An 81,638-nucleotide genomic window follows, 5' to 3' on the forward strand; every position below is an offset into this window, starting at 1 on the left:
CCATAAAGGCAGGATGTTTGCCTTCGCGAAAGCGAGCACTGTCGGTGACCACCAGCGGCGCATTCAATAGCGGTTCATACTCGGTCCGGGAAATCAGATTGTTATCGAACATCAGCTTAAGCACCAGATTACGACGCTCAGTGACCCGCTCAGGATAACGTTTCGGATTGTAGTAAGAAGGCCCTTTGATCATGCCCACCAAGGTGGCTATTTCGGGCAAATTGAGTTCGTTAAGTGGCCGATCGAAGTAATAGTAACTGGCCAGCCCAAAGCCGTGTACCGCCATGGCACCGTTCTGACCGAGAAACACTTCGTTGAGGTAAGCTTCGAGGATTTCATCTTTGCTGTAACGGGCATCGATCAGCACAGACATCAGGGCCTCTTTGACTTTGCGAACGATGGACTTCTCGTTGCTCAGGTACATGTTCTTGACCAACTGCTGGGTCAACGTACTACCGCCCTGAACCGCCCTACCCGCCGCGATATTGGCAAACAAGGCGCGCAAAATCGCCAGCGGTGCAACCCCGTGATGCTGGTAGAAGTTCTGATCCTCCACCACCAGCAACGCATTGATGAGTGCCTTGGGGACGTCATCAAAGGATACCAACATGCGGTCTTCCCGTTCGGTAGTCACCAAACGCGTTACCAGCCAGGGTTCAAGTCGGAACGTTTCTCGTGTCTGGTTGCCGTCCAGGTCGCGGATCTCCACCAGCTTACCGTCCTGCAAAGTCAGCAAAACGCCACTGGCACTCTGATAGCCGTCGGGAAAGGTAAACGGTCGCACCCTCACTGCAATGCGCTGGGTGGCGACTTCGTATTCTCCGGTATTCTTGGCGTGACTGACACGACGATACCCGAGCAATTCGAGCTCATCGACGATTTCCCCGCGAGTAACATCCTGGCCTAACGCTAATGTCATCGGGCGAGCAAATATTTGTGCCGGCACTTGCCATTTGGTGCCATTAAAACGGTGTTGGATCTGACTATCGAGGTATACCAGATACGCTGCAACAATGGCCATCAGGACCAACAACAACTTCCAGCCATACCGACCAAACCAGCGCCAGGGTTTGAACATGTCTGCTACCGCCATGCTTACCAATTTCTTCCTGCATAAGTGCGCTGCAGTGTATCAAGTCAGCCCATCGGAGGTCGAGGTTTTATCCTGTCATCATTCGCAGACAGCCCGCCAGCAAGGGCCAAGGTTATCCCATCGAACGATCATTAATGGTTTGGCTCACCACCCATAAAACCAATACACCTACACAGAAGCCCAGACACTGGATACGCTGCCAAACACGCTGTTGTATTGAACCCACGTTCATACGCCTTCTCCCTTCAGTCACAAACGGTGCATAGACGACAATCAATTTCCATGCCGTCATTCAATGCTAATCACCGGTGATGACCGCTTGGCGACACAATCGCGACAATTTGGTGACAAATCAATCGGCTACATCGCGCGTTTAGTGCGGGTTGTTGCGGTTGCTGACGCGGGGTCGTCAGGCCAAAAATGCTTGGGATAACGACCTTTCATTTCTTTCTGCACCGCCTTGTAGCTGCCCTGCCAAAAACCGGCTAAATCCTGTGTGGTCTGTAAAGGGCGCCGGGCGGGAGATAACAACACCAGGCTTACCGGTACACGACCGTTGGCCACCCGGGGCGTTTCACCGGTGCCATACATTTCCTGAATTCGCACGGCCAGATGCACACTACCGTCATCACGGTATTCCAGGGCATGTTGATGACCGCTGGCTACCGCCAGGCGCTCAGGCAGCCAAGCGTCCATTTGTTGCAACTGGGCATACGCCAAACGAGCCTTTAACAACCCAAGCCAGTCCAACTGCTGCAATTGTTTGCGTGACCTGACATTGTCTACATAGGGCAACAACCACTGTTCGAGATTGTCGAGTAAATCGGCTTCAGCAAACGATGGCCAATCATCCGCCAGTGTTGACATGAACCGGGCTCGCTTCCACCAGGCCTCGACGTTGGCAGGCCACTGACACCAAGCCAGTCCATGTTGACGGATCTGCTCACCCAGCAACCGCCGCGCAGTGCCATCGGCGATCTCCTGTGCGGGTTTTCGGTTCAGAACAATACTTCCCAACGACTGTCGCTGTTCAGCGACAATACGCTCCCGCTGTGGATCCCAATAGCCGCTGTTGTGCCATTGCAACTGGGTGGCAAACAGGGTTTTCAATCGCTGTTCGGTCAACGGCTCGGCAAGATAAATCTGTGCATCGGCGCCCTTGCCCAATTGCAATTCTGCGACCAGCAAAAAATCATGCCGCGGCCATTGATCGGCGTTGCGTAACTGCGCTCCGGTGCCATTGGCCAAACGATATAGCCCCTGGCTGCGGGGTTGAGCCAGCCAGTCGTCGAAAGCGATAGCCAACAAACGGTCCACCTCTTCCAGACAGTCCCGCGCGGCGAGCAACGACACCCCCAGTCGCTTTGCCCAACGCTTGGCCTGCTGATGAAGTGGGTGACGAGATTGGTCAAGCAACCTTTTCAGGCGCACGGAAAGAACCCCCGTATCGCCTGCCAGTCCACGACTGTCGCCTTCCAGCAACGCACACACACAACACGCCAATGCCGCCAGACTGTCACCGTGTTGCCGGGCTTCAAGCAACAATTTCGCCAGACGGGGCTCACATCCCAGCGTGACCATCTGGCGCCCCAGCGGCGTCAGCTTGTGTCGCTCATCCATTGCACCAATGTGCTGCAAGTAGTCGTAAGCCTGACGCAACTGCGCTGGGCGAGGAGGGTCCAATAGGGCCAATGAAGACAGGTCGCTTCCCCACGACGCGATATCCAGCAACACACCACTGACATCAACACGGAGCATATCCGGCGTATCTTGTTGCGCCATTCTCGATTGCTGCTCCTGCGGCCACAGACGGTAGCAATGTCCGGGTTGCACCCGCCCTGCTCGCCCTGCGCGCTGCACACTGGCGGCCTGAGATATACGCTGGGTTTCCAATATCGGTAACCCCCGACGCAGGTCAAAACGCAGTTGCTTTTCCAACCCAACGTCAATCACCACCACGATACCTTCGAGGGTCAGACTGGTCTGGGCAATGTTGGTCGACAACACCACTTTACGCCGTCCGGGAGGTGACGGGGCAATCGCGCGGGACTGTTCTAAGACCGACAGAGCGCCGTACAGCGGCACCACGTCGACGTGCTGGGGGCATGACTTCAGAGCTTCCCTGAGATTATCTATCTCGCGACGGCCCGGCAGAAACACCAACACATCTCCCGGGTGTTGGTTGAGCACATCCCCCACTAACGTCGCCACGAAGGGCGCCAGCGGTGTTCGGCTGTCCCAGGGGCGATAATGCTCGCATACCGGGAAACTGCGCCCCTCACTGACCAATTCAGTGGCATCAGGCATCCAGCGTTTTAACCCCTGACTGTCGAGGGTCGCTGACATGACCAGCAAGCGCAGATCCTCCCGTAGCCCCTGTTGGGCTTCCAGTGCAAAGGCAAACGACAGATCAGAATGTATATTGCGTTCGTGAAACTCATCAAAAATGACCAGTCCCACCCCGTCCAGCGTGGGATCTGCCTGCAAACGTCGGGTCAACAACCCTTCAGTAACAATCAGCAAACGGGTTTTGTCGCTGCGGCAAGACTCACCGCGCACCTGGTAACCGATGGTTTCACCCACCGAATCACCCCATTGTTGGGCCAGATAGTGGGCAATGGCGCGCACCGCAACCCGTCGCGGCTGTAACATGATGATCTGCTGATGCTGAAATCGAGGATGACGCAGCAGATGCAGTGGCAACACTGTGGATTTGCCCGCACCGGTCGGCGCTTCAAGGATGACATTGCCGGCAATCAGCGCGGCATCCAGATCATCAAACAGGTTTTCTACAGGATGTTGCATGGACTTTACGACAAACAAGGGGATAATGAATTCACGGAGCTAAGTGTAACGATTGAGGCGAACAAATGCGCTGTTTTTTGGGATTTGATCTAACCGCAGCAGAAAAGCTACAACTGCAATCCTGGTGTGACAAGGCCCTTCCTCCGCTACACAAAGCTGTTCCTCCGGCCAATTATCACATAACCAGCGTATTCCTCGGCCAGCTTGAAGACGACCAGCTTGATCACCTCACCCAGGCTCTCGACACGCTCAACTGGGATGCCTTTGAACTGCACATTGATGAACTGGGCTACTGGAAAAAACCACGTATTTTATATGCCGGTTGCCAGCACATTCCCGACGGCGCCAACGCCGTGCACCGGCAACTGGCGGCTATCGCCCATCAGGCCGGTATCAATGTCCAGCACGGGCACTATGTTCCGCACATCACCGTGGCGCGCAAAGTGGTTGAACCGGTCCCTTCCCCGCTTTTTCAGCCCGCCATGACGATACGTCTTAGCCAGCTGCACTTGTTCGAGTCGGTGTCCGGGAAACAGGGGGTACACTACCCCATTCGACGCTCCTGGCCTTGTCGGTTACGTTCGCCGGGACATCGGCTGTGAGGCAATTCTATCCCGCCACACAAACCACTGGTCACATTCCGCTTGCCTCTGTCAACGCCCCGTATACATGATGACCCATCAGCCTACAGGAGACTGCCATGTTTCGTTCCGCCCCCTCAATTATCGCGTTAGCAGCATTGATGACATTCAGCTCCCCTGAAGTCATTGCTGACCCTTTGACAAAATTGCTGGACAGCCCCGAGCGCAGTGAAGCTGATCGCACTGCTGATGCCCGGCGCAAGCCGGCCTCGTTCATGGCGTTCCTGGACGTTCAAAAAGACATGCAGGTGCTCGATGTGTTCTCCGGCGGTGGCTACTACAGCGAAATCGCCGCTGCAGTTGTGGGCCCCGGCGGCCAGGTGATTGCGCACAATAACCAGGCTTATGTGGATTATATTGGGCAGGACAAGCTTTCTGCACGCTACGCCGATGGTCGCCTCCCCAACGTCAAACAGTTGATCCAGGAGGCAAACGAACTGTCGCTGCCACAACAACAGTACGACCGGATCCTGTTGGTACTCAGTTTCCACGACTTGTTTTATGCGGATCCTGACAATGGCTGGCCAGCCATCGATGCCCCGGCGTTTATGAAAACCCTGCGTAGCAGCCTTAAACCCGGCGGCTTGATCGGCATCATTGACCATGTGGCGGCGCCGGGAACAAACACCTCGGTGGCACAAACCTTTCATCGCATTTCGCCGGACATTATCATTGAAAAGATGCAACAGTGGGGTTTTGGTTTGCACAAACAGGCGGACTATCTCAGAAACCCCGACGATCCATTAACTGTCCCGATGTGGGATGAAAGTATCCGCGGCAAGACGGACCGGGTCGTCATGGCGTTTACTGCCCTGTAGGGCATATCCTATGCCGATGCGGTGCTTTACCTGATCGACAGAATGTCGCACACTCCGCTGATAACGCATGGATCAGGAAGCACAATGCAACAAACCTTTCGACTGATCATTGATTGCCCCGACCAGATTGGCCTGGTCGCGGCGGTCAGTGAATTTCTCGCGCAACAGCAAGCCACTATTTTAGAAGCCAACCATCACAGTGATCGTCAACTGGGCCGGTTTTTCATGCGCCATGAAATCATGGCTGATACAGTCAACCTGGACAAACAAGCGCTAGAGCAAGCCTTTGCGCCGATTGCCGAACGGTTCAATATGCGCTGGCGTATCACCGACTCCCTGCAAAAGCAGCGGGTGGCGCTGCTCGCCAGTCATGAGTCTCACTGCCTGAACGATTTACTGCACCGCTGGCACAGCGGCGAATTGGCCTGTGATATCCCGTGTATCATTGCCAACCACCCGCAAATGAAACAGTTTGCAGACTGGTACAAAGTGCCTTTTCACTGGGTTGACTTCAAAAATCAGGACAAGACTGCAGCATTCAAGGAAATTGCCACGTTACTGGAAGCCTACAACATCGATTTGACCGTGCTTGCGCGTTTCATGCAGATTTTACCGGACACCCTGTGCGAACAGCTGGCCGGACGGGCAATCAATATTCACCACAGTTTCCTGCCCTCCTTTGCCGGCGCGAAACCTTACCAGCAGGCGTACGAGCGTGGGGTAAAGCTGATTGGTGCAACCTGCCACTACGTCACTCAGGATTTAGACGAAGGCCCGATCATCGAACAGGAAGTGATCCGTATCAGTCACTCAGACACAGCCGCGGACATGGTGCGCAAAGGTAAGAATTGTGAGACTACCGCATTGGCAGCCGGGGTACGTTACCACCTGGAAGACAGGGTCATCATTCACCAGAATAAAACCGTGGTGTTTGCCTGATCTGACGCCCCTAAAACAGCCGTTGATAGCTTAACGTAACCCGGGTGTCGACATCGCCACGCTCAAACCAGGAGCCGGTCGCTGCCGAAGCCTGCCAACGCTGACGGCTGATTTCCACATCAACCTGATGGGCCTGATTGTCCAGCAACCAGCGACTGGTGACGCTGACTCGCTCGCTGGAAGGCAAGCGCACATCGGTGGAAACGCCGGCCTGAAAACGGGGCGCTTGTTGCTTTTCCCAACCCACGCCGACACTGAGGTTTTCATTAACCCGAAACCTTGGCGTGATTTGCAGTGTGGTGGCGGACAATCGCTGGCTGTACACCCCCCAATTGAGCACACCCTTGGCATAGGTAACGCCAGCTTCCAAATCCACGCGATCACTTAATGGCTGGATAAACATCAATGAGTAATCCCGGTGGCGACAACCGGCGAAGGCAATTTTGGTCTTTTCAAAACGATACTCGGTAGAATCCGGTAGCTGGGATGCCAACCATTCAAGGGATGCCTTGAGGGGAGAATCATTCTGAGCATGGACACCACTACTCAACAACAGACATAGAAACACCATTGAACGTTTCATACGACACCTCTGTGGTTGGTTACTTGTTAATCAGTGTACATCGGTTGTGTCAACAGTAGGGTAGTTGCACAGAACATCAGGTATGGATCCGGACACTTATTCATGTACGCCTGCAATTTTCAGGTCCACTGTAGCAGGCAACCCCGTTGCCGCCATTGGCAATAAGTCGCAAATGACAAGCAGGAAAATCATGTCATCCTGTGCTACACCTGAAAGAAAAAAGGACTGCTGTTATGAAAATCACCATCGCCGGACACGTTTTTTCTGCCCGTTTCGAAGAGGCGTTGTCACCCAAAACCTGTGCGTCGTTCCGACGTCACATGCCATTTGACAGCCAGGTTGTCCACGTTCGCTGGAGTGGTGAAGCGATGTGGATCCCACTGGGCAAAAAGGACTTCGAAGTGGCCTATGAAGAGGCCACTACTTACCCGACACCCGGGCAAATCCTGCTCTTCCCGCAAGGTAAAAGCGAGACGGAAATTCTCATCGCTTATGGCTCGACACGTTTTGCATCCAAGGCAGGCACACTGGCCGGCAATCACTTTGCCACCATTACGTCTGACCTGGACAAACTGTGTGAGATTGGTATGTCGACGATGTGGGAAGGTGCCAAGCCGATTCTCTTCGAGGACGACTAAGGCTCACGATACACACCTTGTAACCCTCTTTGTCACGACACGTTAGCGGGTTGTGGCATTCTAGCGTCATTTCGAGCGGTGGAGACGATTGTGCGTAAACACGTGGGTGGGTTGCTAAACCTGTTGGCGCTGGGGTTGTTCATACCGGGCATTTTACTGCCAATGTTCACCCTCAGCATGACGCTGCAAGGGCAGATTGCCGGTCAACAGCTAACGACGCCGTTAATTGACAAAACCCTGTCAATCATTACCACGATTTCAGAGTTGTGGCACGACGACCGACGCTTGGTGGCGAGCCTGATATTGGCCTTTTCGGTATTGTTGCCGGTGTTTAAAACAACCTTGTTGGTGCTGGCCTATGTACTGCATCATCGGCCCGTTTCGCGCTCCCTCATCAATACCATTGATGCCATAGGCAAGTGGGCGATGGCGGATGTTTTTGTGGTGGCAGTGTTCCTTGCAGTGCTGTCTACCGATCATTCCGGCACACGCAACGATTACACCTTTTCCGTGTTCGGGTTTTCACTGGATATGCAAATCAGCACGGCAACCGTCTCGCAGGTGGGGAATGGGTTTTACTTTTTCTGCGCTTACTGCCTGGTAGCCATGCTCGCAACCGCGCTCCTACGTAGCTCGCACAATGCCGTCTCAGTACTGCAACCGGTCGGCCGGCCAGACGCGCTTCAGCGCCTCGATTAAGCGCGGATCGGTTCCCTGGCTTGCGGCCAGATAAAACGTCACATCCAGGTCCGGCAGCAACAGTTTGGGTTCATACAGGCCAGGGGTGACATTATGAACCTTGGCTTCCTGTTCAATCAGCCAGGCAGAACTGACAATGACCTCAAGACGACCGGCGAAAAACAGTGCCGAAGCAACATCACGGTCTGTCACCGCCATCAGATTTTCTCCTTCGACAAACCCATGATCACGAAAGTAAAGGTACGCCGCGTCGTTTTTCATCAGACTGATGGTCAGTTGTTTGGCATCTTCGAGGGAATCGATTTGCAAAGATGGATTGTCTTTGCGGCCATACAAGGCAAAGTGAGAGGTTGCCATCGGCCCCACCCACTCAAACAGCGGTTCGCGAGATTGATTGCGCACCATGGCAAAGATGAACACATTGGGTGTTTTGAGCGCAATGTCATAAGCCCTGACCCAGGGATAGACTTCGATTTGCGGTAGTGTAAGCCCGGCATCAGCAAACACCTCGCGTATGAATTCGACGTTGGTGCCGGTCAGCGTTTCTCCGTCGAACTGTTGCATCGGTTCAAGAATCTCGGTGACCACGCGAAACGTGGGAAAAGGTTCACCACGCGCTGTCAGCCCAACCACCAAAAGCACAACAAACAACCACAATCTTGCCAATGCTGTCATTTCCACAAGCCACCCGTTGTGTCTCAGCTTAGCAAATCCTGTCAGACAATGGCGCCCTTTTTGCGCCAATGTACACGCTTTCATAGCCCACTGACCGCCATTGACGGCGCAGCCGACTGCGCTTCATCGCAAAAAAAGTTTAACAAAACGTAACAAGCGGGGGTGCAAGGTTGAACTTTGCCCTTTGCTCGTTAGTATGAACAACGACAGAATCCGTGGCCAAGCGGTATGAAACCGTTGCCCTAATCACTTGGAATAATTATGAATAAACCTTTACGTTCCCTCATTAGCTTGTCGGTTGTACTGGCCCTTGGCGCCTGTAGTGCAACGACCCCGGAAACACAGACATCAGCAACTGCTGACAACCAGGCCGTTCAAGCCGCCAGTGAGCAAAATGTATTGATGGCCCCATACAGCGGCCCTTATGGCGGTGTTCCCGCGTTTGACAAAATGGACCTCGCGTTGCTGAAACCCGCCATGCAGGCCAGCATGGCAAAGAACCTTGCCGAGATTGAGGCAATCGCCAACAATCCTGAGCCACCGACGTTTGCCAATACCATTGTGGAAATGGAAAAAGCCGGTGATGAACTGGGTCGTGTGTTCACCTATTGGGGGATCTGGAGTTCAAACAAAAACAGTCCAGAATTCCGCGCTATCCAGGGTGAAATGGCACCGAAGATTTCTGCCTTTTTCTCCAAAATCACCCAAAACGAAAAACTCTTCGCCCGCGTCAAAGCCGTGTATGAAAGCGATGAAATGGCAACACTGAGCCCGGAAGAGCAACGCATCACCTGGTTGACCTACAATGGCTTCGCCAAAAATGGCGCGACCCTGGAGGGAGACGCTAAAAAGCGTTATGCCGAGATTAACCAGCAACTGGCAACATTACATACCCAATTTGCCAACAACGTATTGGCTGACGAAGAAGGCTATGTGTTGTACCTGAAAGAAGACCAGTTGTCCGGACTGCCCGACTCGTTTGTAAAAGCCGCTGCCGCTGCTGCCAAGCAACGTGGGCGGGAAGGTGAGTATGCCATCACCAATACCCGTTCCTCGATGGACCCTTTCCTGACCTACTCCGATCAACGTGACTTGCGCGAGAAGGTATGGCGTACCTACTACAATCGCGGCAACAACGGCGACGAGCACGACAACAACGCGCTGATCAAGCAAATCCTGACCTTACGTGATGAACGGGTCGGCCTGCTTGGCTACGATACTTATTCCGAATGGATGTTGCAGGATCGCATGGCCAAGAACCCGGAAAATGCCATGGGCCTGATGAAAAAAGTCTGGCCTGCGGCCATTGCCCGCGTGAAAGAAGAAGTCGCGGACATGCAAGCCATTGCCGACCAGCGTGGCGACAACCTCACCATCAAGCCGTGGGACTACCGCTACTATGCGGAAAAAGTCCGTAAAGCCAAATACGACCTGGACTCCGATGAAGTAAAACAATACCTGCAACTGGACAAACTGCGTGAAGCCATGTTCTACGTTGCCGGACGTCTGTTCAACTTCGATTTCACCCCTGTACCGGATGGCAAGGTGCCGGTGTTCCATGAAGACGTGAAAGTTTGGGAAGTCACCGACAAAACTTCTGGTGAGCACATTGGCCTGTGGTACCTGGATCCATTCGCCCGCACCGGTAAACGCTCTGGCGCGTGGGCAACCACTTACCGTAGCCATACCACGTTTGACGGCAAAGACACCGTATTGTCGTCCAACAACTCCAACTTCGTCAAAGGTGCCGATGGTGAGCCTACGCTGATTTCCTGGGACGATGCCGAAACCTATTTCCACGAGTTTGGTCACGCCCTGCACTTCCTGTCTGCCACTGTCGCTTATCCCACCTCACATTCCGGTGTGCGCGACTACACTGAGTTCCAGTCCCAGTTACTGGAGCGCTGGCTGACCACCGATGAAGTGATCAACAACTACCTTGTGCATTACAAAACCGGTGAGCCTATTCCGGCAGAGCTGGTCGCTAAGATCAAAAAAGCCGCCACCTTCAATGAAGGGTTCAAGACTACCGAGTACATGGCGTCTGCAATCATGGATCTGCTGTATCACACCACCGATCCTGCCACCATCGAACCCCAGGCGTTTGAAAAAGAGCAACTGGCGGCCCTGGGCATGCCGGCAGAGATACCCATGCGTCACCGCAGCACGCACTTCGGTCACATCTTCTCCGGTGAAGGCTACGCGTCCAGTTACTACGGCTACATGTGGGCTGAGGTGCTGACGTCCGATGCCGCTGAAGCATTTGCCGAAGCGCCAGGCGGTTTCTATGACGAGGAAGTGGCCGAGAAGCTGGTCAAATACCTGTTCTCCATCCGCAACGCCATGCCCCCGGAAGAGGCCTATCGCAAATTCCGAGGCCGTGACGCCAAGGTTGAAGCGCTGATGCGTGACCGCGGATTCCCGGTCTCCATGTAATCAGCAACAAGGCGCCGCTCTGCGGCGCTTTTTTTTGCTTCATCGAGCAGAGCGATGAGACTAATCGCTTGAATTCACGTGATTTAATCCCCAACTCATTCCATACTGTGTACGTATTTTTTAGACCGAGGAGGTTATCCGATGGATCGTATTGATATTGGTATTTCTGAAGCTGATCGCAACGCAATTGCCGATGGCATCAAACGTTTACTGGCTGACAGCTACACCCTGTACCTACAAACACACAACTTCCACTGGAATGTCACCGGTCCCCAGTTCCGTGAACTGCACCTGATGTTTGAGGAGCATTACACCGAATTGGCAACTGCGGTGGATGAAATCGCTGAACGTATCCGTACCCTTGGCGTATTCGCACCTGGCACCTACAAGGCCTTTGCCGAACTGAGCAGCATCAAAGAAGTGGATGGCGTTCCTGAGGCAATGGAGATGGTTAAGATCCTGACTCACGGCCATGAACAAGTGGTTAAAACCTGTCGGGAAGTGCTGAAACTGGCTCAACAAGCCGACGACGAATCAACTGCGGCGCTGGTATCAGACCGCATGCGCGTGCACGAGAAAACTGCCTGGATGCTGCGCGCCATGGTGCGCTGATAGCCATCAAACGTCAGTAGACCAAACACCAAAAAGCGAAACCCGGGTTTCGCTTTTTTTATCCATGCCATTAAAGCACTATTTAGTTGCTGACCTGCACCTGATGTTACTCTAAAATAATCAATAAGTTGCATCTCTCTTAAGGCGCTTTCATGGGCGAAGCCCTCGAATCCAAACACGCACAGACTCAGCTACAGGCCATCAATAAAGCGCTGGCCAGTGGTATGTTTGTGCATGTGCGCAAGATGCTCAACAGTCTGCCCCCCGGTGATATTGCACTGTTACTTGAGTCCAGTCCCGCCAGGACCCGGAGTGAGTTGTGGCAACTCCTTGATGCCGATTTCTATGGCGATGTCATTGAAGAACTTTCCGAAGATGTGCGTAACGGCATCATTCGTCAGATGGTGCCTGAGAAAGTGGTCGACGCGCTGGAGGACATGGATACCGATGACCTGGCAGAAACCCTCAGTAGCTTGCCTGAGTCGGTATCCCAGGACGTGTTGATGTCGATGGATGAGCAGGATCGGCAACGTGCGGAACAGGCCCTGAGTTACGGAGAGGACACCGCCGGTTTCATCATGAACACCGACACCATAACATTGCGCCCGGACGTGTCGGTGGACGTTATTCTGCGGTATTTGCGCCTTAAAGGCGAACTGCCTGAAGATACCGACACCTTCTATGTGGTCAGCCGCACCGACCGCCTGATCGGAAAAGTCCCTGTCACCCGCCTGTTAACCGCGGTACCCGACATTACGGTAGATGAGCTAATGGACGAGGAACCCGAAGCGATCCCGGTCCATATGCCAGAAACAGACGTGGCCAAACTGTTTGAGCGCTACGACTGGATTTCGGCTCCGGTGGTGGATGAGCATCACCATCTGGTCGGCCGTATCACCATCGATGACGTGGTCGATATTATTCGTGAAGATGCCGAACACTCGATGATGAGTATGGCCGGTCTGGATGATGAAGAAGATACCTTTGCACCGGTCATGCAAAGTACCCAGCGCCGTTCTGTGTGGCTGGCGGTTAACCTGGTCACTGCCCTGATGGCGGCGGCAGTGAGTGATTTGTTCGAAGCCACCCTGAGCCAGATGGCCGTGCTGGCGATCCTTAACACCATAGTGCCCAGCATGGGCGGTGTGGCGGGTAACCAGACATTGACGCTGGTGATCCGTGGTATGGCACTGGGTCACGTCAGTCCCAGCAACTCCCGCTGGTTGGTCAGTAAAGAGCTCGCTATCGGTGCCTTAAACGGGATTATCTGGGCGTTATTGATTGCGTCGGTCATTGCGCTGTGGAAGCAAGACTTCGCCCTGGGCGGGGTGATTGCCTTTGCAATGATGGTCAACATGGTCGCTGCCGGATTGGCCGGGGCCACGCTACCCATCATCATGAAGAAAATGAAAATCGACCCAGCCCTGGCGGGTAGCGTTATCCTGACCACCATCACCGACGTCGTGGGTATTTTCGCCTTTCTCGGCACCGCAACCCTGTTGCTGCTATAACCTAGCCAGCTCAGTCATCAATGTGCTGGGCATCAATCCATTGATCCAGTTTCTGCATGTCCTGTTGTACTGCCATCTGTAGCTCTTCAACCCAGTCGTGCACGTTCTCCCACCAGGTTGGATGGTCCCCTTGCTGGATCTGATTAGCAATCTTCTGCACCCGGGCCAGACCGACCGAGCCGGCAGCCCCCTTAATTTTATGCGCATGGGCACAGACATCTTCTTTCTCATTGGCACTGAGTGACAGTTGCAGGATTTCCATGTATTCGGGCATGTTTTCCTGGAACACCTTAACGCTGGTACGCACCATTTCATGGCCGATGGTGTCCACCAGCATCTGCAATAGTTCCAGATCCAGAATCGATTCAAGCTCGGCGTTTACCGCCTCAGGCACCGAACATTGCACCGCAACCGGTTCATCGACAAACAGTTGATTGAACACGTCAATCACGCGGCTCTTTTTGATCGGTTTGGCAATAACATCATCCATGCCATTGTTGAGGTATTCTTCGCGGGTTTTAATCACATTGGCGGTCAGCGCCACGATCGGGGTCTGCTCAACCAGGCCCTCTTCGTGCAGCACCGAGGCCACATCAAAACCGGTCATGTCCGGCAACTGAATGTCCAGCAGGATCAGATCATATTGGGTGGCGCGGGCCATCGAAATGGCGTCTTTGCCGTTCATCGCCACATCCACTTTCTGGCCCAGTTTTTCCAGCAATGCGCGGGCGACCATCACATTGAGCTCGATATCTTCGACCAGCAAAATGTTCAGTCCCGTGACCTGCAGCTCGGCCAGCTGCATCGGCTTATTGCTGATTTGCACAGGGATCTCCACGGTAAAGCACGTGCCTTCACCCACCACGCTATTCACCTTGATTTCACCGCCCATCAGGGTGACCATTTCCTTGCAGATTGCCAACCCAATACCGGTGCCTGTAGCCATCTGATGATCAGGGTGTTTGACCTGATAGTACATGGCAAAAATGTTGTCGATTTCCTGTTTAGGGATCCCCACGCCAGTATCACGCACAATGAACTTTACATTGCTCATGCCCTTGCCCATATCCTGTGCTTCGATGGTTAAACTGACTTTGCCTTTCTGGGTAAATTTGACCGCATTGAACAGCAGGTTCCACAACACCTGACGCACGCGAGTACCATCCGCTTCAACCGTGTTGGGCACCGGATCAATGATTTGGGATTCAAATTTGAGGCCTTTGTCAGCCGCTAACAATTCAATGATGCTGCTGATTTCCTGGGTAAACTCTTTCAGGTTGACCGTTTTAAGTTGCAGCTCCAGACGATCACGATCAAGCTTGTCGAGATCGATGATGTCATTAAAAATATTCCCCAAAGTGATCGCACTGGCATAAATGGTACTGACCCAACTGAACTGCTCTTCAGACAAATGGGTATCCCGCAACATCCGGCTCAACCCCACAATACCGTTCAGCGGTGTACGCAATTCGTGGCTGATGGTGGCGATGAAGGCCGTCTTGTCCTTGCTGGCTTTGTTAACGGCATCTTCAGCCCGCTTACGGGCAGTAATATCACGGCCAAACGCCAACAACCCGAGGCGGGTACCGTCGTTGTCAAAAAACGGCACTTTACGCATCTCAAAATAGCGTAACCTGCCGTCGGCAAAACGCAGCCACAGTTCTTCGGTGATACTGGCATTTGATTCCAGCACTTCCTGATCACTGGCCACTACCTGCAACGCCAGCTCTTCGTCATACACTTCATGAGGTGTCAGCCCAATCAGTTGCTTTTCGGTTTTGCCGGTCATCTGTTCGGCGACACGGTTACAACCGGCAAACTTACCTTCTTCATTGCGGTAGTAGATCAAATCGGGCGAGGCATCGATGATTGAACGCAGCAACGTGGACAGACGCTTGGCCTGCTGTTCTTTTTCAGATTTGTCGCGAATTTCATTTTCCAGGTCCCGCAACACCGCTTCACGTTCTTCCTGTGCCTGTTTGCGCTGCTCAATTTCATGGTTGAGCTGGGAAATATTGTTGTGCAGTTCCCGGTTCAGCAGCACATCTTCTTCCCTCAGGCGCTCCAATTGGCAAACCACTTCTTTGAGGCTATGACGGGACTGCTCCAACTGCTTAACCAGTTCACTGAAGAAAAACAGCACCCAGGGAGCGCTGAGCATGGTCAGGATAATGGCACTGACAAAATCCTCCAGCTCGACTTCTCCGCTGATACTCATGCGCAGCGCGTAGGAACCGCCCAATGTAAACAGCAAGGTCAAAATGACAAACACAATACTGATACGTAGCGTGCCACAGCGGCTTACCAACTGGGCAATACGGATTGCCCACGACTCGATTGGAGGTTTTTCTTGCATAAAAAGTACACAGGGAACGAATTGAATGGAGGCCCATGCTACCAAGAAACAGGCCGCGACGTGAAAAAAAACGTACCGACACAGTACCATTACCTTTACGTTAACGTAATATGCACAACACTTGCATACTTATGCCACTCAGCACCGTCATTCCTGACCATTCATTCTGCTTTTAAACCCTTTGTTAGCCCTTTGTTAACATTCTGTTTTCATTAGGATGTTTGGCTATTAATTATAGCCAAATTGACAATTAAATAACCTAAAGCATTGTTTTAATTGTGTTTCTATAGATTCCGAAAGGGCCGTCGGTGGGACGAAAGTAAAAACCGTTCAGTCAGTGGATTGATTTCTTTTGGCAATCTGGTTATGTTGGCTGACCGCTCGCCAATCAGCATAAAAATTCTAAAAAAAGCGAGTGTCCACAACGCACCGACGACGACTAAAATAATACAAAGACGTCAGGCAAGCAGCATAACAATAATAACCGGCTGCACAGCAGTTCAACGCTTGCCCGACATCGCCCTCAGATGGGCTTTTTTGCATACCCTGCCCGGTCGAAGGTTGAAGGAGTTTACATTAATGAGTTTATATCATCCCCATGATTCACGGGACAATTGTGGCTTCGGCCTGATCGCCCATATACACGGTGATCCCAGCCATTCGCTGGTTCAGACCGCGATCGAGGGTCTCGATCGCATGCAACACCGTGGGGGTATTGCGGCAGACGGTAAAACCGGTGACGGCTGTGGACTGTTGCTGCAAAAGCCCGATGCGTTTTTCCAGCATGTTGCTGCGCAAAATGGCTGGAAGCTGGGCAAAAAGTACGGCGTGGGCATGATCTTCCTGAATCAGGACGACGCGCTGGCTGAGGCTGCGCGAACCGTTATCAATGAAGAATTGCAAAAAGAAACCCTCAGCGTAGTGGGCTGGCGCAAGGTGCCCGTCGATCACAGCGTTCTGGGCGATCTGGCGGCCAGCGGCGTACCGCAAATTGAGCAGGTGTTTGTTAACGCGCCACCGGGATGGCGTAAACGGGATCTGGAACGTCGCCTGTTTATGGCCCGTCGCCGGGCTGAAAAGCGTCTGGCCAGTGACAGCGAGTTTTACGTTGCCTGTTTATCAGCGCTGGTGACCATCTACAAAGGGCTGGTGATGCCCAAGGATCTGCCACGCTTTTATCTGGATCTGGCCGATGAGAATATGCAATCAGCGATTTGCGTGTTTCATCAGCGCTTTTCAACCAATACGCTACCGCGCTGGCCGCTGGCGCAACCGTTCCGCTTTCTTGCCCACAACGGCGAGATAAATACCATCCGTGGCAACCGTGACTGGGCCATGGCGAGAACGCACAAATTCTCAACCCCATTGCTACCGGATCTGCAGGATGCAGCCCCCTTCGTCAACCTCGAAGGCTCAGACAGCTCGTCACTGGACAACATGCTGGAGCTGTTTCTGGCCGGAGGCATGGATCTGTTCCGTGCCATGCGCCTGCTCGTTCCACCGGCATACCAGAACAACAACACCATGGACCCTGAATTACGGGCTTTTTACGAGTTCAACTCTATGCACATGGAACCCTGGGATGGTCCTGCCGGCATCGTGCTGACCAATGGCCGCCATGTGGCCTGTAACCTGGACCGCAATGGCTTACGTCCGGCCCGTTATGTGCTGACCAAAAACGGGATCATTACCCTGGCATCGGAAATCGGCATCTGGGACTACGAGCCCCAGGATGTGCTGGAAAAAGGCCGGGTAGGTCCGGGGGAAATGCTCGCCGTTGACACCTATACCGGCAAAATCTGGCGTTCCAACGAAATTGACGAAGATCTCAAAGCCCGTCACCCCTACCGGGAATGGCTGGACAAGCACATTAAACGCCTGCTGCCGATTGAAAAATGCGACGCCAGTCTGATCGGTAAGCGGGTCTTCAGCGACGACATGATGGCGACCTTCCATAAATTGTACAACTACAGTTATGAGGAGTTGCAACAGGTCATCAAGGTGCTGGCCAAAGACGGTCAGGAAGCTGTCGGCTCAATGGGCGACGATACACCGATGGCGGTGTTGTCGACCAAGTCCCGTACCCTGTATGACTATTTCCGTCAGCAGTTTGCCCAGGTGACCAACCCGCCCATTGATTCATTGCGAGAGAACCATGTGATGTCACTGGCCACCTGTATTGGCCGCGAACAAAACGTGTTCAGCGAAACGTCCGGCTACGCCAATCGGGTGTTGTTTGATTCACCCATTCTGATGTACACCGATTTAAAACAGTTGCGTGACTATGATCCGGAGCATTACTACTCGGAAATCGTGGACCTCAATTATGCTCCCGAAGAAGGTCTGAAAAAGGCCATTGAGCGGGTATGTAATGAAGTCGAGTATCTGGTCAAACAGAAGCATGCCGCGTTTGTGATCCTGTCAGACCGACAGATCAAAGCCAACCGTATCCCGATCCCAGCGGCCATGGCGGTAGGCGCCGTGCAACGCCGCTTAATCGACAAGGCCCTGCGCTGCGATGCCAACATTGTGGTGGAAACCGCCAGTGCGCGGGATCCTCACCACTTTGCGGTATTGATTGGCTTAGGCGCGACGGCGATTTACCCTTTCCTGGCCTATGAAACCATCGAACAGATGGTGGAACAGGGCGAGCTGGACATTACCCCGATGCAGGCGGTGCTCAATTACCGCAAAGGGATCAACAAAGGCTTGTACAAAATCATGTCCAAGATGGGGATCAGCACGGTCGCCAGTTACCGCAGCTCAAAGTTATTTGAAGCGATTGGTATCAATAAAGAAGTGTCCGAACTGTGCTTTAAAGGTATGCCGAGTCGAATCGAGGGTGCCGGTTTCCAGGATTTCGAACAGGATCAGATAAACCTCGCCAAAGTGGCTTGGCTGAAACGCAAGCCCCTGCCCCACGGTGGCCTGCTCAAATACGTTCACGACGGTGAATACCACGCCTACAATCCGGACGTGGTAACCACCTTGCAGGTGGCGGTAAAATCCGGTCGTTATGAAGATTACCAGCGCTATGCGGCACTGGTGAACGAACGCAAACCGAGCCATTTCCGGGATCTTCTGGCCATTTCGCCGGACCGGGAATCTATCGACATTGACAAGGTAGAACCTGCCGAAGCCCTGTTTCCACGCTTTGATACTGCAGCCATGTCTATCGGCGCCCTGAGTCCGGAAGCCCATGAGGCGCTGGCGATTGCGATGAATCGCTTGGGTGGACAATCCAACTCCGGCGAAGGTGGCGAAGATCCGGCCCGTTTCAATACCGAGAAAAACTCCAAAATCAAACAGGTGGCGTCAGGCCGTTTTGGTGTCACACCCCATTACCTGGTTAACGCCGACGTTATCCAGATTAAGGTTGCTCAAGGCGCCAAGCCCGGCGAAGGTGGCCAGCTACCAGGCGACAAGGTGAACAACTACATTGCGGAGCTACGCTATTCGGTACCCGGCGTGACGTTGATTTCACCACCACCCCATCATGATATTTATTCTATCGAGGATTTGGCGCAACTTATCTTTGACCTGAAGCAGGTCAACCCCAAGGCGCTGATCTCGGTCAAGCTGGTATCAGAGCCTGGTGTAGGTACCATCGCCACCGGTGTCGCTAAAGCCTATGCGGATCTTATCACCATTTCCGGCTACGACGGTGGCACCGGAGCAAGTCCGTTAACCTCGGTCAAATACGCGGGTAGCCCGTTTGAGCTTGGCCTGGCTGAAACTCAACAGGCACTGGTTGAAAACGGCTTGCGCCACAAAGTGCGGGTACAAACGGACGGGGGTCTGAAAACCGGTCTGGATGTGGTCAAGGCCGCCATTCTGGGCGCTGAGAGCTTCGGCTTTGGTACAGGCCCGATGGTTGCCTTAGGTTGTAAGTACTTACGTATCTGTCACCTCAACAATTGTGCGACTGGCGTGGCCACTCAGGACGAAAAACTACGGGATAACTATTTCATTGGTTTGCCCGAAATGGTGATGAACTATTTCCGCTTTGTCGCTCAGGAAGTCAGAGAAATTCTGGCCTGGATGGGCGTCGAGCGACTGGAAGATATCATCGGCCGCACGGAATTGCTCAACGTGGTTGACGGCATAACCGCCCGTCAGAACAAATTGGATCTGAGCCCGATTCTGGCCAAACCCCAAGCCGGCGAACATACCCGACTGTTCTGTTCACAAACCACCAATGCACCGTTGGATAAAGGCGATCTGAACCGTCAAATCCTGGCGGATGCCCAGCACGCGGTTGACAGCCTGTCGGGCGCGCAGCTGCGCTACTCAATTCGCAATACCGATCGCTCTGTGGGTGCACTGTTGTCAGGCTATATTGCCCAACAACACGGCAATCAGGGGATGGCCGACCAACCGGTTCGCATCGAGTTGACCGGTACCGCCGGACAAAGCTTCGGGGTATGGAATGCCGGCGGACTGGAAATGGTGCTCGAAGGTGACGCCAATGACTATGTCGGCAAAGGCATGACCGGTGGCAAGCTGGTGATACACCCGTCCGGCAACATCAGTTTTGATCCTCACAGCAGCGCCATCATGGGCAATACCTGCCTGTACGGTGCAACCGGGGGCAAACTGTTTGCCGCCGGACGCGCCGGGGAACGTTTTGCGGTGCGTAATTCCGGCGCCATTGCTGTGGTCGAAGGTACCGGCGACAACTGCTGCGAATACATGACCGGTGGTATCGTTGCTGTGCTCGGTAGTGTCGGTGTCAATTTCGGTGCAGGGATGACCGGGGGCTTCGCCTACCTGTATGACGCCCATGATGATCTGACTCAGCGCGTCAACGGCGAACTGGTCGATGTCATGCCAATCGAAGACAAGGGCATTCTGTCTGAGCATTTGCGCGGCCTTATCAACCAACATTACGAGGAAACCGGCAGTGAATGGGCACTGTCTCTGTTGACCGATTTTGCGCAACAATTGCAGCGCTTCCGGTTGGTCAAACCCAAAACCAGCGATGTCAAAAACCTGCTGGGCCACATCAGTCGTTCAACCGCAGAATTGCGCGTGCAGGCTCAGTAAGGGAGAGAGTGTTATGGCAAAAAATGTGTATCAATTTGTCGATGTCGAGCGCATAGATCCGCCCAAGAAACCCATCAAGGTGCGGCGCAGTGAGTTCGGAGAAATCTACCAGCCCTTGAGTCAGGCACAAACCGAAGGGCAGGCTGACCGTTGCCTGGATTGCGGGAATCCGTATTGTGAATGGAAATGTCCGGTTCACAATTACATTCCACAATGGCTCAAGTTGGCCAACGAAGGCAAAATTCTCGAAGCGGCTGAGCTGTCTCACAAAACCAATAGCCTACCGGAAGTTTGTGGCCGGGTTTGTCCGCAGGATCGCCTGTGTGAGGGAGCCTGTACCCTGAACGACGATTTTGGCGCGGTGACCATCGGCAGTATCGAAAAGTACATCACCGATACCGCATTCAAAATGGGCTGGCGTCCGGACATGAGCGGTGTAGTGGATACCGGCAAGCGGGTTGCCGTTGTCGGCGCGGGTCCTGCTGGCCTTGCCTGCGCGGATATTCTGGTGCGCAACGGTGTCAAACCGGTGGTGTTCGATCGCTACGAAGAAATCGGCGGACTGCTGACCTTCGGCATCCCATCATTCAAGCTGGAAAAGGACGTGATCAAATTACGCCGTGAAATCTTTACCGAGATGGGTGTCGAGTTTCAGCTCAACACCGAGATAGGCAAAGATATTCCGTTCCAACAATTGCTGGACGAATACGACGCAGTATTTCTCGGCATGGGCACCTACAAGTCGATGCAGGGTGGCTTCGACAACGAATCCGTGCCGGGTGTTTACGATGCCTTGCCGTTTCTGATTGCCAACACCAACCGGGTGATGGGACTGGAAAAGTCGGCTGACGATTTTATTGATATGAAAGACAAGCGGGTGGTGGTTCTGGGTGGTGGCGATACCACCATGGATTGCGTACGCACCTCTATTCGCCAGGGGGCCAAACAGGTCACCTGTGCTTACCGTCGGGATGAGGCGAGCATGCCCGGCTCCCGTCGGGAAGTGGTCAATGCCCGAGAGGAGGGGGTTGAGTTTCAGTTTAACCTGCAACCGCTGGACATCGCCGTCGACGCCAATGGCCGTGCCTGTGGGGTCAAACTGGTACGCACCGAGATGGGTGAACCGGACGCTGAGGGTCGTCGTCGCCCGGTCGAAGTCGAAGGTTCGGAGCATATACTGGAAGCTGATGCGGTGATCATTGCCTTCGGCTTTCAGCCCAGTCCTGCATCCTGGTTTGGTGATTTTGGCATCATTCTGGACGAGAAAGGTCGGGTACGTGCCCCTGCCAACGGCAAATTTGCCTTCCAGACATCCAATCCCAAGATTTTCTCCGGTGGCGACATGGTGAGAGGATCTGACCTGGTGGTGACTGCCATCGATGAGGGCCGCAAAGCCGCATCAGGGATCATGGATTATTTAGGCGTGTAATGATGCCGTCGTTGCTGTAAAAAAGCCGCCTGTCAGGCGGCTTTTTTTATGGCGATTGCTGTGCTTCAGCATTGTCCGTCAACAACGGGGGCTCGGCTTGTTTCAACAGTGCCAGCACCCCCTGTCGAAAACCCTCTGGATTGGCAGACAGATGTGTGTGGCCCTGTAAGCGAGTCACATGCAAAGGCAAGGCAGGATCGCGACGCCATCGCTCAATCCATTGGCGCAGTGGCGCCTGAAAACGCTCTGCATCCTGATCGGCGCTGAACAACGCGATGGCAGGAACATTGCTGCTTCGGGTGCTGGGTTGCAAAAAGAACGACAGGTTACGGTGCAGTGCCGGATTGATGGCGATGACACCTGACCAGGGCGATGTGCCATGCATGGCCGTGTACAACGCAAACTGCCCGCCCAGCGATTGACCCAGCAGGATCTGACGTTGAGGATCTACCGGATAATGGGCTGACAGCACCGGCAACACTTGCTCGGTGATGAAGGCATCAAAACCCGCAGCACCGCCCCAAAAGTCTCTCTCCACGGCGGGTGCCGTGTAGTCATGTGAACGACCATTGCCTTTCTCGAAGCTATCAGCGCCGTAACTCAGTGCCGCGACAATCACCGGCGGCATGCTGTCTTCAAGTTGTAAAAAACTCGCATAGCTGGCCAGCAACGGGAAATTACGTCCACCGTCGAGCAGCAGCACCAGTGGTAACGGGGCCTCTGTGGTTTGTGCAGGTACTGACACCAATAGCTGGTAGCGTTGCGTTTTTCCCTGTGCCTGTCGTTGCAAGGCATGTTGACCGGTCACCGTCAGCCCCTGCATTACGCTGAGAGGCTGTTGAACCGCGCAACCCACAGCGCAAAAAACCAATAGTAAGACAAAGACTGAACGCACGATGGGTCTCCTGTGACTGACCGGGCAATGTCAGTGTAGATGGTTACGACAGCGGCAAAACCCGATGACGATGAGAGGGCTAATTTATGCGTTCAGTCACGAATGGCTGTGTCTGGCCCAACGAACACAACGGACGCACCCGCTACACACCGTGTCACCTATCAGACTGATCAGCACCGCCAGGGCAATCCCCCACAAGATGGCCTCCGGTGCCAGGATCACAACGTAAGTGTATTGACGCAGGGTTTGCTCAAAGATCGGTCTTATGTGATCGGTTGCCACATGCCACACCCGCTGAATCGGCCCAGCCTGTAAATGCTGACGTTCAGCGGCAAGACGCTCAACCCGCAGGATAAGTCCGGCAATGGTATCTGCATCACGTACAAACACCGGGTCGTTGCTGCTGCGGTAATGGGCGACAAGACGGGACAAATCGCCGTTAAAAAACTGTTCCGCCGTGGCGCGAAACCCTGACAGGTTATGATTCGCCTCCTGCCAGTGAGCATCCACCCGTTTGGCATATTGATCGACAAAACCCGGCACCTGAATGCCCAGCAATGTGGCTATCATGAACAGGATTAAACGCAAATAATGGCGGATCACGCTGACCTCACATAACGACAACGCCAATACCTTGGCGTTCGAATACATACCTTTAGCCTAGCAAATTGAGTTGCTGTGACTAGCACAACCTTCTATATTCACAGCAACAGTTAACAAACGGGAACATCATGTTACTGCAACGTACAGCCCGACTTGCCTTGCCCCTGATGGGTATTCTGTGGGTAAGCGGCGCACTTGCCGAACCGGCTTCAACCACCGACATGCAAACGTCGGCGTGTCCAACGGCGTTTCACGACGTCCCCTTGCACCCGGATGCCCGATGGTGCCAGTCTTTTGATGACAGCCTGCCGGCCAGCCTTTCTCATTTCGTGCCTCAACAGCAACAGCAGGTGATCGCGTTTTACCAGCAGTCGCTGGGAGATGCCGAACGCCAGCAAACTGTGCATGGGCGCACGCTGCTGCAATACAGTGGTGGTCAGTTCACCATTGTTGTGTCCGATGACGGACAAGGCGCTCAGGTCGATATCCTGGTCCGGGAACAAGTCATCACACCGGATATTTCCTGACACAGATCATTCTGGCACTTCCTTTGCAGTCCTCCTTACACAGGTGAAAACGTCAAACTATCGACTGTTGTAAGGAGCTACTTATGGAATGGGCCATCATTTTGATGATGTTACTGATCGTCGTCGCTATCGGTGCCATCAAGTTGAATGACCAAGGGTTAAACTTCCCGTTCAAACGCAAAGAAAACCTGTTCAGTCCGGCCGAGCGTCGTTTTCTCGAACTAATTGAACAGGCTGTCGGTCATCAATTTCGCATCATCTGTCGGGTAAAACTCAGCGACATCGTGTCGTTGCGTCAAAACACTGACAAGAAGACCGCCCATGCAGCGCTGTCCCGCGCCAGTACCAAGCAACTTGACTTTGTGCTGTGCAGCAAAGACGACATGAATCCGATTGTTGCGATTGATCTGGTGCACGGACAGGGAAAAGAGGGTCACAAGGCCCAACGGGATTGGTATGTCAGCAGCGCGCTGGATGCAGCCCGCATTCCACACCTGCGAATTAAGGTCAAACCCGGCTACAGCGTCCAGGAAATCAGAGACTGTATCGAGGCTAAACTGGCACCGCTGAAGCGCAAAGAACCCAAGCCATTGATCCCGGGCAGCAACAACCCTGACAACCCCAACGCCCATAAACCGACCCGTCCCCTGCGCTCGAGTCGTCCCGCAGCGGCATAACGCTCGCAAAAACCGCACGCCCGGGCCTTTTCCGTGGCGTGCGCGCCTGAATGTGCTTTAATTGAACAGTGATTTTCTTTACACTGCGCGCACTTTTGAGCAAGCAGTACAAAAACCCATGAAAATAGCCATTCTCGGGGCAATGGATCAGGAAGTTGCCCTGTTAAAAACCAGCCTGAATGATGTACAGGTGTCTGAGTATGCACACCTGACTTTCTATGCCGGCACCTTACACGGCGTCGACGTGGTCGTGGTCAAATGCGGTATCGGCAAAGTGGCCGCCTCTGTGGCGACCACTGTGATGATCGACCGCTTCGCCCCTGACTTTGTGGTCAACACCGGCTCGGCCGGCGGCTTTGATGCCGATTTGTCGATCGGCGATCTGGTGATCGGCACTCACGTACAACACCATGATGTTGACGTCACTCACTTTGGCTATGAACGCGGACAAGTGTACGGAATGCCTGCCATTTTCCCATGTGACGAGCGCCTGATTGTTGCCGCAGAACATGCCGCCAAGGACGTTGTACACGTTAAAAGTAAACGGGGTCTGATCTGTACAGGTGACTCTTTCATTGGCTGTGATGAGGCAGCCGGAAGACTGCGTGGTCTGTTCCCTGATATGCGCGCGGTGGAAATGGAAGGTGCCGCCATCGGTCAGACCTGCTACATGCTGGACACCCCCTTTGTGGTGATCCGTTCGCTGTCAGACATTGCCGGTCAAAGCAGTTCGGTTTCATTTACCTCTTACATCGACCAGGCCGCCAAACACTCGGCTGAACTGGTGATGGGTATGATCGCCGAGTTAGCAGAAACGGCGCAGTGATCCGACCCTGATGGCGCAGGAAGCGAGCAGTTTACTCCATCCTTTATTGCTCCCGGTTTGGATCATCGGGGCAATCCTGTTACTGGAACGTTTCCTGCCATGGCCTGAAAAGGCGCACCCGTTAACGCTGATACGCTTGATGGCGCTGCGCCTCAGTGACCGGGTGAATCCGGACCCTAAACGCCCTGCAGGGCAACAACATATCTCCGGCGCTTTGGCCATCCTGGTCATCCTGTTGCCGCTGTTGATTGTTCCGTTACCGCTGCTATGGCTGGCCGAATACCCCTGGTTTTTCGATGCCCTGTTGCTACTCGTTGCAGTGCAGTTTTCCCCGGTACAGCATGGCGTAAAGCGCGTCGAACAAGCCCTCAAAAACGATAAGAAGAACCTTGCCCGCCAGTGGCTTAATACACTGGTTTTGCGGGAAACCACCCGCCTGTCTCCTTTGGGGATCGGTAAAGCCGCCGTTGAAGCATTGATATTACGGTTTGCCTACCAGATCGTTGGTGTGCTGTTCTGGTATGCTCTACTGGGAGGGCTGGGTGCATTAGCCGTGCGCATCATCATGGAATTACACCACTGCTGGAACCCCAGAAAACCGCACTTTGGACACTTCGGACAACCCGTTGCACATTTGCATCAATGGCTTATGTGGTTGCCAACCCGTCTGGCCGCCCTGCTACTGGCACTGGCTAACCGCCCGCTACAAGGCATCCGGGCTTGGTTTGGCGTAAAAGGCCGGGGGCACAATGCCAGTGTTATTCTTGCCAGTGCAGGCGGTTCACTCGGGGTAGAACTGAGCGGACCGGCCTACTACAACGGCATAAAAGTACGCTTCCCCAGAGTCGGCGGCCAGCGAGAAGCCAGGTTTGGTGACATTCAACGGGCAAGAACCCTGGTCAATACAGCTCAACTGATGCTGTGGATGTTACTGTTTGTGTGTCATCTGTTGCTTGTTGGTTGGGCACTCAAAAACGGAGTCTGATGGTGCGACATGTTTTATTCCTTGTAGGGCTGCTGGCCTCCCAGGTGGTGCTTGGCGCGCCGCTTCGCATCGCCACCCTCGCTCCCCATGCCACCGAGTGGGTGTACGCATTGGGCGCAGAAAAGCACCTCGTGGCCGTCAGCGCACACAGCGACTATCCGCCAGAGGCAGCTGCCCTGCCGATTGTTGCCGACTACCAAGGTGTCAATTTTGAGCACCTCCTGCGCCTGCAACCCACCTTAGTGATCGTATGGCAAGGGGGCAACAAACCTCAGGATATCGCGCGCCTACAAACACTGAACATCGACGTGTTCATCTCGTCACCGAAAACCCCTTATGACATTGCCGACGAAATGGTTGCACTGGGGCAATCGCTGGGCGTGCCCGAGCGCGCCAATGACATCGCCGCGTCACTGCGTGCATCATTGGATGCTTTGAAAGCCAGATATCGACCACTACCGAGATTACGGGTTTTTTACTATATGTGGCCTAAGCCGCTAATGACCATCGGTGACGGGGCCTGGGCATCTGGCTTATTGTCACTGTGTGGGGCAAATAATGTGTTCAGTGACAGCCTGGTCGATTACCCGGAAGTGACCCTGGAACAGGTTTTGGCCAAGCAGCCACAACGTATCGTCGCAGCCCAACATGGTGATGCTAATCAATTGGCCGTTCAGTGGCAGCCCTGGCAGTCGACTCTACAAGCCCCGTTCATTCAGGTCGACCCCGACCGGTTGCATCGATTCACCCCACGTTTGATCAGCGGTCTGCATGATCTTTGTGAGCGTCTGCGCGTACCTTAAAACAGTGTGCCATGCGCCATTGCGTGAATGCTGTTAACGAATCTCCCGGCAACTGCCATTGCAATCTGTTGAGGGTATTGTATTCATGCCGTCTTCTGGCAGTATGGTGAAAAATACCGCAACACGAATGCAAAGGATATTTGATGATGCAGCAAGACAATCACGTTATGGCAACCGGTGACTACAAGGTCGCTGATATCGGGCTGGCTGACTGGGGGCGACGGGAACTGACCATCGCCGAAAGTGAAATGCCGGCACTGATGGCGATCAGGGAAAAATACCGTCAGCAGCAACCGCTCAAAGGGGCTCGGATCCTTGGCTGTATTCATATGACCATTCAGACCGGCGTGCTGATTGAAACCCTGGTGGCGCTGGGCGCCGAAGTGCGCTGGTCATCGTGTAACATCTTCTCGACCCAGGACCATGCCGCAGCAGCAATGGCCGCGGCAGGCGTGCCAGTTTATGCCTGGAAAGGTGAAACCGAAGCTGAGTATGACTGGTGTCTGGAGCAAACCATTATCAAGGACGGCAAGCCCTGGGACGCCAACATGGTATTGGATGACGGGGGTGACCTGACGGCCATGCTGCATGACAAGTATCCTGAAGTATTGGACAAGGTGCATGGCATTACCGAAGAAACCACCACCGGGGTACACCGTCTGCTGGAAATGCTCAAGGCTGGCACCCTAAAAGTGCCCGCCATCAACGTCAACGACGCGGTAACCAAATCCAAGAACGATAACAAATACGGTTGTCGGCACAGCCTCAACGACGCCATCAAACGGGCGACCGATCACCTGATGGCGGGTAAAAAAGCGCTGGTCATTGGTTACGGCGATGTTGGCAAGGGATCGAGTCAGTCCTTACGCCAGGAAGGCATGATCGTGAAAGTGGCTGAAATTGATCCGATCTGCGCCATGCAAGCCTGCATGGATGGCTTTGAGATTGTCTCCCCCTACCGTGGTGGCAATAACACCGGGCAGTCTCAGGACATTGATACTGCGCTGCTTAGCAACACCGACCTGGTCGTAACAACCACCGGCAACGTCAATGTGTGTGACGCCGCCATGCTGGCAGCACTGAAACCCGGCGCCGTGGTGTGCAACATCGGCCACTTCGACAACGAAATTGACACCGCCTACATGCGTAAACACTGGCGCTGGGAAGAAATCAAGCCGCAAGTGCACAAGGTCTATCGCTCGGAGCAGCCCGCCGATCACCTGCTTTTGCTGTCGGAAGGTCGCCTGGTCAATCTGGGCAACGCCACCGGTCACCCTTCACGTATCATGGATGGCTCTTTCGCCAACCAGGTGCTGGCGCAGATCCATCTGTTCCAGCAAGCCTATGCCGACCTGCCGGCTGATCAGAAACAACAAAAGCTACGTGTCGAGGTGCTACCCAAGCAACTGGACGAAGAAGTGGCCCGTTATATGGTGCAGGGATTTGGCGGTGTCATCACTCGCCTCACCCCGCAACAGGCGGATTACATCAATGTCGAGATTGACGGGCCATTCAAGCCCGACGACTACCGCTACTGATATGACCTCGGGTCAGCTTCGCTGGCCCGAAAATGTCTTTACACCGGCCAAACTGCTGATTAGGATCCGTTCATACACAGCAGAGCAGGTTTAAACCGATGAAAACTGTCTTCTTGTTGCTTTTTCTGTCCCTGGCGGGCCTCGCACATGGACAAACAGAGCACGAAATTTCCGCCCAGACGTTGTTGCAAGCACCTGCTGACTACCAGATTGTTGATGTTCGCAGCGCCGAAGAATACGCTCAGGGACACGTCCCCGGCGCGATTAATCTACCCCACGATCAGATTGCCGAACTGGCACAAGCACAGCTCGTTGCGTCCGGTAAACCCGTAGTATTGTACTGCCGTTCCGGCCGTCGCGCCCAACTGGCAGCCGAAGCCCTTCAGGCATTGGGCTATGACAACCTGCTGCATCTGAGCGGTGACATGCAGGGTTGGCAGGACGCTGGTCATCCCACACAGCCATGATTTTTAGCGTCGAAAAGCGCGACAAGCACGGTTACTACACCCTGCAGTTCGACGATCAGGTATTGCGACTGCGGGTCGGTGGTTCAATTGGCACTGGACTGGCGGCTAAATTTGATATTGATGTCGCCACAGCACTCAAATCAATCCCTCCGGGTCCTTGGATTTATTTTGGTGACATGCGTGGCTGTGATGGCTACACCCGGGATGCCGAATCACAAATTATCGAGACCCAGAAAATGGCGCTAGCGTCAGGCTGTGTCGCCGACGCCTATTGTATTGATAGTCCGGTCGCTCGCTCTCAGGTCGACAACATCCGCCGCAGCGCTGGCATTCCCGGTGATATTCTGTCCTGTTGTTTTGACACACCCGGCGCCGCCATGGACTATTTACAACAAGCCCTTGATGCAGCACTCAGCAAAACCTCATGAACATTACACTGACCACCCCTGCGGTGCTATTCCCCGCCATCTCATTATTGCTGCTCGCCTACACCAATCGCTTTGTCGCACTGGCACAAATCATCCGCAACTTTGACGAGCAACAAGACACGGAAAATACACATCAGCAAATCAATAACCTGCGCACCCGCATCCAACTGATCAAACGAATGCAGGAAGTCGGTGTGATCAGCTTTTTCCTGTGCGTGTTGTCGATGCTGGCGATCTACGCCCGCTACCAGGTTGCAGGCAACTGGATATTCGCCCTGTCACTGGTCTTTTTGCTTTACTCCCTGTGGCTGTCGGTGCGGGAAATCCGTATTTCCGTGCAAGCCCTGGACGTGCACCTGAGCCGCTTCAACGTAACGTTTAAGAAACGCAAATGAACACCATTCAGTACACCCAACTGGCCCCACACCACTTTGACCGGGTCATCGAACTTGGCAACGCCGTTCACGGTGATAATTATCTCGATCATCAACAGCTCGATGCCTACTATCAGCAGAGTTTTGCCAATGGCATCAATGCCAGCTGGGTCGCGCTGGACGGCGAACGATTGGTCGGTTTCCGGCTGACCTGGGCGGCCGGCAATTGGACGCCGGATCAATGGTGCACAACCGACGGATGGGGCCTTGACCCGACCCGAGTTTGCTATTTCAAATGCAATACCGTGGACAGTGACTATCGCGGCCATGGTATCGGCTCAACACTGCTGAAGTCCTCGATTGATTGCGCCCGTGACCAGGGCGCTCAAGGCGGTCTGGCACATATCTGGCTGGCCAGTCCTGGCAACAGCGCCTACCGCTACTTCAGCCGCTGTGGCGGTGAAGAGATCAAACGCCACCCCAACAAATGGCGGGAACTGGCTATCAATGATGGCTACGATTGTCCGGTCTGTGACGAACTGTGTTCGTGCACCGCCGCTGAAATGCTGATCCGGTTTTAACATGTACGATCCAATGGAAATGGCCTACCCGGCCGCGCAACAACCATACCCTGACTCATTCTGGGCCAGCACCCTGAAAACACCGCACATTGCTGAAACATTGAACCAGGATGTTGAGTCAGATGTGGCAATCATCGGCGCAGGGTATACCGGCCTGTCGACCGCCTTGCATCTGGTGCGGGATTACGGTGTTTCTGTGACCGTTCTGGAAGCTAATCAGGTCGGTTGGGGATGCAGCGGCCGTAACGCCGGCTTCGTACTGCCGGGCACTGGAAGGTTGAGTTTCCAGGATCTGCAACGCCGCTTTGGCGACGACACAGCGAAAGCAACCTATCAGGAATATCAGGACGCCATCAACACCGTCAGTGAGTTGATCTCACACTACAACATTGACTGTGAGCGTATCGACGGTGGCTATCTTAAACTGGCCCATACCCCGGCCAAAACAACCGCTCTGTTTGAGCACGCCCGACACCTTCAGGACACCTGTCAGGAAAACGTACAATGCCTGACTCAGGAGGAGGTTGAGGACCGACTGCTGCGCAATGTCAGCCAGTATGGGGGGATCTACTTCCCTGATGTATACGCCCTCAATCCGCTCAAATTGATCCATGGCTATGCCTCATCAGCAGCCGAAGTCGGCGCACGTATTTACACCAATACACCGGTAACGGCATCTCGCTTTGAAGCCGGACATCACCACCTGCACACAGCAACCGGACATAAGGTACGCGCCAGACAGCTGATCATTGCCAGCAATGGTTACTCCGGCCTTGCCAGCCACCCTCAGGTACAGCAACGCTATTTCCCGGTGATGTCGAGCGTGTTGGTCACGCCTCCCTTGTCCACCGAACAGCTTGCTGCGCTGGGAATGCACCCGGGACTGATGGCGATGGACACCCGGGATCTGAAGTACTACTACCGACTACTGCCGGACAATCGCCTGTTGTTTGGTGGTCGGGGCGCCATTCGCGGCAAAGACGCCGACACGCCAAGTGCCCGCCATCATTTACTCAAAGGGCTGCATCAGACCTTCCCAGCGCTAAAAGGCATGGATTGTGCGTATTTCTGGAGTGGCTGGGTGAGCGTATCACTGGATAACTACCCGCGTATATGGCGGGATGAGCAACGCAATCTGGCCTATGCCATGGGTTACTGTGGTGCCGGTGTATCCTTTGCCTCACAAGCTGGCAAGCGACTGGCACAGCGGGTTATGGGAGCGCACGATTTACCATCCCTGCCCTTTTTTGATTCACCACTGAAGCGCTTTCCGTTACCCGGATTACGCCGACTGGCACTACGTGCGTTCTATCAGTTTGCCCAGTGGCGAGACCGCTAGGAAAGGGTTAGTCGAGTCCCCAGCGTTTCAGGATGTGGGCCAATGTCCCGTCCCGCTCAATGTCAGCCATGGCATTGCGTAGTGTCTCCACCAGCGCCGGCGAGGTTAGATGCCCGGTTGCCATCTGCAACGACAAATGCAAGGCTTCAACTTCCAGCTTACCTTCCACCAGCATGGGATCGTGGCCGTATTGGACCAGCTCATAATGACGGGACGAGTAGTTGGTGAGGATCAAATCGAGCCGTTTGAGAAACAGCATTGACCACAACTGCTCAGAATTGGCCACCAGGGTCAGGTTCTCCCCTTCGACAAAGCCATGATTCAACAGATAGTCCGCAGAGCCATAACCCCGCACGGTGCCGACCTGAAACTGCTGTGTATCAATGAAGTCAGACAAGGCAATATCGTCCCGTTTACGCAGTCCGATAAAAAAAGCCCGCGCCAGGTGCACCTGCCCGAGCCATTGCCAGTCCCTTTCCCTTGATGGGGTGCGCAATGCCGTCAACAGCACCATGTTGGGCGTGCTAGCCGCTTCTTTGTAGGCTCGCGCCCATGGCATATGCTCATAGGTGGCGGAAATGCCGGTACGTTCGGTGATGGCTTCAGCCAGTTCAACGGCAGCCCCGAAAGGCTGCTGCTCTGCACTGAGCATGAAATAAGGTGCAGTCACCTCACCGACAAAGGTGAGGTTCAACTCATCATCCATTGATGGCATGTCGTCCTGTGCAGCACTTTGGCCCGCGCCCAGCAACATCAACACTACGCTGACGACGGCGCACGCCTTACCATCAAACATGTTACTACCTCAGTCGGAGCGAACCCCAATTTCTCACGTTAGGGAAACCCGTGCAAATTTACGTTTCCCTACCTGAAATACTGCTTCCGACGCTGTATCCAGCGTCAGCTTGCTGTCCTGAACTTTTTCACCGTCAATTTTCACCGCACCCTGCTTAATCATACGCATGGCTTCTGACGTTGACGCCACTAACCCGGCATCTTTGAGCAGATTAGCAATCGGCAACCCCTCCGCCGGTAACGGTAAGCTCACTTCCGGCATGTCATCCGGGATGGCATTTTTCTGGAAGCGCTGGATAAAGTCCTGAAGCGCACCGTCAGCAGCCTCATCGCTGTGGAAACGGGCAATGATTTCTTTGGCAAGGTCAATCTTAACATCCCGCGGATTTGCGCCCTCGGCAACCTGTTGCTTGAGTGCGGCAATCTCTTCTACCGGTCGGAAACTGAGCAAATCGTAGTAACGCCACATGAGCTCGTCGGAAATGGACATGATCTTGCCAAACATGTCATTGGGCGTATCGGTAATGCCGATGTAATTACCCAAGGACTTGGACATTTTCTGCACACCATCAAGGCCTTCCAGCAACGGCATCATCAGGACCGTTTGCTGGCGTTGACCTTCATCTTTTTGCAGTTCACGGCCCATCAGCAGATTGAAGCGCTGATCGGTTCCGCCCAATTCAACGTCGGCCTGCAGCGCGACCGAATCCCACCCTTGCACCAAAGGGTAGAGGAACTCGTGAATGGCGATAGCCTGGCCACCCTGATAGCGCTTTTTAAAATCATCCCGTTCCAGCATACGCGCAACGGTCTGACGTGCCGCCAACTTGATCATGCCATCGGCACCCAGTTCGTTCATCCATTCTGAGTTAAAACGAATCGTGGTCTTTTCCGGATCGAGGATCTTGAATACCTGTTGTTTGTAGGTTTCGGCGTTGGCTAACACTTGCTCTCTGGTCAACGGTTTGCGCGTGACATTCTTGCCTGTGGGATCGCCAATCAGTCCGGTAAAGTCACCAATCAGGAAGATCACCTCATGACCCAGTTGCTGGAAAGCGCGCATCTTGTTCAGCAAAACAGTGTGGCCCAAATGCAGGTCTGGTGCGGTTGGATCGAAGCCAGCTTTAATTTTTAAGGGTTTTCCCTCTTTGAGCTTTTCAACCAACTCTTCTTCAATCAATATCTCATCTGCACCGCGCTTGATTTCATCAAGGGCTTGTTGCCAATCTGTCATGAGGCTGTTTCTCCCGCCACGAATTCTATAAATCACCAATGGCGTTAGTTTACTCTGCAGACGCTGTGTTTAAAAGGCAAAAGCCGCGATGAACAGGTGCACTTCTACGACTTTTGGCTAATTATCCCGGCAAAAACTGCTGATTTATTCGCCTTTGACTGGAATATCGCGAATAATCCAGATATTCTGCAATTTAAGTAGTTGAAGGAAGTTACCGTCTACGTGGTTCATAAGACGCTTAAACAATTGCCGAAAACGCATAAAACTTTATTGGCCGTCGCCCTGCTCTGTGTGGTGACCCTGATGCTTTTACCTTCAGAGCCTGCCAGTGCTTCCCGTCAGTTGCCCGTCACCGAGCTTGAACTGGGCAAACGTTACCCACTGGACCTGAACGTTTCCCCACAAAACGACATCATCGTCGGTGAGGAAGACGGCGACGCCTGGCAAACCCATACCATTCGTAAAGGCGACAATCTGGCCAAGATTTTCCAGCGCGCAGGTTTTACTCCCCAGGACACGTATCGCGTCAGCCGCGCCGGTGATGACGCCAAAGCGCTGCTTAAAATGCGCCCCGGGCAAGAGTTGATGCTGGCCTCGTCACCTGATGGACAGTTCAAAGGTTTGCGTTACCGCATGGATGCCGTCACCTCATTAAAGGTGAGCGTGGATGAAGACGGTAGTCTGCAAAGCAACATTGAGAAAAAAACCATTGAAACGCGACTCAATTATGCCCAAGGGCAAATTGACAGCAGCTTCTGGAATGCCGGTGTTCAAGCTAACCTGAGCGACAACCAAATCATGAGTCTGGCCAACATTTTCGGTTGGGACATCGACTTTGCGTTGGAAATCCGCCAGGGGGACACCTTCAACGTGATTTTTGAAGAACAGTACATCGAGGGTGACTTCGTTGGTTACGGCAATATCGTTGCCGCCGAATTTGTCAATCAGGGCGAGATCTTCACCGCCGTGCGTTATGACGATGGCAACTACTACACGCCGGAAGGCCGCAGCATGCGCAAGAGTTTCTTGCGTGCACCGGTCAACTTCAAATACATCAGTTCGAGCTTCAAGAAGCGCCGTTTTCACCCCGTGCAGAAGCGCTGGAAGGCACACCGGGGCGTAGATTATGCGGCTGATCGCGGTACGCCGGTTATGGCTGCAGGTGACGGAAAGGTTATCCGCGCGACCTACGACAAATACAATGGTCACCATGTTTTCATTCAACACGGTGAGAAATACACCACCAAATACCTGCACTTTACCAAGCGCGCGGTGAAACGCGGTGATGTGGTAAAGCAAGGCCAGGTGATCGGCTATGTCGGCTCAACAGGTCTGGCATCCGGCCCCCATTTACACTACGAATTCCTGGTTGATGGTGTACACCGTAATCCTCGCACTGTCAGCCTGCCTAAGGCGCAGCCCATTGACCAATCACAGTTGTCCCAATTCAAACAGTTGGCGGCGTTACGACTGGAGCAATTGAGCAACAATAAGCGTATCATGTTGGCCATGAACTGATCGGGAGGCCGACATGGAACGGTATCTGGGTGTGATGTCTGGCACCAGCATGGATGGAATTGATGTCGCGCTGGTGTGCATTGAAGAAGGCCTCACACAACTTGAAGGTTACGCAACCTTTCCCTTACCTGACTCCCTCGTTCCTCTTCTGCACCAACTGTGCACGCCCGGCGATAATGAAATCAACCTCATGGGGAACGCATCGCGCCAACTGGCCTATGTTTACGCCGATGCTTGCCAGCAACTACTCGACCAGCACGGATTAACTGCGGATGATATCCGTGCCATTGGCTGCCATGGGCAAACCGTAAGGCATCATCCGGAAGGTGCAGCGCCGTTTACCCTGCAACTGGGGGATCCGAATACCCTTGCCGTACTGAGCGGCATTGATGTTATCGCCGACTTCCGGCGTAAAGACATGGCACTGGGTGGTCAGGGAGCCCCTCTCGTACCGGCCCTTCATCAGGCATTGTTCGCCCGTCAGGGGGAGCAAAGAGTGGTGGTTAACCTTGGCGGCATTGCAAACCTGACCTGGTTGCCTGGTGACGAAACCCTGCCGGTTATTGGGTTTGACTCTGGTCCAGCCAACACCTTGCTGGATGCCTGGTGTCGTCGTTGCCTCGGACAGCCGATGGATCGTGATGGACAGTGGGCCGCTACCGGGGTTGTCGAAGAGCATCTGCTCGGACAAATGCTGACAGAGCCCTATTTGACAGCGCCTTACCCGAAAAGCACCGGCCGGGAATTGTTTAATCCGTCGTGGCTCGATGCGCACTTACACCGATACAAACGCGCCGTCAGTGACGTCAACGTTCAGGCTACACTGGCTCAGTTTACTGTGGAAACCCTGTGCCGCGCCGTCGAAGCTGTGGGAACACCTCGACACATGATCCTGTGTGGAGGCGGAGTACACAATAAGGACCTGCTGCGCAGATTTGCCTTGCGGATCGCCCCCTGCAAGGTCTCAACCAGCGCACAATGGGGCATCGAGCCTGATGCCATTGAAGCCATCGCATTTGCCTGGTTAGCCTGGGCATTTGTGCACCGCAAATCCGGCAACATTCCCAGCGTCACCGGCGCGAAACGGCCAGCCGTGCTTGGCGGCTACTATCCAGCGGAGTAAAACTGTGAAACCGACCAGCCGTCCCTTGGACACCATCGATATTGAAATCCTGGCTTTGCTGTATCAGGACGGAAGAGCGACCAATAAGGACATTGCCGCCAAGGTCAACCTGGCGCCGTCCTCATGCCTTGAACGCATTCGTCGTCTGCAGACCGATGGTATTTTGCAGGAGCATCGCATTGAAGTCGATTTGAACGCGCTGGGAGGCCACATTCAGGCAATGATCTCGGTCCGCTTGTCCGATCATAACCGCGAAACGGTCGATCAGTTTGCCGCCGACTTGCTGCCCCTGCCTGAAGTTATTAGCCTTTACCACATGGGCGGTGAGAATGATTTTTTAATCCATGTCACCGTCGCTGACAGCGGCCATTTGCGGGATTTTGTGTTCAATGCTGTTACCGCACGCAAAGCAGTTAATCACGTAGAAACGGCACTGGTTTACGACTGCAAGGTCAGCAATACCTTGCCGTGCTTTTTATAAGCGGAAAAGTCGTCAGCCCGACATGACCGTCGTCTTGCCGGGCTGACTGAGGGCACACCGGTTCACCCGGTGATGAGGTTCGCGGATCGCTCAGGTCTTATCTGTCCAACAGATCAGCGACCGAGCCACTGGCATGGGCGTGTTGTTCGTACACCTGTGCCATGGTGCGCAAATACAGTGCATCAATGTCTTCTGCGGACATGAATTTGTCACTGAACCCAGGCACGACAGGATCAATGTGCAAACGGGCACTGTTGATCAGGTGTGCAATTAACCCTTTAACGTTGTCAGTTCCCATCGCAATACGCATGGTGGTCAGGAAAATTTGCGCTTTATGTTGTTCTTCTTCACTCAGTTCAGAGTGAGAAGTCAATGCAGGACACAAGATGATGGTGTTGTTCTGACCAATACTGACCTGATGGCTGAACGCCGGCTCCAGAGCATCGAAGAAACGCACAAACGTATCCCGTGACAGGTTAGCGCCCTGCATATCAACGGTAAACAACGCACAAGGCCAACCATGGCGCATCTGACTCTCACGCAGTCCGGCATTCGGGTGCTGAGGCAATGCATGACAGTTAACGTTAAAATCGGGATGGGCGGCAAGGAACTGGCTGAACACGGTGGTATTGATCACCTTGTTGAGCATTCGCATCTCCAGGGTTTTCATCCCGTTAAGCACATCAAAGGCTTTTTCCGAGTCCAGGAACGCGCCCTTAATGTAGTAAACGTCCCAGAACATGGTTTTTGACCAGTCGTAGCCGTTTACACAATCACCTTTGGCCTGGAACATACGGTAGCCTTCGCCAATGACAACACCGGCAGTGGTCGCACCGCTACCACAGATGTCTTTGGTGTAACTGTGCACCACATAATCCGGGCGCTCGGCTTTATTCTCCCGTTGCAGCGGCTGGTGCAATACCGGCGTTGCCAATGTCGCATCCAGCATTACCAGATGGTCATCTTCGTGGGCAGCACGACAGATACCGGTCACATCCAGTACGTAGCCGTGAGGGTTACACGGAGACTCCAGATAGACATGCAATTGTTTACCCTCGCTCAAACGATCTGCATAGGTCTGCTTGGTCTGGGCCAGGAACGTGCGGAATTCTTCCTCTGAATAGCCATCAAACCAGGCGAGTTGGATATCCAGGCGGTTTTCGCGGGCGAAATAATCATGCAGCAACTGATAGACACCACCATAAACGTTGCGAGACACCACCAGCACATCACCATGGGACAACACGTTGGACAGCAACGCATCAATCGCAGCCATCCCGGAATTGAAGTTCCAGGCCAAATAATCGGCAGAATAAGGACCGGCTTCCAAATCAACGATGGCATTGGCCAATGAAATATTGGTGGGGTTCAGCAATCGCGAGTAGATCTGGTGGGTAAACTCCTTGCCGTGGAACGCATCATCAACCCATTCAGTACAGGCGTACACGTAGGTGGCCGTACGGACAATCACCGGGGTTGCAGAGAACAACGCTGTGACATTGTCAAACAACGGGTAATGGTTCATCGACACCTGACCGCCCTTCTGGCCGGTCATACTCTGGTAGGTCGCACGGAAAGGATTCTGCAAGGTATCCAGGACCTTGGCAATTTGAAAGGACAGAAACTTCTTGGCATTGAAGTATGCCAGCTTGTTTTCTTTACTCAGTCCTTCCAGCGTGTCGCGGGTAACCTGCCACAGTGCGTTGACGTCTGTCTGGGCTTGATACAGATGGGTTGCGGCACTGTGCAGCGCACGTCCGTATTCGCTGTCGGCTTTGATGCCGAAATGGGCCAATTGCTCATCGGCAAGTGCCTCGATGCTCTGTGCATCGGTAGTGTTACGGCGCGGGGACAAGAGCTTAGCTTGATTGACCTGTTGCATGTCTGACATAGTGATTCTCATTACTCAATGCTTCGTTACAAACCCGAATATAATTCCTTTTTAACAAAATTTAAACGAATAATATTTGTTTTCGTAACGATATAAGGAAAGAATACTTTACTATGACTCATCAGCCCGCCATCTCTATTCTGAGCCGGGACGCCCAGCAGTATGCGGCGCTTCTCACACAGGCATCGTCGGATCTCACCTTGTGTCAGGTCCTTGATACGGTTCCCGCAGACTTTCAATGTGCACAGACAGAAGTATTGCTGTGTGATCCGGATCTGGGGGCCAAAGCTGTTCGCCACATGCCATCGCTGCGCTGGGTACAGTCGACCTGGGCAGGCGTTGCGCCATTGCTTTGCGAACCTCAGCCTGACTGGCAACTCACCGGCATCAAAGGGATCTTCGGTCCACAGATGAGAGAGTTTGTACTCACTTACCTGTTGTACTTCGTGCGCAGGGTGGAGGCGTTCCAAACCTTGCAAAGGCAATCCTTGTGGGCCCCCTTACGGCCCGGCATTCTGCGCGGTAAAACCCTGGGACTGGCCGGCGTCGGTGACATCGGCCGCAGTGTGGCCGAAGCGGCCAGCGGGTTGGGCATGAAGGTCCATGGCCTTAGTTTGCGCAGCCGTGACTGTTCAACTGTCGAACAGTACTTCTCACCCAGCGAAAAAGTGGCTTTCGCCGCGTCGGTAGACTATCTGGTGGGCCTGTTGCCTGCCACTGACGCCACTGCACATCTGATTGACGCTGATATGTTGGCAGCCTTGCCGCCTCATGGGGTGGTTATCAACGCGGGCAGAGCATCGACCCTGGACCACAGTGCTCTGCGTGAATGTCTGCAACGGGGGCACCTTGCAGGCGCGGTGCTGGATGTTTTGCCGTCAGAACCTCTGCCGGATGATGACCCATTGTGGCGCACACCAAATTGTCTCATCACCCAGCACACGGCGGCGCTTTCACACCCCGAAGAAATCGCGCGTATTTTCATCAACAATGTGCAAAAATACCGCGATGGACAGCCGTTGAACTATACTGTGGATTGGCACAACGGCTACTAAGTTGCGAGGACCTTGATCGCGAATCGCAGCGCATAAGGTACCTAACATCATGTCAAAACCCAGTCACCAATGGGCGCCAGACCAAGGATCGGAGGAACGTGCTGACATGTTATCGAAACCACGGCAGATTGATGAATACATTCTGCTAACCCTTAGCGGTGCGACAGCTGTTGCACTAACCCCTTTTGCCATATACCGCATCTGGACCCATGAATGGAACGTCGCCATTTTGGACAGCGCTGCCGTGTTGCTGGCGGCTGTTTTATGGACCCACGTGTGGCGCACCGGTCAGACCTTATGGGCAGGACGTATTCTGGCCAGCCTGTGTCTGATTGTGGCCATCATCACCTTGTTGCTGCGCGGCGCGGAACAAATCTTGTGGGTTTATCCGGCGCTGACGGCGACCTTTTTTCTGATCCCACCGCGCATAGCGGCAGTCATGGCCACCATTCTGCTGGCGGTCGCCACGATAATCTTGTGGCCGGAGCTCACACAGGTTAAAGCGGCTGAATTTTTGGTCTCATCCATTGCCACCATGATGTTCAGTTTTGCGTTCGCTGATCGCATGCGCGACCAGCACAAACGTCTCGAATTGCTAGCCAATCAGGATGCTCTCACCGGGGCGGGTAACCGTCACGCCATGGAAAAGAAACTGCTCGATGTCATGGCGTTCCAACGACGTAACCAGGATACGCCAGCATCACTGATCATCCTTGACCTGGATCGCTTCAAAACCATCAATGATACCCACGGTCACGGCGTTGGCGACGCCGTACTGATCGAACTGGTCAAAACCATCAGTGGACGGATCCGCAGTACAGACACGGTGTTTCGGTTTGGCGGTGAGGAGTTTGTGGTCATTGCAGAAAATACCTCTCTGCCTGACGCCAGCGTTTTGGCCGAGGAATTATGTTGTGCGGTGCGCAACAATCCTTACTTGCGCGAGTACCATGTCACCGTCTCGATAGGAACCGCACAATTCAAGCCTTCGGAATCAGCATTTGAATGGTTAGGTCGGGCCGACAAGGCCATGTACCGCGCCAAAGAGTCTGGCCGCGATGGCTGCTTTACCGGCTAAAAACAACGCTGTCTTATAGTGCCAGCGGGGCAGGTTCTTGCGGTAGCTGGGTGTCTCCGCCCAGTGCCTTATCGAGTTGCTGTTGCAGAACACCGCGGTACTCACGCACCGCTTTCCATGCAGCGTCAAACTGTGCAGGCTTTTCACCTTCCACTGCAGCGCGCAATAACGGCGACAACGCATCAAACCCGTCCTGCAGTTTGTCAGTATGTTCGATGAAGTAAGCCTGCACAGGCGCTGGCAGCGTGCTGAAGTTCTGTACACTACCCAAGGGTGCATCCAACGCCTTCAACAATTCACGCTGCATATCCTGCACAGTATGGCTCGCTGCGTTATGCCAGAAGGCGATGGCGTCACCGTTTAGCAATTGCTGCCCGTCGGCTGATAGTGCATACACACTGGGCGTACCGTAGTAGCCAGGGTAACCGATTTCACCGAGCAGCCGCGCGCGACTTTGTAGGTAGCCCACATCCACAAACTGGATCCGAAACCGCTCAACAAGCCATGGGTGCATGGCCGTTGTCGAAAATACATCCGCCAGGGCCCGACTGTCATGGCACCACTCTGCTCCCAATACCACCAGCAAAGGGCGCTCATCGGCGCTTACAAGCGCTTGCTGATAGTGGCGCAGATATTCACCGGGGGTAAAGGTGTACGCCGCCAATCGCTGCTGTGAAGAGGATTCATCTGCCTCGACCACTGCACACCACAACAACAAACATAAAATCAGACAATAGCGCGCTGCAACCATCGGGAAGGTACCTTCATCAAAAACTGCCAATAACATACGGTACGGCGTTTAACCACGCAAGACGCACCGCTGGATTTCCGCTATCCTTAGCACACTTTATGACAAGGAATACACCGTAAATGACGACTTCAGACTGGTATCACATGCCGCCAGAGCAACGCCTTAAACGCACCATCGATGGATTCAAATCCGAACAGGCACTGTGGATTTTGACCGACAATGACGGTGCTGTGATGCTCACCACCGATGAAGGAGACGGCATTCCCGTTTGGCCGACCCAGGCATTGGCCAAAGACTGGGCTAACAATGAATGGTCATCCTGCACCCCTAAAGGAATCCCACTGACCGACTGGTTGGATCGCTGGACCGATGGTCTGGCTGAAGATGAAGTGGATGTGGTGATTTGCCCGGTACCGGGAGAGGACGGGTTGATCATTTCCTCTGACGAACTGGCTCACTATCTGACTGAGATGTAATTCACACTGCAGAGCATAAAAAAAGGCCACCGAACGATTCGGTGGCCTTTTTGTTTATCCGCTTTCGGTTAGAAAACCACGGTTTGCGTCGCGCTACAGGTGTTGCTGGCTTCTTCACAAACCTGATAGTCATAGCTACCGCCACCTTTGGTGTTCAGGGCATCGGTATAGCTACCATCATTGTTCGTGGTGTCAATCAGCTGACCATCGCGATAGATATCAACATTGGTCGTCTGAGCGCCGCTCCATGATAAATCAACCATTTGCAGGCCACGTTGCTTATAGCCGGTTGCAGACAGGCTAAAGTCGCCGCCAGTGCCACCACCGTTGTCGCCACCGCCGTTGTTACCGCCACAAGGATTTGCTGTCAGGTACGCATCAGCATCTGCCGCTTTTACGATACCGTAACCAAACTTGTCGTCTTTGCCTGCCACACCCGCATCTTGTGCCGTTGCTTTGAAGGCTGCACGAATATCTTCGCCGCTACATTCAGGGTGATTTGACCATACCAATGCAGCCAAGCCTGCCACTGCAGGGGTTGCCATTGATGTACCACTCATCAGGCCATAGTCACTGGCACCAATGTTGATGTCCATGGTCGCAGCAGCCAACAGTGCGCTACGATCTTCCAGCGCGGCACCGACAGCAGGGATGGTTGTGGTGTTGGTGTCACCCAACGTGCCGTACAGCATACCGGCTTCGTTATTGATGATAACCGCACCAATACCACCGGACGCTTCACAGTTGTTGACCTTGTCAAAGAACGAGATGTTGCCCCGGTCGATGACACAGATTTTACCACTTGCCGCGCCGTCTACTGCTTCAGCAGTACCCATGAAGTAGGTGCTGCCACTGGCGTTACCGGCATTCTCCATTGCAGAAGAGGCTACTGCTGCACCATCAGCTGTCAGGCTGGCAGAGGTTGCCATGCCCGCAGGGTAAGTGGACAGGGTATCCACGCCACCGGCAGTGACTTCTACACAGATGGTTTCATCGGTGGTGGCACGCTTGCCACGGCCAGAAGTACAACTAGGGAATTGGGAGAAATCCGCAATGTTATTGTCAGCATCGTTGGCACCGATCATCATGATCGACGAGTAACCTGCCGGATAAGAACGCACGTTATTGCCGTCATTACCGGCCGCTGCGACCACCAGACCGCCTGCGTCGCGGAAGGCATTAAAGGCGTTTTCTTCGGTGTTGTTAGCACCGCCGCCACCCAAACTCATGTTGATGATGTTGGCACCGGCCTGGGTACATTTCTGCGCGGCATAAGCCAGATCAGACGAGTAGCCCCAACCTTCTGCGTTAAATACCTTGATGATGTGCATATCAACGCCAGGGGCCATGCCGACAACACCAACATTGTTATCTGCGGCACCAATAGTACCCGCTACGTGCGTACCGTGAGGACCACCATTCTCGTACCAGTTTCCGGTACCGGAATCGTTGTCACCGGTAATCGCTGACCAGTTGAAATCAGGGTTTGAAGCGTCCAGACCGGAGTCAATGACACACACTTTCATGCCCGCATTGGGGTTAAAGGTCAGTTGATCCGCCTGAGACTGGTAAACCGCGTACGGTGTTACCTGTTGTTGCATGGGGTCGCCGGCATCATCATTGTACATCGCCAGTGGACGACGAACCTGATCTGCCTCGACCAGTTTTACATGGGGGTTATTCAGCAGGCCTTTGACATCGTCCAGTGACTTGCCTGGGAATTCTGCCGCGATGAATCCTTCAGCATCGATTTTTACCTGACCGCCGTATTGCTTGGTCAGGGCTTTAACAATGCCTTTGCCTGGATTATCAACCTGAATAACGTAACGTTCTGCTGCCTGTACGGAAGCCGCGCCAAGTGCAAGTAGGGTGGCTGCGGCCAATGGAGTGATTTTATTATTTAACATAGGATTGCTTCCTAACAACGTGTTGCTCTTTTTATAATGGGTTGCTACGCGGAGATCCGCTGGCGTAGAGAGGAACTCTTTATTGTATTTTTATCGACGTAGCTTATGACGAACTATGCGTTCGGGTTATTGAACCTACCCATTTGTGGGCAGCGCTGCAATTATCATCACGCACGTGCCCACAAAAAAGCGACAAATCAGGTTAAATCCTTGTAAAAATTAGGATGAACATCCTATAAACTGGCGAGCTTCACGACGAACTGCTCAATTTTAGCGACGAGGGTCGGTTTTTTGCGCCCAGTCATTGTTTTGGTGTCTTTGCAGGAACCCATTCAATGCCGGATATCCGGACAGGTCCCACAACGCCCGAAACGCAATCCAGTCCAGCAGACAAAACAGGGAAATCGCCAGATAGTCCCACTTACTGAACTGCCCTTCCTGAACACATTGTTCAAGGTGAACAAGAATGCCCTCAACCCGTTCGCGCTGAATATTGAAGTACAGTACGTCGTCGTTGATATCGAAGCCGGAGCGGGTCAGTATCAGCAGTTGCACCAGTGAATCATTGGCGGCATCGATGACACTCAGGGTATTTTCCTGATCCCATGTCAGTCGCGAATGCTGGAATGACTCACTCAGAAAACGGTGTATCTGACGGGAGTCGAAGATCACCTGACCATCTGCCTCAAGCATGGGGATCTTCAACGTCGGGTTTTTATCTGCCAATTGTTTGCGATCACCAGCGAAGATTTGCCAGTCAACAAATTCATGCGCGGTATCCGCCAGAAACATGCGAATACGACGTACATAAGGTGATGTGGTAGAACCGTATAAAATCATCTGCAGCAAGCTCCTATAAATCCGTATCACAGGTCTATGTTGAGTGAAAATCAGGGGTGCTGAATACGCACCACCTTGTCTTCGATGTAGGAATGTTCAGGGTCTGATTCGCCGGTTGCATTGTCATGCTCCGATGCAGTATCACGCCGCTCACCTTTGAGTGCCAATAAACAAGGGGTTAATACCAACGTCAGTAACGTGGCAAAGGCGAGGCCCCCTGCAACCGCCGTCGCCAGTTGCGACCACCACTGTGTGGAGGGGCCGCCGATATCCACTTGGCGACCGACAAAATCAATGTTCACTTCAGCCACCATCGGTAAAAGGCCCAATATGGTGGTTACCGTGGTCATCATGACCGGACGCAGGCGTTGCGCACCAGTGCGCAGGATAGCCTCGGTCATGCCCATGCCTTCGCGACGCAACACGTTGAAGGTATCAATCAGCACAATGTTGTTATTTACCACAATGCCCGCCAGCGCAATCACACCAATCCCTGACATCACGATACCAAAAGGCTTCTGGGCAATCACCAGTGCGAGAAAAACCCCGACAGTGGAAAACAATACGGCGCTGAGGATCAGAAACGCCTGATAGAAACTGTTGAACTGTGTCACCAGAATGATCGCCATCACAAAAAGGGCCACTGCGAACGCCTGCTCAAGAAACAGTTCTGACTCCTGCTGCTGTTCATTCTGGCCCTTAATGGTCAGGTTGACCCGCGGGTCAATGCCGACTTCTGGCAGCGCCTGTTGCAGTGATTCAAGCACGTTTTTTAACTGCGCCCCAGGCACCAGGTTGGCTTCAACCTGCAATACACGGCGACTGTCAATGTGACGGATCAGGTCGGTTTTGGACTGCGGGATGCGCTCGACAAAGTTACTCAGGGGCACCATACCGTATGGCGTATTGACCCGCAAAACGTCCAACTGCCCAATGTAACGCTGTTCCAGCGGATAACGCACCCGGATATCGATTTCATCGTCCACATCGTCGGGGCGATATTCGCCGATTTTGAGGCCGTTGGTGACCAGTTGTACCGCGTTGCCCACCAAGGTGGCATCAGCACCAAAACGCGCAGCATCATCACGTTCTACTTTGAGCTGCCATTCGATCCCTGGCTTGGGCGCCGTATCACCGATGGCGGTCAACTGCCCATTTGCTTGCATGGCGGCACGCAGCTTATAGGCGGCGTCGCTGAGCAATTCAGGAAACCGGGATGACAGCTGAACCTGGACGTCTTTGCCCTGCTGCGGACCGTTCTGATCCGGCGCGATTTCAATGTCCATACCCGGTAGATCACCGATGCGAGCCTGCACCTCTTCGATGATGTCATCGGAATGGGGACGTAAATGCCAATCCACCAGGTTCATGCGCAAATAGCCCACCTGATCACGGCCGCCGGTGCGGGAATACAGGGTTTCAATTGACGGCATATCAATGATCCGCTGCTCCACATCCCGGATCAACACATCCTTCTCATAGATCGACATATCTCCCGTGGAGCGCACCGTAATGTTGACCCCTGAACTGTCCACATGAGGGAAAAACTGCACCCCCAGACCCGACATGCCATAAGCGGTAAAACTCAGCACCGCGATCACCAGCGCTGTCGCCAAGATTTTCCAGGGGTGTTTGATCGCCACCTCCAGCATGCGCACGTAGCGTCCGGTAAACCCCTGCAATTTGGTGATATCGCCATGTTCGGCTTCAAGCATCTGCTCGCGGGTGTTGGGATCCACATAACGGGGTTTTCCCATTACAACCCCCAACGTTGGCACGAACACCAGCGCCATCACCAACGACGCAGACAACACGGCGATCAGGGTGAACGGCAAATACTTCATGAATTCACCCATCATCCCGGGCCAGAACATCAACGGTGCGAAGGCCGCAAGCGTGGTGGCGGTTGAAGCAATTATCGGCCAGGCCATACGCTGAGCGGCTTTGGCATAGGCCTGACGCTTGTCCATGCCCTCGCTCATGCATCGGTCTGCAAACTCGGTCACCACAATGGCCCCATCCACCAGCATTCCCACTGCCATGATCAGTGAGAACAACACCACCATGTTCAGGGTATAGCCAAATAGCGAGAGGATCAGAATGCCGGTCAGAAAGGATCCGGGAATGGAAATGCCCACCAATGCTGCCGTGCGAACGCCAAGGATGGCAACGATGACGATGGCCACCAGGATCACAGCACTGGAGACATTGTTCTGCAAATCCGACAGCATCATGTTGACGTCAATGGTCTGATCGCCGGTGTAGGTGACCTTAACCGTCTTCGGCCACATCGGGCTCTGCTGGACTTCCGAAACCAGCGCTTTGACTTTTTCAACCGTCAGCAGGATATTTTCTCCGGGGCGTTTTTTCACTTCCAGCGACACCGACGGTGTGGCATCCAGACGGGCAAAACTGCTCGGATCTTTATAGGAACGACGTACCTGGGCAACATCGGCGAACGTGATCACCCGATCGCCGTCGACCTTGACCGGTTGCTCCATTACGTCTTTCACCGACTCAAACACAGACGGCACTTTGACCGCAAAACTACCTTTGCCGTTATCCAGCGTGCCGGCAGGAACAAGACGATTGTTGCGCGACAGCAGGTTAAAAATATCACTCTGATCGAGCCCATAGGACTCCATCAGCAAGGGGTCGACAATCACTTCGACCAGGTCCTCGCGGTCGCCACCGATTTCAACCTCCAGAATTTCCCGCAACCCTTCCAGGTTGTTTTTTAACTCCCGGGCCAGACTCAACAAGGCGCGCAGCGATGCTTCACCGGACAGGACAACGGTGACCACCGCCTGTTCACCGGCCATGGTCACTTCATGGATAGTCGGCTCTTCACTCTCAGACGGCAACTTGGCGCGAGCAACGGTGACCTTGTCGCGTACATCGGCAAGGGCTTCCTTGGCATCAAAGCCGGCAATAAATTCCATCGTAATACTGGCAAACCCTTCACCCGCAGTGGCTTTCATTTCCTTGATGCCATCAATACTGCGCAGTTCACGTTCCATCGGTTTGACCAGCATGCGCTCGGCGTCCTCAGGGGAAATGCCGTCATGCACAATCGACACATAAATAAACGGGATCGGTACATCAGGATTGGATTCTTTGGGAATCGTCGCGTAGGTGACGGCACCTGCCACCAACAGCAGAATGAAAATCATCAGCACCGTGCGGGTGCGCAATAAGGCCGCTGAAATAAAGCTTCTCATCAGTTCGCTCCGAGGGGCTCTTGTCGCTCAACCCGCACCGGATCCCCGTGTTTAACGAAGCCCTGACCGAGGGTAATGATATCCGCTTGCTCCCCCAACCCTGCCAACCACACGGCGTCGGCATCACTTTTCACCATATCAATCGGTACAAACTGCACGGTGTTGTTAACCACCGTTTTGACCCCCAAATTGCCTTGCTCATCGAGGGCCATCACCGCTGGGGTGACCCGAATTGCGGGAGTGGCCTGCAAAGGAATGGTCAATTCGGTACTCATTCCGGCGAGGCGTTTTGATCCCGGATTATCAACCCAGACTTCTATCGGAAAGGTATTGGTCCCCTGATTGGACACGCTGGAAATGTATTGTACTGTGCCTTCAAACGGCAGCGCACCGGTAACTCGCCCAACGGCAGGCATGCCTTCTGTCAGCGCAGCAATGTGACGCTCGGTGACATCTGCCCGCACCACTAACGGATCCAAATCAACAATGTCAGCAATGCTATCCCCTACCCGCAACAAATCGCCTTTTTCAACCCAACGGCGATTCAATACACCATCGTAAGGGGCCAGGATTTCAGTGTGCGCCAAACTGATTTTCAGGGCCGCGAGATTGGCCTGCGCCTGGGCAAGACTGGCTCTGGCCTGGGCCAGATTGACTTCTGACTGATAACCTTTCTGGCCAAGAGACTGGGCGCCTTGCAATTCGATTTCGCGCTGTTTTAGCTGCGACGTTGCCGCAGCAATCTGCTGTTGCAATGCCTTGGGATCGAGTGACACAAGACGCTGACCTGCACTGACACGCTGCCCCTCAACGACATGCAAAGCCACCACAGTGCCTTCAATTTCTGCCCGTAATGTGGTTTCACGATTGGGTTCTGTGCGTCCATACAACACCACTTCCCGAGCAACAGACTCCGCTTGCAAGCGGGTTACACGCACACTGGCGATCGACTGCTCGGCGGCTTTACGCGGAGGGGCTTCAGGTGCAGTATTGACCAGACTGCCAGAGGCTACCCACACACACAATGCCACGAAAATCAGCAAGGCAATCCAAACCGGTTGGCGGTGCATAGTCACCAGTAATTTACGCATGACGTCTTCCTTTTACGTTTACCCGTCCACTTTACTCTTTTTCGGGCAATATTTAACCATCCAACATGTAACTAAACATATTTTTTAGCGGGTAAAAAAAACGCCGGCATTGGCCGACGTTCTAATAAGCGAGCGCAATGGGATCAGATGCTAAAAGATGCCCCACAGCCGCAGGTCGTTTGTGCATTGGGGTTATTAACCAGAAAGCGGGAGCCTTCCAGGCCTTCGGTGTAATCCACAACGCCACCGACCAAATATTGCAAGCTCATTGGATCAACCACCAGCGTGACGGCATCTTTCTCAATGGTTGTATCGCCGTCATTGACCTTTTCATCAAAGGTAAAACCGTACTGGAAGCCTGAGCAGCCACCACCGGTCACGTAAACGCGCAACTTCAGATTCGGATTCTCTTCTTCTTCGATGAGCATTTTTACTTTGCGGGCGGCCGCATCAGAAAACTCAATCGGTAAGGGAGCGTCAACCGACATAACATACCTCTTAAATTGGTGTTCGGCACCGATGTACCGATGGGCGCTAATTATCTAATACCTGACTTTAATGGTCAACTATTCAACGTCGCCGTTTTCACGGCCGGGAGACTTTGCTTGCCAGGGGAAAACCCGTTCAAGATCGCCCCGTTTACGCCTGAACTGAAACACTTCGGCCTCAACCCGCACCGACTCAGGCTCAAATCCTGGCGGCAACTGAAACTCACCGTTGATCACCTGGAAATACTTGAAGCCAAACTCAAGGGGCTGCTCCGTTGCGTTCAACTGCTGCAGTTCATAGTGTTGGGGCCTGCCTGACTGGCTCCCCACAAAGGTTATTGTGACCGTGCCTTTGACGGTATTTTTGATTTTGGCCTGCTGCATCAGTACCAGGTCAAAACGGTAATATCCTTCACTCAGGGTTTGCTCGATTTCCATCGCATCAATAACGAACCCATCCTGTTTTAACTCTGGCGCCATCACTTTCTGGTAAAAGTTCAGTTGCTCACGCAACCCGGCTTCTCTGGCCAAACCGGCCTCAATGTCGCGCTGCGCTTGCTGAGCGGCAAGGCGATTCACTTCCAACTCAACATTCAGAATATTCAATTGACGGGTCAAACGCTGATTGTCCTGTTTGAGGTTTTCCACACTCTGCGCCTGCACTTTCACCTGACGCTGTGTTTCTTCACTGACAAACTTGCCATAGTGATAACCCGCCACAACCGCAACCACGAGTAGTGTCACCATAGCCAGGTAAAAGCGGAACGCACCCAAGTGTTGTTTGTAGATCGTAAATGCCATCTAAATGTGCTACTCCGCAATCACAGGTGGTTTCCGCTTGGGAGACTATTTCACCAAAAGAATATCAGAAATACCAAACACTTATGGTAAGCTAATCACACGTTGATGTGATCACGCCAAGCCATAACAATGAGCCTTCGCGCATTCAGACAGGAACTTGCCAATCCGCGCACCTCAGCACAATTGTGTTTACTGGGGATCATCGGTGGCGTTTGCGCAGCCAGTCTGATCATCGTGTTTCGGATTGGTGTGGAGTACCTGCAAAGTCTGTACGTCCAAGGCGGCGCAGATCTTAGCACGACTTCTCCGTTATTTCGTCTGTTACTTCCCTTCATCGGCGCCTTGCTGATCATAGCGTTTGCCTTTGTGACCGGTTTCAAGCATTACCGGATGGGTATTCCGTTTGTCATCCACCGGGTCAAAGTACGTTACGGACACATCCCCTTTCGTACCACCTTGAATCAGTTTTTTGGGGGTATGGTTGCCCTTGCCAGCGGCTTTGTTGTCGGTCGGGAAGGCCCTTCGGTGCATTTGGGGGCTGCCGGCAGTAGCTTTTTGGGGCAATGGCTAAAGCTTCCTTACAACAGTATCCGTATTCTGGCCGGTTGCGGTATCGCAGCGGGTATCTCAGCGTCATTCAATACCCCGTTTGCCGCCGTTATCTTTGTCATGGAAGTGGTGCTGAGGGAATACAAAATCCACATTTTTATCCCCGTAATGCTGGCTGCTGCATGTGGTTCGGTACTCACCCGCATCGCCTTTGGTGAAGTCCACGAGCTGTCCTTTTTGCAGTTCAAAGACTTCAATCACTGGTACTACGCCTTGTTGATCCCCTTCGGCATGATGCTCGGCGGCGTCGCCAGTTTATTCAACACCCAACTGATGAACATCATCCGCTGGTTTAGACCGGTTAAAATGGTGTGGCGTCTGTTGATCGCCGCGCTGGTAACCGGCCTGATCGGCATGTTTCTGCCCGAAGCGATGGGCTCAGGATTTGAAGAAGTACACGCCGTTATTCAGGCAGATGGAATGCAAATGTTGTTGATCATTCTTGCTGCCAAAATCGTGCTGACCTGGATTGCCATTGGGCTGGGGATCCCTGGCGGCGTGATTGGCCCGGTGTTTGTGTTGGGCATGTTGTGCGGTGCGGTAATGATTGCGCCGCTGCAATGGTTTTTGCCCGACGTGGAAGCTTACACCAATAGTTTTGCCCTGCTGGGCATTGCAGGCCTGCTTACTGCAGTGCTGCACGCCCCGCTGGCAGCGTTGTCCGCGGTAATGGAGTTGTCCTACAACCCAGCGGTGATTCTGCCAGCAATGCTGGTGATTGTGCCGGCGTATGTTACCTCTACCCAATTGCTGGGTAACCGTTCAATCTTCATTCGTCAGTTGGATTATCAAAAACTGTCGTATTCAACCTCAGCGGTGAATGAATCATTGCAGAAAACCGGTGTGTTGGCGGTCATGGACAGCAACTTCAAGATGTTTGATGATGCACCGGAACGCTTTATTCTGGAATTTCTGGAGCAAGCCCCAACCCAGGCAGTGGTGCAGCGCTCTCGCTTTGAAATCGATGTCACCTACGCCTTGGTTCAATATGACATGAGCCTGGGACATGATGCTTCACCGCTGCATTTCAGCGCGATGGAAGGCGTGCCATTTCAGGCGACGTTGGCGGAAGTCTACGACATTCTGCAAGCCAGCCGTGACGGTGGCGTATATATCTATGAGGGCACGCCGGCCAACATTGTCGGCGTGGTCACATGGAACAGCTTGCGTGCCTACCTGCATCGCGCCCAATACTGACCAGAAGGATACCCGACATGTTGTGGCTGAAGACTCTGCACCTGTTTTTTATGATTGCCTGGATGGCCGGCATTTTCTATCTGCCCCGTTTGTTTGTATACCACGCAGAAAGCAGCAATGAGGCAGTTCGCGCGCAATTCTGCATCATGGAGCGTCGCTTGTGGTTTTTCGTGACGCCATTTGCACTGCTGACATTGGTGTTTGGCCTGGCGCTGATCCATAGCTACGGTAGCGCCTGGCTCAAAGCGTCTGGTTGGTTACACCTGAAACTGCTGCTGGTAGCCCTGTTGTATGTGTATCACGGCTATCTGTATGTGTTGATGAAGCGATTCGCAGCCGGTACCGACCGCCACTCAGCACGCTTCTACCGGTTCTTAAATGAATCGCCGGTGTTGTTACTACTGGCCATTGTTTACCTCGCTATCGTAAAGCCCTTTTAACAGGTTGAAAAAAAGTCAATAATTGACCACTATTGAATCAAAAGGCTTAGCAAGGACGCTGAAATGGATACCAACAACCAACAACTGGAGCGCTTACTGGCGGAAACCGATGTAGCCTTTGCCAGATTGTTGCGTGACCCCAACTCGGATGAGCTTCAACATGCTTATGACATGGCCAAAGCGGAATTGGACAATTACCTCGATCTCATGCGCAGTCAATTGCAACAACGCTACTCTCGATTCTGAGCACGCACTCAAGCCCATGGATTACAACAAGGGGGGCTGATTGGTGCGACTTGCTGTTGTTGCCCTACCCTGTCTGTTAACCCTTTTCCTGTCATCGTTGGGATTGGCAACACCACTGTCAAATTACGACTTAACCCAACTGCGTCAGGTACATGCCATGCAACAGTCGCCCCGCAATGAAGCGGTGGCATTCACCATCAATCGTCCCGGCGATCCGTTGCAAGCGCAGAACTTTGCGCCGTTGCGAGAGCTCTTATGGGTTGACCACCACGGCGAGTTTCACCATCTTCTTGAGCGTGCGATGCCGATCGGACAGATTGCCTGGTCGCCTGATGGTGACTACATCTGGTTTTTAGCCCAGCAGGAGGGAGACAGTACGGTCAGCTTGTACCGCTTGTCACCGCAACACCCCAGCGCGGTAAAAATGGTCAGTCATACAACCGACATAGAAGGCTTCAACCTGCATCCGGATGGCACAACGCTGGTGTTCTGGGCCACACCACCAACGCAGCAAAACGCCATAGCACGAATAGCAGATGCACCCGCGGTCAACACACTGTTATACCGGGTCAGCATCCAGGACGCGCTGCCGGTGCAATCCTCTCACCCTTTGATCGCAAATCAACATATCATTCGCGCCCAATTCTCACCCGATGGACAGTGGTTGTTGATCACGGGGAGTAAAGACAGTTCAACCGATCAACGTACCACTTATCCCCGGTTAGCCATCCACAAAGCCAATGGAAAGCTGCACCGGACGCTCAACACACGGGGCAAAGTACACACAGCCCAATGGTCACCCGACAGCAAACAAGTCGCTTTTATCGGCAGCGCAACAGCCTTCCAGCCGACCTGGGGAGAGCTGTTTATTACAGACCGTGACAAGGGGGAACCCCGTCAGTTAGCGACCCAGTTGCAGGCGCAGTTCAGGGACATTGGCTGGTTCGGTGATAGTTCGCTGGTTGGCGTCGTCCATCAGGGTACTGCAGCATCTGTTGTGAAACTTGAACTGGATGCCCCTCCAGACGCAATGCCGCACCGACTGGTTGACGCACAGGGTATTGTCAGTCGATTGAGTACCTCCCCGGGCGCCAACACCCTGGCCCTAAAAATACACTCCCCCAAACACCCTTCAGAGTTGTTTCGCTGGCAGCGCGGTAAACTCCAGCGCCTGACCGTGCTCAATCCCTGGTTGGATGAACGTCGCCTGGCGCCGCAGCAGGTCGTTGACTTTGACGCCCGCGATGGCACATCACTGCACGGCGTGGTCGTCGCACTTCCCACAAAAGATAAAACGCCTCGTCCGGCGCTGATTTATGTGCATGGCGGGCCCGAAGTTCATGAGAGCAATGGTTGGGTCACACGCTATAGCCAACCGGTGCAGGTTGCCGCCAATCTGGGGTTTGTGGTCATGCTCCCCAACTACCGGGGTTCGAGTGGCCGTGGCTACCGCTTTCTGACCTCCGGCCAGGGGGACTACATGGGTAAGGAATTTGACGACATCCTGGATGCGCGCCAGTGGCTGATCGAACAATACAATGTTGACCCCACTCGGGTTGGTATTGCTGGTAGCTCTTATGGTGGCTATATGGCGTCCTGGGCGGTTACCAAGCACAGCACGGACTTTGCTGCCGGCGTATCAGCAATGGGAATCGCCAATCAGGTGAGTAAATTTGGTACTACTGACATCCCTTCAGAAATGCACCACATGCATTTATTAAGCGAACCCTGGAAACAATGGACATGGTTGTTTTCGCGCAGCCCTCTATCCCACGTCAACACGGCAAATTCGCCGCTGTTGCTTTTGCATGGAGAGCAAGACGAGCGAGTGCCGGTAAGCCAGTCACAAGAACTGTACAGAGCCTTGCTGAATGGGTCAGACAGCCCTGTCAGGTTGGTGACCTACCCCGGCGAAGGTCATGGCTTTGCCTCAGACCCGGCACGGTATGACTTTAGTCGACGGCAGCTACGGTGGTTCTATCATTTCCTGATTGAGCAGCACCAACAATTACCGCCAATTGAGCTGCCAGACTGAACCGAACTGTCAGCTAGCGCGTAAGCATTTGGGCATCAACATCTTCAGTGGTATGATGCGCGGCACTTAACGTGTTGATCACAATCGACACCCCGAATTCAGCGAGCATATTTCACACAATGTCAGACAAGTTATCGAACCATTACGAACAGATTTTGGGTCTTCTGGGTGAAGACGTCACACGGGAAGGCTTGGTTGATACGCCAAAGCGCGCAGCCAAAGCCATGCAGTTTCTTACCGACGGCTATGAAAAACAGCTTGAAGATGTTGTGAATGATGCGGTGTTTGAAGCGGATACTGATGAAATGGTGATCGTTCAGGACATCGAATTCTATTCGTTGTGTGAGCACCATGTTTTGCCGTTCATAGGGCGTTGTCACATTGCCTATCTGCCCAATGGCAAAGTGCTGGGCCTGTCCAAATTTGCCCGCATTGTCGACATGTACGCCCGTCGCCTGCAAATCCAGGAAGGCTTAACAAAGCAGATTGCTGACGCCGTTCAACAGGTCACCGGCGCTAAAGGTGTCGGTGTGGTGATGGAAGGCAAACACATGTGTATGATGATGCGCGGTGTACAAAAGCAAAACTCATCCATGGTCACATCCGTGATGCTGGGCACCTTCAGAGAGTCCCAGGCAACCCGTACAGAATTTCTGCGCCTTATCGGCAAGTAACTAGCACCTCAAACCTCAAAAAGGCGCCCGGTGCGCCTTTTTTTGTCCCTTGAATATTGTTAACGGGCATTAAAAAAGGCGCTCCGAGGAGCGCCTTTTTATCAGCAAATCAAGAATTAAATCTTGGTCGCTTTTTCCACAACGTTAACCAGCATCCAAGTCTTAGACTTAGACAGAGGACGACACTCACGTACTGTGACGATATCGCCTTCGTTGCACTGATTAGTCTCGTCGTGAGCGTGCAGTTTGGTAGAACGCTTGATGAACTTCCCGTAGATAGGGTGTTTTACAAAACGCTCAACAACAACAGTGATGGTTTTGTCCATCTTGTTGCTAACCACACGACCTTGTACTGTACGAATATTTTGCTCAGTCATTACGCATCAGCCTTTTGAGTCAGAATGGTTTTTACACGCGCGATGTTACGACGCACTTTACGCAGTTGGTCAGTTTTTTCCAACTGGCCAGTGCTGTGCTGCATACGCAGGTTGAATTGTTCACGAAGCAGGTTTAACAGCTCAGCATTCAACTCTTCTACGCTTTTTTCTTTCAGTTCTGTCGCTTTCATTACATCACCGTCCGAGTTACAAAGGTTGTTTTGAACGGCAGTTTAGCAGCTGCCAATTCAAACGCTTCGCGAGCCAGACTTTCTGGAACACCTTCCATTTCGTACAGGACGCGACCTGGCTGAATCTGGCAAACCCAGTATTCAACGTTACCTTTACCTTTACCTTGACGCACTTCAAGAGGCTTCTCAGTAATAGGCTTGTCAGGGAAAACGCGAATCCAGATTTTACCTTGACGTTTAACGTGACGAGTCATGGCACGACGAGCGGCTTCAATCTGACGAGCAGTCATACGACCGCGGCCTACCGCTTTAAGACCGTAAGAGCCGAAGCTAACATCGCTTCCTTTTGCCAGACCGCGGTTGCGGCCTTTGTGCATCTTACGGAATTTCATACGTTTAGGTTGTAACATAATACTTAGCCCTCACGTTTTGCTGAACGGCCTTTCTTCTTAGGTGCTGCAGCAGGTTGCTCAGTCGCACTAGGCAGACCGCCCAATACTTCACCTTTGAAGATCCAGACTTTAACGCCGATGATGCCGTAAGTGGTAGACGCTTCAGAAGTTGCGTAATCGATGTCGGCACGGAATGTGTGCAGTGGCACACGGCCTTCACGATACCATTCTGTACGGGCAATCTCTGCTCCGCCCAAACGGCCGCTAACTTCAACTTTGATACCCTTGGCACCCAGACGCATGGCGTTTTGTACCGCACGCTTCATAGCGCGACGGAACATGACACGACGCTCCAGCTGGCTGGAGATACTGTCGGCAACCAATTGCGCGTCCAGCTCAGGTTTACGCACCTCAGCGATGTTGATTTGAGCAGGCACACCGGCCAGCTTAGAAACGTGCTTACGCAGCTTCTCAACATCTTCACCTTTCTTACCGATGACCACGCCAGGACGAGCAGTGTGAATGGTTACACGGATGCTCTTCGCAGGACGCTCGATCACGATTTTAGACAGTGATGCGTTTTTCAGTTCTTTGGTCAGATACTTACGTACCTGATGGTCATTAAACAGGTTATCTGCATACTCTGCAGTATTAGCGTACCAGGTAGAAGTCCATGGTTTGCTGATACCCAGGCGTATACCTGTAGGATGTACCTTCTGTCCCATTACTTTACTCCTAGTCCGCTACTACAACAGTGATGTGACTGCTGCGCTTGAAAATACGGTCAGCACGGCCTTTCGCACGAGGCTTAATACGCTTCATGGTAGGACCTTCGTCAACGAAAACTTTCGCGACAGTCAGCTCATCGATGTCAGCGCCTTCGTTGTGTTCAGCATTGGCAATGGCAGATTCCAGTACTTTCTTAACCAGAGCTGCACTTTTCTTCGGGCTGTAAGCCAGAATTTCCAACGCTTTTTCAACGTGTAAACCGCGAATTTGATCTGCAACCAGACGCGCCTTCTGAGCCGAGGTGCGAGCAAAACGATGCTTAGCAATAGCTTCCATTTCTCTTCCCCTTATCTCTTAGACTTCTTATCCGCGATATGACCACGGTAAGTACGCGTAGGCGCAAATTCGCCCAATTTATGGCCGACCATTTCGTCACTGACGAAAACAGGAACGTGCTGGCGACCGTTATGGACAGCAATGGTCAACCCAATCATATCTGGGATGATCATGGAACGACGAGACCAAGTTTTGATTGGCTTCTTGTCGTTATTTTCCACTGCTGCCTCTACCTTCTTCAGCAAGTGCAGGTCAATAAATGGACCTTTCTTGAGAGAACGTGGCATGGTGAATCCTCGCTTTTACTTGTTACGACGACGTACGATAAGCTTATCAGTACGCTTGTTTGATCGGGTCTTCTTACCCTTGGTCGGTACACCCCAAGGTGTAACCGGATGACGGCCACCAGAGGTACGGCCTTCACCACCACCGTGTGGGTGATCTACCGGGTTCATGGCAACACCACGAACAGTAGGACGAACACCACGCCAACGGCTGGCACCAGCTTTACCCAGTGAACGCAACATGTGTTCAGCATTACCCACTTCACCAATGGTGGCGCGGCAGTCAGCCAACACTTTACGAACTTCACCAGAACGCAGACGCAGCGTTACATACGCACCGTCGCGAGCCAGAATCTGAGCATAGGCACCGGCAGAACGCGCGATCTGAGCACCTTTACCAGGCTTCATTTCAATCGCGTGAACAGTAGTACCTACTGGAATGTTACGCATAGGCAGAGCATTACCCGCCTTGATAGGTGCATCGGAACCAGATTGAACCTTGTCACCTGCTTTAGCACCTTTAGGCGCCAAAATGTAACGACGCTCACCGTCTGCATACAGCACCAACGCAATGTTGGATGAACGGTTAGGATCGTATTCCAAACGCTCAATTTGGGCAGGAATGCCGTCTTTGTTGCGTTTGAAATCAATTACGCGGTAGTGATGCTTGTGGCCACCACCAATGTGACGCACGGTGATGCGACCATTGTTGTTACGACCACCAGACTTGCTGTTCTTTTCCAGCAAAGGCGCATAAGGTGCACCTTTGTGCAGATCAGGATTAACAACCTGAACTACGTGACGACGACCAGCAGAAGTCGGCTTAGCTTTCAATAATGGCATGTCTAATCCCCTTCTTACGCTTCGCCACCGACAAAGTCGATGTCCTGACCTTCTTTAAGCACTACATAGGCTTTTTTCCAGTCACTACGCTTGCCGAAAGTCATACCGTGACGCTTGGTTTTACCCTTCACGTTAACAGTACGTACAGTGTTGACTTCCACTTCGAAAAGTTTCTCAACGGCAGCTTTGATTTCCGCTTTGTTAGCATCTTTCAAAACTTTGAATACAACAGTGTTGTTGCCTTCAGCAGCCATGGTTGTCTTTTCAGAGATGTGTGGCGCTAACAGCACCTTAAGTAGACGCTCTTCAGAGATCATGCTAACGCCTCCTCCAGTTGTTTCACTGCATCAGCAGTCATCAACACTTTTTCAAAAGCAATCAAGCTTACAGGGTCGATACCTTGAACATCGCGAACGTCAACCTTGTACAGGTTGCGAGCAGACAAGAACAGGTTCTCATCAACTTCAGGGGTCACGATCAGCACATCGTTCAGCTCCAGCTCATTCAGCTTGGCAACCAATGCTTTGGTTTTAGGTGTATCAACACCGAATTTCTCAACTACGACCAAACGGTCTTGACGTACCAACTCAGACAGAATGCTCTTCAGAGCACCGCGGTACATCTTCTTGTTAACCTTTTGGCTGTGATCCTGAGGCTTAGCAGCAAACGCACGGCCACCGCCAACCCAGATCGGGCTACGGATAGTACCAGCACGTGCACGGCCAGTACCTTTTTGACGCCATGGCTTCTTACCACCGCCGCGGACTTCAGCACGCGTTTTCTGCGCCTTGGAGCCCTGACGAGCACCTGCACCGAATGCAACGACTACCTGGTGAACCAGGGCTTCGTTGAAATCACGTCCAAAGGTCGCTTCGGATACTTCAAGAGCGCTTTTCGCGTCTTTCAATACTAATTCCATCACTTAACTCCCCAGACGTTATGCTTTCACTGCAGGCTTGACGATAACATCGCCGCCTGTTGCACCAGGTACTGCACCTTTGACCAGAATCAGGTTGTTCTCTGCGTCAACACGTACCACTTCCAAAGATTGAGTAGTCACGGCTTTGTTGCCCATTTGGCCAGCCATTTTCTTACCTTTGAAAACTTTACCTGGAGATTGGTTTTGACCAATTGAACCAGGAGCACGGTGAGACAAAGAGTTACCGTGGGTCATGCGCTGAGAACTGAAGTTCCAGCGTTTGATAGCACCTTGGAAACCTTTACCTTTAGAAGTACCTGCCACGTCAACTTTTGCAGTGTCAGCGAAGATTTCAACAGTGATTTCACTGCCGACTTCAATGCCTTCACCTTCGTTGCCTTCCAGGCGGAACTCCCACATACCGCGGCCAGCTTCCACACCCGCTTTAGCAAAGTGACCTGCTTCAGCTTTGTTGATGCGGTTCGCTTTTTTAGTACCAGCGGTAACTTGTAGCGCGCGATACCCGTCGGTTTCTTCAGTACGCAACTGAGTCACACGGTTTGGGGTCGCTTCGATAACAGTCACAGGGATAGACGCACCGTCTTCAGTGAAGATGCGAGTCATACCTACTTTACGACCGATTAGACCAATCGCCATTGTTAAAACCCTCTCTTGTTAGCCCAGGCTGATTTGAACATCAACGCCGGCAGCCAAGTCCAATCTCATCAGCGCGTCGACAGTTTTGTCAGTCGGCTCGATGATGTCTACCAAACGCTTGTGAGTACGGATTTCATACTGGTCACGTGCATCTTTATTGACGTGAGGAGAAATCAATACTGTGTAGCGTTCTTTGCGAGTAGGCAGAGGAATAGGACCGCTTACCTGAGCACCAGTACGTTTCGCAGTTTCAACGATTTCAGCCGTAGACTGATCGATCAACTTGTGATCAAACGCTTTCAAACGAATACGAATTCTTTGATTTGGCATCGATTAAGCTCCAATCGAAAGAACAAAAAAAACCATCCACACCAACCCCTTTTTTGGGTGGGAGGATGAATGTAAACCGATAGCCCCCAATTGGGGCCCTGTTCATAAAAATTCTCAGTCGTCTACAGCTTGCGCAATGCGAGTCGCAACACTGAAAATTTGCATGCCATAGAGGCAAGTGGCCGCGAATTATACAGAGATTGGCGAGCAATGCAACGTCAAAAGCGGATTAAATCAATGTTTTTCTGCGTGTTCACGGCAACCACAACGCACGATGTGTTGTCACCGCAGCGCAGGTCTCCAGAGGTAAGCGAAAGTAATCCTGAAACCCGTACCGAGCAAACAAATTAAACGGTACACAGCCAACGGGTGCTGAGTTATAGTTAGGGAAGAACAAGTATATGATCCCTATAGAAAACATGACTGACGATCCGGCCATCGAACAAAAACTGCAGCCCATCAACAATGTATTGGGCGCTCATCCGACCCTGATGGATGCCTACCAGCAGCTCGAAGCCATGATCCTTGAATTGTTTGGTGCAGAACGGATGAGTATCTTTCAGCGCCGCCGGCAACATCAGGATTTGGTTGCGCGCTTTAAAACGGGCAAGGAAACCCGAGAGATCAAAGTACCCATCAGCCCCCAGTCCATCGCAGGTTACGTGGCCCTGTCGCAGCGACCGCTGTTGATCAGTGACCCCTACGATGCCCAAGAGCTGGCAGACATCCATCCACGGCTCAAGTTTGCCGACAAATTCGACAAAAGCAGCTCGTTCAAAACCAATAACATCATCTGCGTGCCGATCCTCAACGCTGGCGTGTTGTTGGGTGTTCTGCAAATCATCAACAAGAAGGTTGGCACATTTGGCGATGCCGACCTGGAATTGGCCAACGCCACCGCAGAACGGTTAGGCAACAAGTTTCGTTACGAACTCGGTGGCACCGGTCATGCGTTTGAATACCTGGTGCATCGGAAGCTGATCAACGAGAAAGATCTGGATCAGATGACCGAGAGCAGTAAAGACAGCCGCCAGCTTATCCAACGTCTGATATCCGAGAGTCGCATTCCGGAAGACGAAATTGGCACCGCTTTATCCGTTCACTACCAGGTTCCGTTCGTCAAATATAACCCTGACAAGTACCACCTGTATCAAAGTGAAAGTAAACTTAACCTCTCGTATCTAAAGCGTAACTTCGTCGCTGTTGTTGCGGACGCCAGTGACAACCCCATCGTGCTGATGGCGGAGCCAAACAACGCAGCACTGTTGATGGAAATCGAAAGTGCCATGGGGATCGACAGTTATGAAATCTCTGTCGGCCTGCCCAATCAGATCCTGCAATACCTCGGCGCCGGCAGCGGTGGAGGCGGTGTGCCCGGGGAAATGGATGAAATCCTCGACGAGATCGGCACCAGTGCCGAAGAGCTGGAAGAAAGCAACGATGAGATGTCCGACGATGCGCCTGCCGTCGTGCGTCTGGTCAGCCGTATATTGCACGATGCCAAACGCCTGAATGCGTCGGATATACACGTTGATGCCGAGAAGAACGGTCCTACCCGTGTCCGTATGCGTATTGACGGTGTATGCCGGGATATCACCCAGGTACCTGCCTCACACCACAGTGCGGTCATCGCCCGTATCAAGATCATGTCGAACCTTAACATCGCGGAGAAACGCGTACCTCAGGATGGCAAACTGGCGTTTCGCATGTCAGGGCAGTTGGTCGAAGTTCGGGTTGCAACGATCCCCACTGTGGCCGGTGAAGGTGTGGTCATGCGTATCCTGGCGTCCGGTGGCGCCATGCCGATAGAGAAAATGAATGTGCGTCAGTCCAATATGGACATGCTGACCAACATGATCAAAAAGCCGCACGGCATCTTGTTGGTAGTAGGACCGACCGGTTCCGGTAAAACCACCACGTTGCATGCTGTACTCGGTTACCTGAACACGCCAGACAAAAAGATCTGGACCGCAGAAGATCCGGTGGAGATCACCCAGCCCGGATTACAACAGGTTCAGGTCAGTCCTAAAATTGGCTTTACCTTTGCCGCTGCACTTCGGGCCTTCTTGCGGGCTGACCCTGACATCATTCTGATCGGTGAGATGCGTGACAAAGAAACCGCCCATGCCGGTATTGAAGCGTCATTGACCGGTCACTTGGTATTGTCGACGTTACACACCAACTCGGCACCAGAAACCATTACCCGTCTGCTAGACCTTGGTCTGGATCCAGTCAACTTTTCTGATGCCTGTGTGGGGATCCTGGCCCAGCGTCTGATCCGAACCTTGTGCCCAAACTGCAAAGAAGAGTATGACGCCAGTGAAACGGACATTGCCTTTATCAAACGTCAGTACGGTGAAGAATACCTGGACGAGCTGGACATGACATCACCACTCAAATTGCATCGGGCAAAAGGTTGTGAAGACTGTGGAGACACAGGCTATAAAGGCCGGACCGGTGTGCATGAATTGTTGCAGATGACCCCGGAACTGCGCTCGCTGATCTATAAGGAAGCGTCTGTCAGTGCCATGAAAGAACAAGCCATGAAAGATGGCATGCGCACATTGACCCAGGACGGTATCTACAAAGTCCTCAAAGGGGACACTGACATTGCGCAGGTACAGATCATCAGCGGCTCTGAATAACGCCACTCAACGGTCTATTTTGACCATAAAAAAGCCCCGAAAGGGGCTTTTTTGTAGGTCGCGAGGGATTACCAGATCCGCACCCGCTCTTCCGGCGCAAGGTACAGGGCATCACCGGGCTGTACATTGAATGCCTCATACCAGGCATCATGATTGCGAGGTGCCAAGGCACGGTAGCGGCCAGGAGCGTGAGTACCACCTTTAAGCTGGTTGAGCATGCTTTGCTCGGTACGCTTCTCTTTCCATACCTGTGCCCAGGCCAGGAAAAAACGCTGATCGCCGGTCAAGCCGTCAATCACCGGCGCTTCTTTTCCGTTCAGGCTGAGCTTATAAGCATGATAAGCCATCGCCAGACCGCCAACATCACCGATGTTTTCACCCAGGCTATTCCGTCCGTTAACGAACTGGCCTTCAATCGGCTCATAGGCGCTGTATTGAGCGGCCAGTTTGTCCGCTTTGGCTTCAAAGGCTGCACGGTCGGCGTCGGTCCACCAGTTGCGCTGAATACCATTGGCATCAGACTTGGAGCCCTGATCGTCAAAACCATGGCCCATTTCATGTCCGATCACGGCTCCAATACCACCGTAGTTGACCGCTGGATCAGCATTCGGATCGAAAAACGGCGGCTGCAGAATGGCGGCAGGAAAAACAATTTCGTTGAACGAACTGTTGTAGTAAGCGTTTACACGTTGTGGCGTCATGCCCCAACGTTCGCGGTCAGTTGGCTCCAATTCTCGGGCCACGTCTTTGGCCTGGAAGAAACGACGGATATTGTGCACATTGGCCATCAGATCATCGGCGCTGATGGTCAACCCATCAAAGGACTCCCATTCATCCGGGTAACCAATTTTAGGACGGAAAGAAGCCAGTTTTTCCTGGGCATTTTTCTTGGTGTCTTCACTCATCCAGTCCAGGTTTTCAATTCGCTCGCCCAACGCGGTGCGCAGGTTTTCCACCAGCTCACTCATCTGTTGTTTCGACGACTCTGGGAAGTAACGTTCTACATATACCTTACCGATGGCAAAACCCAGCGACTCGGTACCGGACATTTGGGCAACAGCACGCTTCCAGCGCGCTTTCGGCTCTTGCTGACCTGACAGCACTTTACCGAAAAACTCAAAATCAGCCAGATAGATGCTTTCCGCCAATAAATCTGCATTGCCGGCAATGGCATGGAATTGCAGGTATGCTTTCCAGTCATCCAGCGGCTGCTCATTGATCAGCGCAATGACGTCATTGACCGGTTCTGGCTGAGTCACATTCAGCGCAGGCACTTTAAAACCGCTGGAGGCAAAGAAGGCATCCCAGTCAAAACCAGGATAGGCTTCGTTCAGCTGGTCCCGTTCGATTTGGTTGAGGGTCAGATCACGATTACGGCGCTTCTCCCGCGGCCATTGAACTTCGGCAATGCGGGTTTCCAACGCCAGGATGCGCTGTGCTTTCTCTTCGGCACCTTCAACACCGGCCATATCCAGCATCTTTGCAATGTGTGCCTGATAGGCATTACGCAGATCGACAAAGCGGGTTTCGTCGCTAAGGTAGTAATCCCGATCGGGCAGACCAAGGCCACCGACACCGACACTCAACTGATATTCATTCGGATCCAGACGGTTGTACCACATGCCTCCCCAAATGGGTGATTGAGTGCCTGTCAGCCAGGCGTTACCAAATGCTTTGGTCAGCCCTTTAGTCGTCTCAATTGCAGCAAAGCCATCCAGCATATCCTGGATCGGCGCAAAGCCTTTTTCTTCAAGTGCATCGGTGTCCATGTAGGCGTTATAGAAATCAGCAATCAGCTTGGCTTCACCGCTCAAGTTTTCAGCCTTGGACAAATCATCAATGATGGCTTTAACCCGTTCTTCGCTGCGCTCCGCCAGGCCGGTGAAAGCACCGTAACGGGTTTTGTCTGCAGGCATAACGTAATTGTCATACCAGGTGCCGCTGGCATACATAAAGAAATCATCGCCAGGCTTTACCGCTTCGTTTCGCGCGGTAAGGTCAACACCAAAGGAACCCAGTTCAGGGCGGCCCTTTTGCGCGTCTGGGGCGGCTTGCTCGGTAGCAGGCTTAGCGGTATCAGTTTGAGCAGTTTCGGTCGGCTGGCTGCAACCAGCCAACAATAGGCCCGACGCAACCGCGCAGGCTAGCAGTGAATGTTTCATGGAAAGTCCTTCAATCTATCTAATGGCCCGCTACAGGGGCCATTGACGTTGTTTATTATCCAGACTATTAGGCATCAGACCGACCGGTAAGGCAAGCAGACCAGCTTTTTTTTGCTGCCAGTGGTCGCATTTTCGTCCGTTACAGGTCGAGTTCTTTGAGTTTCCGGGTCAGGGTATTGCGCCCCCACCCGAGCCGCTTAGCCGCATCCTGCTTGTGCCCGTGGGTATGATGCAATGCCCGTTCGAGCAGGGTCTTTTCAAACGCGTGCATCGCCTCATCAAGAATATTGTTTTTACCCGCCAGCAATTGCTGATCGGCCCAATGGGCCAACAAGGTCAGCCAATCTCCGGACTCGGGGCTGTCACTGTGCATTGGCACATCGCTCAGCTCCGGCGGCAGATCAGAGACCAGAATTTCCTGTCCACTGGCCATCACCGTCAGCCAGCGGCACACGTTTTCCAATTGCCGCACATTGCCCGGCCAGGGAAGTGTCATCAGCGCCTTGCGGGTTTCCTTACTCAACGACTTTGCCTCGACATCCAGTTCTTTGGCGGCTTTTTGCAAAAAGTGATTGGCCAACAGTGGAATGTCTTCCCGTCGCTCACTCAAAGTAGGTATGTGAATACGGATGACGTTCAGACGGTGAAACAAATCTTCCCTGAACTTACCCTCTGCAACCCGTTTCTCCAGGTTCTGGTGAGTAGCAGCAATGATGCGCACATCCACAGTGACCGGACTGTGGCCACCCACTCGGTAAAACTGGCCGTCTGCCAACACGCGCAATAATCGCGTTTGCACATCCAGCGGCATATCCCCGATTTCATCCAGGAACAATGTCCCGCCATTGGCCTGTTCAAACCGCCCCTGCCGAGCAGCCTGAGCCCCGGTAAAGGCGCCCTTCTCGTGACCGAATAACTCGCTTTCAACCAGATCGGCAGGAATAGCCGCCATGTTCAGGGCAATAAAGGTATTACTTGATCGAGGACTATGGCGGTGCAACGCTTGCGCCACCAGTTCTTTACCGGTGCCACTTTGGCCGTTGATCAAAACACTGATACTTGAACGGGATAAGCGACCGATGGCGCGAAACACCTCCTGCATCGCCGGGGCTTCACCGATGATCTCAGTATCCGGCGCACGCTCGGGTTCCTGGCGTTGCTGGTTCTGCTCCCGTGCATGGGTCAGGGCACGCTGCACCAGGTTGATGGCTTCGTCGATATCAAAGGGTTTTGGTAAGTATTCAAATGCGCCACTTTTATATGCGTTGACCGCGCTATCGAGGTCAGAATGGGCGGTCATGATAATGACGGGAATGTCCGGGAAATAACGGTGCACTTCATCCAGCAAGGTCATGCCGTCCATCTGTGGCATGCGAATGTCAGAGACAATCACTTCTGGCGGTTGTCCGGCGTGCAGTTGACGCAACAAATCCTCAGGATTCTCATAGCAGCAACAGGGAATGCGCTCAGCTTGTAAGGCCTTTTGCAGCACCCAACGAATTGAGCTGTCGTCATCTACGATCCAAACGGGTTCAGCATTCATTCGGTACTGTCCTTCTTATCAATGGGCAAATACAAGGTGAATTCGGTGTGCCCGGGCCAACTTTCCAATTCAATTTTACCGCGATGCTGATCCACCAGCGTCTGGGCAATCGACAACCCCAATCCGGTACCGTCTTTTTTGCCCGTGACCATGGGGTAAAACAAGGTGTCCCTTATTTCGGCAGGAATGCCAGGGCCATTGTCGGAAATCTTTATCTGTGCCACCAAGGGATGGCGAACGCCGTGAATGGTCATTTGCCGTTCGATGCGGGTCACCAGGTGTATTTCACCATCGGGTTGCTCACACAATACCTGCACGGCATTGCGAACAATGTTCAGTACCGCTTGTTGCAACATATCCTGATCCAACCACAAGTCCGGAATACTGGGGTCATAATCCCGGATCACCTGAACGCTGTGGCTGGAATCAAGATTGACCAAAGTGCGTATTTTTTCCAACACACGGTGAACGTTGTGCCATTGGAAATTGGGCGGTACGTTGGGACCCAGCAAACGATCCACCAGGTTGCGCAGTCGATCACTCTGTTCGATGATCATTTGCGTAAATTCAGTGGTGTCCGGACTATCCAGTTGTTTTTCCAACAGCTGAGCAGCCCCCCGGATCCCCCCTAAAGGGTTCTTAATCTCATGCGCAAGCCCCCTGACCAATTCCCGCGCCGCCTGCTGCTGAGCCCACTGCTGTGACTCCTGACTGATTCGCCGCTGCTGATCAATTTTGCGAACTTCCAACAACAATGCCGGCGCAGCATTGAATTCGATGCTGGTCACTGTCAGGTCTGCCAGCACGAAGCGGCCATCATTAAACGCTAACTGCACTTCACTGTCGGAGAAATCATCACCGTTTTGCAACGCCTCATCCAGGCGCTGCATATCCAGGCTCGCATGAGCAAAGAATTGCCTGAACGGGAATCCCAGCAACTGATTCACGCTGGTCTCCAACAATGTCTGCGCGGCATGATTGACGTAAGTTATTTTTAACTCACCATCAAGCACCACAACAGCCGTCGACAGGCTGTCTAACAGGTCGATGTCTTTCACGCTGGTTTTCTGCATCTCGGCATTATACACATGCACCATAATAGTGCATTGAAACAAAACTTACCTTACCAGTGTCAAGCACCAGCAAGCTGGTAACCGCGATAATTACAGGCTTGGTGTAATCAATGCGGACGCACGGTGCAAATACACGGTGTGCTGAGGGGATGATGCAAGGATCTTGCCTGTATTGTCGACGAGTTGCAGTTGCAGGGTATGTTCACCGCGGTCAACGCTTTCAAGGCTAAATTGGGGGATCGGATTGGTGGCAACGACGTTACCATCCATCAGCAATTGAAAAACACCAGGGCCAGTGGGAGATACCTGTCCTGAGACAGAGAAGTTGCCGAGGTTATTTCGTATCGTTGCACCATCGGCAGGCGCAGTGATGCTGAGGTCGTACTGAACAGCCGGTCGTTGCACTGTTTTAGTTGCAGGTGCTGTCTTTGTCGGTGCAAGCGCAGGCATTACAGCACTGTTTACCCCACTGAGATCAACCGGTACTGCACCAGCAACGGGCATATCGGTGTAACGCACCGTGCCGTCTTTCTCCTTGATCATATACAGTGTGCCTGCGCTGACGCACACTGAACAGCAAGCGCCAACCGCCAGGGTTGTAATACGATGAAGCAGCGATTTCATACACAGACCTACTGATACAGGGTAATGGTATAAGTGTAACCCTAGCAGAAATAAAAAAAAGCCCGCTTTACGCGGGCTTTGTATAGTTTTTAATATCTAAGCGATTACACGCTGTAATACATATCGAACTCAACAGGGTGAGTCGTCATGTTCAGTGTGGTCACTTCGCCGCGCTTCAGATCAATGTAAGCATCAATCATGTCGTCGGTCATAACTCCACCGGCTTTCAGGAAGTCACGGTCTGCGTCCAGAGCATCCAACGCCATTTCCAGCGAGCTCGCAACGGTTGGAATTTCCGCGGCTTCTTCTGCAGGCAGGTCATACAAGTCTTTGTCCATGGAATCGCCAGGATGGATCTTGTTTTTGATCCCGTCGAGGCCCGCCATCAACATGGCAGTGAACGCCAGGTATGGGTTAGCCGTTGGGTCAGGGAAACGTACTTCGATACGACGGGCACGATCACTGGTGACAAAAGGCACACGGATAGAAGCTGAACGGTTGCGGGCAGAATAGGCCAACATTACCGGTGCTTCAAAGCCAGGGACCAGACGCTTGTAAGAGTTGGTCGAGGCATTGGTGAATGCATTGATTGCACGGGCGTGTTTGATGATACCGCCAATGTAATACAGCGCTTCTTCAGACAAACCAGCGTACTTGTCACCGGCGAAAATGTTCACGCCACCTTTGCTGATGGACTGGTGGCAGTGCATGCCTGAACCGTTGTCACCGACCAGAGGCTTAGGCATAAAGGTCGCTGTCTGACCATAGGCGTGTGCCACGTTGTGCACGACATACTTGTAAATTTGCAGCTCATCGGCTTTCTTCACCAGGGTGTTGAAACGGCAGGCAATTTCGTTTTGTCCTGCAGTCGCAACTTCGTGGTGGTGAGCTTCAACAACCAATCCCATCTCTTCCATTACCATACACATGGCAGCACGAATATCGTGAGCGGAGTCAACCGGAGGAACCGGGAAGTAACCGCCTTTCACGCCAGGGCGGTGACCCAGGTTACCGTCTTCAAACTCGGCACCGGAGTTCCACTTCGCTTCAGAAGAATCGATGGCATAGTATGAACCCGCCATGTCGGTGTGGAAACGTACGTCATCAAACAGGAAGAATTCCGGCTCAGGACCAAAATACACTTCATCACCAATACCACTGGCTACCAGATATTCTTCAGCACGACGCGCAACAGAACGGGGGTCACGCTCGTAGCCCTGCATGGTAGAAGGCTCAAGAATGTCACAGCGCACGTTGATTTGTGCTTCTTCAGAGAAAGGATCCAAAACAACGGATTCGGGATCTGGCATCAATACCATGTCTGACTCGTTGATCCCTTTCCAACCGGAAATGGATGAACCATCAAACATTTTACCTTCTTCAAAGAATTCGTCGTTGACTTGGTGAGTAGGAATGGATACGTGTTGCTCTTTACCCTTCGTGTCGGTGAAACGCAAATCGACAAATTTTGCTTCACTTTCTTTGATCAGGTCTAACGCCTTTTGAATTGACATTGTGTCCTCCAATAAAAAAATATCAACGTGTAAATGTGGTTGGCCTTGCGGCTGTGTGGGCAACAAGCAAGCGATTTTCGTGCCAAAAACGAGACTCCCTCGCAACCCTTCAAAAGCCGAAGATTGCCTCCCCCCGGCAGACAAACCCCGTAAACTTTTGCACTAATTTGAAGCATTCGAGCACCATTGTGGTGCAATTGATACTATTGCATCTTTCCACTATAGCCCGATTTATCCATCCTACCGCTTTTTTTCTGTGAATATTCAACGACACTGGTCAAATAATCGCATTTGTTATTCGCCAAGGGACAGATAAAACTGTACAATCCGCCGCCTATTTTACCCCTTGGGGCCTGTTGCCCCGTCGGTGGTTGTCACCACACTAGAGAGATGAACACAATGAGCGCATCGCAAACCTCATTAGATAAATTGCGCAACATCGCAATTATTGCCCACGTTGACCACGGTAAAACCACCCTGGTTGATAAACTTCTTCAACAATCGGGCACATTGGAAAGCCGCGGCGCTGCTGAAGAGCGGGTCATGGACTCCAATGACATTGAGAAAGAGCGTGGTATCACCATCTTGGCCAAAAACACGGCCATTAAGTGGAACGACTACCGGATCAACATTGTTGACACTCCCGGACACGCCGACTTCGGTGGCGAAGTAGAGCGAGTTATGTCAATGGCAGATTCCGTACTGTTGCTGGTCGACGCCCAGGAAGGTCCAATGCCACAAACCCGCTTTGTGACCCAAAAAGCATTTGCTCAGGGCCTGAAACCGATTGTCGTGATCAACAAAATCGACAAACCTGGCGCACGCCCCGACTGGGTCATCGACCAGGTATTTGACCTGTTCGACAACCTCGGCGCCACAGATGACCAACTGGATTTCCAGGTGGTATACGCCTCCGCACTGAACGGCTGGGCAGCACACGACTCTGACACCAAGGGTGAAGACATGACCCCGTTGTTTGAAACCATCGTTGAACAGGTTGCTCCGCCAAGTGCCGACCTGGAAGGTGGTTTCCAGATGCAGATTTCCCAGTTGGATTACAACTCTTACGTCGGTGTAATCGGTGTCGGTCGTATTACCCGCGGTACAGTGAAGCCCAACCAGCAAGTCACCGTAGTGGGTGCTGATGGTAAAAAACGCAATGGTAAAGTTGGCCAGATCCTCGGCTATCTTGGTCTGGATCGTCACGAAACAGATTTCGCTCAAGCCGGCGACATCATTGCAATTACCGGTCTGGGTGAGCTGAAGATTTCCGATACTATTTGTGACGTTAATCATGTAGAAGCGTTGCCGCCACTGTCTGTTGACGAACCCACAGTGACCATGACCTTCCAGGTCAATACCTCACCGTTTGCGGGTAAAGAAGGTAAGTACGTAACCTCGCGGAACATCCTCGAGCGTCTGCACGACGAGCTGGTTCACAACGTAGCATTGCGCGTTGAGGAAACCGGTGACCCGGACAAGTTCCGTGTATCCGGTCGCGGTGAATTGCACCTGGGTATTCTGATTGAAAACATGCGTCGTGAAGGCTACGAACTGGCGGTATCCCGTCCGGAAGTAATCATCAAAGAAGAAGACGGTCAACTGATGGAACCGTTCGAAACCCTGACCATCGACGTTGAAGAAGAGCATCAGGGCAGCATCATGGAGCAAATCGGTTTGCGTAAGGGCGAACTGACAGACATGTCACCTGACGGCAAGGGCCGCGTGCGCATGGATTTCATGATCCCAAGCCGGGGCCTGATTGGCTTCCAGACCGAATTCATGACCCTGACATCCGGTTCCGGATTGCTGTACCACACCTTTGACCACTATGGTCCTCACAAAGGTGGCATCATCGGCCAGCGTAAGAACGGTGTATTGATTGCCAATGCTGCAGGTAAAGCGCTGACCAATGCCCTGTTCAACCTGCAGGAACGTGGACGTCTGTTCATTGGCCACGGTGTTGAAGTGTACGAAGGTATGATCATCGGTATTCATAGCCGTGACAACGACCTGACCGTCAACGCACTGAAAGGTAAGCAACTGACCAACGTTCGTGCATCAGGGACTGACGAAGCGCAGAATCTGGTGCCGCCCATCATCATGTCGCTGGAACAAGCGCTGGAATTTATTGATGATGACGAGCTGGTAGAAGTCACGCCGGTCAGCATTCGTATCCGTAAGAAATTGCTCACCGAGAACGAGCGTAAGCGCGCCTCACGCAGCAAAGAATAACGCCCTTGCGGCAATAAAAAAACGGTGCCTTGGCACCGTTTTTTTTGCTCTATCAAGACACTCAGTCGAGCAGTGCCAATCCCGTGGCATCCATCAGGTGATGTTGCTTGATCAACTGCTTGGCATTTTCAATGTCTGGCGCGAAATAGCGGTCTTTATCGTAGAACGGGACCTTTTCACGCAACAACCCCATCAGTGGCTGCAACGGTTCACTGGTCTTCAACGGTTTACGGAAGTCCAGGCCCTGACAAGCCGCTAACCATTCCACGGCCAGAATACCGGCCACATTGTCAAAGATATCCCGCAAACGACGACCTGCAAATGTCGCCATGGATACGTGATCTTCCTGGTTGGCGGAGGTGGGCAGTGAGTCAATCGATGCCGGATGAGCCAGGGTCTTATTCTCGCTCGCCAGTGCCGCACAGGTCACCTGAGCGATCATGAATCCAGAATTCACACCGCCATTTTCGACCAGGAAAGGGGGCAGTCCACTGAGGTGAGTATCAATCATCAATGCCATGCGACGCTCAGACAACGAGCCTATCTCAGACAACGCAATGGCCAGCATATCTGCCGCCATCGCCACGGTTTCTGCGTGAAAATTACCGCCCGACAAGATGTCACCGCTATCGGCAAAGACCAGCGGGTTATCACTCACGCCGTTGGCTTCGGTGATCAGGATCTCACTGGCAAAGCGCATTTGTTGCAAACTCGCTCCCATGACCTGTGGCTGACAGCGCAACGAGTAAGGATCCTGAACCTTCTCACAACCCTGGTGGGAATCACCAATTTCGGACGTCGCCAATAACTGCCGGAATGCAGTGGCAACATCTGATTGGGTTTTGTGTCCGCGCACTGCGTGGATACGCGGATCAAACGGAACCCGGGAGCCAAGAGCAGCTTCGACCGTTAATGCGCCAATACCGATGGCACTGTGCAGTGCATTTTCACAATAAAACAAACCTTGCAGTGCAAATGCGGTGGATGCCTGGGTACCGTTCAACAACGCCAGCCCTTCTTTTGGCGCCAGTGTGATTGGCGCCAGACCTGCCAACGTTAAGCCTTCAGCCGCCGACAAACGGTTGCCCTTGTGGAACACTTCACCTTCACCCAGCAACACACAGCTCATGTGTGCCAATGGTGCCAGGTCACCCGATGCACCGACTGAGCCCTTTTCGGGAATGGCGGGATACACCTGTGCGTTATACAGGGCGATCAGCGCTTCGATCACCGACAAGCGAATACCAGAAAAGCCACGGGCCAGTGAATTGATTTTCAACAGCATCAGCAAACGTACGGTGTCTTCGCTCATAAAATCCCCCGTACCGGCAGCATGAGACAGGACGATGCTGCGCTGCAGCAGTTCCAGCTCAGAGACATCGATACGGGTATTGGCCAGCAAGCCAAATCCGGTGTTGATGCCGTACACGGTGCGATCTTGTTTGATCACATCCAGTACGGTTTGTTCTGCTGCGTGAATGCCGGCTTTCGCATCTTCCGCCAGTGACAGCGGAACATGATGGCGATGCACGTCGCGAAGTTGCTCCAGGGTTAGTGTGCCCGGTTGTAATGTTAATGTCGTCATGTCGGCTTACTCCACATCCAGCATCGGCAAATCAAGCTTGTGCTTACGTGCACAGTCTTTGGCGATGTCATAACCAGCGTCCGCATGTCGCATGACACCGGTCGCCGGATCGTTGTGTAGTACGCGAGCAATACGCTCATCGGCCTCTTTCGAACCGTCACACAGAATCACGACACCGGAGTGCTGACTGAAACCCATGCCCACACCACCACCATGGTGCAGACTTACCCAGGTAGCACCACCGGCCGTGTTCAGCAACGCGTTGAGCAGAGGCCAATCCGACACCGCATCAGAACCGTCTTGCATGGATTCGGTTTCCCGGTTCGGTGAAGCCACCGAGCCGGAATCGAGGTGATCACGACCGATAACCACAGGCGCACTCAGCTCTCCGTTTCTAACCATTTCATTAAAGGCCAGTCCCAACTTCTGACGTTCACCCAACCCAACCCAGCAGATACGGGCAGGTAGACCCTGGAATTGAATACGCTCTTTGGCCATGTCCAGCCAGTTGTGCAGGTGCGGATTGTCGGGGATCAACTCCTTAACCTTCGCATCGGTTTTGTAGATGTCTTCAGGATCGCCAGACAATGCAGCCCAGCGGAAAGGACCTATGCCCTGGCAGAACAACGGACGAATATAGGCTGGGACGAAGCCGGGGAAATCAAATGCATTTTGCACCCCTTCTTCCAATGCCATCTGGCGAATGTTGTTGCCATAATCCAGCGTCGCAGACCCGGCATCCTGCAGGCCAAGCATCGCCTGCACCTGGACTGCCATCGACTGCTTGGCTGCTTTGACCACTGCGGCCTCATCTTTGTCACGCATTTGTGCAGCCTGCTCCATGGTCCAGCCCTGTGGCAGATAACCATTCAATGGGTCGTGGGCGCTGGTCTGGTCGGTGACCACATCAGGGACGATGCCGCGGGCCAATAATTCTGGGAAAACATCTGCAGCGTTCGCCAGCAAACCTACCGACACCGGCGTGCCGGCGGCTTTGGCCGCGTCTAACATGGCAAGGGCTTCGTCCACCGAGGTGGCTTTCTTGTCCAGGTAACGGGTTTTGATGCGAAAATCGATACGGCTTTCATCCACTTCAACGGCCAACATGGAAAACCCTGCCATGGTTGCAGCCAGAGGCTGAGCGCCTCCCATTCCACCTAAACCACCGGTCAGGATCCAACGACCACTGGCATCGCCGTCAAAATGGGTTTTGGCCACGCTGACGAAGGTCTCATACGTGCCCTGGACAATGCCCTGTGAACCGATGTAAATCCACGAGCCGGCCGTCATCTGGCCGTACATCATCAGACCTTTTTTATCCAGTTCGTTGAAATGCTCCCAGTTCGCCCAGTGCGGCACCAGATTGGAATTGGCGATCAACACTCTCGGCGCATTCTCGTGAGTGGGAAACACACCGACGGGTTTGCCCGATTGCACCAACAGGGTCTCATCATCATTCAGGCGAGTCAGTACCTCGACGATTTTGTCGTATGAGGCCCAATCTCTGGCTGCCCGACCGATCCCGCCGTATACAACCAGATTCTGTGGGTGCTCGGCAACCTCGGGGTCAAGGTTGTTCATCAACATGCGCAGAGGCGCTTCGGTTTGCCAACTTTTGGCGGTCAACGTGTTGCCACGGGGCGCGCGGATCACACGGTTAGGATCAAAACGGTTCATGTTTTCTCCTGATGCAGGGTTATGTTTTGGCCTGGAAGTTCAAATGACCTCCCAGTCGATAACGGTTACCGGGGTGGTACAGTACAGCGTGGCTAACGACCCCCCGGGCGGAATAGGTTCGTCGTGATATTTTCAGACACGGATCGGCCGCAGTGATCTGCAATGCTTGGGCAATGTGCGCCTCAGGCAACATGGCCTCGACGCTGTGATCGGCCTGGGTCAACGGGGCAACCAGATTCAGGTAGTGATTCGCCGTTTGCTGGCTGAAGTCCTGTTGCAGATAGTCCGGCGCCCAGCGCGGGTTTACCCAACGCTCTTCATACTGAATGGGCTGGCCATTCTCGCTGTGTACGATAATGCTGTGGAACACCACATCACCAATGCCTACATCCAGCCAACGGGCCAGTGCTTCATTGGCGATTACACTATCAAGGTGCAATATCGAGCTGGCGTAGCGATGACCACGCTGAATGACTTCATCACGAATACTGCGGATCTCAAGCATCGAACTCATTGGCCGGTGGTCAGACACGAAGGTGCCGAGCCCTTGGGTACGCATCAGGATCCCTTCTTCAACCAGTTCGGTAACCGCTCGGCGCGCGGTCATGCGGCTGACCTGATGCTGTAGCGCCAGCTGATTTTCAGACGGCACCTGATCGCCAGGTCCCATAGTCCCATCTTCGATGGCATCCAGTAATGCCAGCTTGATTTGGGTGTAGCGAGGCAACATCTTGCAACCTGTCTGAGTGAGTCCGAATGGCCAACATACTACTTGTATATACAAGTATGCACAAGTACACTGTTGAACAAATTTATCCCCTATACGGAACGGTTCCATGCACGACACCTTCGACACCGTCATCACCAATGTTCGTATCGCTTCAATGGCGGACAATGGTCAGCCATACGGCACCACATCGCATACTGCAGTTGGGATTCGATCAGGCAAGATTGCCGCACTGTTCGAGGAACTACCCGCTGACATCAGCGCCACACACACGGTCGATGGTAATGGGCAATGGTTGTTACCCGGTCTGATTGACTGCCATACCCACCTTATCTATGCCGGCGACAGAGCCAATGAGTTTGAAATGCGTCTGCAGGGGATCTCTTACGCTGAGATCGCCAAACAGGGCGGCGGGATCAAGAGCACGGTGAAGGCTACCCGACAGGCCTCAGAGAAGGCATTGTTCGACAGCGCGAAGCAAAGGGCCGAACGATTATTGGAAGAGGGAGTTACGACGCTGGAAATCAAGTCAGGGTATGGCCTTGATCTGGACACCGAGCGGCGGATGCTGAAGGTCGCCCGACAACTGGAAGATGCATTGCCGGTCAGTGTGCGTACAACGTTTCTTGGCGCACACGCCCTGCCGGCCGAATACAGCAACGACGCGGATGGATACATTTCACTGGTGTGTGACACCATGCTACCTGACATCGCCGCAAATAAGCTGGCCGATGCGGTTGACGTTTTCTGTGAATCGATCGGATTTACGCCGGCGCAGACGGAGCGGGTGTTTCAGGCAGCCAAAGCCCATGGATTGCCGGTAAAGGCCCATGTCGAACAACTCAGTGATTTGAAAGGCGCGGTACTGGCCGCCAACTACGATGCCTTGTCTGTTGATCACATTGAATATTTGGCCGAGGAGGATGTTGGACACCTGAAAGACACCGTTGCCGTATTGTTGCCGGGCGCATTTTACTATTTGCATGAAACGCAGAAGCCGCCCATTGAAGCCCTTCGCAAACAGGGGATCCCGATGGCTGTGGCAACGGATTTAAATCCCGGCAGCTCCCCGCTGGCGTCCCTGTTGACGGCGATGAATATGGCGTGCGTTTTATTTGCCATTACCCCGGAAGAAGCGCTTCTGGGCACCACACGTCATGCCGCCAAAGCCCTTGGTCTTAACGACCGGGGGATGATTGATGAGGGATTGCGAGCGGATCTCACCTTATGGGATATCGATCATCCGGCACAACTTGTCTACAGTATCAACGGACAGCGCCCTAAAGCGCGCTGGGTTGGAGGACGACATGTTTAAATGGCAAGGCCGCATCGACAGTGAAGATGGTAGCAGGGGGCTGCGTTGGCATCAGGTGATTGATCATGACGATCACCTGAAACACCCCAAGTCCGTTGCTCTGGTGGGTTTAGCATGTGATCTGGGCGTTCAGGCCAATAAAGGCAGAGTTGGTGCAGTCGACGGACCCAATAGCATCCGCGCCGCGCTTGCCAATCTACCCTGGCATTGGGATGCAGCGTTGGCGGATTTGGGTGACAGCCATGCCAAACATGATCTGGCCAGCGTACAAAATGACTACGCCGCTAAAGTGACTGAGGGCCTGGCACATCATTCGCTGGTCATCGGTCTGGGTGGCGGCCATGAAATTGGCTGGGGAAGTTATCTTGGCCTGGAAGCAGCGTTAGCCAATAAGCAACAACGTATTGGCATCATCAACTTTGATGCGCACTTTGATCTGCGCCGTCCGGCGCCTGATACCAGTTCAGGTACCCCTTTCAGACAGGTCGCAGAACATCGCCAGCAACACGGGTTACCCTTTGATTATGCCTGTCTGGGCGTATCAAAAGCCGCCAATACACCCGCATTGTTTGATTTCGCCGCCGCCAGTGGCACACGTTTCCTGTTCGACCATCAGTGTCAGATGGATGCAGCGGTCACCTTGTTAGCGCCCATGCTAAGGGATATCGATGAGTTGTATGTGACGATCTGTCTGGATGCTTTCCCTGCCGCGATTGCGCCAGGTGTCAGTGCCCCAAGTGCACTGGGGATCTCACCACAGTTTGTGATTACCATGCTTGATTGGCTGGCTGCGCAGCAGAGTCGCTTAAACTATCGATGGCGATTGTGTGATATTGCCGAAATGAACCCGCGGTATGATTCAGATAATCGAACAGCGAAATTGGCCGCCAGATTGGCGTTTGAAACAGTGGATGCCCTGATCGGGAAATAGCAGATTACGGGTAAAAATATAGCGTGGAGCAAATACGGACAGTCAAAACAGCGTTTACTGACTGTCCGGATATGACAGGGACGTACGTGATACCGGGTGCAGAAGCCGTTGTGCCTTACTGCCAAATACCGAAAACACAATGGCAGCACCCACATAGGTCATCACTGGTGCCAACAACAGGGCAAGTAGATTCAGTTGCAAAAACATAACTGCCTCCTTACTCTGCTTTTTGCTTGTCACCTTTCTCATCACTCAGGTCTTTAATATTGACCTTAGTAGCGTACTTTTCTGAACTGTCCAGGCTCACCATGTTACCTGCGGTAAGAACAGCTTCCTGTACACCGTAGCCCAATTCTTGTGACGTTTTAGCAACGGCCTGACTCACCATGGCAGAGACTAATTGCTCCAGTGAAACTTCAGCAGCGGTGGCAGATGCACCAAACGACAAACCTGACAACAAAACAACAGCGGTAGTAATTTTCTTAAACATTTTCTCAATCCTTTCTGGTTGGTTAAGTGACTCATTATTTGAGTTACTAGTTAAGTCGCAGTATCTATAGCGATAGTTGTGCCAACCGTGGAAAAAAATGCTATCCCGTTGTTTTAATTGATTTTTTATGAAATTAAAAAGTTTGGGTGTGTATTTGACTCAAGGCCAAAAAGCTATCGATTAGCTGTTTTGACCAACCCTTTAGGAAATTTAACCAACCTTGTTGGCCAAAAACTCCTTTGCATTGCGCTGGGCCTGTTCGACCTGTTCTAATGCACCAAACAGCAAGCCTTCGGTATCCGTGGACCGGGGCCCATGTTGACTCAGGTAGCGACGCCAGATGCGCGCTCCGATCTCACCTTGAAACAATCCAAGCATGTGGCGAGCTATATGCCATGGTCGTGCACCTTCGGCGACCTGCTGGTGTGTATAGGTCACCATGGCAGTGACGATGTCCTGGCGCGACAATGGGTCTTGGGTGTCGTTGTAAAAGCGTTGGTCAACGCTGGAGAGAATATAGGGGTTACTGTAAACCTCGCGGCCTATCATCACGCCATCAACCTGTGAAAGGTGCTGTTCAGTTTCATCGAGGGTTTTGATCCCACCATTAATGCTGATGTGCAGATCAGGAAACTCTTCCTTCAGGGCATACACACGATCGTACATCAACGGTGGAATATCACGGTTCTCTTTCGGACTTAATCCCTGCAGCCAGGCCTTGCGTGCATGCACGATTAATGTATCGCAACCAGCCGCCTGCACCGTTGAGACAAATCGACTCAGATCTTCATACTCGTCCATGTCATCTATCCCTATACGGGATTTGACTGTCACCGGAATATCAACCGCCTGCTGCATGGCGGCTACACAAGAGGCCACCGTGTCAGGTTCCGCCATCAGACAAGCACCAAAACGCCCATTCTGTACCCGGTCTGATGGACAGCCTACATTGATGTTGACTTCGTCATAACCGTAGGCCTGTGCTTTTTCTGCACACGCTGCCATATCGGAAGGATCGGAACCACCGAGTTGTAAGGCAACCGGATGCTCCTGATCATTAAAGGCCAGATAATCACCTTTACCGTGAATAATCGCACCGGTGGTAACCATTTCTGTGTACAGCAATGCATGCCGCGATATTAAACGCAGAAAATAACGGCAATGCTTATCCGTCCAATCGAGCATGGGGGCGACGGATATGGTGCGGTTTATAGAAACAGTCTGTGACATTGATGGACCTCTGTAGAACGGGCCGCGGATTTTACCCGATCGCACAGTTTTTCGCCAGTGATACGACAATTGAAAAGCACTCTTGTCGAGCGTTCTATCTGCCTACTTTATTCGGGCATCCAGGAGCGCTTAGATGTGTTACCCCGTCCGTGGTAACTCCCCCAGCTGGTACTTTGGCTTCTGGCTTCCTGCCCTCACCCCTTCGGGGCCGTGCTAAAGCACGTTCACGAAGCATTGCAGTAGCAATGCAGAACAGCTTTAGCTGGCTTGCGAAGCAAGTGGCCTACATGGATGTAGGACATAAATTCGTTCCCGACGAATTTGTACTCCGGGGATTCTGCCCTTCACCCTACGGGCCGTCGTCGCTTCGCTCCAACGTTCCAAAACGCTCCCGGCGTTTTGGTCACATGAGTCCCCATATTCGAGCAGCACACTCTCACATGGGGGTGAACGAAAACCGTTATGCCGGTGGCATAACGCAGTTGAGTGAACGACGCGCAGGGATGCGCGGCTGGACGTAGCACCAGGGATGGTTTGTTACCTTACAGTCAACG

The 81,638-nt window shown here is 52.9% G+C and carries 75 protein-coding genes (1 of these 75 running past the window's edge); 36 read left to right on the forward strand and 39 right to left on the reverse strand.

All coding sequences use genetic code 11. From position 1 onward, the window contains the following. Both mrcB and hrpB read right to left on the reverse strand, forming a co-directional pair. Positions 1-1,093, reverse strand: the start of a protein-coding gene (gene mrcB / locus LJ739_RS14235) for a penicillin-binding protein 1B (RefSeq protein WP_229161545.1). It extends 1,211 nt beyond the left edge of the window; the window shows 1,093 of its 2,304 coding nt (coding positions 1-1,093); it begins with the start codon at positions 1,091-1,093; its stop codon lies beyond the left edge, outside the window. Positions 1,094-1,453: 360 nt separating this feature from the next. Then, the gene (hrpB, locus tag LJ739_RS14240; protein ID WP_229161546.1) at positions 1,454-3,898 is read right to left on the reverse strand and encodes an ATP-dependent helicase HrpB; all 2,445 of its coding nucleotides are present in this window, start codon (positions 3,896-3,898) and stop codon (positions 1,454-1,456) included. Between the two features lie 65 nt (positions 3,899-3,963). Here hrpB and thpR point away from each other — a divergent pair, with 65 nt between their 5' ends. The 3 genes from thpR to purU all read left to right on the forward strand — a co-directional run bounded on the left by thpR (position 3,964) and on the right by purU (position 6,296). Further along, positions 3,964-4,500: an RNA 2',3'-cyclic phosphodiesterase gene (gene thpR, locus LJ739_RS14245; protein ID WP_229161547.1), complete on the forward strand. Its 537-nt coding sequence runs from the start codon at positions 3,964-3,966 to the stop codon at positions 4,498-4,500. A 98-nt stretch (positions 4,501-4,598) separates the two neighbouring features. Continuing rightward, on the forward strand, positions 4,599-5,357 hold the full coding sequence (locus LJ739_RS14250; RefSeq protein ID WP_229161548.1) for a class I SAM-dependent methyltransferase: 759 nt from the start codon (positions 4,599-4,601) through the stop codon (positions 5,355-5,357). Between the two features lie 84 nt (positions 5,358-5,441). Beyond that, on the forward strand, positions 5,442-6,296 hold the full coding sequence (purU, locus tag LJ739_RS14255; RefSeq protein ID WP_229161549.1) for a formyltetrahydrofolate deformylase: 855 nt from the start codon (positions 5,442-5,444) through the stop codon (positions 6,294-6,296). 10 nt (positions 6,297-6,306) lie between these two features. On the opposite strand, the gene LJ739_RS14260 is transcribed toward purU, so the two are convergent. After that, a complete protein-coding gene (locus LJ739_RS14260) occupies positions 6,307-6,879 on the reverse strand; it encodes a hypothetical protein (RefSeq protein ID WP_229161550.1) in 573 nt (190 codons plus the stop codon). A gap of 233 nt (positions 6,880-7,112) precedes the next feature. On the opposite strand from LJ739_RS14260, the gene LJ739_RS14265 reads away from it, so the two are divergent. Together LJ739_RS14265 and LJ739_RS14270 are read left to right on the forward strand one after the other, a co-directional pair. Further along, positions 7,113-7,517 carry a DUF3830 family protein gene (locus tag LJ739_RS14265; protein ID WP_229161551.1) on the forward strand — a complete coding sequence of 135 codons (405 nt, stop codon included), beginning with the start codon at positions 7,113-7,115 and terminating at the stop codon, positions 7,515-7,517. Positions 7,518-7,607: 90 nt separating this feature from the next. Beyond that, the gene (locus LJ739_RS14270; protein ID WP_229161552.1) at positions 7,608-8,216 is read left to right on the forward strand and encodes a paraquat-inducible protein A; all 609 of its coding nucleotides are present in this window, start codon (positions 7,608-7,610) and stop codon (positions 8,214-8,216) included. On the opposite strand, the gene LJ739_RS14275 is transcribed toward LJ739_RS14270, so the two are convergent. Next, positions 8,166-8,891 (reverse strand): substrate-binding periplasmic protein, encoded by a 726-nt coding sequence (locus LJ739_RS14275; RefSeq protein ID WP_229161553.1) that lies wholly within the window; start codon positions 8,889-8,891, stop codon positions 8,166-8,168. The genes LJ739_RS14270 and LJ739_RS14275 overlap by 51 nt on opposite strands. A 261-nt stretch (positions 8,892-9,152) precedes the next feature. Between LJ739_RS14275 and LJ739_RS14280 the strand changes: the two genes are divergently transcribed. The 3 genes from LJ739_RS14280 to mgtE all read left to right on the forward strand — a co-directional run bounded on the left by LJ739_RS14280 (position 9,153) and on the right by mgtE (position 13,450). Further along, positions 9,153-11,327, forward strand: a complete 2,175-nt coding sequence (locus LJ739_RS14280; protein ID WP_229161554.1) for a M3 family metallopeptidase — start codon at positions 9,153-9,155, stop codon at positions 11,325-11,327. A 141-nt stretch (positions 11,328-11,468) separates the two neighbouring features. Next, a complete protein-coding gene (locus LJ739_RS14285) occupies positions 11,469-11,939 on the forward strand; it encodes a Dps family protein (protein WP_229161558.1) in 471 nt (156 codons plus the stop codon). Positions 11,940-12,091: 152 nt separating this feature from the next. After that, complete coding sequence (gene mgtE, locus LJ739_RS14290) at positions 12,092-13,450, forward strand: magnesium transporter (RefSeq protein WP_229161560.1); 1,359 nt, start codon at positions 12,092-12,094, stop codon at positions 13,448-13,450. A gap of 10 nt (positions 13,451-13,460) precedes the next feature. Here mgtE and arcB read toward each other — a convergent pair whose 3' ends face one another. Continuing rightward, positions 13,461-15,806 carry an aerobic respiration two-component sensor histidine kinase ArcB gene (gene arcB / locus LJ739_RS14295; RefSeq protein ID WP_229161563.1) on the reverse strand — a complete coding sequence of 782 codons (2,346 nt, stop codon included), beginning with the start codon at positions 15,804-15,806 and terminating at the stop codon, positions 13,461-13,463. 579 nt (positions 15,807-16,385) lie between these two features. On the opposite strand from arcB, the gene gltB reads away from it, so the two are divergent. Then, positions 16,386-20,852 (forward strand): glutamate synthase large subunit, encoded by a 4,467-nt coding sequence (gene gltB, locus LJ739_RS14300; RefSeq protein ID WP_229161566.1) that lies wholly within the window; start codon positions 16,386-16,388, stop codon positions 20,850-20,852. 13 nt (positions 20,853-20,865) lie between these two features. After that, positions 20,866-22,281 carry an FAD-dependent oxidoreductase gene (locus tag LJ739_RS14305; protein ID WP_229161569.1) on the forward strand — a complete coding sequence of 472 codons (1,416 nt, stop codon included), beginning with the start codon at positions 20,866-20,868 and terminating at the stop codon, positions 22,279-22,281. Between the two features lie 46 nt (positions 22,282-22,327). Here the strand turns inward: LJ739_RS14305 and LJ739_RS14310 are convergent, their stop codons facing one another. Both LJ739_RS14310 and LJ739_RS14315 read right to left on the reverse strand, forming a co-directional pair. Then, positions 22,328-23,176, reverse strand: coding sequence for an alpha/beta hydrolase (locus LJ739_RS14310; RefSeq protein ID WP_229161570.1), 849 nt, complete (start codon positions 23,174-23,176; stop codon positions 22,328-22,330). 96 nt (positions 23,177-23,272) lie between these two features. Next, on the reverse strand, positions 23,273-23,827 hold the full coding sequence (locus LJ739_RS14315; protein ID WP_229161572.1) for a DUF2937 family protein: 555 nt from the start codon (positions 23,825-23,827) through the stop codon (positions 23,273-23,275). Between the two features lie 80 nt (positions 23,828-23,907). On the opposite strand from LJ739_RS14315, the gene LJ739_RS14320 reads away from it, so the two are divergent. From LJ739_RS14320 to LJ739_RS14370, 11 genes are all read left to right on the forward strand, one after another. Continuing rightward, positions 23,908-24,306 carry a hypothetical protein gene (locus tag LJ739_RS14320; protein ID WP_229161573.1) on the forward strand — a complete coding sequence of 133 codons (399 nt, stop codon included), beginning with the start codon at positions 23,908-23,910 and terminating at the stop codon, positions 24,304-24,306. A gap of 83 nt (positions 24,307-24,389) precedes the next feature. After that, positions 24,390-24,983, forward strand: coding sequence for a DUF2726 domain-containing protein (locus tag LJ739_RS14325; RefSeq protein WP_229161576.1), 594 nt, complete (start codon positions 24,390-24,392; stop codon positions 24,981-24,983). A 118-nt stretch (positions 24,984-25,101) separates the two neighbouring features. Further along, a complete protein-coding gene (locus tag LJ739_RS14330) occupies positions 25,102-25,809 on the forward strand; it encodes a 5'-methylthioadenosine/adenosylhomocysteine nucleosidase (protein ID WP_229161578.1) in 708 nt (235 codons plus the stop codon). 10 nt (positions 25,810-25,819) lie between these two features. After that, positions 25,820-26,794 carry a cobalamin biosynthesis protein CobD/CbiB gene (locus tag LJ739_RS14335; protein WP_229161580.1) on the forward strand — a complete coding sequence of 325 codons (975 nt, stop codon included), beginning with the start codon at positions 25,820-25,822 and terminating at the stop codon, positions 26,792-26,794. Next, positions 26,794-27,597 (forward strand): cobalamin-binding protein, encoded by an 804-nt coding sequence (locus tag LJ739_RS14340; protein WP_229161583.1) that lies wholly within the window; start codon positions 26,794-26,796, stop codon positions 27,595-27,597. The genes LJ739_RS14335 and LJ739_RS14340 overlap by 1 nt, the downstream gene beginning before the upstream one ends. A 146-nt stretch (positions 27,598-27,743) precedes the next feature. Beyond that, positions 27,744-29,135 carry an adenosylhomocysteinase gene (ahcY, locus tag LJ739_RS14345; protein WP_229161682.1) on the forward strand — a complete coding sequence of 464 codons (1,392 nt, stop codon included), beginning with the start codon at positions 27,744-27,746 and terminating at the stop codon, positions 29,133-29,135. 98 nt (positions 29,136-29,233) lie between these two features. After that, positions 29,234-29,602, forward strand: coding sequence for a rhodanese-like domain-containing protein (locus LJ739_RS14350; protein ID WP_229161586.1), 369 nt, complete (start codon positions 29,234-29,236; stop codon positions 29,600-29,602). Then, entirely contained in the window at positions 29,599-30,030 is a 432-nt protein-coding gene (locus LJ739_RS14355; RefSeq protein ID WP_229161589.1) for a hypothetical protein, read from the forward strand. The genes LJ739_RS14350 and LJ739_RS14355 overlap by 4 nt, the downstream gene beginning before the upstream one ends. After that, the gene (locus LJ739_RS14360) at positions 30,027-30,425 is read left to right on the forward strand and encodes a DUF2721 domain-containing protein (protein WP_229161593.1); all 399 of its coding nucleotides are present in this window, start codon (positions 30,027-30,029) and stop codon (positions 30,423-30,425) included. Before LJ739_RS14355 ends, LJ739_RS14360 begins: the two co-directional genes overlap by 4 nt. Then, positions 30,422-30,985, forward strand: a complete 564-nt coding sequence (locus LJ739_RS14365) for a GNAT family N-acetyltransferase (protein ID WP_229161596.1) — start codon at positions 30,422-30,424, stop codon at positions 30,983-30,985. Before LJ739_RS14360 ends, LJ739_RS14365 begins: the two co-directional genes overlap by 4 nt. Position 30,986: 1 nt before the next feature. Continuing rightward, complete coding sequence (locus LJ739_RS14370; RefSeq protein WP_229161598.1) at positions 30,987-32,324, forward strand: NAD(P)/FAD-dependent oxidoreductase; 1,338 nt, start codon at positions 30,987-30,989, stop codon at positions 32,322-32,324. 7 nt (positions 32,325-32,331) lie between these two features. Here the strand turns inward: LJ739_RS14370 and LJ739_RS14375 are convergent, their stop codons facing one another. Both LJ739_RS14375 and tyrS read right to left on the reverse strand, forming a co-directional pair. After that, positions 32,332-33,120: a substrate-binding periplasmic protein gene (locus tag LJ739_RS14375; RefSeq protein WP_229161600.1), complete on the reverse strand. Its 789-nt coding sequence runs from the start codon at positions 33,118-33,120 to the stop codon at positions 32,332-32,334. 33 nt (positions 33,121-33,153) lie between these two features. Next, positions 33,154-34,353 (reverse strand): tyrosine--tRNA ligase, encoded by a 1,200-nt coding sequence (gene tyrS / locus LJ739_RS14380; protein ID WP_229161601.1) that lies wholly within the window; start codon positions 34,351-34,353, stop codon positions 33,154-33,156. A gap of 222 nt (positions 34,354-34,575) precedes the next feature. Here tyrS and LJ739_RS14385 point away from each other — a divergent pair, with 222 nt between their 5' ends. The 3 genes from LJ739_RS14385 to LJ739_RS14395 are packed head-to-tail and all read left to right on the forward strand — an operon-like array spanning position 34,576 to position 37,475. Next, complete coding sequence (locus tag LJ739_RS14385) at positions 34,576-35,871, forward strand: OapA family protein (RefSeq protein ID WP_229161602.1); 1,296 nt, start codon at positions 34,576-34,578, stop codon at positions 35,869-35,871. 13 nt (positions 35,872-35,884) lie between these two features. Continuing rightward, on the forward strand, positions 35,885-36,994 hold the full coding sequence (locus LJ739_RS14390; protein WP_229161604.1) for an anhydro-N-acetylmuramic acid kinase: 1,110 nt from the start codon (positions 35,885-35,887) through the stop codon (positions 36,992-36,994). 4 nt (positions 36,995-36,998) lie between these two features. Next, entirely contained in the window at positions 36,999-37,475 is a 477-nt protein-coding gene (locus LJ739_RS14395) for an Lrp/AsnC family transcriptional regulator (protein ID WP_229161605.1), read from the forward strand. A gap of 97 nt (positions 37,476-37,572) precedes the next feature. Here the strand turns inward: LJ739_RS14395 and LJ739_RS14400 are convergent, their stop codons facing one another. Continuing rightward, positions 37,573-39,366: a trans-sulfuration enzyme family protein gene (locus tag LJ739_RS14400; RefSeq protein ID WP_229161607.1), complete on the reverse strand. Its 1,794-nt coding sequence runs from the start codon at positions 39,364-39,366 to the stop codon at positions 37,573-37,575. A 113-nt stretch (positions 39,367-39,479) separates the two neighbouring features. Between LJ739_RS14400 and LJ739_RS14405 the strand changes: the two genes are divergently transcribed. After that, positions 39,480-40,421: a D-2-hydroxyacid dehydrogenase gene (locus tag LJ739_RS14405; RefSeq protein ID WP_229161611.1), complete on the forward strand. Its 942-nt coding sequence runs from the start codon at positions 39,480-39,482 to the stop codon at positions 40,419-40,421. 106 nt (positions 40,422-40,527) lie between these two features. Continuing rightward, the gene (locus tag LJ739_RS14410; protein ID WP_229161613.1) at positions 40,528-41,499 is read left to right on the forward strand and encodes a GGDEF domain-containing protein; all 972 of its coding nucleotides are present in this window, start codon (positions 40,528-40,530) and stop codon (positions 41,497-41,499) included. 13 nt (positions 41,500-41,512) lie between these two features. On the opposite strand, the gene LJ739_RS14415 is transcribed toward LJ739_RS14410, so the two are convergent. Continuing rightward, positions 41,513-42,286 carry a thioredoxin family protein gene (locus tag LJ739_RS14415; RefSeq protein ID WP_229161615.1) on the reverse strand — a complete coding sequence of 258 codons (774 nt, stop codon included), beginning with the start codon at positions 42,284-42,286 and terminating at the stop codon, positions 41,513-41,515. Positions 42,287-42,369: 83 nt separating this feature from the next. On the opposite strand from LJ739_RS14415, the gene LJ739_RS14420 reads away from it, so the two are divergent. Next, positions 42,370-42,726, forward strand: coding sequence for a DUF2750 domain-containing protein (locus LJ739_RS14420; RefSeq protein ID WP_229161617.1), 357 nt, complete (start codon positions 42,370-42,372; stop codon positions 42,724-42,726). Between the two features lie 68 nt (positions 42,727-42,794). Here the strand turns inward: LJ739_RS14420 and LJ739_RS14425 are convergent, their stop codons facing one another. The 6 genes from LJ739_RS14425 to LJ739_RS14450 all read right to left on the reverse strand — a co-directional run bounded on the left by LJ739_RS14425 (position 42,795) and on the right by LJ739_RS14450 (position 51,074). Then, a complete protein-coding gene (locus LJ739_RS14425; protein WP_229161619.1) occupies positions 42,795-44,633 on the reverse strand; it encodes a S8 family serine peptidase in 1,839 nt (612 codons plus the stop codon). 270 nt (positions 44,634-44,903) lie between these two features. Further along, entirely contained in the window at positions 44,904-45,473 is a 570-nt protein-coding gene (locus tag LJ739_RS14430) for a glutathione S-transferase family protein (RefSeq protein ID WP_229161620.1), read from the reverse strand. 50 nt (positions 45,474-45,523) lie between these two features. Continuing rightward, positions 45,524-48,694, reverse strand: a complete 3,171-nt coding sequence (locus LJ739_RS14435; RefSeq protein ID WP_229161621.1) for an efflux RND transporter permease subunit — start codon at positions 48,692-48,694, stop codon at positions 45,524-45,526. Further along, the gene (locus LJ739_RS14440; protein WP_229161622.1) at positions 48,694-49,785 is read right to left on the reverse strand and encodes an efflux RND transporter periplasmic adaptor subunit; all 1,092 of its coding nucleotides are present in this window, start codon (positions 49,783-49,785) and stop codon (positions 48,694-48,696) included. Before LJ739_RS14440 ends, LJ739_RS14435 begins: the two co-directional genes overlap by 1 nt. Before the next feature lie 143 nt (positions 49,786-49,928). After that, positions 49,929-50,273 (reverse strand): iron-sulfur cluster insertion protein ErpA, encoded by a 345-nt coding sequence (gene erpA / locus LJ739_RS14445; RefSeq protein WP_229161623.1) that lies wholly within the window; start codon positions 50,271-50,273, stop codon positions 49,929-49,931. Between the two features lie 78 nt (positions 50,274-50,351). Further along, the gene (locus LJ739_RS14450) at positions 50,352-51,074 is read right to left on the reverse strand and encodes a DUF6776 family protein (protein WP_229161624.1); all 723 of its coding nucleotides are present in this window, start codon (positions 51,072-51,074) and stop codon (positions 50,352-50,354) included. A 129-nt stretch (positions 51,075-51,203) separates the two neighbouring features. Here LJ739_RS14450 and LJ739_RS14455 point away from each other — a divergent pair, with 129 nt between their 5' ends. The 5 genes from LJ739_RS14455 to folE all read left to right on the forward strand — a co-directional run bounded on the left by LJ739_RS14455 (position 51,204) and on the right by folE (position 56,275). After that, positions 51,204-52,880 carry a chloride channel protein gene (locus tag LJ739_RS14455; protein WP_229161625.1) on the forward strand — a complete coding sequence of 559 codons (1,677 nt, stop codon included), beginning with the start codon at positions 51,204-51,206 and terminating at the stop codon, positions 52,878-52,880. A gap of 17 nt (positions 52,881-52,897) precedes the next feature. Then, the gene (gene hemJ / locus LJ739_RS14460; protein WP_229161626.1) at positions 52,898-53,320 is read left to right on the forward strand and encodes a protoporphyrinogen oxidase HemJ; all 423 of its coding nucleotides are present in this window, start codon (positions 52,898-52,900) and stop codon (positions 53,318-53,320) included. A gap of 63 nt (positions 53,321-53,383) precedes the next feature. Further along, positions 53,384-53,566: a hypothetical protein gene (locus tag LJ739_RS14465; RefSeq protein WP_229161627.1), complete on the forward strand. Its 183-nt coding sequence runs from the start codon at positions 53,384-53,386 to the stop codon at positions 53,564-53,566. Positions 53,567-53,609: 43 nt separating this feature from the next. Further along, entirely contained in the window at positions 53,610-55,601 is a 1,992-nt protein-coding gene (locus LJ739_RS14470; protein ID WP_229161684.1) for a S9 family peptidase, read from the forward strand. A 119-nt stretch (positions 55,602-55,720) separates the two neighbouring features. Beyond that, a complete protein-coding gene (gene folE / locus LJ739_RS14475) occupies positions 55,721-56,275 on the forward strand; it encodes a GTP cyclohydrolase I FolE (RefSeq protein ID WP_229161628.1) in 555 nt (184 codons plus the stop codon). A gap of 116 nt (positions 56,276-56,391) precedes the next feature. Here folE and rpsQ read toward each other — a convergent pair whose 3' ends face one another. The 11 genes from rpsQ to rpsJ are packed head-to-tail and all read right to left on the reverse strand — an operon-like array spanning position 56,392 to position 61,333. After that, on the reverse strand, positions 56,392-56,652 hold the full coding sequence (gene rpsQ, locus LJ739_RS14480) for a 30S ribosomal protein S17 (RefSeq protein ID WP_229161629.1): 261 nt from the start codon (positions 56,650-56,652) through the stop codon (positions 56,392-56,394). Continuing rightward, positions 56,652-56,843: a 50S ribosomal protein L29 gene (gene rpmC / locus LJ739_RS14485; RefSeq protein ID WP_229161630.1), complete on the reverse strand. Its 192-nt coding sequence runs from the start codon at positions 56,841-56,843 to the stop codon at positions 56,652-56,654. Before rpmC ends, rpsQ begins: the two co-directional genes overlap by 1 nt. Further along, positions 56,843-57,253: a 50S ribosomal protein L16 gene (rplP, locus tag LJ739_RS14490; RefSeq protein ID WP_229161631.1), complete on the reverse strand. Its 411-nt coding sequence runs from the start codon at positions 57,251-57,253 to the stop codon at positions 56,843-56,845. The genes rpmC and rplP overlap by 1 nt, the downstream gene beginning before the upstream one ends. Before the next feature lie 5 nt (positions 57,254-57,258). Next, positions 57,259-57,960, reverse strand: a complete 702-nt coding sequence (gene rpsC / locus LJ739_RS14495) for a 30S ribosomal protein S3 (RefSeq protein WP_229161632.1) — start codon at positions 57,958-57,960, stop codon at positions 57,259-57,261. A 10-nt stretch (positions 57,961-57,970) separates the two neighbouring features. Continuing rightward, entirely contained in the window at positions 57,971-58,300 is a 330-nt protein-coding gene (rplV, locus tag LJ739_RS14500; protein WP_229161633.1) for a 50S ribosomal protein L22, read from the reverse strand. Positions 58,301-58,311: 11 nt separating this feature from the next. Continuing rightward, positions 58,312-58,587 carry a 30S ribosomal protein S19 gene (gene rpsS / locus LJ739_RS14505; RefSeq protein ID WP_229161634.1) on the reverse strand — a complete coding sequence of 92 codons (276 nt, stop codon included), beginning with the start codon at positions 58,585-58,587 and terminating at the stop codon, positions 58,312-58,314. A 15-nt stretch (positions 58,588-58,602) separates the two neighbouring features. Beyond that, positions 58,603-59,427: a 50S ribosomal protein L2 gene (gene rplB / locus LJ739_RS14510; protein WP_229161635.1), complete on the reverse strand. Its 825-nt coding sequence runs from the start codon at positions 59,425-59,427 to the stop codon at positions 58,603-58,605. A gap of 14 nt (positions 59,428-59,441) precedes the next feature. After that, positions 59,442-59,744, reverse strand: a complete 303-nt coding sequence (rplW, locus tag LJ739_RS14515) for a 50S ribosomal protein L23 (RefSeq protein WP_229161637.1) — start codon at positions 59,742-59,744, stop codon at positions 59,442-59,444. Next, positions 59,741-60,346: a 50S ribosomal protein L4 gene (gene rplD / locus LJ739_RS14520; protein WP_229161639.1), complete on the reverse strand. Its 606-nt coding sequence runs from the start codon at positions 60,344-60,346 to the stop codon at positions 59,741-59,743. Before rplD ends, rplW begins: the two co-directional genes overlap by 4 nt. 18 nt (positions 60,347-60,364) lie before the next feature. After that, positions 60,365-61,003, reverse strand: a complete 639-nt coding sequence (gene rplC, locus LJ739_RS14525) for a 50S ribosomal protein L3 (protein ID WP_229161641.1) — start codon at positions 61,001-61,003, stop codon at positions 60,365-60,367. An 18-nt stretch (positions 61,004-61,021) separates the two neighbouring features. Beyond that, positions 61,022-61,333 (reverse strand): 30S ribosomal protein S10, encoded by a 312-nt coding sequence (rpsJ, locus tag LJ739_RS14530; RefSeq protein ID WP_010179497.1) that lies wholly within the window; start codon positions 61,331-61,333, stop codon positions 61,022-61,024. 419 nt (positions 61,334-61,752) lie between these two features. Between rpsJ and LJ739_RS14535 the strand changes: the two genes are divergently transcribed. Beyond that, the gene (locus LJ739_RS14535; protein WP_407646789.1) at positions 61,753-63,978 is read left to right on the forward strand and encodes a GspE/PulE family protein; all 2,226 of its coding nucleotides are present in this window, start codon (positions 61,753-61,755) and stop codon (positions 63,976-63,978) included. A 68-nt stretch (positions 63,979-64,046) separates the two neighbouring features. On the opposite strand, the gene LJ739_RS14540 is transcribed toward LJ739_RS14535, so the two are convergent. The 5 genes from LJ739_RS14540 to glnA all read right to left on the reverse strand — a co-directional run bounded on the left by LJ739_RS14540 (position 64,047) and on the right by glnA (position 70,894). Then, the gene (locus LJ739_RS14540) at positions 64,047-66,140 is read right to left on the reverse strand and encodes a M13 family metallopeptidase (RefSeq protein ID WP_229161643.1); all 2,094 of its coding nucleotides are present in this window, start codon (positions 66,138-66,140) and stop codon (positions 64,047-64,049) included. A gap of 139 nt (positions 66,141-66,279) precedes the next feature. After that, entirely contained in the window at positions 66,280-67,683 is a 1,404-nt protein-coding gene (glnG, locus tag LJ739_RS14545) for a nitrogen regulation protein NR(I) (protein WP_229161645.1), read from the reverse strand. Further along, positions 67,680-68,756: a nitrogen regulation protein NR(II) gene (gene glnL / locus LJ739_RS14550; RefSeq protein ID WP_229161687.1), complete on the reverse strand. Its 1,077-nt coding sequence runs from the start codon at positions 68,754-68,756 to the stop codon at positions 67,680-67,682. Before glnL ends, glnG begins: the two co-directional genes overlap by 4 nt. 90 nt (positions 68,757-68,846) lie before the next feature. Next, on the reverse strand, positions 68,847-69,380 hold the full coding sequence (locus LJ739_RS14555; RefSeq protein WP_229161647.1) for a DUF4124 domain-containing protein: 534 nt from the start codon (positions 69,378-69,380) through the stop codon (positions 68,847-68,849). A 104-nt stretch (positions 69,381-69,484) separates the two neighbouring features. Beyond that, positions 69,485-70,894, reverse strand: a complete 1,410-nt coding sequence (glnA, locus tag LJ739_RS14560; RefSeq protein WP_229161648.1) for a glutamate--ammonia ligase — start codon at positions 70,892-70,894, stop codon at positions 69,485-69,487. Between the two features lie 399 nt (positions 70,895-71,293). Here glnA and typA point away from each other — a divergent pair, with 399 nt between their 5' ends. Beyond that, positions 71,294-73,129 carry a translational GTPase TypA gene (typA, locus tag LJ739_RS14565; RefSeq protein ID WP_407646788.1) on the forward strand — a complete coding sequence of 612 codons (1,836 nt, stop codon included), beginning with the start codon at positions 71,294-71,296 and terminating at the stop codon, positions 73,127-73,129. Between the two features lie 61 nt (positions 73,130-73,190). Here typA and hutH read toward each other — a convergent pair whose 3' ends face one another. The 3 genes from hutH to hutC are packed head-to-tail and all read right to left on the reverse strand — an operon-like array spanning position 73,191 to position 77,121. Further along, positions 73,191-74,714: a histidine ammonia-lyase gene (gene hutH, locus LJ739_RS14570; RefSeq protein WP_229161651.1), complete on the reverse strand. Its 1,524-nt coding sequence runs from the start codon at positions 74,712-74,714 to the stop codon at positions 73,191-73,193. Between the two features lie 6 nt (positions 74,715-74,720). Beyond that, positions 74,721-76,391: a urocanate hydratase gene (gene hutU, locus LJ739_RS14575; protein ID WP_229161652.1), complete on the reverse strand. Its 1,671-nt coding sequence runs from the start codon at positions 76,389-76,391 to the stop codon at positions 74,721-74,723. Positions 76,392-76,410: 19 nt separating this feature from the next. Continuing rightward, positions 76,411-77,121 carry a histidine utilization repressor gene (gene hutC / locus LJ739_RS14580; RefSeq protein WP_229161654.1) on the reverse strand — a complete coding sequence of 237 codons (711 nt, stop codon included), beginning with the start codon at positions 77,119-77,121 and terminating at the stop codon, positions 76,411-76,413. 106 nt (positions 77,122-77,227) lie between these two features. On the opposite strand from hutC, the gene hutI reads away from it, so the two are divergent. Further along, a complete protein-coding gene (gene hutI, locus LJ739_RS14585; RefSeq protein ID WP_229161656.1) occupies positions 77,228-78,433 on the forward strand; it encodes an imidazolonepropionase in 1,206 nt (401 codons plus the stop codon). Beyond that, positions 78,426-79,364: a formimidoylglutamase gene (hutG, locus tag LJ739_RS14590; RefSeq protein WP_229161657.1), complete on the forward strand. Its 939-nt coding sequence runs from the start codon at positions 78,426-78,428 to the stop codon at positions 79,362-79,364. The genes hutI and hutG overlap by 8 nt, the downstream gene beginning before the upstream one ends. Before the next feature lie 54 nt (positions 79,365-79,418). Here hutG and LJ739_RS14595 read toward each other — a convergent pair whose 3' ends face one another. The 3 genes from LJ739_RS14595 to dusA all read right to left on the reverse strand — a co-directional run bounded on the left by LJ739_RS14595 (position 79,419) and on the right by dusA (position 81,084). Then, entirely contained in the window at positions 79,419-79,571 is a 153-nt protein-coding gene (locus tag LJ739_RS14595; protein WP_229161658.1) for a hypothetical protein, read from the reverse strand. A gap of 10 nt (positions 79,572-79,581) precedes the next feature. After that, complete coding sequence (locus tag LJ739_RS14600) at positions 79,582-79,854, reverse strand: hypothetical protein (protein ID WP_229161660.1); 273 nt, start codon at positions 79,852-79,854, stop codon at positions 79,582-79,584. Positions 79,855-80,064: 210 nt separating this feature from the next. Next, entirely contained in the window at positions 80,065-81,084 is a 1,020-nt protein-coding gene (dusA, locus tag LJ739_RS14605) for a tRNA dihydrouridine(20/20a) synthase DusA (protein WP_229161662.1), read from the reverse strand. Between the last annotated feature and the right edge of the window lie 554 nt (positions 81,085-81,638).

The sequence above is a fragment of the Fluctibacter halophilus genome (assembly GCF_020687825.1).
Taxonomy (GTDB): domain Bacteria; phylum Pseudomonadota; class Gammaproteobacteria; order Enterobacterales; family Alteromonadaceae; genus Fluctibacter; species Fluctibacter halophilus.

What these genes read in the sequence shown, in the direction of transcription:
- hrpB (WP_229161546.1), bottom strand. Translation starts at nt 3,898, where the DNA reads ATGCAACATCCTGTAGAAAACCTGTTTGATGATCTGGATGCCGCGCTG.
- thpR (WP_229161547.1), top strand. Translation starts at nt 3,964, where the DNA reads ATGCGCTGTTTTTTGGGATTTGATCTAACCGCAGCAGAAAAGCTACAA.
- LJ739_RS14250 (WP_229161548.1), top strand. Translation starts at nt 4,599, where the DNA reads ATGTTTCGTTCCGCCCCCTCAATTATCGCGTTAGCAGCATTGATGACA.
- purU (WP_229161549.1), top strand. Translation starts at nt 5,442, where the DNA reads ATGCAACAAACCTTTCGACTGATCATTGATTGCCCCGACCAGATTGGC.
- LJ739_RS14260 (WP_229161550.1), bottom strand. Translation starts at nt 6,879, where the DNA reads ATGAAACGTTCAATGGTGTTTCTATGTCTGTTGTTGAGTAGTGGTGTC.
- LJ739_RS14265 (WP_229161551.1), top strand. Translation starts at nt 7,113, where the DNA reads ATGAAAATCACCATCGCCGGACACGTTTTTTCTGCCCGTTTCGAAGAG.
- LJ739_RS14275 (WP_229161553.1), bottom strand. Translation starts at nt 8,891, where the DNA reads ATGACAGCATTGGCAAGATTGTGGTTGTTTGTTGTGCTTTTGGTGGTT.
- LJ739_RS14280 (WP_229161554.1), top strand. Translation starts at nt 9,153, where the DNA reads ATGAATAAACCTTTACGTTCCCTCATTAGCTTGTCGGTTGTACTGGCC.
- LJ739_RS14285 (WP_229161558.1), top strand. Translation starts at nt 11,469, where the DNA reads ATGGATCGTATTGATATTGGTATTTCTGAAGCTGATCGCAACGCAATT.
- mgtE (WP_229161560.1), top strand. Translation starts at nt 12,092, where the DNA reads ATGGGCGAAGCCCTCGAATCCAAACACGCACAGACTCAGCTACAGGCC.
- arcB (WP_229161563.1), bottom strand. Translation starts at nt 15,806, where the DNA reads ATGCAAGAAAAACCTCCAATCGAGTCGTGGGCAATCCGTATTGCCCAG.
- gltB (WP_229161566.1), top strand. Translation starts at nt 16,386, where the DNA reads ATGAGTTTATATCATCCCCATGATTCACGGGACAATTGTGGCTTCGGC.
- LJ739_RS14305 (WP_229161569.1), top strand. Translation starts at nt 20,866, where the DNA reads ATGGCAAAAAATGTGTATCAATTTGTCGATGTCGAGCGCATAGATCCG.
- LJ739_RS14315 (WP_229161572.1), bottom strand. Translation starts at nt 23,827, where the DNA reads ATGTATTCGAACGCCAAGGTATTGGCGTTGTCGTTATGTGAGGTCAGC.
- LJ739_RS14320 (WP_229161573.1), top strand. Translation starts at nt 23,908, where the DNA reads ATGTTACTGCAACGTACAGCCCGACTTGCCTTGCCCCTGATGGGTATT.
- LJ739_RS14325 (WP_229161576.1), top strand. Translation starts at nt 24,390, where the DNA reads ATGGAATGGGCCATCATTTTGATGATGTTACTGATCGTCGTCGCTATC.
- LJ739_RS14330 (WP_229161578.1), top strand. Translation starts at nt 25,102, where the DNA reads ATGAAAATAGCCATTCTCGGGGCAATGGATCAGGAAGTTGCCCTGTTA.
- LJ739_RS14335 (WP_229161580.1), top strand. Translation starts at nt 25,820, where the DNA reads ATGGCGCAGGAAGCGAGCAGTTTACTCCATCCTTTATTGCTCCCGGTT.
- LJ739_RS14340 (WP_229161583.1), top strand. Translation starts at nt 26,794, where the DNA reads ATGGTGCGACATGTTTTATTCCTTGTAGGGCTGCTGGCCTCCCAGGTG.
- ahcY (WP_229161682.1), top strand. Translation starts at nt 27,744, where the DNA reads ATGCAGCAAGACAATCACGTTATGGCAACCGGTGACTACAAGGTCGCT.
- LJ739_RS14350 (WP_229161586.1), top strand. Translation starts at nt 29,234, where the DNA reads ATGAAAACTGTCTTCTTGTTGCTTTTTCTGTCCCTGGCGGGCCTCGCA.
- LJ739_RS14355 (WP_229161589.1), top strand. Translation starts at nt 29,599, where the DNA reads ATGATTTTTAGCGTCGAAAAGCGCGACAAGCACGGTTACTACACCCTG.
- LJ739_RS14360 (WP_229161593.1), top strand. Translation starts at nt 30,027, where the DNA reads ATGAACATTACACTGACCACCCCTGCGGTGCTATTCCCCGCCATCTCA.
- LJ739_RS14365 (WP_229161596.1), top strand. Translation starts at nt 30,422, where the DNA reads ATGAACACCATTCAGTACACCCAACTGGCCCCACACCACTTTGACCGG.
- LJ739_RS14370 (WP_229161598.1), top strand. Translation starts at nt 30,987, where the DNA reads ATGTACGATCCAATGGAAATGGCCTACCCGGCCGCGCAACAACCATAC.
- LJ739_RS14375 (WP_229161600.1), bottom strand. Translation starts at nt 33,120, where the DNA reads ATGTTTGATGGTAAGGCGTGCGCCGTCGTCAGCGTAGTGTTGATGTTG.
- tyrS (WP_229161601.1), bottom strand. Translation starts at nt 34,353, where the DNA reads ATGACAGATTGGCAACAAGCCCTTGATGAAATCAAGCGCGGTGCAGAT.
- LJ739_RS14390 (WP_229161604.1), top strand. Translation starts at nt 35,885, where the DNA reads ATGGAACGGTATCTGGGTGTGATGTCTGGCACCAGCATGGATGGAATT.
- LJ739_RS14400 (WP_229161607.1), bottom strand. Translation starts at nt 39,366, where the DNA reads ATGTCAGACATGCAACAGGTCAATCAAGCTAAGCTCTTGTCCCCGCGC.
- LJ739_RS14405 (WP_229161611.1), top strand. Translation starts at nt 39,480, where the DNA reads ATGACTCATCAGCCCGCCATCTCTATTCTGAGCCGGGACGCCCAGCAG.
- LJ739_RS14410 (WP_229161613.1), top strand. Translation starts at nt 40,528, where the DNA reads ATGTTATCGAAACCACGGCAGATTGATGAATACATTCTGCTAACCCTT.
- LJ739_RS14415 (WP_229161615.1), bottom strand. Translation starts at nt 42,286, where the DNA reads ATGTTATTGGCAGTTTTTGATGAAGGTACCTTCCCGATGGTTGCAGCG.
- LJ739_RS14420 (WP_229161617.1), top strand. Translation starts at nt 42,370, where the DNA reads ATGACGACTTCAGACTGGTATCACATGCCGCCAGAGCAACGCCTTAAA.
- LJ739_RS14425 (WP_229161619.1), bottom strand. Translation starts at nt 44,633, where the DNA reads ATGTTAAATAATAAAATCACTCCATTGGCCGCAGCCACCCTACTTGCA.
- LJ739_RS14430 (WP_229161620.1), bottom strand. Translation starts at nt 45,473, where the DNA reads ATGATTTTATACGGTTCTACCACATCACCTTATGTACGTCGTATTCGC.
- LJ739_RS14435 (WP_229161621.1), bottom strand. Translation starts at nt 48,694, where the DNA reads ATGAGAAGCTTTATTTCAGCGGCCTTATTGCGCACCCGCACGGTGCTG.
- LJ739_RS14440 (WP_229161622.1), bottom strand. Translation starts at nt 49,785, where the DNA reads ATGCGTAAATTACTGGTGACTATGCACCGCCAACCGGTTTGGATTGCC.
- erpA (WP_229161623.1), bottom strand. Translation starts at nt 50,273, where the DNA reads ATGTCGGTTGACGCTCCCTTACCGATTGAGTTTTCTGATGCGGCCGCC.
- LJ739_RS14450 (WP_229161624.1), bottom strand. Translation starts at nt 51,074, where the DNA reads ATGGCATTTACGATCTACAAACAACACTTGGGTGCGTTCCGCTTTTAC.
- LJ739_RS14455 (WP_229161625.1), top strand. Translation starts at nt 51,204, where the DNA reads ATGAGCCTTCGCGCATTCAGACAGGAACTTGCCAATCCGCGCACCTCA.
- hemJ (WP_229161626.1), top strand. Translation starts at nt 52,898, where the DNA reads ATGTTGTGGCTGAAGACTCTGCACCTGTTTTTTATGATTGCCTGGATG.
- LJ739_RS14465 (WP_229161627.1), top strand. Translation starts at nt 53,384, where the DNA reads ATGGATACCAACAACCAACAACTGGAGCGCTTACTGGCGGAAACCGAT.
- folE (WP_229161628.1), top strand. Translation starts at nt 55,721, where the DNA reads ATGTCAGACAAGTTATCGAACCATTACGAACAGATTTTGGGTCTTCTG.
- rpsQ (WP_229161629.1), bottom strand. Translation starts at nt 56,652, where the DNA reads ATGACTGAGCAAAATATTCGTACAGTACAAGGTCGTGTGGTTAGCAAC.
- rpmC (WP_229161630.1), bottom strand. Translation starts at nt 56,843, where the DNA reads ATGAAAGCGACAGAACTGAAAGAAAAAAGCGTAGAAGAGTTGAATGCT.
- rplP (WP_229161631.1), bottom strand. Translation starts at nt 57,253, where the DNA reads ATGTTACAACCTAAACGTATGAAATTCCGTAAGATGCACAAAGGCCGC.
- rpsC (WP_229161632.1), bottom strand. Translation starts at nt 57,960, where the DNA reads ATGGGACAGAAGGTACATCCTACAGGTATACGCCTGGGTATCAGCAAA.
- rplV (WP_229161633.1), bottom strand. Translation starts at nt 58,300, where the DNA reads ATGGAAGCTATTGCTAAGCATCGTTTTGCTCGCACCTCGGCTCAGAAG.
- rpsS (WP_229161634.1), bottom strand. Translation starts at nt 58,587, where the DNA reads ATGCCACGTTCTCTCAAGAAAGGTCCATTTATTGACCTGCACTTGCTG.
- rplB (WP_229161635.1), bottom strand. Translation starts at nt 59,427, where the DNA reads ATGCCATTATTGAAAGCTAAGCCGACTTCTGCTGGTCGTCGTCACGTA.
- rplW (WP_229161637.1), bottom strand. Translation starts at nt 59,744, where the DNA reads ATGATCTCTGAAGAGCGTCTACTTAAGGTGCTGTTAGCGCCACACATC.
- rplD (WP_229161639.1), bottom strand. Translation starts at nt 60,346, where the DNA reads ATGGAATTAGTATTGAAAGACGCGAAAAGCGCTCTTGAAGTATCCGAA.
- rplC (WP_229161641.1), bottom strand. Translation starts at nt 61,003, where the DNA reads ATGGCGATTGGTCTAATCGGTCGTAAAGTAGGTATGACTCGCATCTTC.
- rpsJ (WP_010179497.1), bottom strand. Translation starts at nt 61,333, where the DNA reads ATGCCAAATCAAAGAATTCGTATTCGTTTGAAAGCGTTTGATCACAAG.
- LJ739_RS14535 (WP_407646789.1), top strand. Translation starts at nt 61,753, where the DNA reads ATGACTGACGATCCGGCCATCGAACAAAAACTGCAGCCCATCAACAAT.
- LJ739_RS14540 (WP_229161643.1), bottom strand. Translation starts at nt 66,140, where the DNA reads ATGAAACATTCACTGCTAGCCTGCGCGGTTGCGTCGGGCCTATTGTTG.
- glnG (WP_229161645.1), bottom strand. Translation starts at nt 67,683, where the DNA reads ATGAATGCTGAACCCGTTTGGATCGTAGATGACGACAGCTCAATTCGT.
- glnL (WP_229161687.1), bottom strand. Translation starts at nt 68,756, where the DNA reads ATGCAGAAAACCAGCGTGAAAGACATCGACCTGTTAGACAGCCTGTCG.
- LJ739_RS14555 (WP_229161647.1), bottom strand. Translation starts at nt 69,380, where the DNA reads ATGAAATCGCTGCTTCATCGTATTACAACCCTGGCGGTTGGCGCTTGC.
- glnA (WP_229161648.1), bottom strand. Translation starts at nt 70,894, where the DNA reads ATGTCAATTCAAAAGGCGTTAGACCTGATCAAAGAAAGTGAAGCAAAA.
- typA (WP_407646788.1), top strand. Translation starts at nt 71,294, where the DNA reads ATGAGCGCATCGCAAACCTCATTAGATAAATTGCGCAACATCGCAATT.
- hutH (WP_229161651.1), bottom strand. Translation starts at nt 74,714, where the DNA reads ATGACGACATTAACATTACAACCGGGCACACTAACCCTGGAGCAACTT.
- hutU (WP_229161652.1), bottom strand. Translation starts at nt 76,391, where the DNA reads ATGAACCGTTTTGATCCTAACCGTGTGATCCGCGCGCCCCGTGGCAAC.
- hutC (WP_229161654.1), bottom strand. Translation starts at nt 77,121, where the DNA reads ATGTTGCCTCGCTACACCCAAATCAAGCTGGCATTACTGGATGCCATC.
- hutI (WP_229161656.1), top strand. Translation starts at nt 77,228, where the DNA reads ATGCACGACACCTTCGACACCGTCATCACCAATGTTCGTATCGCTTCA.
- hutG (WP_229161657.1), top strand. Translation starts at nt 78,426, where the DNA reads ATGTTTAAATGGCAAGGCCGCATCGACAGTGAAGATGGTAGCAGGGGG.
- LJ739_RS14595 (WP_229161658.1), bottom strand. Translation starts at nt 79,571, where the DNA reads ATGTTTTTGCAACTGAATCTACTTGCCCTGTTGTTGGCACCAGTGATG.
- LJ739_RS14600 (WP_229161660.1), bottom strand. Translation starts at nt 79,854, where the DNA reads ATGTTTAAGAAAATTACTACCGCTGTTGTTTTGTTGTCAGGTTTGTCG.
- dusA (WP_229161662.1), bottom strand. Translation starts at nt 81,084, where the DNA reads ATGTCACAGACTGTTTCTATAAACCGCACCATATCCGTCGCCCCCATG.